The organism is Streptomyces sp. NPDC051364 (assembly GCF_040682115.1).
Taxonomy (GTDB): domain Bacteria; phylum Actinomycetota; class Actinomycetes; order Streptomycetales; family Streptomycetaceae; genus Streptomyces.
Genome location: NZ_JBFBAH010000007.1, coordinates 222,693 through 336,937, shown reverse-complemented (window position 1 = coordinate 336,937; position 114,245 = coordinate 222,693). Strand labels below are relative to the sequence as shown.

Below are 114,245 nucleotides of genomic sequence, written 5' to 3'. Positions count from 1 at the left end.
AGGCCGTGTGCGTACGCTGTGGGCAGCACCGCCGGGTCAACAACCGCACCCCCAAAGGCGAACCACTCTGCGCGACCTGTGGGCACACGCCCTCCCCGTGCGCAGGCTGCGGCAAGACCTACCCCGCCTCCGCACTCCTGGAGGACGGTCGCAGGCTGTGCCAGACCTGCTGGGCCAAGCACCCGAAGGCGAAGAAGCCCTGCACCCGCTGTGGAACCGTGGCCCGCCTCTACCACCGGGGGATGTGCCCCGTATGCGCCCGGGAGCGGAGCCTACGCGAGGTGTTCGCCGGCACCGACGGCACGGTCCGGCCCGAACTCGAGGCCGTCCTTGACACGCTCCAGGCTATCGACCCGCTCACGGTCCTGCGCTGGATCCACAAGACCCCATCCCGCCGAGCCGCCTTCCGCGCGCTCGCGACCGGCTCGGGCCCCGTCACCCACCAGAGCCTCGACGCCGCAGCCGAAGGGCAAGTCGCCGACCACCTGCGCGCACTCCTCGTCGCCAGCGGGGCCCTTCCCGCCCGCGACGAACATCTCGCCCGCATCGAGAAATGGTTGCCGAAGGTCCTGGCCCGGATCCCCGACCCGGGCGAGCGGCGGATCGTCGAGCGCTGGGCACGATGGCAGCCCCTGCGCCGCCTGCACCGGCAACCTGCCCACCGGCCCACCAGCCTCGGGCAAGCCTGCGGAGTCCGGCAAGAAATCCGCGCCGTCATCCGATTCCTGGAATGGCTGCCCGGCCAGGGCACCGACCTCGCCTCCTGCACTCAGGACCACGTCGACGCCTACGTCGCCACCGGCTCCTCGGACGGCCTGCGGATCCGGCCCTTCTTGCTGTGGACCAGTCGCCACCAGCACACCCGAACCCTCACCGCCCCCTTCTACACGAGTTCTCTCGCCGCCGACGTCGTGGCCGCCGACACCCGCTGGAGGCTCGTCCGCCTCCTGGCTCAGGACCCTGGCATCGCGGTCCGCGACCGAGCCGCGGGACTGCTGCTCGTGCTGTTCGCGCAACCCCCCTCCCGGATCTGCAGCCTCAGCCGCGATGACGTCCTCGACGACGGCACAACCCTCCGGCTGTCTCTGGGCGTCAACCCGGTGGAGATCCCGCCCCCGCTGGACGGGATGATCCGCGAACTGGTCCACCACCCCGTGGGCAAGGCCGCGAACCTCGACCCCGCTCCCAGCCGGTGGCTGTTCCCCGGCGCCTACGCCGGCCGCCCCATGGAACCCGCCAGCCTGTCCCGCAGACTCAAGGCCCTCGGCATCCGGCCCCGGCCCACCCGCAACGCCTCCCTGATGGACCTCGCCGCCGAACTGCCCGCCTTCGTCTTCAGCCGCCTGCTCGGCTTCAGCCAGCAGACCGCCGCGAACTGGATCGCGGAAAGCGGCGGCGACGATGCCACCTACGCAGCCCACCGGGCCCGCTACACGGGCGCCACCCACCCTGATCGGTGAGAAGCCGCCCACCCGCACCGATTGAACGGCTCGGTGCTTTCTCCAAGCCCGGTCGGTGGAGGTTCGTATGAAGGCGAGGACCAGGGTGTGCGGGGTGGGCTGGTCCGGATTCGCGAGGGATGCTGGTCGGCGATGTGCGCGCTTTCGCGCACCGGTGTGCCTGAGAGGTTTCGTTCGTGAGCGCCAGACCCGCTGCCTTGCCCACCGCCACCGTGCGGTCGATGCCACTGACGTTCGCCTGCGGCGCCGCGGTCGGAGTTCTGGGCGGCATGATCGGCCTGGGTGGAGCAGAGTTCCGCCTCCCCCTGCTGATCAGCGTGTTCGGGTTCGCCGCGCTGTCGGCGGTGATCCTGAACAAGGCAATGAGCCTGATCGTCGTACTGACCGCATTGCCAGCGCGCTTGGCGGCGGTGCCGTTCTCCGACCTCGGCGCGCACTGGACGGTCTCCGTGAACCTACTGGCGGGGAGCCTTCTGGGCGCGTGGGCAGGGGCATCGTGGGCGGTGCGGATGCGCGCGAGCACGCTCTACAAGGTCCTCGCGGCTTTGATGGTCGCCATGGCCGGGGCCCTGCTGTTCACCCACTTCGCGGACCTGAGCGGACTGGGTCTGTCCGGGCCGCTGCTGGCGGTACTCGGGGTGGTCGCCGGGTTCGGAATCGGAGTGGTGGCCGCGATCATGGGGGTGGCCGGCGGCGAACTCCTCATTCCGACGATCGTGCTGCTCTACGGCGTCGACATCAAGATCGCGGGTAGCTTGTCGCTGCTCGTGTCGCTGCCCACAATGCTCGTCGCCTTCGCCCGCTACAGCCGCGACGGCAGCTTCGGGGTCCTGCGGGCCAACCTCCGCTTCACCCTGGTCCTGGCCGCCGGCTCGATCATCGGCGCCCTCCTCGGCGGGCTCCTTCTGGGCGTAATTCCCGATCTTGTCCTCATCCCGGGGCTCGCGCTGATTCTGCTGGTCTCCGCCGTCAAGACGGCCCGCCACGCCACACCGACCCCCGCCACCTCCTGAACCTGCCGACGCTTCCGGCGGCCGCCTGCGGGTCCGAAGCGCCAGTGGTTCGGAGGAAGGGAACGCCAGCCACCGTCGCCGGTCCCCATCCTGTCGGCTACGGATGGAAGGGCCCGTTGCAGGAGACATTCCGAAACTTGCAACATCCTCCTGTGCCACCAACTGCGGCCTGGTTCTCCTGCCCGAACACGGTCCGGACTGCGAGAACGGCTGCCGTTGCGACCTCGACCTGCTCGGCGCTGGGGCAGAAGCGGACATGTCGCCGGTGGCACTACTGAGCGCCACCGAAATTCCGACAATGGGTTTGCTCCAGCCGCCTAGTGTCCTGGCCATGGACTCTGAACGGCTCAAGCTCTCTTCGCGCAAGTGGATGATCGCGGCCTTCGCCGCGCTCGCCGAAGGCCCGTCGTCTCATGACCTGGCGGTCCACCACGCCGGGATCGCTGCCGAGCATCTCCTCAAGTCATACCTGGCCAGCCTGCACCCGGCTCTCGTAGTGGAGGGCAAGGATTTCAACTCCTTGCTGCACGCGACGGGTCACGGGGCACACGCTTCGGTTCCCGCGGAGCAGGTCAAGACCATCGGCTTGGCCGAAGCCCATGCCCGAGCGCAGAAGATCTTGCGGAAGAGAATGCCGGTCGATCAGCGTGCGCTTGGACCGCTAGCCAATGCTCGTAACGGCGTCGCACACAGTGGCATGTACGACCGGTCAGAGGTCAATGCCGTCTTCACCACGTGTCTCCGGCTGATCGACCCCTTGCTCGTCGAGCTCAAGATCGACACTTCCTACTGGGGCCGTTACGAGTCCCTGCACGACCGGCTTCTTGAAGAGAACGTGGAAGCTGTCCGTGTCCGGCTGGAGAGCAAACTTGCTCGGGCCAAGGATTTCTTCTCTGAACGTTACGGCCACTTGCCCCAGAAGGAACGCGAGCTCGTCCTCGGCACGATTGCACGAGTCTCTCCTCCCGGCTACATCGAACACGACGAGCCCGCCACCTGCCCGGCATGCGACTCGCAGGGCTGGCTTAGTGGTGACACGCACGTGGACGAGGATGAGTGGGCGGTCATGTTCACCCCGTTCGTCTTCACCTGCCCAGCCTGCGACCTGCGTGTCGAGCACGAGGAACTTGAAGAGCTGGGGGGGCTTGCGGAGGAGGTCAAGCTGGATGAGCCACCAACCGACTTCTACGCGGACTGGGAGCCAAGTGAAGTCCGTGGATCTTCATGGGATGGAGGACCATTCCACAACTTCTGATAGCCGGACTTACCAACAACGGCCATGCGTGAATCTCCTTCGAGAACGGGTGAGTTGGGGTGTTGGGTCTGGCGGGGACGTCGGTGGCGGCCGGGGCGACGGCCGGGGCCGAGCTTTCGGCGGGCGAGGGTGAGGATGGCCAGCGAGGTGGCGGCTCCGGCGGCGGGGAGCCCGGCGAGTGCGTAGGGGCGCTCGGCGAGGGCTCCGGCGAGCGCGGTCCCTGCGGCCTGGCCGGTGCCGACCGACAAGATCAGCCAGGCGTACGCCTCGGTGGTGCGGGAGGCGGGGGCAAGGGAGTCCACGGTGTGGAAACCGTTGGTGATGATCAGGGTGAGGAACAGTCCCGGGACGACCACGAGGGCGATGGCGGTCCGGGGCTCGGGCTGGGCCAGGAGCGGAACCCATCCGGCGAGGAACAGGGCGCTGGTGGTGATGAGTTGGGTGGTGGTCGTGCCGGGCCATGTCCGTCGGGCGTAGATCAGGCCGCCGAGGAAGCTGCCGGTGGAGAACGCGGCGGGGAGTACCCCGGAGAGCATGGCCAGTCCGTGGGTGCTGGCCATGCCCGCGGCCCAGACGGTCATCGCACCGAGTGCGAAGCCTGTTCCCGCCAGCGCGGTGCACAGCAGGACCAGGCCGGCCCCGATCAAGCGCCCGCTTCCCGCTGCCCCGTCCGTGGTGGCAGGACGCCAGGTCCGTGACGGGGCGGCGGTCAGGACGATCACCGTGCCCACGAGCCCGAGTGCGGCGGTCGCGGTCAGCGCGGTGTCGGGCCCGTGCGCGGTGGCCAGCCAGGAGGCGAGCAGAGGGCCCGCGATGTAGAGGAGTCCTTGCGATCCGGTGTCCAGGGCCTGGACGACTCGGCGCTGCCCGAGATCGGGCACGACGGTCGGCCACAGGGCCCTCAAGCCGGATTCCAGCGGCGCCGTGACCAGGCCCGCGAACCCCACCACCGCGGTCACCACCGCTGGATGCCCGCCCGCGCCGATCCAGGGGAGCGCGGCCAGGCAACCGGAGTTCAGCAGCACCGCCGGGGCGGAGACGCGGGTCTGGCCGTAGCGGTCCATCAGCCTGCCCTTGACCGGCTGGGACAGCCCGGACGCCAGCCCGTACAGCGCGGCGAGCAGGCCGGCGAAGGCCAGCGACCCTCCGCCTCCGGTGATCCACAGGACGAGGCCGACGGGGACCATGCCGTTGGGCAGGCGTCCGGTCAGGGTGCCGCCGAGCAGGCGCAGGACATGCCGGCTGCCCAGGACGGCGCCGTACGTGGCGGGCGGTGGGGTGGTGGTCGGGTGATCGGCCAGGGTCAACAGGGCAGGGCTTTCCGTCAGAAGGCGTGCGAGGAGTGGGCGCCGGGCCGGCCGCTAGCGCCGTTGCGCTGCGTTCGTGCTCACCGGAGGCGCTGCCGCCACGGGTGTGGTGGTGATGGCTGGTGGGCAGGGCGTGGGCAGATGCCGGGGAGCGGGGGTGCGGTGCGGTGGCAGGACGGCCACGGCTTCCTCGAGTTGCTCTCCGACGTGCGTGAGGTCCTGGAGAAGGTGGCCGGTCTGTGCGGAGAGCATCCGCAGGCGGACGGCGATCTCGTGACCGGCCCGGGTGTCCAGCGCGGCGGCCCAGGTGGCGCAGGTGTCGAGGAACTCCGTGAGCTGGGCGATGTGGCCGGCGGGAGCGTGGGGCGGCCGGTCGGTGACGTAGGAGATCGCCTCGGCGACGGAGGCGCTGTGCTGCGCGTCGATGACGTCACGCGTCAGCTGGGCGAGGGGGAGCCCGGGGAGCACGGTCGGTGTCGGCGCGTGCCCGTCGGGGAAGAGCACCCCGGGCGGGACCGCCGGCGGAAGGTCCCGGATGGCCGCGTCGTCGGTGTCGTAGCAGCCCAGTACCTGCATGTGCGGGCTGTCGATGTCCCCGGCGAGGATCAGGACGACCTCTTCGTCCTCGTCCGGGTACGGGAGCACGGCGACGGTGAGCTGGCGGCCTGTGGCGTCATACCGCGACTCCTGGGGCTGGAGCAGATGGCGGCTGCGGGCCGCACGGGCCCGGGCGGTCCACCACTCCTGCTCCTCTCCCGTGAGATGCGGCCCCGGGCGCGGTGGATGGGCCGGCTGGAGGGCCAGGTCCCGCAGGAGTACGTCGTGCTCGCCCCAGGTCCGCAGGTAGGGCCACAGCCGTGCGTCGCGGGCCGCAGGGTCCTGGCCCGTGGGGTGGTCCTCCAGGATGCGTACGGCAACGTCCGCGGCGTGGGCGAGGTCGGAGACCAGGAGGTGCCAGTCGGCGTGGTGGCGAGCGGGAGGCATGGCCTCGATACCGGCACTCGCGTGGGCGAGCAACGTGGGCACGTAGGGCCGGAGGTTGCCGAAGAGGGCGGCGAGTTCCCGGTTGCGTTCCGCTTCGACGGCTTGGGCAGCCCGCTCGTCGAGTATGTCGCCGTGGTGGTTGTGGAGGCGCTCCAGGGCAAGCTCGCAGCTGAGCGTGGTGACCGAGAATCGGGTGCCCCAGCCGGTCAGAGCGTCGATTGCTTCTTGCAGTGGTGGGGTTGGGGAGTGAGGGATGAAGGCTCCAGGGTGGCGGCTACCTGCGGGTGGGTGAGGCGGCGATCTGCGGGGGCGGGGAGGGGAGAGCCGGTGTCGTGCGGACCGGGGCGAGAGCGGTCCGGGGCCAAGAGGCCCGGCTGACGGAGCGGGCGAGGTCGACCAGGTCCTGGCCTTCGAGCAGCCACACCGCCAGCGGATCGGGACCCGCGGTCTTCTGCGGCGTCGTGGAGGCTTCCTGCGGCAGGGCCGGCTGGCCGAAGACGGCATCCATGTCGTCCAGGAACGCCTGCTCATGTGTGTTGAGACACGTGTTGCTGGTGCGCACGGTGCTGATGAGGTGCGGCGCGGCGGCGACGAAGCGGGCGAAGGCGTCGGCTAGGTCGTGCTGGGGCGGATCCATGACCGAGCCGGGCTCGTACGCCTCGTGGGCCCAATCCAGATCGTCCCTCAGGGTGATCAACTGAATTCGCCAGAAGGCGTGGTGGTATTCGGCGAGGAGGGTGGAGCTGACCTGGTGGGCGGCGTACACCGGCTCGCTCCCCACGGTGATGCTGGGGGGCGCGGCAACCTCCGGGGTCAGGTTCATGTCCTCCGGGATGAGCGCGCCGACGCGGTACTGACCGCGGCCGGGGGCCGGTACGACGGCCAACTCCACGCCGTTCGCGCCGCGAAGGATCGCCGCGGCCAGCAGCCGCTCGGTCTTGACCGCGTGCGCGAGGGGGTCGGAGCGGGGTGTCCACAGGTCGTGCAAGAGGTCCTCTTGCACTATGGGGACCGGGTAGTTCTCGACCCGCACGCTCCACTGGCCGGGCAGGCTCTCGCCGAGCTCGTGGGCGAAGTCGCCGATGTATCTGCTGCCGTTGGTGGCGACCAGGACCTCGTGCGCCAGTGCGGTGTCGCCTAGGGCGGCCAGCGACTGCCGGGCGCGGGCTATGTCGGTAAGGGGCGTGACGTAGTTGCCGGCGCTGTCCTTCTCGAATCCCGCGAGCCAGAGCGCGGTCCGGGCCCAGCGCCAGTTGCCGCCGGACACGAGGCCGACGATGCCGTTGTGCCGGCTGGTGAACAGGGTGATCTCGGACGAGGTCAGCGGGGAGCTCCCTCGGCGTCGGTGACGAGCGCCGGAGTGGGCCCGGACCGGTCGGGCAGGGTGCCGTGCGCGGCGGCCAGCAGGTCGACGCCGAGCTGGAAGAGCGTGCGGTCGGCGATGTCGAGGAGGTCGCTCGTGCGGTCGTAGCGGGTGGCGAGCTGGGCGTGGCCCTGTTCCCGGCAGCGGCTGCCGGCGGCGCGCAGCAGGTTCCGCAGCGCGATCAGTCCGGCTTCCTCGCCACCGGCGGCCAGTTCGGTCAGGGCGTGGACCTCGGCGGGTGTCGTGGCCTGGGCCATGGCCTCGGTGCAGGCGCGCAGCGGGGCTGCGGGATCGCGCGGGACTGGCAGACCGAGCAGGAAGGCGGCGGCCTCCCGGCCGGCCCGGCGGCGCAGTTCGCTGCTGCCGGGCCCGTCGTAGGTGGTGGTGAGCATGGGCGGGGTGGATCCTTCTCGCGTTAGCGGGTGCGGCTCGGCTGGGGGGATGCTGCGGGTGTGGGGGTGACCGGCGTGGTCTGCGGCGGCCTGGAGCCCCAGGCCCGTGCGGTGGCGTACGGGGGCGAGGGGGTGGCGGCGGCCTGCGGTACTCCGACGCGGTACCACTCGCGCGGGTCCCGGACCGGCCTGGCCTGTGCTGTCTTGGTGTTCGCGGGATCGAGGGAGTAGTCGGCGTGGACCTGGTATCCGCTGCCGCGCAGGCTCTCGATGGCCTGGCGGGTGCGGCGGGGCCCGTCGTGGGTGGGGGCCGTCAGCAGGTACACGCCGTGCAGGCCGAGAACGGGCTGGAAGCCGAGGCGGGTCAGATACCACTGGCTGATGTGGTGGGGGATTCCTTGGGCGGAGGCCACGTACCCGTACTGAGGGTGCGTACCGACGACGAACTGTTCGGGCAGAAAGACTCCTTGTGGATCAGTGGCGCGTGGTGCGCGATGGGGAGGCGGGGGCGGAGACGCTCGTGGCGACCGGGGTGGTGGACAGCTTCGGCGCGGTTCGGGGCACCCGGCCCGGGCCAGGACCTGTCGGCGCCCACATCGCCGGGTTGTCGCTGAAGGGGTAGAGAGGGTCGGTCGCCCACCCGACAACAGGACCGCGGTGCTGTTCGCTCAGGCTGATGACCTCGATGCCGTGCGGGTGCAGCACGTACCCCCACTCCAGATCGGCTGTGGCTCCGGGGTTGACGGTCATCCGCTGCGGGGGCGAGCCGTCCAGGGTCCAGAGGTTCTCGGGCTGAGTGCTTGGCCAGGTCTCGCCGCTGGTGAGCGCGACGAACAGCTCCGGGGGAGCGTGGTCGAGGAGGTCGGTCCCCAGCTCGTCCCAGCCGATGGCCACGTCGTCGACCAGGTGCCGGGACATGGCTTCCAGGTCACGGTTGAACCTGTACTGGTAGGCGGTGAGTAGGAGGGGGAGATGGTGGCTGGGCAGCCCGTCGAGATGGACGTAGATGCCGTCGTACCCGCCGGCCTCGGTGGGCCGGGCGATGAAGGAGCGGGTGGTCATGCGGAAGCCGCAGGGTGGTGGAGATGGGCCACGGGAAGTCCGAGCGGCTGCAGTGCATGCACGGCCTGGTGCACGAGGTGCTCCTGCTGTTCGACGGGCAGGGCGGCCGACGCGGTGTACGCATGCAGCCGGGAGCAGTACGTGAACCCCCTTGACCAAAGGACGCGTTGCACCGGGTCGGTGAGGGGCAGGGACATCGGTCCGGCGGCATGCAGTCCTATGTGGATGCTGACGGGGTGGTACACGGGTGGACCTTCCTGAAAGACGGGGACGGGGGTGGCGATCAGCGGCTGTGGGTGCCGAGCCCGGCCAGCGGAGGGACGGGAACCTCGGTCACGTGTACGCCGTTGGCTGCTGGTGTCGACGGGTTGCGGGTGAGCCGTGCGAGGAGCGCGTCGATCGCGGAGAGCAGAGGGCCGACGTCGTCGAGGTCGCCAGGGCCGGAAGACGCCGTGGTGTCGTACAGGACCGTCATCGAGGTCCAGCTCTCGGCGGGAGCTTGGTGCGTGGCCAGCCATCCGCCCTGCCTCCCGATGAGGACGACGGAGTTGTGTCCGGGGGGCCAGGCGTAGACGATCCAGTCGTCCAGCCCGTACTGGACATCGCAGACCAGGCCGCGTTCACGCAGCGGAGTGGTCACGTGGGCGAAGCGGGCCCAGGCCCGCTGCCAGCTGGGGTCGAAGACGTTGCGGTGATCCGGCAGGGGCGCCAGCGGACGCTCTGTTGGCCGACCCGCCTCCGGCCCTTGGTGCGCGGTCATCGGGTCCGGCCGGGCGTGGGCGTGACGGCCGCGGGTACCGGGTTGTACGTGTAGTGGGCCAGGATCGCGTCTGTGTGGGCGGGGAACACGCGCGTGATCTCGGTGGCCTTGGCGCGCAGTTGCTGGGCGGCGGCACGCAGCGAGGTACTGGCCTGGTCGAGATGTTCCTGGATGACGATCCTGATATCGCCGGGTGGAGGGGTGCGTCCGGTGGAGGAGTGCCGGATGTTCTCGTGGAGGAAGCCGAGGCGGTCCACTACCTGGCTGAGGTGAACGAGGGCTGTTCCAAGTGGAGGCGCACACTGGGCGAGGGACGCGGTACCGAAGCGTTCAGGGTGGCTGTAGCCGGTGAGGCTCTCGGCCTCATGCCGATTGCCGCTGGCCAACTCCTCGCAGACTTCGTTCAGGATGACGGTGATGTCGCCGACCACGTTGTGGATGTCCGGGGTGATGTCGTCGCCTCGGCGCAGCTCCTCGGCCCTCGGAAGGTCATCGAAGACCCTGTCCACGGTTCGTGCGAGCTGGAGGAAGTAGTCGGGGTTGGTGATGTCGGGAATGGGCTATTCACGGCCTTTCAGTGCATTCGAGAGTCGGTATCGAACAAGGCCTGTTCGGCGGGATGGAGCAGGTGCTGGACGATGAAGGACCGGCCTGCGACCTTCCACAGGCCGCGTCCGCGGCTGAGGTGGGAGATGGCTTCGGTCTCGACGGAGGTCAGGCCGAGCAGGGTGGCGGCTGCGTGGACCTGGTCGGTTTCCTGCCGGTAGATGATGCGGGTGGAGCAGTCGGCGAGGAGGCCTTCGGCCAGGGCGCGGCCCTGGGATCCGGCGTCACCGGCGGTCAGCAGGTCGGAGAGCCGGTGGATGACCATGAGGTTGGCGATGCCGAGTCCGCGGGAGAGCTTCCACTGGGACTGCATGCGCTGCAGCAGCGCGGGGTGGCGCATCAGGCGCCACGCCTCGTCGTAGACGATCCACCGTCGGCCGCCGCGAGGGTCGGTGAGGGCGGACTCCATCCAGGCGGAGGCGCAGGTCATGGCGAGGACGAGTGCGGTGTCGTCTCCGGATCCGCCGAGGCGGGACAGGTCGATGGACAGCATCGGGGTGGCCGGGTCGAAGACGACAGTGGAGGGGGCGTCGAACATGCCGGCCAGGTCGCCGTGGACCAGGCGGCGCATGGCGTGGGCGAGGTCGCGGGCTGCGTCTCCGAGGTGGCCGGAGACGGTGCCGGCTGCCTGGTCAAGGAGAGCGGGCTGGGCCAGGGTGTGGGCGATGTCGCCCAGGAGCGGGGTCCGGCCCGCTGCGGCTGCGGCCTTGACGACGCCGTCGAGGGTGATGTCGAGGGCGGTGTGCTCCATTGGCATGAGGTCGCGGCCCAGGACGGTTCTGGCGAGGGAGCCGAGCAGGAGCAGGCGGCGCTTTCGGACTTCACCCGCCCAGTCGGCCTCGGTTACGGACGGGGGTCGTGGGGCGGCGTCCATGGGGTTGAGGCGGCCGGGCAGGCCGGGGCCGAGGGCGATCGAGGTGCCGCCGAGGGCCTGCGCGACGGGCGTCCATTCGCCCTTGGGGTCGCAGGGGACATAGACGCGGTATCCGAAGGCGACCGACCGCAGCGCGAAGCTCTTCGCGAGGGCGCTCTTGCCCTGGCCGATCACGCCGGCGAGCAGGATGTTCGGGTTGGTGAACCCGTCGACCTTGCCGTACAGGGTGAACGGGTCGAAGACGAAGGCGGCTTCGGCGTGGACGTCGCGGCCGATGTAGATGCCGTCGGCTCCGAGACCGCCTTCGGCGAGGAATGGGTAGGCGCCGGCGGCGACGGCGGTGGTCATGCGGTGGGCTGGCAGCCGGAGCTTGTTGCCGCGGGCGGAGGCGGCGCCGGGGCGTCCGGCTGCGGGGTAGAGGGGGAGGGGCATCGCCGTCTCGGCGGGCTCGTGTTCGCCTGAGGGGGAGGTGGATTCGGCGCGCGCTTTGGCCTGGGCTTCGGCGAGCTGGCGGCGGGCTGCCTTGCGGGTGTTGCGGTCGGTGCCGTGGGGGGTGAACAGGGGGCTGGCGGAGGCGCGGCGGGCGCGGCGTCCGGGGCGGTGCTGGGACATGGGGGCGGATCGTTTCTGCGGGGGCTGCCCTCAGGCGGTGCGTGCCGGGCGGGGGCCGTGGTCGGCGGGGGTGGTCTTGCGGCGGATGGCGTGGCCGGAGGCGAGCTGGCGCTGGCAGATGGTGAGGACCGGCGGTCCCTCGGGCAGCCGGTCGGGGCGGCAGCCTGCATCGGTGCTGGACTCGGTGGCCGGGAGGGTGTGGAAGGCTTCGTGGAGGCTGGTCGCGGCCTGCCACAGCCGCAGGTGGGCGGCGGCTATGTGCCTTCCGGCTGCCGGATACGGGGGCCGGGTGGTCTCGGCGAGCTGGTCCATCAGGAGGTGGAGGCCGGTCAGGTGGCTGTGCAGGACGTCCAGGTGCACGCGGTCGGCGTAGCCAAGGGTTCGTGCTGACTGGCGGGTGTGGTGGCGGATGCCGGCGGTCGCGGCCCGCAGGTAGGGGTGGGCGTCGCCGGGCGGGATCGTGGTGTCGGTCAAGTGGTGGGTCCTTGCTGTCGCGACGGTGCGGCGGGTGGTCGGCTACAGGGCGGTCCGGGCCAGGGGGAGCGCGGCGAGGGTGAGGGCTTCGGGCTGCTGGTAGATCAGGCGGCGAAGGTCGACTTGGGCGGAGACCGCGGCGGTTTCGATCTGTGCACACGCGGCGTCGAGTTGGGCGTCGGTCTCGGCGGAGACGGTCAGGAGTCCGGTGAGGGCTACGTCGGCGTGGCCGGCGATCAGCTGGCGTTCGCGTTCCTTGACGTCGCCGTACTCGACGGAGTCGGCCTCGGAGTCGACCTGTCCGCGGCGCTGGCGTTCGGCGGCGTCGGCGATGATCGTGGCCTTGGTGCGCTGGACGTCGCGCAGAGCGGACTCGAGCCCCTGGGGCACGTATATAAGGGACAAGGAGCGGCGCACGCCGGCGGTGAACATCAGCCCGTGCAGGAAGCCCGACGTGGTTTCGGTGCGCGGCCAGTTCTCCACCCAGTAGGTGGCGTGCCGGGCGCTGTCGGTGATGACGCGGTCGTACTCCTCGACCTGGACGACGGGACCTGCGGCGGCCGGTTCGGCCTCGGCCCTGCCGTGCTCGGACCACTGCTGCAGGGCGGCCAGGGCCTTGGGGTCGTACGCGGTGCGGACCACGGCGGCGATCTCGCGGGCGGTGAGCCAGCCGGTGACCATCAGTCCGGCGCCGCGCGCGGCCTGGGCGACGGATGCAGTGGTCTGGCCGAGCACGGTGAAGGCGCCGGGCAGTCCGCCGCCGGCCTGTGAGATGAGCCGCTTGGCGGCCTTCAGGTCCAGGGAGATCGCCAGGTAGCTCTCGTGCGGGGCGGCGGCGGGCCCTGCGGAGGAGACGAGTTCGGAGTACACCTGCCCGGCGACCGGGGCCTGGGGGTGGCCGTGGGTGGTCCAGTGCCGGGTCAGGGTGTCGCCGCTGTCGGGGACGGTGCGTTCCAGGACCTGCACGGTGGCGATGTGGCCGCTGCGGGCGATGCCGGCCAGTGCCCGGCCCCACGAGGTGACGTTGGAGTTCTGGGTGGCGGGGTCGAGGAGGGCGAAGGCCCTGCTGGAAACGCGGGCGATGGCGGTCAGGGTCTGGGCGTGGGGGTCGTGGACGGCGGCGGCCTGCGATCCGGAGGGGGTGACCACGCGCAGCGAGGCGGCGGTGCCGGGCAGGTGGAGCATGCCGTCGGTGCGGGGCCTGGACACCACGCGGGCCAGCCACAGGCTCTGGCTGGTGCGTCGGCGCTGGGCGTAGCGCAGGACGATCGGCGCCCAGTCGATCAGGGAGCGGCCGTGGCGCCGGATGACGACGAGAGCAGCGACCGCGGCCCACAGGGGGGTCAGAGCCAGGGCGCCGACGAGGCCGGAGGACACCACGGTGGCCAGGAGCAGGGCGAGCGCGGTGGAGGTGAGGACGAGCTGGGGCAGGGACAGGCCGAGCAGGATGCCGCGCCGCGACCTGTGGGGGAATTTGATCGTGAGGGGGAGGACAAGGTCAGACAAGGCGGAGTCCGCTTTCGGGGCACGGGGTTGGGACCCGGGCGGGACACGGCATCGTGGTGCGGCGTGTCCCGCCCGGGTGGCGGGGACGGGTCAGCTCAGGAGCCGGTGGGCGAGGGACCGCTCGCGAAGGGACTGCTCGCGGCGGCAGGGCCCTGTGCCGGCGCACCCTGCGGCGGGCCTTCCTGGGTGCTGCGGGGAACGGGACCCGTACCGCCCGATCCGGAGGTGCCGGTCGGGGAGGATCCGGTGCTTCCGCCGAGCTGGCCGCTGGTGTCCTGGCTCACGCTGGTCGGCGGAGGCTGAACCGCCTTGGACAGCACGTCGGTTGCAGCACCCCCGCCGGAGGACGGCATCGGGGCGCTGTTCTGCTCGCCTCCGGAGCCACCGGTGGGGTTGGCGGCGATGTCGCCGGGGAACCCGGCGGGGCCCTGCGGTGCCGCGCCGGCTCCGGCTGCTGCGCCGGCTCCGCCTGTGGCGGCCATCGCGGCGGCTTTGCGGGCTGCCTGCTCGGTGTGCTGCTTGGCCATCTGCGCGCCGGTGCCACCGGCCCGGTGGATCGACTCGCCGTCGGTGCCCTCGGCCGCCCAGTGAACGAACTTGAACGTGGCGTACGGGCAGAGTAGGACCATCATCATGATCACGACTCCGGCGAGGCAGTCGGCGAGGGCGCCCAGTCCGTCCTTGGCCTGGGTCTGGCCGAGGGCGGAGATGCCCAGGAGGAACACGATCGTCATCAGCACCTTCGAGACGACCAGGGTGGCGGTGGCTTCGATCCAGCCCCGGCGCCAGCGCCGCGCGGCTTCCCAACCGCCGCCGGCCCCGGCGAAGACCGCGAGGGTGACGAGGACGAGGATGCCGACCTTGCGGACCATCATCACGCACCAGTAGAGGATGGCCCCGATGCCGGCTCCGAGGCCGACGATGCCGGGGATCATCCAGCCCAGCGGCACCATGGAGGCGACGGAGCTGGCCTTGACCATGCGGCGCACCGCCTCTTCGATCGAAGTGCCCGCTGCCGCGAACAATCCGTCACTCAAGGCGTCGACGACTTCGATGGCGACGGTGGTGCCGGCGATGGCGACGAAGCAGAAGATCACGCCGCCGGCGGTGCCGGTGAAGGCCTGGGTCAGGGCCTGGCCGTCGCGCCGGATCGCGGCCCGGATGAGCTGGGCGCAAAAGGTGGCGACCAGGATGGTCAGGCCGATGGGCAGCAGCAGCTCGTAGTTGTCGACGAACCAGCCGGCGCGCAGGTCGACCTTGGTGGTCGCGTTCACGGCCTCGGCGGCGAGATCGGCGGAGGCGGCGGCGAATTGGCCAGCCGACTTGGCGATCCAGTTGCCGATGCCCTCGGTGATGGCCTTGCCCGGGTCGTTCACGAAGTCGATGGCGTCGGCGGCCGAGCAAAGCTTGCTGGCGAGGGGGATGGAACAGAAGTCCACTGGAGGGATACCTCCTTGTCTTCAGTGGCGTGTTACGGGGCGACGCTCGGGGCGAGGGAGACCAGGGCGCAGTCGGAGCTGGGGCGGCACTGGACGGCGAGGGTGACGGCGCGGTCCTCGGCGCCGCCCCCGCCGCCCTTCCAGGCGATGGTCTGCTTGCCGGTGACGGTGACCGCGTAGATGTACGCCTCGGTGATCGCGGAGGGGTTCTCGGCGAGGGCCTGCTTGAACGCCGAGGGGAAGTGGGCTTCTCCCACAGCGGCGGTGGCGTACTGGGCGTTGTCTGCCATGCGCGACCACAGCACCGGGTCCGGGACCTGCCCGGAGATCGCCGTCCAGTCGGTGTACTTCGTCTCGCTGGTCATCCACGCGTTCATGCCGGCGAGGTGCTGGTCACGGCTGGTGGTGCGGGTGTCGTACGACCAGAGCATCACCGCCGCCGCCCTGGCGTAGGCGAGCGGGTCGGTGAGCTTGGGCGGCGCCGGGACCGCGCCCGTGCCGGCGGAAGGCTTCGGGGCCGTGGCGGCGGGCGGGTTCGGCGCGGAGGCTGTGGGGGATGCGCCGGTCTTGCTCTGTCCGCCGCGTGAGGTGAACCAGGCGGTCAGTCCGGCGGCCCCAAGGAGCGCAGCGATGACCACGGCGGCGACGAGGATCCGTCGCCCGGTCGTCCAGTGCGTGGTGGCCCGGTGCAAGGGGGAGAGGGAACGTTTCGGCACTACTTGACCTGCGTCCCGAGTGCGGAGAAGAACGCGACGATGCCGTTGGCGGCGCCCAGGCCCAGGGCGGCGCCCGCGGCTACGACGGCGCCCTTCTTACCGTTTGCCTCGGCCTGGTGGCCGCCGCTGTGGTGGCCCCAGGCCCACACGCCGAGGGAGACGGCGAGCGCGCCGACGACGGCGATGATGCCGAACATGTTGATCGAGTTGACGACCTTCTTCAGGACGTCGAGCCCGGGAAGGCCGCCATCCGTTGGAGTGATTCCGGGGTCGTAGGCGAGATAGAGGACGCGGTCTGCGAGTGAAATGGGTATGGCGAAGCTCCTTGCGGGCGCAGGCCTAAGAGGCCCTGCGGCTGTGCGGGGAAGGGAGAGGGGCGCACGGGGCGCGAAGAAGGGCCCGGCGCGGGCCCGCATCGGCGGGCGGCGGCCTAGCTGTTGAGCGCGGGGATTCGGCGGACGGCGAGGATCTGCCAGTCGCCGACCTTCTCGATCCGCACCGGTTTCGTTGTGCGCGGTGCGTTGATCACCAGGCCCGCGCCGATGTACATGCCGACGTGCTCGGGGACGGCGGCGGTGCCGCGGGAAAAGAGCAGGTCACCGGGCTTCAGGGTGTTCGCCGGTACGGCGTCACCCTCCTTGACCTGCGTGTACGTGGTGCGGGTGAGCTGGATTCCGGCCTTGGCGTAGGCCTGCTGCATGAGGCTGGAGCAATCGCAGCGGCCCATGGGGTCGGGGCCGCGCGGCGCGGTGCAGGTGCCGCCCCACTGGTAGAGGGTGCCGAGCTGGTGCATCGCCCAGTCGATCGCTGTACGGGCCTTCGGCGAAGCATCAGCGGGGATTTTGTATCCGGCGGGGACGGTCCCTTCTGGGATGGAGCCCCAGTCGGCTCCGTCCTCGCCCGGCTTGCAGCCGCCGGCGCCGCTTGGAGCGGTACCGGGTTCCTGGCCGGGCTGGCCTGCACCGCCGTTCGGCAGCGTCTTGGCGATGGCCTGCTGCAGGGCTCGTGACAGTGGCTCCCACTTTGCGTATGCATCCGGGAATCCGGAGCGCTGCACGGCCTGGGCGGCTTGGGTAATGGTCATCTGCTGCCAGCCCTTGACCTCCAGTAGCCCCGTGTAGAACTTCGTGGAGGCGTAGACCGGGTCGCGGATCTGCTCGGGGGTGCCCCAGCCCTGGCTGGGCCGCTGCTGGAACAGGCCCAGCGAGTCCCGGTCGCCGTAGGTGAGGTTGCGGAGCCGGGATTCCTGGATGGCGGTGGCGAGCGCGACGACCTGTCCGCGCTCGGGCACCTTGAGGGCGATGCCGGTGGCGACGATGGTCCTGGCATGGGGGATCTGCTCGGCGGGCAGTTCAAGGCCCTCGACGCGGATCGAGCTGTCGCCGGCCTGGCCGCCGAGGATCGCGGCGACCTGCTTGGCGACCGCGGAGGCATCGACGCTGCTGCTGCCAGGAGCGCAGGCGGCGCTTCTGGAGGCGGCGCCGCTTCCGGCCGCGGCCATGGCGGCGGTGGTGGCGAGGACGAGGGGAGAGAGGCAGAGGACGCCGATGGCGGCGGCTACGGCCTTCAACCCGGAGTGCCTCCGCGCTCACCGGTCAGGGCCGGCGGACGAGTTTCAGGCAGGGGAGGGCGCAGAAATGGCATAGCGGTGTCCTTGAAGTGTGTGAAGCCTCGGCTGCGCGGTGCCATGGAGATGTGAGAAGGGCGCGGCAGGCCGGGTGATGGGTGTGCGTGCCTCGTGACGTCGCTGCGAGTTGCCGCTCGCGACGACGTACGGGCGGATCAGGTGTGCCGGGACAAGGGGGTGCCTCCGTATGGGCATGGCGGGGGAGGTCGGCCATCGGCGCTGTGTGCGCCGGGCAGTTCCAAAACAGTAAGTGCGGATCCCCGGTTGACCAAGAAAATGATGATCAAGGCTCTATTTCAAGGGTTTTCGCGGCGACCGTGGTCAACCGGGGATCGTGCCCTACAGTTTTGGAACTCCCCCCGCACGACCGCCCTATGGCCCTATGGCACACCTGTGTCCGTATCCGGGCGGGCGGCTTCATTGCGGCGAGCCGGAGTTCACCCTCGCCTTTCCCGAACCGATATTTGGGGTACCTCTTTGCCTTTCTCCCTGCACCAGGGCGACGCCCTCAGCGTCCTGTCCACCCTCCCGGACAACTGCGTCGACTCCGTCATCACCGACCCGCCGTACAACTCCGGCGGCCGGACCGCGAAGGAACGCACCTCTCGCACCGCGCGGCAGAAGTACACCTCCGCGGACGCAGGCCATGCCCTGCCGGACTTCACCGGCGAGAACATGGACCAGCGCAGCTACGGCTTCTGGCTGACGCAGATCATGACCGAAGCCCAGCGGGCGACCCGCCCCGGCGGCACGGCCCTGCTGTTCACCGACTGGCGCCAGCTGCCCATCACCACCGACGCGATCCAGGCCGCCGGATGGACATGGCGCGGGGTACTGGCCTGGCACAAGCCCGCCGCCCGCCCGCAAAAGGGCCGGTTCACCCAGAACTGCGAATTCATCGTCTGGGGGTCCAACGGCGACATGGACGGCTTCCGTAACGAGGTCTACCTCCCGGGCATGTACTCCGGCTCGCAGCCGACCGGCCGAAAGCGGCAGCACATCACGCAGAAGCCCGTCTCGGTGATGCGCGAGCTCGTCAAGATCAGCCCGCCGGGCGGTACCGTCCTGGACTTCTGCGCCGGATCCGGCTCCACCGGTGTCGCAGCCCTGCTGGAGGGCCGGGACTTCATCGGCGTCGAGAAGACCAAGCACTACGCCGAGATCGCTGCAAACCGGCTCACCGAAGCCCTCCAGCAGACTCATTCCCAGGACGACTTCGTCCTTTCCGCCTGACCCTCACCCGCTCGTGGCGGGGGCAGGCGGCGTATCTCGTCTTTCTGTCCCCGCCGTGCGGGGGCTTTGTAGCACGTGATCCCCGGTCAGCCAAACCGGGGAATGTGTGGATGGTTGAACTCCAGCACCTCTTTCGAATTCCGACGTGCCGCATGCGGCTGCGAGGAGAGACCTTTCGTGCTCGAACCCATAGACGGCTCCGAAGGCCAGCCGATGGATCCGATCCGCGTTCCCGAAGCCGACCTGGAGAGCATCGAGGCCAGCGTCCGCAAGCTCCTGGACCAGTCGGCCCAGCAGGCCCGGCAGCTCGACAGCCTGGCCGCCGCACCCGATCCGATGCCCTTCGCCGGCTTCTCCATGCCGGGCCTTTCCGGCATGCCCGCCCCCGTGATGCCGCCTGACCCGAAGCCGATCCTGGAACTGGACGGCGAAGAGCGGGAGAACGAACTCGACTCGCTGACCGACTGGGTGGAGGATTTCCTCATGCCGGTCTACGGCGCGGAGATCACCACCGCCGCGCCGTGGTGCGAACAGTGGCAGGAACACCTGGACGTCGTGGCCTGGCTGCACGCTCTGTGGATGGCCTACCAGCAGCACAAGGATCCCGAGGCGGGCCCGTCGGGGATGTTCGTGTGGCACCGGGACTTCCTCACCCACGCGATGGCGGCCATCCGCTCGGCTGGCGGACCGCTGTCGGCCTGCCAGACCGACCCCGACCGCCCCGCGCACCGCCTCCTGCGCGGCCCCGGACGATCCACCCGCTCGGAGAGCGCCGCGGCCGACGAAACGGTCCACGCCTTCGAGGCGGCTTCGTGAGCGGCAACGACCAACCCGCATTCGGTCTGACCTTCGACCCGCGCGCCCTGACCGACCTCCTCCAAGCACCGAGCGACATCCGCGACCTCGCGCTCGCCAAGCTCCAGGACGTCGTCAACGCCAACCTGTTCGGCGGGAAGCTCACCCACGAACTCGACGGGCTCCGCAAGGTCTACGTCGACTCCCGCTCGGCCTGGCGCATCGTCTACGCCACGCGCCGGGCCCCCGAAGGATCCGCGTTCCGCACCGAGATCCACGTCGTCGCGGTCCGGCCCCGGGAACAGAGCGACGTCTACCGGACCGCCGCTGCCCGCCTGGGCATCAAGCGCCGGCCTGTCGACGCCCTCACCCACGCCGCCCGCGGCCGCTCCCCACAGCTCGATACCACCCGCACCACCCCCAAGCCCGGACCGCCCCCCTACGCGCTCCCCGGACTTCCCCAGCCCGCCCTCCCGCTCACCCCGAAAGGCCCCGTCCGTTGACGACCTACCCGAGCTTCCTCGACAACTTCACCACCACCCTCATGGGAACCAAGCCGAAGGAGAGCAACCTCCACCACTGGGCGATCCTGGATGCCTTCACCGACGTCCAGGACGCCGAACAGCGTCTGCGGAGCGCTCTGACCGCGGCGTCTCAGGCAGGCTCCGCAGCCGCAGAGAAGCTGGACGAGTGCCTGGAACTCCTCCTTGACCGCCTCGCTGCTGGGGCGGATCTGTCCATGCTTCTGTCCACTGCTTGCTGCTCCGTGGCCGGCGCGCCCGTGGACAAACCCTGTGCGCTGTCGGGGCTGGAGCAGGACGAGCCGTGCTGCCAGGAACCGGAAGAGCCCGCGGCCTGCCTGCTCGACGCGTGCAGCAACGCCTTCGCCGAGCTCGGCAACCCGCACGCCGTGGCCTCTGCCGACCTCGTCGACATCCTTCAGCACCTCCCGGGCGTCGCAGGAAACCACTGGCGCTACAGCGACCTCACCCAGGCCCGCCTAGCTCAGCTCCTGGCCCCGCACGGCATGCGGACCCGCGACATCACCCTGCCGGACGGCCGCCGCCGCAAGTCCTACAGCCGTGAAACCCTCCTGACCGCCATGGGCGTGTGCACCAGCTGCTGAACTCCGCCGGCGACACCCGCGTCCGGACTGCGACCCTGGCGGACTGGTCGCTCATCGAGGCCTTCCACCGCAGATGCTCCGATCAGGCCCTGCACCGCCGCTGGGGCAGAACGCGGATCACCCGCCGCGACATCGAGCGTCTGCTGGACCAGTGCGCCTGCTGGATCGCCCTCCAGACCACCGACGAGGTTGTCGCCTTAGCCTCGGCCGGCCCCGTCCGCCGAGAGCCGGGCGTCTTCGACCTCGGCCTGCAGGTCGCCGATGTCCACCAGCGCCGAGGCATCGGCCTGGCCCTCGCCCAGCACGCCGTCGCCCACGCCCGTTCCCGAGGCGCGCACACCCTCTCCGTGTACGCCGAGGCGTCGAACCTGCCGATCCTCGGCCTGGTCCGGCGCCTCGGCCACCCCACCGCATCCCATCAAGAGGGCACCCACCTCGACGTCCGAGTACCGCTCCACGGAACCGGCGCCCAATACCCGACGACACCGCTCCCGGCTCGCTTCTAGGAGGTGACCTCCCTGCCGTTCACCCCGCCGTCGGCGAGAGCACCGACCGGCCTCGACCACCGCGTCGAGGCGATCACCGGCCACGACCTCGACAGCCTGTGGACCTACCACGACCGCGGACTGCTCGATGAACCACTGCGCCGTCTCACCGAAGCCCACCGCACCCTGTCCGACGCCGAGCGAGGTGTGACCTTCAACCAGACCCTCCTCCAGCGCCTCGCCTCCGGTGACCTGCCCCTCGACCAGGGCCTGTTCACGCGCATCGAGCGGACCGTCGCGCAGCTCAAGGACGTCGCCGCCACACGGGACATCCGACAAGGCCATGCCCTCGCCGTGCTGGAGGCGCTGGAAGCAGCAGCGCCGGCGCGCGCCACGAGACAGGGCGCTGACCTGCTGGCCCATGAGTTCGCCGCGCTCCTGGCCATCAGCCAGGGCGCGAAGCTCCACCAGAACCTGCAGACCGGTCGGCTGTCCGTCGTCACGGCCTCGGGCGTACGCGTCGCACATCCGCTCTACCAGCGGTTGGAGGACGCGCGCCTGGTCGCCCGCGATGCCTCCCACCCCCTGCACGCCGGACAGCCCATCTTGCTCTCAGACACCGGCCGCACCGCGCTGACTGGCACCACCCGCCAGCCTGCGGCAACGGCCAATCCGGCGCCCAGGGCGGGAGCCTGGCCGGCCACTCCCGCGCGGTCCCGCTGACCCTTCTGCCGCCACCGGCACCCCCGTCCGAAAGGAGCTCCATGTCGCCAACCGATCGCCGTCCTGACTTCCGGCTCGACGGGTTCGAGCCCGCCAACAAGGCCGTGGAGGAAGCGTTCTGGAATCACCTCGACGCGGAGAGCGAGTCGATGACCAAGCTCTCCGCCCACCACAGCCCCGATGGCCGCAACAGCTTCTACGTGATCCACAACGGTGCCGTCACGTGGGGAATCCCCGGCGAGCCCCAGCTCATCGCGGCGCACATCAAACGGGACAGCACCGCGATGACGTACGCCTTCGAGCACGCTGAGCTGCCGCTTCCGGCGATGGCCCAGTCCTGGCTGATCAAGCGCGGCTGCCCCGCCACCGGCATCGCCTTGCCGCCGGGCATGGGGACCACGGCCGCCGACACGGCCACCGTGGCTCTGCAGCAGCGGCTCATGCGCGACGGCGACCACTTCGCCCTGCTCGACAGCTACACGGACGACACCTCGCCCCATCCGGAGACCGTGGTGCTCCTGGAAGCGCTCGACGAGCGGGTTCAGAAGCCGTTCCGGGTCCTGCTGGAGCAGGCCGACCTTGACAGCTTCACCCACACCCTGCGCGAGGGCGCCTTCGAGACCTTGGAGGCCGCCGTCGACTGGATGGAGGACCGCTCCACCCCGCTGCCGGCACCCGCACCGTCCACGGTCCGTACAGCGGGCCCAAGCGCCCTCCCGAGCGCCCCGCCGAGGACACCTGGCCGGACCCGTTGATTCCGGCGGGCCCGGAACATAGCAGCACATCCCCGGTCAGCCAAACCGGGGATTCTCCGGACCCTAGGAAATGGCCCACCACGCAGAAACGGGCGGCCCCTTCACCCTTCCCACCCCATGCCTTCATGGAGAGGAGTTCGCCATGCCCGAAGAACTCGACGACGTGCTCGGCGCATTCACCGAGCAGATCGAATCCCGCTTCCAGATGCCGCTGCACCAGCTGCGTCAGGCGGTGACCGCGGCGCCCCAGGCGAATGCCGAGGCGACGACCGTGGCCCGCTGGTACGGACTCCTCGAAGAAGCCCAACAAGCCCTCTCCACCGCAGAGGACGACCTCCTCGCCGCTCTGGACCACGCTTCGGCCGGCGAGCTTGACGACCCCGTGATGGCCCTCGCCGACCGCGTGAACACCCTCGTGGCCGTGCGCGACGGGCGAGCCATGGTCGTCCGACACCTCCTTGACGACAATGCCCCGGGCAGCCGCACGCCGGGCCCTTGGCGCGGCGCCGCCCGCACCGGGCCCGCCATCGCGACCACCCCCGTACCCCGGCCAGCCGTAGTGCCCGCCGTACCCGTCAAGGGAGGCGCGCGATGAGCACCTGGACGAAGCCGTCCAGCCAGGACGCGCACCTGGAAGAGGTCTTCGGTACCCCGGTCGCGCAGCTCTACGCCGCCGCGGCAGGTGCCGCCACGCCCGCGACGCACCGCGCCCTGGAACTGCGGTCATTCCTGGCCCTGGCCGAGGAAGAGGTTGCCCGCGTCCGGGACCGCGTCCACCAGTACACCGCCCCGGACACCGACATGGGCACGCTGTCCGCATCCGAGCTCCGCTTCGACTCGCAGTGGATGGACGCAGCCCTCTCCGCGCGTACCCAGTACGTCACGGCCCTGCGTGAACTCCTGCGAGCCATGCCGCCGCCGGGCACCGCACGCGAAGGGCCGCCGAAGATGGATCAGCCGTGGGCCACCACCCGTCCCGCCACCGGAATTGCGCTTGTTGGAGGGCGCCCGGCGGCGCAGAGCGCGAGAGGCCACTGATTGATCCACACCACCTCCCGGCAGATCGCCAAGCACATCGAGTCCCTATACGGCCGCCCGCGCGCCGAACTTGAAGCGCACGCCGACTCCACGACCCACCCGAACATGCTGTCCGCGCTCTTGGCCGCCAACAGCGCCATCGAGTTCGCCGAGACCGATATCGGCTTCCAGCTCCAGCGCCTGCGCAAGCTGGTAGACCCCGAGCGCGAGGTCGGACGCCACGACGCCGGCCACATCTTCGACTGCGCCCGCCGCATCGGCGAGGCCGTCGCTGTCCGCGACACCCAGGCCCGGCACATCTCCGCAGTGCTGCAGAGCCTGCACCGCACCCCCGCGCTGGAGACCACACCCGCCGCCCCGGTCCCACCACCTATCCCGGCCGCCGCCCCGCCCTCCCGCGCCCGCTGAACCTCGTACCCACATTCCAGGAGCACCCGCTTTGGCTACCACCGGCCTGCCCGAATCCATATCGTCCGACCTGTCCCGTGTCACCCAGAGCCTGCAGATGCTGGCCCCGCGGTGGAACGTCTGGGTGCTGCTGACCATGTCCGAGAAGCCGCTGCGCTACCGGGAGATCAAGAGCGCCCTGCCCTGGCTCCCCGACGGCCAGCTCCACCCCCGGCTCGTCAGGCTCGTCGACTCCGGCCTCCTGGACCGAACCGAGTACGAACCCCAGGACGTCCTGTACGGCCTGTCCGCCCGCGGCCGCGAGCTGCTGCCGGCCCTCGGCTTGATCGCCGCCTGGGGCGGCAAGCACCTGGAGAAGGAGACGGTGCTGGATCCGGCGACCGGTCACCGCGTACCCAAGGCGGTGCCCCGCGCGCAGGACATCGAGGACACGATCGCTCTGATCGCGCCTCGACAAGCCACCCCGATCCTGTGGGCACTGCGCATCCGGGGAACATCCAGCGCCAAGGCCCTGGCCGCCACCGCCATGCCCGACCGGCACCTGACCAACGTCTACGCCCCGCTCAACCGCCTGGCCGAGGACTTCCTCGTCACCAAGGACCGTGAGGGCCGTGTCGAACTGACGGCCGCTGGCCGGGATCTGGCCCCCGTCTACCAGGCACTGTCCGCCTGGGCCGCCGGCGCTCCCCTCAGCGAGGCCGCGAGCCACCCGGTGTGGGCGCCAACACCCCTGCAGCCCCAGGACCGCCCGGCCATGTGGGTCACCACCCAGCCACGTATCCCGGCAGCGCCGACGCCCCAGCCCCGTCCGGCATGGAAGCCGGGCGATCTCTTCTTCTCGCACACCACCACCGTGGTCCGCCCTGCGGGTGCGCCGGCGACTGGAGGCCGCACCCGATGAACCCCGACACTCACGCGAAGTCCCTGGTCCCGGCTACGGCCGCCCTGTCCCACCCCGGCCTCATCCGGATCGTCAGCGAGATCGATGACAACGGGGCCCTGCAACGCCACCTCCTGAGCCGGACCCTCACCGGCCTCTCCCGCTGGCAGCTGCGCCAAGCCTCGGCGGTCGGGCGCGCACTGGGCCTGCTGGAGGCCTCTACCGACGGAGGAATCCCGAGCCTGGTCCTCACGCCGGCAGGCGAGGCGCTGGCCGAGGTCTACGACACGGCGGCCCGCTGGGCCCGAACCCACCATCACCCCAGCGATGTCTCCGACTTCGTCACTCGGGTCCAGGCCACCCTCACCCTCCTCGGGTCCACCACGGCCCGTTCGAACGGGCACACCTCCGAGTTGGACTACGAATCCCTCCGCGGACCCCGGACCGTGCTCGCGTCATGGGTCCGAGACCACGGGGCGACCCTGGCCGCCCAGCTGACCGGCGTCTCCCAGGACGAGATGGAGCTCGCCGCGTGAGCGACGCACGGTTCGAGGGCGCCGTGGCCGCGCTGGGGACCAGCGAGGTGGCCCGTGCGGTCGGCATGGACCCCAATGCCTGGGCCTTCACGGTGATGCAGGACGCACCCGGCCACATGCGGGAGACGGTTGCGGCCGTGATGAACACGGCTTTTGAAGTTGATGCCGTGCAGCGGCAGCTCCTCCACGAAGCGGCGAGCGCCATCAAGGAATTGTCCAAGACCCTGACCGGCAAGGACACCGTCGGCCACCGCTGGACCGAGGCCCTCCTCGGTGACCGCATCGACAACCTGACGATCAAGCGCGGCTACCTGCTCCGCCAGCTGGACACGCACCTGGCCGTCTACCGCCTGGCCGCAGCCGAGCCGAGCCACCCGGCCACACCGTCGACGGCCCTCGGACCGACGCATCTGGCGCACACCCCGCCGACGGCGCGCACGCCGCGCCGCTGACCTCTTCCTGTTCTGCTCGCCGCGGCGGGCGTCTTCTTGCGTGAAAGCGACGATGACCGATCTTGTGATCGCCGGCCCACGGCATGCCCTCCTCCCGCAGCTGTCCCTGCTGCGCCGCATCTACCTCCCTCGTACTGCCGACGCCGGCGCGTTCACGATGACCACGTACGGCATCCCGCTGATCGTGCTCGCCACCACCCGTTCCGCCACCCTCACCGGGCTGGCGTTCGCGCTGGAGTGGATTCCCCGCCTCGCTGCGTTCTCTTTGGCCGGGACGATGGTCGACCGGCACGGCACCAAGAGGGTCTTCCGCATCGCTTCCGTGCTGCGCGCCCTGGTGGTCCTGGCCGCGGCGGTCATCCTGCCCACCCAGGCCGGTGGCCTCGGAGCGACGATCACGGTGATGGCGCTCGCCGCCATCACCGGCGTCGCCACCGAGTTCTCCTACATCGCGGCCGAGACGGCCGGGGCGGCGGCCAGCAAGGACGCGGGGGAGCGAGCCCACCGGGTGCAGTCGGCCCTCCTGGGCATCGACCAGACCGCCACCCTCGCAGGACCCGCGGCCGCCGGATTCCTCCTGCACTGGGCCGGAGTCACCGGCACCCTGATCACCATCGCCGCCTGCTCCCTCCTGGGCGCCGCCCTTGCCCCCTGGCACCGTGAAACCCGCCTGGTCCCCGCCGCCGCATCCGCGCTCACCGGACTGCGCACCGGCTGGACGACCCTCGCCTCCCTGCCGGCCCTCGCGTGGCTGATCGCCGGACTCACCGTCTCCAACCTGGCCACCGGCATGCTCCAGGCAGCCGCCCCGATCATCGTCGTGCAGCACCTGGGCTACTCCAGTGCCGCCGTTGGCGTGATCTGGTCGGCCGCCGCCGCAGCCTCCCTCCTCACGGTCGCCTGCTGCCGCTTCGCCATCGACCGCGTCGGCCTGTGGCCCACCGGGGCCGCCAGCGCGGCCATCGCAGCACTGGCCGGCCTCGCCGTCTCCCAGGTCGGCACGTACCACCAGCTCCTCGTCCTGACCGCCGTACTGATGGCCGGCGAGGGCGGCATGACCGTCGTCCTGCGTACTCTTCGCTCCCACCTCATCCCCGAGCGGGTCTTCGGCGCCACCCTCAGCATCACCATCCTGATCATGCTCGCCCCGTTCCCGCTCGCAGGAATCCTCGTCGCCCTCACCCCCGCCGCGGCGCTCGGGCACGTCATGAACGGCTGCGCTGCCCTCCAGGCCATCGGTCTCCTCGCTGCGTTCTGGCGCCTGCGCCACGAACCCGCCATGCGCCACGGCCGCTCTCCCGCACACAAGCGGACCTGAACGCCCTACTCCGCTCACCCGACCAGAGAGACCCATGCCCCCGAGCTCTTCGGCCATCTCCTCGCTCCACGCGGATCAAGCAGCCGCAGCGGGCAGCCTCGTACGCCTGCTCACCGACCGCTTCGACACCCTGCCCACCGCCGCGACCACCGCCCTGGCCCAGACCCTGCTGGCCCAGGACGGCCTCGTCGCCGACGTCCACCACCTGCTCCGCGCCGTTTCCCACTGGGCGGGCACCACCGGCCCCACCCTCTACGAGGGGCCGCTCCCCTTCGAAGTCCAGGACGCATTGGGCCAGGCAGCAGACCAGCTGGAACCGCTCGCGCTCCTGGCCAAGGAGACGGCCTTCCCCCAGACCCTGCCCCGCAGGCAACCACCACCCGCCGCGGTAACACCCGCGCCCCGCACTGCGGCCTCCGCCCAGAGCCCCGGCATGCGCCGCTGAACTTCCCCACCCCGATAGCTCCTCGCTCCCCGTCTGTTTCGAAAGGCCCCCTGCCTCTTGACCCCGTCCGAGAACCTCCGTACTGCCCCGGCCCGCCCCGTTGTCCTGGTCGTCGCGCCCAACGATTCGCTGTACCGCGGCTACTGCCTCGAGTCCGTCGCCGCCGCCTACGACACCGTGGTCATCACCCCGGCCGCCCTCACCTGGGAGAAGTCCCTCGTCGTCGACCACGAGGTCGCCGACCCGTACGACATCGATGCGCTGCTGGCAGCGGGGGAGGCGCTGGCCGCACGACAGCCCATCTCCGCCGTGCTCACCTGGAACGAGATGCTCCTGGTCAACACCGCGGCCCTCGCCCAGCACCTGCAGGTGGCCACCGACGGCCCGGACGTTCTCCACGGATGCCGCGACAAGTCCCTCAGCCGCGAGCTCTTCGATCTCCACCGGGTTCCGTCCGCCCGGTCGATGAAGTCCGCCAACCTTCTGGAGGCAGCCCTCGCTGCCGAGTTCATCGGCTACCCCGTCGTCGTCAAACCGTCCAGGCAGGCCGGCAGCGTCGGCGTCATCCGCGTCGACCGCGCCAAAGAACTCCCCGCCGGCTTCGAGTTCGCGACCGAAGGAGCGAGCCTGTGGGGCGGCGAGTCCACCGACGTCCTGGTCGAGGAGTACCTCGACGGCGAAGAGATATCCGTCGAATGCGTCACCCACCACGGAGTCACCACCCCGGTCGCTGTCACCCGCAAGCAGCTCGCCTTCGCTCCGTACTTCGAGGAAGTCGGCCACACCGTGGACGGGGCCGACCCCCTGCTCCGCCGTGTCGGACCCGTCGCCCAGGCAGCCATCGCCGCCCTCGGGATCACCACAGGCATCCAGCACGTGGAGATGCGCCTCACGGCCACGGGCCCGCGGATCATCGAAGTGAACGGCCGGATCGGCGGCGACCTGGTCGGCAAGCTCGTCCTGCTCGCCACCGGCATCGACCTGCCGCGCGCGGCCGCCGACCTCGCCCTCGGCCTGCAGCCCGACCTCACCTCCACCCGGCAGCAGGCCGCGGCCGTCGCCCTCCTCTACCCCGAGGTCTCCGGCACCATCGTCGAGCGCGGCATCGACCCGGAGTTCGCGAAGGCCACCGACTGGCTGGAGCAGACCAGCTGGATCCTCTCCCCGGGCGAACAGGTCACCCTGCCGCCGGAGGGCGACGTCGATGTCGCCCGCGTCGGCCTCCTCGTCGTCACCGCCCCCGACGCCGACCAGGCCGAAGCCCGCATCCAGGCCGCCCGCGACCACATCACGATCACCGTCACGCCGACCGCGTAGCCGCCACCCTCCCCTGCCCCCTGGACTGCTCTTTGACCGACACCGCACCTGACCCGATCGAGGGCGACGTCTACGTCACCCCCCGCTACCTGGCCGGCAGCGCCTGGATCGGAGACCCAGCCCTCCAGCCCCTGTTCGAACTCGGCTGGGACCGCCACCACGACGACGTCGGCAACCTGTACGTCGCCTCCCCAGACCGCAAGGTCCGACTCGGCTTCCTCCCCGAAGGAGACGATGACGGCCTGTGGCGCATCACGGCCTACCGCGACCCCTTCGCCGCTCCCGCCTGGGGCGTGTGCTTCAACGACATGATTCCCACGGAGCTGGTCACCGCCTTCACCACCGCCCTCGCCGCCGCGTACACCCAGGGCCCCGACGCCTTCCTCGACAAGGAGCCGCGCGACCGCTTCGACGCCGTCGCCCCGCTCATCAAAGGCGGCTGGGAACTCCAGCACCCCCGCTGGGGCGTCATGGAACTCCAGAGCACTGACGGCCTGGCCGGCTTGGAGTACACCACCGGCCGACTCGACGAGACCAAGGAGCTGACCACGCTGGAGGCACGCTGGTACATGTGGGGCGGCCCCAAGGGACCCCGCTGGTACGCCACCGCCTCCACCGGTACCCCGGTCCACCTGGTCACCGCGATCACCACCGCCCTGGCCGACCCGGCACCCGTTCCTCGCTGGCAGGAAGGGATCCTCGCCTCCCTGCTCCCGCACATCCAGATCACGCCGATCGTCCCGCCCCCGCCTCCGGCCCCCACCCCGCTCGACGTGCACCGCCGCACGGCAGCCCGGCCCCGTCCTGTGCTCACCACGACCAGCGTGCCGCGCTGGAGCACCAGCACCACCCCAGCTCCCGCCCGCCGCTGACTGGCCCTGGAGGTTCACCTGTCCCTGCACGCAGCGGAGTTCTTCGCTGAACTCCAGCCACCCTTCCCCGTCGGCGCCGTCGTCGGGAACACCTACTACGGCAGCCCTGTAGCGGACCCCCCGGTGCGGATCCGTATCGACTTCCAGAGCACGATCCGGCACCGGGAATACGACGGCCTGCGCCTGGCGGTGATCCATCCCGACCTGGGAACCCTGGACACGACCTACCTCTCCTTCGCCGACCACCAGACCTTCGCCCGGCGTGACGCGGCAAGAGACATCGGTCCCGGATGGGACGGCTACGCCCGCTTCCGCGACTGGCGCGAGGACGGGCCGCCGCCTTGGACGGGTGCCGACCTGACCGGCCTCCGCCGCGCCATCACGCACTACACCCAGATCTGGGCTCCCGCCCCGCCACCCGGCCGCTCCCGCCCGAGTCTGCCCACCCTGCCTACCGCGCACCCCGCCTCCGGCCGTTCCCGCTGACCTCCGGCATCCGCCGCCCCGGCACACCGCCCTCCACGATCAAGGACGTCACTCCCTCCATGCCCTCCAGCACCACCAACCGCTTCCCGACCGTAGTCACCGCAACCGTGGCGGCCCTCGTGGCAAGCACCCTGCTCAGCGCCCCGACCGCCTGGGCGGAAGCCCACGAACCGCAGCCCGGCACCGTCGAGATCACCAAGAAGGACCCCGACGGAGCCCTCCTCGCGGGCGCCGAGTTCAACCTGCTCGACACCCTTAACGGGACCAAGGCCCTGACCGGCAAGACCAACGCGGACGGTGTCCTTCGCTTCGAAGGCGTCGCCCCCGGCGTCTGGCGACTCAAGGAGACCGCGACCGGCAGTCCGATCCACGACCTCGCACCGGACCAGGACGTCATCGTCACCCCCGGACAGACCGTGAAGCTCGCGGTCGTCGATCCGTTCAAGCCCGCCGACCTCACGGTCACCAAGACCGATAAGGCCAGCGGCAAGCCGCTCGTCGGCGCCGTCATCAACATCACCCCCGCCCCCGGCGACGGCAAGCCCGTCACCCTGACCACGGGCAAGGACGGCACCGCCACCGCCAAGCTCCAGGTCGCCGCCCGCGCCGGCACCAGCTACACCGCTACCGAGACCAAGGCCCCCGACGGCTACCAGTTGGACTCCACCCCGGCGAAGATCACCGCCAAGCCCGGCGCCCCGGTCACCGCCGCCTTCACCAACACGAAGAAGGAGCAGCCGACCCAGCCGCCCACCACCCCGGCGCCTACCCCGACGACCCCCACCACCCCGCCGGCCACACCGTCCACCAAGCCGACCCCGAGCACGCCGGCCACCTCCCAGCCCCCCCACCAGCTCCGCGGCCCCGACCCCGGAGCAGACCACCTCCAGCACCTCCTCGCCCGCCCCCACGGGCTCCCTCGCCCAGACAGGCGCGGACGCCACCGGATGGCTGCTTGCCGGAGCGGGAGTGCTGATCGCCGCAGGCGGCGGCGCACTGCTCGCCGTACGTCGGCGCCGCGATGCGGCCGAGGATGACCAGACCGCCGGCTGACCGGACCACCACCCAGAACTGATCACCAACGCCAAGGCCCCAGGAACCGAGCCCGACCGGTTCCTGGGGCCTTCGTGTGTCTCTGCTCCAGGCTGCTCCTCGCAGCCGCCCCTCTCAGCCCTGTCGGAGGAACTCGTGGGCTCCACGGAATCGGGTACTTAGCTGCTGCTGCGTGGCCCGGCAGTCGAGACGCACGTCGAGGGCTCCCGGGAGCCCGGTATCCGCCCGGCGACCGGCGGGCAACAGCGAGGGGTCGAGGCCGTCACGCCGCGCGATGAGCACACCGAGCTCGTACCGGGTGAGGGCCTCGGAGCCAGCGACATGGGCGATGCCAGCCACCCGGGAGGTGGCGAGTTCCAAGAGCGCGGCAGCCAGATCGGCGACATGCACCGGGCAACGCACATCGTCCGTGAACAGGGCTCCTGACCTTGAGCCAATGGCCAGTTCGTGCACCACCCGTTCGTGGGCAGACCCGCCATCCCCGATGATCAGCGAGGTCCGCACGATGGCTGCGGCAGGGTGCAGGAGGCGAACGGCGGTCTCGGCGGCCCCTTTCGCCGCGCCGTAGGGCGTGATCGGATCGGGGAGCACCGTCTCGTCGTAGCCGGAGCCGCGGTTCCCGGAGAACACGGCGTCACTGGAGACGTGCACGAGGCGGATGCCCCGCCCCGCCGCGCTCTGGGCTATACGGCCAGGGCCGTCGGCGGTGACCGCCCAGTTGCTGTTCCCGCTGGAGGAGTTGATCACCACGCTGGGCTGCGCCGCGTCGAGGATTTCGTCGATACGCCGGTGGTCCTGTAGGTCCAGGTGGTGCCACGAGGTGCCAGGGGCCACGCCGGGACGGGAGTTGAACGTCCCGACCGTTGAGCGGCCGGCGGACGTCGCCTGGCGCAGCAGCTCTGTGCCCAGGAATCCACTGCCGCCGATGATCAACACCGTCATGCCAGGACACGCTAGTGGAATCGTACGCAGTCCGCGGCGGAACAGGAGATGCCCACCACCACGAACCGCCAGACCTCCGATCGCCGAGGCCCTGCTCTGTAAGAGCGTCCGCCAGTTGGCGGTGAGCTGGGGGTTACCGGATGCGGGGGCTGGTGGGGCGAGTGTCCCAGCGGTGGGTGTACCAGGTCCTGTGGATGAGGCTACGGACTGTGGTGATCGCGGTGGCCAACTGAAGGAAGAACCCGTCGGCGAATCGACGTGCTCACAGCGCAGTCGAGCCGTCAGGCCGAGATGCTCGCGGCCCTTGCCTGGATCAGCCTGGGCTGCCTCGAAAGCGTCGGGGTCGAGATCCAGTGACGTTTGCCGGGTCGAGACCGGGGTGCGGGGCCTGGCCGGGCATTGGGTCCTGCTGGGTGGACGGCGGGAGATCCCCCGCAGTCCGCCCGGGGGCGGGAGCAATGGCAGGCGTATTCCGACTGTCCCAAACGCTGGGGACCAACACCCTGTTCTCTCCGTAGTGCACCTTGATGCTGTCTTGGCGCGTCGTGCGCATCCACAATGGAGCCCCAATAAGGATGCGGCTGACGCCCTCCAGCTCCGGGTCGCCTCGGAGGTTCCATCGGCTCGGCGTGAGCGTCACGTCCTTGTAGATGACGGCCACGTACTCAGTCGCGTCGAACCCCATGATCGTGTAGCCGCGGGTTTCGGGACGCCCCTGGTGATCAGCCGGGTGGCCGTAGATACCCTGCGTCAGCGAGACCTTGAGGATCTCCAGAGCGGCCTCCTCGTCGTCGAGCAAATACGCCGGTCCCCTCCTGGCGCTCACCTCCGCGCTAATGCGGGCCATGAACTCCTCGATCAACGGAGCATTCGACGAGGTCCATCCGCCGGCAGAGTCTTCCTCCGGGACGTCGTAGCCCTTCAGGTTCTTCAGGCTTCCGAACAGGCAGAGGTCGACACGGCGGCCCTGTTGAGTGACGGTCTGTATATGGGTCAGGGCGGTCCGCCCCGGGAGGCGGTGCTCGGGAAACCCCCACCGCTGGAACTCCGCCACCTCGGCCCAGCCCGCTCCCTGAACGTACTGCCCGGAAGTCGGGGCGTCGAGGTCCGTGACGATGGACCTGCGGAGCTTCTTCTTCAGCTTCTCGGCAATGTCGAAGGTGGTGTTCTCGCGGTCCCGGCTGGCGAGATTGACGCCGTTCCCCGCCAGACCAAGATTCAAGGCGGGCTTGATGCGAGGGTCCAGTCGAATCCCGTTGTCGTCGATCACCTCACCGACGAGCCTCTCGGACCAGTAGACGTATCTGCCTACAGGCTTGGGCAAGGCTGACCTCCGCAGGAAATCAGGCCTCGGCTACGGACGCGAGGCCACTGACCCAGCAAGACGATCGACAGACGGCACTAGTTCCCAGCTGTCACCCATTCCAGTGACTCCGGTAACACTCGGTAAAGTTGGGCACTCCGAATTGGAGCCGCCTCCTTCCATCCCGGGAGAAGGGGGCGGCTGGCTGTCCGACTTCGGTAGGGTGCTGCCCCTCACGGAGGTACGACCATGACCGACGAACCCCTCGAACGCTGGGCTGCCCGCCGGCAAGGGCGTCTGCGTAGGCCCGGCGAACTGAAGGCCATCACCCTCGGCACCGGCCCGCAGCGCGCCGCCCACATCGACCCCGACGCCCCGCGCATGATCTTGGAGTGGGATGGCTTCGCCTGGCAGCCGCTCATGACCGTGGAAAACTACGCAGCGGCCCGGCTCGCCCTCTACCCGCCGCCGGAAAGAACGCCCGCCGACCAGGCCGAGGCGACCGGCCCGGTCATGGGGCGTAACCCCTTGGCCCCGGGTACCGGACGCCACCGCAAGCCCAGTCCGTGAAGCAGGCCAGCTGACTCGACTGCGTCGCCGCCTCTCACCCCGCGGCCCCGACCTCAGAGGGCGTTTGAGGTGGGCAGATTGCCGTTTATGCCCTAGTAGGTTCCTCGCCAGGTGGGTGTCGTCTCGTCCGTTATGCGCTTGGCAAGGTTGTCGATCGAGGCGATGTGGATCATGGCTTCGGAGCTGGCGGTGAGGGTTTCGTAGTCGCGGGCGAGGCGTCGGTGCATCATGATCCATCCGATACTCCGCTCAACTACCCAGCGTCTTTTGACGACATGAAAGCCGCGCTTTCCCGGGTCTCGGTTCACGACTTCGACGTCGATTCCGAGGCGGGCTCCGTGCTCGACGACGGCGTTCTTGAAACCGGTGTCGACCCAGCTTTTCGCGATGGTCGGATAGGTCTCTTTCGCTTGGTCGAGCAGGCGTATTCCCATGGCGTTCTCCGAGAGGCCGGCGCCGGCGACGGTCACGGCGAGGAGGAGGCCGATCGTGTCGGTCAGGATGCCCCGCTTCCTGCCGACGATCTTCTTCGCGGCGTCGGTTCCTTGGCTGGTCAGGGGCACGTTGGTGGAGGTCTTGACGCTCTGGGTGTCGATGACGGAGGCGGTCGGCTCCGGCTTGCGCCCTTCTTTCACGCGCGCGAGTGCGGTGAGATCGTAGTTGAGCTGAGCGAAGATTCCCTCGTCGCGCCAGGCGGCGTAGTAGAAGTGGACGGTGCCGTGGCCCGGGAAGTCGTGCGGGAGGTACTTCCAGGGGATTCCGGTGCGGTTCAAGTAGAGGATCGCGTTGAACACGTCGCGTAAATCGACTTGCGCCGGCTTTCCAGTGGGGCGACGTTCGAGCCGGGCATTCCGCCAGGCCTGCAACGTCGGCTCGATCAGGGCCCATCGGGCGTCGGACAGGTCGCTGGGGTACGGCTTGCGCTCACTCACGGCACAGCGTGATCACGAACAAGCCGGAAGGCTCCGTTCCCCGAGAGAGCAGGAGGTTCTGCCGCATCTCTACGTCAGACGGGTTTCCATGCATAGAAACGGATGAGACGGGCGGCGAGACTCGAGCCTGACCCTTGGCTAATTGACATCTACAAGACAAAATATGGGGAACTAGGGTGCTCACGTAAGCCGCATAGTCGAACTAATCTACGTAAACGCCCTCTCAGAGCACACCAACAAGTCTGCCCTCCTGTGCCATCCCGGCTCTTCCTTTTCCAGGAGTAGGGGACCAAGGCTCAGGTGACTGGGTAGGGCCTCGGATAGCCCATCCGCTCGTACTCCACGGCCTTCGCGTCGACTTCATCTAGCGCGCTGACACGGCCAAGGGCCTGCAGCGCCATGACCGCGGTGCAGACTGAGACCGCGTGGACCTGGTCGGGTAGCGCCAGGTCCCCCACTGCGGCAGTGAGTCCCGTCTCCCGCAATGCGACTCGGCGTACAGCTGACGTCGTCGCGAACTCGTTCTCCAGGGGGACAAGGCTGCCACCGCGTCGATCTCCCGCACCGCCATCGACGGCTCGCCCAGCCGGTCGAAGAGCTCGTCGTGGTCGAGGACCAGCCAGGCCAGCACTCGCTCCATCCGACCGGTGTCCAGGTCCGCGAGGCACCTTTCGACGTGGGCCCGGTTCTGGGAGAGGTAGGCACGTGTCAGGTCGGTCGCCCGCCACATCGCGTCGACCAGCCACGGATCATCGAATTTGGTCATGGCCCCCTTCTAGCGGAATCGGGGGAGGCTGCGGGGGGAATCTCCCCCCTTTACCGCTATCGGTATCAGGGTGGCATGCAAGACCGTTCGGCCCGGCGGCCCTTCCCCTTGGAGGAGACTGCCTCGGCGTCAATGCCATAAAGGGGCGGAACGGTCTGGCCGACCTCTTGTTGGAACGCTGTAGCGTCTCGCCGCTCGTGGCTCAGGCTGGGGTCGTTTACCAGCTGTTCTTCCGTTGTCTCAGGTTGATGGCACATCTAGCCAGTCTGACGAGCCTGGCATTTCCTCATGCTGTCGATCGGCAGGCCCAGGCTCGGCAAGTCCTCGCACCCCAGCACCGCGTGGAACCAGGGCGTCGGTGAGCCAGCGCTGCCGCGCGAGCACCTCGCCGCCCCGCTGGTCCCGCGACGGCATCAGCGCGAGGAGGCGAGGCGAGTTTCGCCCGGACGCTGCCGGGCTGGAGAGAGGGCGAGGACTGACCGCGTTCAGGAACCGACCGGGGCCGCCGCAAGCTTGTCCGCGGGGATGAGGCGAGACACGGGCCAAGTTCTGGAGGCTCCCGACAGCCCAGGGGGCGGCGGGGCCTCAGCGGTGGAACGCTCACGACCACCTCACATACCCGTGCTTGACCACCTCCGCATCGTGTATGAAGGCCCAGGAGGTCGGCAGGTAGGCATCGTCGCGGCCGCGGATGACACGGGCTTCTGGTCGGCGCGCCGGCGGGTTGGCTAGGTAGGCGTCGATGTCCGGGATCGCAAAGCCGGCGCCGCGACGGCGCTTGCGCTCATACGGCGCCAGCTCGTTCAGGTTGCACGGGCGGCAGAGGATCCCGCGAACGCAGCAGCGGTTGCTGGAGCCCTTCATGCCGCAGCAGTGATGGTCGTGATCGATCTGCCAGGGGCGTGGTTCGACGTGAGGGATACCGCCGTCGCAGGGCTCCTCATTGTCGCCGCAGAGGGCGCACCGAAAATTTTGCGCGCGCCAGATGGCGTTGTATTGGGGGATGGTGAGCCCGTACTTCACAATGCCCCGGCGCATCCGGTAGCACCCTTGGCACTCACGGCCCCGCACCAGGCGGGCCGCCCATGCCCCACAGTCGCAGAATTCACCGTCCCCCTCGAGTTCGATCCGCGTCATGATCTGCTCGATCTCTTCCGGGGAAATCATGCCGGGATCCTAGAGCTCGCTGCTGACAGCGCCCACCATTGTCGGCTCGTGCTGTCCGGGCTGCATGGCAGAGTTGCTGGCATGCCCGGCAACGCCTGCAACCGCTCAGGGAGTGTTCTTCGGTTCGCCGCCAGAGCCACCGCGTTGGTCTTCGAACCAGTCGCTCTTCGGGAAGCCTTCTGTCCTCGGCTCATACACGATCTTGTCGTAGAGAGCCTTCTGGCAGATCCGAGAGTGGTCCGCTGCGGAGAGGGTCAGCCGCTTACGCTCGTCAGCAGGTTCGGTGAACCATTGGCGGATCCCCATGTGACTCCATCCATCCGGGGAGTCGTGGTCGCCGTAGACGATGCGAGTCAGTCCCGCGAGGACGATCTCGTGAGATAGGGACTTCTCGATCTCGGCTGGGTCTGTGAAGCGCACAGTCCATGACCATTTTTGTCCCTCGGCGAGCTGGGCATCCTTGGGGAACCGTCCCTCGAAGCCAGCGTGGTGCGCCGCGTTGGGACCGATGACGATGTTCTCGGCCCAGGTAACGTCTCCGAGCCACACGGAGTCAGCTAGGAACCCCTCTGCGATCTTCCGGGTCTCGTCATCGCTGATGAGGTGGTTGCTGTCCATCGCCCCTCCCAGAGCCGAGGCCCGACCGCTCGGACCTCATCAGAGGATGCCTCACTTCGGTGTGCGGGATCGGTCTTTCACCAACTGGTCTCGCCAACAGCTCCCCGCAGGGCAACCGAGCGGTTACCGTCTATTCAGCGCACCTCGTCTGTGCGCGCTGCGGCGGAACCCACCTTCCGTCGTCGGCGAACCGAGCGGCCGCTGGGATGCGAGAGGTTCGTTGGTGCTGCCGAGTCCAGACTCTCCATGCACCTGGCGGTAGTCGGGGTGGGACGGCGTACGCCAGGGGTGCAGGAGACCGCTGTGACCGCCAAGCCGCACCACAACACCACCCACCAGCAGAAGATCGCCCGCGCGCTGCACAAGAGCATCGGCTGCGGCTATCAGGAAGCCTTGAGGCGCGTACGTCTCGCCGCCGAGCGGGGCCTCCTCCCCGCATCCCTGGACGCCGCCGGCCGGGAACGCGCCGTGCACATCCTGGCTGCCGCAGAGCCCGCCGTGATCCCGCCTCAGATCCAGGCGAACCCCGCCGCCTACGGCACACATTCACACCCCCAACCTGCCGACGGGTCGCTGACACCTTCTCTTCCATGGCGGGGTAGCGATGAGCTGGTCCGCTTCGAGCCCGGTGGCGTCACCGTTCTGGTGTCCTTGCCCACCGCCGGGCGCACGACCATGGCGCTGAACATCGCGGCTCACAACACCGAGCGGGGAATGGCCTGCCTATTCACCTCGGGTGAGACCTCCGACGAGGGTCATTGGCGGAAGGTACTGACCGCCAAGTACGGGTTCGATGTCCGCAGGCAGGCTCCCCCTGAGGGCTGGGATGCCTTCAAGGCCAGGGTGACCGCGGATATGGGGTCTCTGCCGTTGTTCATTCACAACCCGAGCCCTGGTAGCGCGGTCCGGGATGTCTTCAGGGAGGGCCGGACCATGGCGATTGCTCGTGGCCGGCGGCTGGGCCTCTGGGTCCTCGACACCATCCAGCACTTCAGTCAGTTCACCGACGACGGCCTCGATCTCGCCGACTCCATGCACCAGGCACGTCGCATCGCGCAGGAGAACCAGATCTCCGTCCTGGTGACCGCCCGGGTACTGACCGAGTCCAAGGACGAGATCATCAGCGCCGAGCACCTGCCGCCAGAGCTGCGAGGCGCGGACTCGATCCTGGCGCTCCACCGCGACAACAGTTCCTGGTTCACCCGCCGTGAGGACGACTCGGCCGCGTCGACACTGACAGTGCTGCGCCCCCGCTCCTCCCAGACCCGCTCCGCGCAGCTCTTCCTCGAAGAGGAGCGCTGCCGGTTCGTCTCTCTGCATGCCGGCCATCCCACGCCCTGATCTCGCGCTACCGCCAGCTGGGGGCTGAGTCCCCCAGCGCTCGCCCGCGCCAAAGGCAGCGGCCCGCGAGCACCACTTCATCCCACCAGCACCGGACCTGGCCGGAGGACGCCCTCATGCCCGTATCGAAGCGCCTGCGCTATGAGATCTTGCGCCGCGACAATCACACCTGCCGATACTGCGGTGCCGCCGCACCTGCAGTCCCCCTCCGTATCGACCACGTCGTGCCCGTCGCGCTCGGAGGCACCGACACAGCCGACAACCTGGTCACCAGCTGCGAGCCCTGCAACAACGGCAAGAGCAGCAGCACCGTGGGAGCAGACCTCGTCGCCGATGTCGCCGAAGACGCGATACGCTGGGCCGCCGCCATGCAGCGGGCCGCGGACAATCTGCTCGAGCAGGAAAAACCGAAGCAGGAGTACCGCCAGGTGTTCCTCGCTCAGTGGAACGCCTGGGGCAGAGGTGAAGGCGCGGCGCGCCAGACCTTTCCGCTGCCCGCCGGGTGGAAGACAAGCATCGAACGCTTCCGCACCGCGGGACTGCCGTCCTGGGTATGGGAAGAGATCGTCGACACCTCCATGGGCTACGACTCCGTGAAAGCGGAGAACAAGTTCAAGTACTGCTGCGGCATAGCCTGGAAGCAGATCCACGCCCTGCAGGCAGAGGCCCGGTCCTATCTCGCACCGCCCGCCGTCAACCTCACCAAAGCTGGCGACACGGGCGACGTGGATGCGCTCGCTGTTGAGACAGCGCTCCTTCTCTGGGGCCAAGAGTGGGCCTCTTTCCTGCCGGGACCGACCCCGGAACATGAAGCGGAGTTCCGGACGACCGCTCATGAGGCTCTGGCCTCTGGCCGCACCGCGGCCGAGCTCGTCCAGGCCGCCGAGCAGGGGGCCTGGTTCTCCACGGCCGATGCCCGCCAAGCCCTCCAGCACCTTGACGACCAGCACAACTTCACCAGGCAGTACGTGGCGCATTCCGTGTTCGAACACGCCTGGTACTTCTCGCACGGGGAGGCGCCGTCCAAGGAAGTCCTCGATTCCCTCTGGGCCAACTGCACCCAGCTCTATGAAGCCGGCGCGCACCCCGTACCCGTGATCCTCGCCGCTGCCGCTGCTGGCCTCGGCGACACCACCGACCTCTACGTAGGCCTGAGTGCCGAGCAGCACGAAATCACCGGCTCCCATCCGCGCCTCCTGCACGCGGAAGATATCTGGGCCCACACCTGGAAGAAGACCTCCCCGGATTTCACCTGGCCGACAGCAGAGGAACGCACGGAACTCCGTGCGCACCTGGAACAGCTCCGCCAAAGCGCCAGCTACAACACCCTCGATGTCTACACAGCAGCCGCCAAAGCGGGTCTCGCCCGTGAGACAGGCCTCGACGTCCAACGTCCCCATGATGTCGTCGAGCAGCCTTCCACCCCAGTCCGACTTCCTCCAGAGTTCGCGCCCGGAGGCAGCCTTGCGCGCATGCCGGCCGATGACTGCTAGGCCGCCCCGCGGTTGACTGGGGACGCACGCGCCTACGCGCCAGCATCGAGCGACTGACCGCCGCCGAGTAACCCCCGGGCCCGTGCCGCACAGCTGGCCCCCCCAGGCCTGACTTTCCGTGATGCTCGATCCCAGTTGCCCCGACTCCAGAGCGTTGACCGAGACCTCGCGCCCGCCGACTCGGTTGCACCTGCGTCTGACCCACTATCCCGAGCCCCGCACCGCTGTGCGGGGCTCACAGGGAAGCATGACCCAAGACAAGGCGCGAGATGCTGCGCGGGTTTCCTCGGCCAGTCGAGAATGCAGTGGATATGAAGTGGGTGGTGAGATTGTGCAGCCGAACTTGAAATCCCACAAACACCCTGAAGTGCCAGTTCGCCCGGGGCAGACAAGAAAGAATCCCAAAAGACTGGTGTAACGCCGCAACGAATGTCAACGTAGACACCTTCCCAAGAAACCCCAGGTCAGAGAGGTGTCTGCCGTTGACCGTGGACACAGCGAAACCCGGATTCTCTACGACGATCGAGGCCCTTCGGCTCCGCACTTGGCGACTTGGCCCCGGGCAGCCCGCTATGGTGATCGACCAGTTCACCGACGAGGACTTCAAACTCGTCGTGGACGACCGGGCCGATATGCACATCAACTCCCGCGACGGCCGCTTCTACCTCGGCTGGTTCCCTACGGGGAGGCCCGGCACGGATGGCGACGGTTGGGTGATCGCCGTCACCGGCACGGCCACCGTTCCCGGGTATCGCGTCACCTTCGACACCGAGACCCCCGCCCAGCTCGTAGCAGCAGTGGTGGCCGAGGTCATCGCCACCGCGCCCCTACGCTCGAACTGAACCTCACCCCGCGTGCGCTGCGGCACGATCCGCGCGCACGCGTCCTGTTGACGATGAAGGAGAACATCTTGAACCCGGAGTACACCGTCAGCGAGATCATCGAGCGACTCTCTGCCTTCGACGGTAATGCCATCTGCCGGATGGCCATCAACCCGCTCTTCCCGATGGAGCACACGGCAGGCCCCATCGTCAGCACCCTCGACCCGCAGGGCCGGACCGTCGTCTACATCTCCGACGGCGGCGAGCAGCTCGGCCCCCTGCCCAAGTCTGTGGCCGTTGACCTGACCTGGCACAAGCCGTTCGAAGCCCCGCCCCGCCGGCGCCGAAACGCCACCGGCAACCAGTAGTCCGCTCCCCGTTCCGTACCGCCTTGGAGGCGCCCCTGAACCCCCGCTCTTCCCGCTACCCGTCCACCCCCAACCCCGGCCCTTCGTACTGGGTCACTCCCCGCCACCTTGCCGGCGACGATGGTGTCCTCGCCGACCGGATCTGCGACACCCTCGCCGAGTCCGGCTGGACGAGCTGGACGACGGCCCGCAGCACCCTGCTCCTCCTGAGCCCGAACGGGTTGTGCGGCGCCGAGTGGATCCGCACCGAGCACGCCTTCCTGCTGGGCGGACTGCCCGTGGCATGGCAGATCTCCGCCCGCACACACCGGAGCGATGCCCTGGCGGAGTGGAACGCGTACTTCACGCCAGATACCCCGCACGAGGCCGTCGCGGACTTCCTCCTCGCCGTCGAGGCCCGGACCGATCCCACCGTCAACTACTGCGGACCGGAGGCCGTCATGTCGTCGCTGACGGCCCTGGGCTGGCCCCGGGACTTCGACCACCCGGAGACGACCGCCTGGGACGCGGGAATGTCTGCCGGCTTCACATGGGGGGAGCTGCCGGCGGGGATCCAGGACGGGGACCCGCGCCCGGACCTTGTGGGCTGGCAGGCGTGGGCCGAACCGGTCCTCGGCGCCCCCTACCTCTGGTGCGCGACCTTCAGCGCCAGCACCCCGCACGACCTGGTCGCGGCCTTCGCCGCTTCAATCGCCTCGCCTGCCCCGGTTCGACGCCGAATCCTGCCGGAACTCGCCGCGGGACGTCTGACCTTCAGCCTCCCCGGCTGACGCTGCCGGACTGCACCAACGGGCTGCAGTCTGTCCTTCCCCCAGGCCGACGGCAGCCCCCTTCGGTATGCCCACTTCTCCGGCCACCAGGAGGCCCGTTGCCCTACCCCCTGATCCGACTCTCCATTGGCCGCACCAACGGCGTCGCCCACTACGGCGTGATGTTCGGAGGCGGCGAGCCCCTGACGGCGTGCGCCACACACTCGCCCGACCTTGCCCCGATCGGCGGCCGTACGGCCCATCAGACCTGCCGGAGCTGTACGAGGGCTCTCCTGGCGCTGGCGAATCGTCACACCGGTTACGGCTGACCAGAACATCCCATCGAGATCCTGTGACGAGCTCTCAGCATGGCAGGTCCGCAGGAGCGTGGCCGTGTGCCGACGTTCATGCGCCGGGGAGAACGCCCGCTGCTGGCTCGACGCCGGACCAGCCCGGCGGGTCGGCTAGGCCCCGCAGGTCGCGGTGCGCGGGCAGCCAGCGCACCGCGAACCGTACGAGGTTCCGCAGCGACGCTGAGACGCAGTCAGCGTCACCGATCCGGCAGCGTCGCACAGACTCGGGACGCGCCTGCTCGAAATCGCGCCCCAAGCGCTCGAAGTCCCCCTCCCAGAGGAGTAGTTCTGGTACGTCGACCCAGCGCACCCCGGCGTGGCCAGTAACTGGCACCGGCCAGCGGCCCTGCCGACGTCCTGGATAGGGAGCCGAGTACTCCGCGATGTGGATCGCGGTGCATTTGGACCAGGAAACGCCCAGCATGAGAACGACGGCATCCAGGGCCCACAACCGCCCCAGTGGTCCGAGTGTCGAGAGTCGGTACTCCAGCGGGTGGTCCGTCACGATGCCTTCGGCTTCCGGCCCCCGCGCGAGGAACGACGTGTGCGGATGCGCCGAGCGCTGCGTGCCCGGCATCGCCCGCAAACATTGGGCCACGACCCCGATGGTCGCCGCCACCGGAGTCGAAGCGCGGTCGAAGGAGGGCATGTCGTCGGCCAGTGCGCCGGGATCGGCCCCGTTAAGACGGGCCGGGCGCCATGCTGCGGGGTGAACGAGCTGGGGTGAGAACCCGGGCATCACGATTGTCCCCCGAGGCCCGAGCGCTTCCTCCAACGCCAGGCAGACGGTGTGCTCGCCGCCGACCACGTAGCCGAATCGCGAAAGTGACGCATGGACCAGCACGGTACGGCCCTCGCCCACCCCCAGTTCGGCCATGCCGCGTACGAGCGTCGACCGGGTCACGGGCTCGCTCGTCACGTGGACCCCTGCGCCGGGCGGCGGTTGCCGAGTTCCTCCTTGCATGCACCGAGGATCCAGGCGAACCAGGCCGTGAGATTGCTCGGCTGAGAAACGGGGTGTGCCTCCCCGGGGAAGAGCACCAATTCGCTCCGGATGCCCTGCCGGACCAAAGAACGATGAATCCGCACGGATTCGCCAGCCGGGACGAGCTCGTCATTGACGCCATGCGAGAGCAGCACCCGCGTCCCCGGCGGAATACCGGCGGCTGGCAGGCTCTGCTCGTCGTAGCGATCCCGCTCGGTGTCGGGATCGCCGTACTCGCGGATCCATTGCCACCCGACGTCGCTCACGGACGCGACCTGACGGAGGTCCCCCGGACTACCATGCGCCACGACCAGGGCGGGACGGAGCACCGCGGCAGTGGCGAGCGCCAGGTAGCCGCCGAAGCTCCCGCCGAGCAGCACGAGTGGCGCGTCCTGGAGAGCCGTGACGCGGCGGACCTCGCATACCTGCCGCGCCGCGACCTCCGCGATGCCGGTGCGCCACCGACGCCAACCAGCCGCCACAGCCGCAGAGCCATAGCCCAAGGACATGGGAGGGTCGACGAGTGCCACCGTGAGTCCGGCGGCGACGAGTGGCCAGGGGTTCCACCGCCAGGGCCAGTCCGTCCAGCTCTTGAGAGGCCCGCCATGGAACACCACCGCGAGCGCCCTCGGTGGGCCCGGCGGCTCGCACAGCCACGCGGAGAGAGATAGACCAGTCTCGCCGTCCGCGAGCGGGACGCGCCGCAGGCGGCCGGGCGTCTCGATCCCCGGCGTGCGCTGGACTTCCTCGAGTGCCCCGCTGGCGTGATCGACGACGCCGAGCACGGGTGGTGTTCCTGGGGACGAGACGATGACGGCAGAGCCGATCGCGGTAGGAGCCGCGTCGACCACCGAGGCCGACAAGCCCACTGCCGACCGATCGCCCGTCGCGAGATTGTGGACGATCAGTGTCCGCCGCGCTCCGTCCTCGGCAATGCAGCAGAGCCGTGACGGGTCGGCCCAGCCGACGGGCCGATGCCACCGGTCGTCCCCGGTGTCGAGGGTGGACACGGCGTCGCCGTCGGTGAGCAGGCAGGGCTTCTGGATCACCGGCTCGTGCCCGGTCGGTACTGTCGTGCCGACACAGGCCAACTTGCTGCCGTCCGGCGCGGCGACCGGCCCGGTCAGGTCGAGTTCGGCGTCGAAGACGACACGCGGTCCATGGCCGGGATCAGCCACAAGCAGCCCGAACCGTCGTCTCCCGTCGCGCAGATATCGGGCGGCCCCGAGCACCAGTCTCCCGCCGCTCAACCATGCGAGCTCGCCGGTCAAGGTGACATCGTCGGAGACGGCGACGGGGACGACCGATAACTCAGTCCGCAACACGCACACGCGCCAGACACCGACGCCGTGCCGTGCGGTGCCGAGTGCCGCACTCTGGTCGTCGAACCATGCCGCGTCCGATCGCGTGAATGCAGTCGGACGACGTGCGCCGTTTTCGGTACCCGTCATCCGTGCCGTGCAGGCCAGGTCCCCTGTGGCGGGGTCGAAGGCCATGGCTCCGAGCTGCCCGGGCAGCACCTGCCACGAGACGTCCTCGCCGGTGGCCTCCCGTCGACGAATTTCATGTCCGCCCGCGCGCACCGTGGCATACGCCACCGCGGAGTCTTCGATGAGCGCCGCCGCGTACCCGCGGACCGACCATGCCACCGACCAGGTTTCGCTCTTTTCAAGGCGGTAGCAGCGCAGCACCGGCAGGAGCCGGTCGATGCGCCGGCTCGCCACGTCGGCGCGCATCACGATGGTCGCGCCGTCGTAGGCCTCGACGGCGGAGAACCTGGGCGCGCGGACCAATCGCTCGACGACTCCCGACGCAGAGGGTGGTGTCACCGGGTAGCACCCAGTGACAGATCGAGGGTCCGGCCGACGGCAACCGCCTCGGTAAGGTCCCGGAATCCCCGTTCCAGTGCCGACAAAAGAAGTTCTTCATCAGTCGCCGCACCCCAGAGCCTGGCAAGAGCCGCACCTGTGAGCCGCCGTTCGACGGGATACGGGGGCACGAGATCCGCAGAGCATTCGAGGACTTCGGCCAGTGATTGTCCGCCGAGGGCTTCGGGAGGGAGGTCCTTGTAGACGCAGCGACCCGGCGGCAGCCGGAACGTCCGGACCAGGGCCCGCTCCTCCCGCGACCAGTGCTCGGTCGCCCGCGTCCTGCCTGCGTAGCGTCCGGCAGCCACGGCAGGGACGTCGAACCCTGCCGAGGTGAGGACAGACCCAGCGCCAGGGCCCGACGACGATGCCCGCGCCATCCGGTAGACGTATGCGCGGTGGCGCTCGGGATAATCGGACGCGAACACCTGGAGGCAGGCGAGCAGCTGCCGGCCGGTGACCCTGCTGGCCGGGACCGGCATGTACTCAAACGCTGTCTCGGCCCCGAACGAGGAGTCCCAGCGTGTCGCTGAGGGGGCATCGCTGTCGCTGGCCCCTCTGCCGAGGCGTCGTAGTCCTTCCAGCGCGTCCTGTCGTTTGATGTCGCGCCCCGCCATGAGCTCGGCCAGCGTCAGGTCCATCGCCTCACCAACGTTGGCGTCCGCCGCCCGGGCTCGAAGTGCCCGGGGCGCACGCTCGGTGTAGTGAAGATCGGAGCCGATCGCGATCACCCCGTCCGCTGCGGCATGGTCGATCCGGCCGACCTCCGCGAGGGCGCGGGCGGCCGTGCGGAGGGATACCAGTGCAATCGTGAATGGGCGGCAGGCCTCGTCGTCGCTGTGGAGCACCGCGACATCCGCGTCCGAGGTCAGTTCACCGCTGCGGTACCCCGCCGCAACACGGCCGACGCCCACCATGCCATGGTCCGCGAGTTCCGCCGAGCGCAGCGCCCCGTAGCTCGCCGCGCCGTAGACGCGTACGCCGCCAGCCAGTGCGGCGAGGATCTCTTTGTGCCGCAGTGGGGCGACATGTTGGTATAGACCGTCGACGACGAGCACGGAGTCGCCACGTCGAAGGCCGAGGCCGAACAGATCGCCATGGCGCGCGGGCGGCCTGTATGCCACGCCCGGCAGCACAGGACGGTCACCCGCCGCGAGCGAGGGACCGATGAAGGCGAAACAGCGGCGTCTCATGGCCGGAACTTCTCGTCAGGGGGCGGGGACGGCGCCGAGGGCGAGCGTCGAAGGCCCGGCGCGAACATCTGCACGACTACGGGGAAGGGCTCGTCGGGGGGCGTCAAGTCGACCCGTAGGATAGGGCGCTCCGTATGCTGGGCGATCACGGCGGTCAACCGGTCGCACACGTCGCGAGCCGAGGCCCTGGTAGCGCTCTTCCACTGGGGAGCCAAGTCGATCACGGGCCGGGGCGAGCGCCGTGCGGTGGCGGTGAGGGACGGTCGATAGGAGGTCGCGTCGAGGTCGTCGCGGAGCCCGCTCACGAAGGACAGCCTGCTCTGCACCGCTTCGAGGATCGCGCGTTCGGAGGCGATTGCTGGGTCGACGTGACATCCCGTGCCGCCGAAGACCTGTGGCATCTCCTCCTGCGTGAGGTAGCAGACGAACGCGGCGGTGCCGAGGAGGCTGGTGAGGCGTTCGAGTTCGAGTACGCCGCCCGCCGCCGCGACCTGGTGGGCGAGTCGCGAGGCGCCCTCGCCGAGCGAGTGCGGCGCCACCGCCGTGCGGGTCGCGCCGTCGGCATGGGCGAGGGCGTCGCGCTCGATCAGCTCCAGCAGCGCGTGCGCGGTGGCCTCGTCGACGTCGTTACCGGCAGCGAGACCGTTGCTTGTCGTCACGAACAGCGGCGGGCACCACGAGTCCCCGGTCCAGCCGCGAAGGCCCACGGCAGTGGCTGGTACCAGGCTCGGCTCGCCGCTCCGGAGGTCGAGGGCCTGGGTCCACGCCAGTGTCGTCGTGTCGTCGACGAGCGAAAGTGGATGGAGGGCGAGTCCACGGACGCCGTAACCGGCTTCGACGAGCCTAGCGGTGCCACGCGCCGCGACCGGCGGCCGGTACTGCTCGGCCGCGCGGACCTCCAGGGACTCCATGACTGCGGAGACCCACGCCGCGTCCGGGTCGTGTCCCTTTCCGGCGCTGGCGACGAGTGTCGCCGCCGCGGGGCGGATCGCAGAGAAGACCGGGACTCCGAGCACGTCGAGCCCGGTGAGCTCCGCGACCCTCGTGATACCGCGTGCCGCGATTAGCCGTTCGAGACGGCTTCGTGTCTCGGCGACGGGGCAGGTCCGCATGTCATTGCGCGCTGCCACTGCGGATGTGCTCACCTGTGCGTCCGGCGCAGGTTGACCGCCTTGTCGAGGACGTCCGAGCTCTCGCTATCGGCGAGGAACGACCCCAGGGCGGAGCGTAGTCGCTCGATCGTTGCGAGAGTTCCTTCGGTGTGGTGGTTCGCGGAGATGGCATCGTAGCGCCGGTCGCCGAGCAGGCCCGCGAGGTAGACGCTCGCTAGGTCCACTGAGGTGGGCTCCTCGACGGTGATTGCGACGTGGATCGAGTTGCCGCTGCGTGCGGTGGCGTAGTGCGGACACCCGTGCGGCATGTACAGCACGTCACCCGGCCGGAGCGTCCGCTCCATCCGGAGCCTAGGTGGGATCTCGCCCTCATGGAGGGTCGAGTCGCTGTGCGACGTCCTGTCAAGGCGTCCCAGCACCCAATCCTTCGTGCCGGAGACCTGAAGAATCAACACGTGCGCGCCGTCGGTGTGCGCCGACATAGCGGTCCGGTCCGGGGGACTGAGGAAGACGAAAGCCTCCAGTCCACCGTGAAAGCGTGACTCCAGCCCCTTGACGAGTGCACGGATTCGTGGATGCCAGTGCTCTGCCTGGCTGAACTTGAGCGTGCCGCCGGCGGCGAAGCGCTGTCGGATCTGGACCGGGTCTGCATAGCCCTGCAGTTCATGGCCCACGACGGTGCGTGTTGTGGTGATGTCGGCGATGGCAGCGCGGGTGCCGTGGTCGAAGACAGTGAAGTACGGACGGCTCAGCAATCCGCATTCCAGCTCGTCCCACATCTCCTGTTCGCTGATGAGCGTGGTCAAGTCCGCTTGTGCACGAAGGAATGCGGGTTCGCGTGCCCAGTATTCGGTAAAGAAGTGGTCGACGTCGCCGACGAAGTCTTCGAGGCGAAGGGGCGTGGTGGGCTGTGCGGGGGCTTCGACGGTTCTGTTGGTCATCCGACCGCCTTCCGGATCTCGGAGAGAGCCGATTCGAGCCAGGAGTCGGCATCGTAGCCGTCGATCACTGCGGCCAACGCCGCCCGAACTTCCTCGGACTTCTGCTGGAGCGTCCGCGCGTGGTGGCGGTGGACGAGGTCGTGGTGCTGGACACAGAAGCGCCGAAGCACCGCTTCGATCAGGTCGTCCGGCGTCGGCTCGGTCAGCGTGAAGGTCAGGTGCAGCGAGGAGCCGTCGACGGCGTTCGCGTCGTGTGGCCAGCCGTGTGGCAGGTAGAGGGCATCGCCAGGCTCAAGCACGACGGTGTGGCTGGGGTAGCGGGCGTCGACGTCCAGACCTGCGGTGCTCGCGATCTGGCCGGGTTGGGCGTACAGACGCCACTCCTTGCGGCCCTCCATCTGCAATGCGAGGACGTGTGAGGCGTCCCGGTGCGGCAGCATTCCTCGCTGTCCGGGGGGCGTCCAGAAGACGTACGTCGCCACGGCGGCGGGAATGACCTTCTCGATCGTCCGCACCGCCTCGCGGGTCGGGCGGTGCCAGTCCGACAACTGGCTCAGTTTGAGGGTGGCACCCTGCTGCATCAGGCGGCGGATCTTCGCGGCGTCGGCGAACCCCCCGCGGCTTTGCCCGATAACGTCGCGGGCGACGGTATAGCTAGCGGGGTCCGGCCGGTGCCCGTCCTGAAGGACCATGAAGTACGGCCAGCGAATCAGACTCGCGGTGAGCAACCGCTCGATCTCTTCCGCGTTGATGAAGTCTGCAGGGTCGACGGCCCCCTGCCAGAGCTTGTACGCGTTGTCCCACACACCGGCAGAGCGCACGTCGCTGAGCAAGGACGCGAGATCCATCGACGTGGACGGCGCGATCGTGCAGTCCAGGTCGACGTGGCTCGGGACCTCAGGCCTCATTGATCTGGCTAATGACCGCGACCTCGGACAGGCCGGCCTCGCCGTCGCCCTCGTCGACGGCAAACGACGCCACCTCGGTGTCAGCGTCCTCGATGCGGTCTGCGTTCACGTACAGCTGACCGTTGCGCGCCGCGATGTGCACCTTCGCACGGCCGGCGGTGACGGTGATCTCGACCCCTCGCGCGTCGCGGAAGGAAGGGTCGTTCTCGTCGAGCGCGTTTCGGGTGTCCCTGACTCCCATACTGGCCTCCTCGGCTGTCGACAACAGATCGAGCACGAAACGCCTCAGCCCCGGAAGCGAGCTGCGACGGCGGTTGCCTTGAACAGATCGATCCAAGCTCGCATGGCTCAAATGCGAAACCTTGTCGCATACGACGCTTCTTTTCCGATCGGGCGAAGAGTTCACCGGAATGCAGTCATCCCCACCGCGCAACGCCGGGACTCAACGGCCGTGCCGGAGGGCGCTCGGGCTGTGTAAGCGGGTGCTGACGATGGCAGCGAGCATCGTTCCGACACGCGGCGGGGGTCATCTGAAGTGCGCGTATAGCAGGACCCCAGCTGCCAGGTCTCGGCCAGCCGTACCTGGACCCCGACTGTTCAGCCGTGCTCGGCGAAGCCCCAGGAGGCCTGGTTCATCGAATCTTCGCGGGAGCGCTGACAGCGAAGTATCTGGATGGCCCTGGCGTGTCTAGCGATGTGACTGTTTACCTGGCGGACTGAGCTGCGGGCAGCAGCAAGCCCAGAAGAAGGGGGAATAGTGCACGGTCGGAATAACCCCCGCCCGCCAGTACAGGCTGCGGGCTGGTTCAACTGAATCACCCGTCATGTGCGGCTCATTCCCGCGAAAGGGCCGCCGCAATTTGCCCCGCTACAAACTGGTCGCTGAGGTAGCCGGCGATTCCGTGCGCATCTTCCTTTGGGTTCTTTACATCACTGGTGTTTATGACCTCTGCCGGGAAGTGTTCGCGTTCAAGTCGAGGAAATAGCGCGACAGGATCGCGTTTGTCAGAGGCGTTGTACCACACTTTGACTCCGGGGGGCGGTCCGAGAGGCTTGGGGAGGTATGACTTGATAGTGGGAATGCCAAGCGGAGACCCCACGGTAACCAGGAGCGGAACAGTTGGGGGGGATTTATGGAAAGCCAGCGTGCAATAGGCTACGACAGAGCCGAGAGAGTGCCCAATCATGACCGCAGGTCCTTCACCGAGGGCCTCGCTGATCATCGTATTTACTTGCTGTTGAACCTTGGGTCGCGTTAGATACGTATGCACATCGGCAGTGAATTTTCGAATATACGACTCGGTTATGTAGGGGGCGCGCCGACTGAGAAGTCGCATTGCCGCTAGCGTCAAACGCCAGTTTTCTGGCCCTCGTAGAACTTCCGGGTCTTGCATTTCGGCGGTTATTTCCTCTACGCTGATGCCGGCTTGTTTGGCCAGCGCAAGTATGGTCTCCGCTTCGAAGGAGTTCTGGGGCCCGTCACCGCGACTAACCGTCTGCCTTTGTTGGGTGCCCGCAGTCGCCTCATCAAGGTATTTGCCATAAAACGGAACCCTGATGTCCAGGTCGGATGGCAGCTGAGCTCCGGATTTTGTGCAGCCGATTTTTACAGCTCGAAGCCAGTCTTCTTCGATCTTCTCGCTGCTCGACGAGCCCTGAGCTCGACCGTGGATGAATACGAGGCGCATGGGAGATCGCCTTCCGTCTTCTCGGTAAGAACTGGGTGGGGTTAGCCGTCGGAAGTGAGAAGGAATCGCAGTAGTGTTGGCGAGGGGTCGATTAGTGTGGTCCAGAAGGCTGGGGCTAGGTGGGGAAGTGCCAATTTCGATAGAACCCCACCATATTTCACCTGAGACAGAATATGCCAACCGCGAGCAGTCAGCGGATAGCCTGGCACAACCTCCTTTGCGTACGGCATTTGATTCCGCGCAATCAATGCGACGTCGAAGGGTATCGGTTGTGCGTTAATTTGTAGATGCTGGAGCAGTCGCTGTACTTCTTTTATCTTCCCAAGCGAGCTCATCGAATGCGCGAATAGCACTGCGAGGGTTGGGTCAAATCCCTCCCACAGTGCGGCCTTAACCCTCGGATGTTCGGAGAAGGGGGACCCCCATCGAGCCCGAGCTGTGGCCCAGGCCACGACTTCCGGATCATTGTGGTCTTCGAGACTCAGGTAGGCCACGTGCTCGACGCCATTAGGCCCCACGCGGATTTGTGTGAGCCGGTTCGGCAGAATTGTGGTTGCTGCCCATGTTGGATCAGTTTCCCCGCTTTGCTTTAGGAGAAGCAAAGCGGGTCCTGCTCGCTCATTGCGGCCGAGACCGTGTGTGCGATCCTCGCTGAATATGTAAGGAGCCACCCTTTCGTTTTTGAGTAGCACCTTGCCGATTTGAGCACCGAGAACAGTAACGCCGGCGTGGGCGCCGTTCTCGGGACCCATCTTCTGGGCGCGAGGTGAAGCCGTGTCAGCGTGTGCAAAGAACTGTCTCCGCGCGATCGCTGAACTCTGGCGATTCGCGGCTACCTCGGCCAGTAGGGCGGGCTCTTCAGGCTCCGGGTTAAATTGTTCTTCGCCGTCCGGGTCAGGGATTGCGGCTCGTCGCTGATGTGGGGTGGCAAACTTGCTGTGCTCTGCTTCCTGGGACAATCGTGTAGCTGCTTCCTGCCCGTCGTCAATCCAGGCGATCACGTGTGGCTTCCATTTGGAAGAAGGCTCCGCCTCTGGGCGCTGGATGAGACATGGTTCCTCGTCTGCCCAAGGCAACCTTTCGTACAAGTCATCACGAAGCTCATGTGAAGTGACAGCACGCTCGGACTCCCCCCCTGGCGTATCGATAATTGCGTTGGGAGCCTGGCCATACAGGGCCTCCATTAGGTAGCGCGTATACAAGCCGTAGCCATGTGTCTCCGGATCATCCCCGGGGGGAATCTCCTGGGCATCGGCTCCGGGGCGTGTGGCATAGAAGACGTCGATCTCTCGCCCTTGAACCGTCACCTTGCTCGGCTCCGTCGGCAGCCCGATCAGAGGTGATCCGGTGATCCTCCACCTGTTTGACTGCGTTCGGCAAGCATCGCTGATGAACACCACGTGCCGAATCCAAGATTGCCAAGCGTTCTGCTTACTCAACGTGAGATTGACAGCCTGCGAGGGCGGGACATTATCGCTGACGGCATCGCTCAGTAGCCAGCAGTCCTGCCCAGTACCGTTGTCCAGTCCGTGCCCCGCGAAGTAGACGAAGAGTCGCTTGACCAGTCCGGCCTCGGCGTCCTTGATCGCGGCTGCTATGGGCCTGACCACGTCCTCTAGGCGTACCGGCCCTTGCGCGTCGGTGAATGTGGTGGCCTCGAAGCCTTGGCGCTCCGCCCATGCGGCGAAGGCTTCAGCGTCTCTTGGGGCGGCATGCAGAACGGGAAAATACGCGTCCGCATTCGTGACCTTCGCGACGCCGATCGAGATCGCGATTGAACGTCCCATGGAAGCCTCTCTTGGGAGCCTCCCCTCCTTCAGAAGATCACCCCTGTGGAGGCCAGGCAACTGGAAGGGCGTTCGGGCAGGAACGATCGACGGCGAATCGAAGTTTCGGCATCGTTCCCCGCGCCACCCTTGCCGTGGTCGCTGCAGCCCGTCGGTGTTCACGGCCGTGACCAGGGCCGCTTGGCGTCCGCCATGGTGGCCCCGAACTGCGCCGTTCCCCATGCCAGCGACTCATGTGTCGTAGGGATACGACCGTCACGGAACAAGTGCTCTCCGCCGATACCCCGTCCCACCCTGGCGAGTTCGAGGCCCGGCCCGCAGCTGGTGCGGGAAGGAGTGCAGCAGCCCACCGTCCGATCCCCGGCCACCTCCTCGGCTACTGCGGCCAAGACCCTCGACTATCGGCGCGCTACCGGCAAGCGGGCCTGCGCCAACTGCGCTCACCTCACCAAGACGCTGGAGGCACTGCGCGGGCGAGCGGGCGGACTCATCCTGCCTGTGGCCGAGCCGTGTCACAGCGACGACAGTCTGCTGTGGACTCCACCAGGCGCTGGCCCCCTCGCTTTCGGCCACCGCCGCAACAGCGCCACCGGCCAGATGTACTGCGGTGAACGGCAGCCCACCGTTGCGGATCCCGGTGCGCACGAGTGCCCTGCCTGTCTGCGGCTGTGGGCCGAGGAGGAGACCTTCCGCCAGATGTACACACTGCCCGAAATGCGCGCGCACGCCGCCGTATGGGCGGTCGATGTTCACGGTGCCTTCGAGGAACGGGCGTGGCTGCTGGAGCCGGGCGACCGGTACACGATCTCTGGCTGCGCCGAAGCCCACCACGTGGTCGCCGTCTCCCGGCACCGCCGCGAGAGCCACGTCGACCTCGTCGTCTATCTGCCCGGCGAGGACCGCATCACCGATGCCCGAGTCCACAGCGACCGGCTCCTCGGCATCCAGCGCCCCTTCGCCGACGGCAGCGCGACCGCACTGCCCGCCCCGCAACGCGAGGTGTAACGAGCCGCGGGCCGCCTTGGGAGATCCACCGAGCGGCTCTGGCCACCCTGAGCACGGGGTGACCACCCTCCAGCATGCGTCGCCAGCCGGTCAGGCCCGGTTCCCAATCCACCAGGAGACGGGAACCGGGCCTGACGCGTACCACCCTCCAAGTGCCCATGTCCGCTCCGGCGGCCCACGGCATGCAGGTCGGCCCCGCCGGTCCTGGAGGAGCGGCGGGGCCGTACAGACGGTGCGGTCAGCTTTCGGTGCTGGCCTTGGCGAGGGCCTTCTCCACGTGGGAGTCGACCAGGGCCGGTGATCCGGAGACGACCAGCAGGATGCTCCCGGTGCGGACGGTGGTCTGCTTCACGATGCTGTCCTGCCCACCGGCGGTGAAGGTGATGAGCTGGCTCCAGGCCTCGTCGCCCAGAGCTGGGGCAGTCAGCTTCTGCGTGGCGATCTTCACGGGTTTGCTGCCGATCACCAGCTGGTAGACGGGGCAGCCGGTCATCGCCTCGAAGATGCGCTTCGTGCCGGCGGTCAGCTTGGGCGCGGTATCGCTGTAGAGCTCCTCGGAGATCTCGGAGCCGGTGCTGCCGCTGTAGAGGAACGTGGCCGTCGCCTTGTTCGGGAAGTCCAGGCTTCCGCCGGCGGCGGCGTCACCGCCGAGCTGTTCCAGTGCGGGGCAGCCGATCACCGTCGTGTCGTCGTGACGGGCGGTCTTCTCGGGCTTGCGCGTGTAGTCCTGGCTGAGATCAGCCTCGGCGAGGAGGCGCCCGGCGAGCGTGGAAGCGGACAGGGGGGTGCTGGACGCTGGGGCGCCGGACTTGGTCTGCCCCGACGGCTTCCCGAGGGGGGAGGCGGAGTCTGCGGGCGTACTGCCGGAGCACCCGGATATGGCGAGGGAGACGGCAACGGTCAGGCTGGTGGCGATGGCGCGGATGCGCATGTGAACCCCTGTTGTGGTCGTGCGGGTCTGACGGCCGGACCCCCGTGGGGTTCTCCTCCGGCGTTATGGGTGTCAGGGGTTGGGGTCAGTGGCCGAGGTGGCGCAGGCATTCCTCGTAGGTGGCGTGGTGTCCAGTGGTGGGCCCGCTGGTGCGGTTGTACCAGGTCGCGTCGAGCCGGGGCTCGACCTGTTCGTGGCCAGCTGGGCACCGCAGCCACACCCCATCGGGGGTGCTGGCGACGATCCACTTTCGGTACGCGCCGCACTCGGAGCAGGCGCGGACCTCGCCGTCGAGGACGAGTGGGAAGTCGTGGGTCATCAGCATCCCGGCCAGCTCCTCGCGCGTCGGCAGGCGCAGGTCGGGCGGCAGGAAGTCGTCCACGACCGGCACGGCCGCCGGCTCCTGGTGGTCCGGGCCCAGCGGCGGCTCGACGTGACCCGCGGTCCACGCCTCCCACCGCTTCTGGGCTTCGAGTCGTTCTCGTCGTTCGCGATTGCGTCCGAACATAAGGTTCCCCCCTCGTCCTTGTCCTGCCGGGCACCATAGATCGTGCACCACGCCCCTGTCGTCGTTCCACTCTAGAAACTCTCAATGTCCACGGCCCCGATCACGGCTGTCCTGGCGGACATCTGCGGGGCCGCTCGTGTGCGAAAGCGACGGCTTACCGGTGGAACTGCTGTGGAGCGGCATCGCGGACGCGTCAGCGGGGAGCCCGGCAAGACGGCGCAGCCGCCACACCAGTACGTCACTGACCGAGGACGCGGTGTCCAACTCCCTTCGTCCAGTGGCCTGCACGAGTAGTTCAGCGGCATCGTGCCCAGCCGCCTCGGCGTCGGCGAGGGTGGAGGCGAGCGCCGGCCAGCCCGCCTCGGCCAGGACCTGATCGGCGAGCTCCGGCACCGCTTCGCGCAGGACGGCGGCATGCCGCCGCTGGAGCGCGGGGGGCAGGAGGCGGCCCCGTTGGTGCAGTACGGCCATGGGGTGGCCGGATGCTGCCTGGTAGGCGGCGCGCAGGTGTTCGGCGGCCTGGAGGGCAGAAGCGGCCTGCTGGGCGTGCTCCTTCCTGCCGTGCCAGGCCGCGGCGGCGGTGACGAGGAAGAACGCCATGTCGATCAGCATCGCGGTGCTCGCCCCGTCCTCACCGCGGCCGAGTGCCGGTCCGCCGTGGACGAGGTCACGGGCGGCCTGGCGCAGGGCTCGGTCATGGCCGCGTGCGGCCCGGACGTGGGAGCGCGATGCCCGCTCGAACGCGATGGCGGCCTCGCCCAGTTGCTTGCGGGTGTGTGCGGCGGAGGTCTTGGCGAGCGCGTCCAGGACCTCGCCGGCCGCCGCGATATGGGCGGAGATCACGCCGTCGTCGCCGTCGTCGAAGACCAGCACCGCCTGCCACGCGGCGGTCGTTGCGGCCCGCCGTGCGGAGGCAGGGCCGGGCACCAAGCGCAGCGGAGCGTCCGCGGTGACGACCTCGCTGTCTTGGCCGGGGGACACCGCGGCCGTCCAGCGCTCGCGGATCCGGGGCAGGGACAGGTCCGGGGCGAGCCGCGCACCGGGATAGAACACCGGCTCCCCGTCCTTGTTCCGGTCGTCGGGGAGCGCAACCTTGTAGCCGAGGAGGTCGCCGGACGGTGCGACCCTTTTGTGGACGAGCAGGCCGGCAGCGGCGAGGCGGTCGAAGAACTCCCCCTCGTTATGGGTACCGGCCACCGCGCGGCGCACGGTCTCGCGCAGTTCTTCCCGGGCGGTGCGCTCGCGGCCCTGGCGCTCGGCCTTGTGGCGTTCGGCGCTGGTGGGGCGCTGGGCTGCGGTGCCGTCACCGGGCGCGACCTGGTGCAGGCCGAGCTCCTTCTCGATGAGGCGGCACTCGGCCTGGGCCCGCTTGCCGGAGCGGAAGTCGTCGGGCCGGCTGCCGTCCTCGCACACCAGGGTGGCGATGATGTGGATGTGGTCGTCCGCGTGCCGTACGGCGGCCCAGCGGCAGGCCGGCTCGCCGTCGCCCGGATCGATGCCGGTGGCGGCCACGATCCGGCGGGCGATCTCGCCCCACTCCGCGTCGGACAGGACCCGGTCGTCCGCGGTGGCGCGCACGGAGGTATGCCACACGTGCTTGGCGGGCCGGGCATGCTCCGGGAGGGCCTCGACGGGCTGGTCGAGGAGCTGCTGGAGGTCCTTCAAGGTGGCCTTCGGGTCCCGGCCGGGATCGGGCGACATGCCGTCGAAGGACGCGACGAGGTGTGGGTCGGTGTGCTCCTCGTGCTTGCCGGGCCCGTACAGGTAGGCGAGGAGCCCGATGGTCCGCGATCCGGGATCGTTGACGCTGGGGATCACGACGCGCGCCGCGCGATCAGCTGCGCTGCGGCTTCATGAACGGTCTCGGCGGCCCGCCCGATGGCAGCGAGCGCCGCTTCGAGCTGCGGCACGTCAGCACCGGAGTTCAAGGCCTTGGAGACCTGGTTCAGGTTGCTGCCGGCCCAGCCGAGCCTGCGCCGGCTCTCGAACAGAGCGGTGATCACTTCACGCTCGTCGGCGATCTCGGCGCTGGTGCGGTCGAGGTCGCGGGCGGCGGAGAGAGCGGCACGGGCGAGGAAACCGGCGACGGACAGGTGACACCGAGCGGCGGCGGACTTGATCAGCAAGAACTCGGCGTCGTTGAAGCGGGTATTGGGCTGGTGCAGGCGCTTCTTCTCGCGCGGCTGTCGAGGGCGCTGTCGGGCGCGGTCGGCACTGTCACGGCGACTACGACGCTGGGACGGCTTCTCCTCCTGCTCTGGCTTCGATCCGCCCCCGGTCGAAGCCAGAAGGACCTGCGCCCCCTGGTGCAGGTCCCCTCCCGCCCCCTCGGGAGCGGGAATGACGGAAGCTACGCTTCCGTCCCAACTTGCTCGCCGCGAGAGCGAGTTGTTGTCCGGCGGCTCTGGGACGGTGGTTGCGCTGTTCGGCGGGTTCGTCATCGGGTCCGGGTCCTCGTGGTGCTGGTTCGGTCGGGGGCGTGGTGGGGACGTTCGGGAGCTTGCTGCCCGAACGGCAGGCGGCCCGGCAGAAGTCCGGGCCGCCCTTTGGAGCGCCTCAGGCGGCGATCCGTCTGCCGTTATGGGGTGGTCATCCGCATTCGGGGCAGTGCGCGTAGTGCCGTGTGAGGGCCTCGGCCATGCGCTGCTTGGTGCCGAGGGCGGTTCGAGCGCTGGTCTTCGCCGGGGCGGTGCCCGGGTGGCGGGCAGCGTGGTTGCCGAGGTAGTGGATGTCCCGCTCAAAGTCGGCACGGATGCGGGTGAAGCGGGGGCACGTCTTCACCGGGGGCTCCTCGTCTTGGTGTTGTCGTCGCGCAGTCGGGCGAGGACTGGAGTGAGGCGGTCGTTGCGGACGGGGATCTGCTTGGCGCGCATGATCGCTCGCAGTTGCACGCGGGTGACGGACTCGTTGCCGTCCCGTTCAAGTGCGGTCCGCACGTGGGGACGCAGCCGTTCGACGATCTCGTCCTCGGTGAGGCGGGACCGGGACCGCGGTCCCGGTCCCTTGCGGGACCGCTCCGGTACGCGGTTCCCCGTCCCCCGGCTCGGTTTGGGGACCGGTCCCCGGTGCGACTTTGCCGGCGGGTCCTCGGGGTCGGCGTTGCCCCGGTCCCCGTCACGGTCACCGGCGTCGTCCTGGTCCCCGTCCGGTGCGGGATGGGGACGGGGACCGTCAGTCTCGGTCCCGGGGACCGTCCCCTTGCGGTCCCCGGTCCCCGGGACCGAGGAGGTGCGGTCGTGTCGGGGACGGTCCCCGCTGACGCCGTTGTTCCGCACCGTTGCGGGCGCGTGGCCACCCCGGTCCCCGCTGGTGGCCTTGATGTTGGGGACCGTGCGGGGCTCGTTGCCGGTCCCCGCAGGGGCGCTGGCACCGGGACGGTCCCCGTGTTCGGGACCGTCGGTCCCCTTGGGACGGTCCCCTTGGAGGACGGGGACCGCGTGGGGACCCGGGTTCTGCGCGGGGACCGTGTCTGGCCGGTCCCCGTTGTGGTGGTCCCCGGTCCCCAGGCCGGGGACGGTCCCCGGTGCCTCCGCCGTATCGAGGCCGGTGGGGATCGCCGGGTCGGGGACCGTTTGGGGACCGTGCCTCTGCTCGGGGACCGTGCTCGTTCGGTCCACACCAGAACGTTCCTCCGCGTCCCCACCGGCGGGGACCGCGGTCCCGTTACCGTCCCCTGACTGTGCGGAAGGCTGGTCCCCAATCGCCGTCCGGAAGGTCATGGCGCCTTCGGGGACGGCCTCCGTGGGGAGTGGAGCCCGGTCGTCGGCTGTGGCGACGTGCTGGTGGATCTGTCGCATCAGCACACCGAAGGCGAGCAGTGCGGCGGTGGGCGGGACGGCGGCGACGACGTAGTCCAGCACGGGGACCGGGTCGGTGCCGGTCCCGCCGACGCCGGCGACGTTGAGCGCGATGGAGCCGATCGATCCGATGGCTGTGAGGGCCACGGCCCACCAGTCGGTGACCTTGCGCAGTCCCGCCCGCAGCATCAGCAGCTCGCCGATGACGATGAAGGCATCCAGCGTGCCGGGCCAGGCCCACTGCCGCTCGGGTGACTTGGCCAGGCCGTGCTGCCCGGCGACCTCGGCCAGGTGCGCGTAACTCAACCAGAAGGCGGCGGCGGTCAAGGCCGCGATGACGGCGCCGGCGGCGGCGAGGGTGAACCGCTCCGTGGACTCGGTGCTCCTCCTGGGCCTGGGTCCCGTGCCGGGGGTGGTCATACGGCCTCCCGGAGGTTGTTGATCAGGGCCTGCGTTTGCACGTGACGAGCCACCGGCCTCGACTTCCGCGCTACGACCTTGCCCCGCCTGTCCTGACGGGGAATGCTCCGGTCGCGCTCGGGACCGTCACCGTCGTGAGCCTGGCCGGAGAGCGGGGGCTGCTGCCCGTCGAGGGCGGCCTGCCGGGCGGTCTCGACCGGATTCGGGTCCGAGGCGAGGTTGTGGTTGTCGCGGTTCTCGATGGCGCGGGCCTCCACGCGGAGCAGGTCACGGGCCCACTCGACACCGATCTGGAGGGAGTGGGCCAGGCGGGTCGGGCTCCAGCCCTGGGCGCTCGCGTAGCGGGTGAGGGTCTTGCGCTCGAGTCGGCTCAGTTGGACGTCCCGGCCTTCGATCACCGCCTTCACCCGGCTGTAGTCCAGTCGGTTCTCGACCTGGTCGTGCCAGGTCACGCGCTCGGCCTCGGTCAGGCCGCCCCAGACGCCCTCCTTGATCTCGTTGTCCAGGGCGTAGTTGAAGCATTCGCGGCGGACCGGGCACCAGCTGCAGATCTCCTTCGCCTCCGCGATGGCGTAGTCGTCGTTGGGTGTGTGAAAAAAGAGCTCGTCTGCGGTGGAGGGGTCGACCCCGTTGCAGGTGGCCCGGGCGTGCCAGCTGATATCGGCGACGCCGTGGAGGTCGGTGGGAGGGACGCTGGCGGTGATGTAGCGCATGGGATGTTTCTCCGGGTACGCCTCAGGGGCCGGCGGGCGGCAGCGCGGCACACCAGCGGTCAAGTGGTGTGGGTGCGTCCCGGCGGAGAGGCAGGGCAGGGGAGCGGCTACGGGGCCGCCCCGAAGGGGGAGAGGGTGCGGAAGGGCCGGTCAGTCGCGCAGGAAACGGCGGTCCGGGCCGTCGAACTCGACCCCGGTACACATCCCGGACAGCCGGGAGAGCACCCGGTCACCGACCTTGTCGCGCAGCACCGGCTGGTACTGGTCCATGTGCTCGGTACGCACCGGCGCCAGGTTGGTGGTGACCAGCGTCGGGAGGTGGTGCTCGTCACGCCAGGCCAGAAGCCGGAAGGTGATGTCCTCGTTCCATTCGCTGGGCTTGGCGGTGCCCAGGTCGTCCAGGAGGAGGAGCGGCACCCGGACGATGCTGCGGAGCAGCCACTCGACGTCCACACCGGTCCGCTGGCGCATCTGCCCGAAGAGGTCGGTCGCCTTGACCGCGTGCCAGGGCACTGCGCACCCGGCGGCGGTCAGCGAGCGGATCGCACCGAATGCCTCGTGGGTCTTGCCTGCCCCGGTGTTCCCCCAGAGCAGCAGCGAGGGTCCGCGGGCGATCACCCGGCGCCCACCGCTGCCCCAGTGCGGGTTGTGTGCATCGGCGTTCGGCGCGGTCGCGGATGCCACGATCGTCCGAACCCAGGTGATGACGGCGGGGTGGCTGGCGAAGGCGTCCCGGTAGGCGTACGGGATGCGCCGCTGGGCTGCCTCCAGGGCCGGGATCGGCTCCGGAGTGTCCGCGAGGACCGGGGCGGCCGGGTCGATGCCGCGCTCGGCGAGGCGGGCGGCGAGGCGGGCCTGCAGACGGTCGGAGACGGCCAGCTGCGGGTCGGCGAGACGAGTGCGGGTCACAGGCTTCCTCCGAACGTGGTGGGCGCGGGCGCCGGATTGCGGTAGGGCGTGTAGGTGGATCCGGTGCTGGCCCATGGCCCCGCGCCGGAGGCGGAGGACGAGGGGGAGCCGACCGCCTGCGGTGAGGCGTTGACGACCTGGTTCACCAGGCTGGGCAGGACGCTCGGGTGTAGGCCCTTGTCCCGCAGCAGCTCCAGGGCGGCGCGGATGTCCCTGGGCGTGAAGTCCTCGTCGAGCAGGATCTTGATCTTGCGGCCGAGCAGGCCGAGCGTGTCGCTCGGGGGGCGCCGCTTGCAGCTCTTGGTGTACTCGGCCACCAGATCCTTCGCGGACACCTTCTCCGAGACGCTGCCTGACGCTGGCGTCTCGCGCCCCGTAGGTACTGATCCAGGATCCAAGATCCTAGATCCAGACGACGAGCCCTCGCGCATTTGTGTCGAGCCCTCGTCGAATGCCTCCTGAGCTGCGGTTTTTCCAGCCAGGTCGGAAGGCGACTCCTGGGTGGCCGCCGGAGCGGATCGCGGGGCCGCACCGAGGCCGACCGGTACGGGGTCCGGGTTCGCCGTCAGCGCGGAATCGGGCGAAACCGGCTGATCGAGTACTCGACGAGTATTCGTCGAGTCCCGCGAGGGGGCAGCTGCCAGCCCAGCAGTGGTGGCCGGCGCCGACGTCCTGGTGGGCGTGGAGGAGGCGGGGCAGGCCGCGTCGCCGCAGCCGCTGCAGCGGTGATGAGCCTGGTGTGCGGGGCACCGTGGCATGCGCGATGCCGACGGCCGGTCGATCTTCTGGTGCTTGTCCCACGTCACGAAGTGCAGGTAGTTCTTCCCGTCGCACCCGGTGTAGCGGCAGATCAGCCCGGCGGCTTCCAGCTGCTCCAGGTCATTGGCGACGTTCGCCGGCGCGTGCTCGGCACGCAGCGGCCACAGGACCCCGGCGATGATCGCCGGATGGGCCAGGAACCGCCCGTTGTCATCGGCCTGGGTGAGCAGCCCGAAGAAGGTCACCACCGCGGTGACGTCGACCGAGGCCAGGTCCTCGGACAGGAACGCCTCGGGCTTGATGGTCCGTATTCGCGCCATCAGACAGCACCCCCCTGCTGGCGAGGGGTGGGATCGGGCGTACGCTCCGGTCTTTTGCGCAGGGCAGTCGCCATGCGACACTCTCCTCTGTTGTGAACATCGCACCGGTGTGCCCGTGAGAAGGTCCGGTGCTGTGGTGATGGGTAGCTCTCCCGCCCTTGCCGGGGCGAACGTGCTACCAGAAGCGTCCGGCGTCTGAGAGGTTCTCTCGGGCGCCGTCGCTGTTTTCCGGGCTCACCCAGCCCGTAAGGTCCGTTCCTGGTGCATCCAGTCCCCCTCCATGTCCTCCGGCGGGTCTGGTGACCCGCTGGGGACGACGAACATACGCAGAGCCTGCCGAAAGACCTAGGGATTGCTCTAGAACTCCTCACAGGTCATGGCATGGCCCTGACCTGGGCCGATTCCGCTTCGAGTGAGGCCGGGAGGCGCACGCGGTGGAAGGGCTGGCACCATAGAGAGACGCGGCGCCCCCGAACACCAGGTGCGATACAGGAAAGTACGTTAGTTGAGCGGATGTATCAAGCCGTCGATTACAGTGCTCTAGACGCCGCCCAGATCGCCTAGACAGTCACTTGCAGGAGTCCATGTGCCCCCACGTCAGTTCGACGGCAGTCACGTACGTGCTGTCCGACGGGGCAGAGATCTCAGCCAGCAGCAGCTGGGTGACATGGTGGGCGTCAGTGGCCCTGCCGTAGCGCGATGGGAAAACGGCCAGGACTTCCCCAAGGGTGAGAAGCTCCCCGCCATCGCTAAGGCGCTGCACAAGCCACTCGATGACCTCTTCCCCCATGACGGCCCACCCGACCTGCAGCTCCTGCGTTGCGACGCCGGACTGAGCATCGCGCAGGCCGCAGAGATCATCAACGCGAGCCGTGCGCCGCTGGGCAACGCCGAATCCGGACGGCGCAGGCTCAGCGATGCCTACGTGAAGCCACTCGCCAAGGCCTACAGAGTGACCGAACGCGAGCTGCTGGTCGCGCAGGACCGTTCCTTTGGTGTCCGCGTGCCGTCTGCGTCCGGACCCAGGACGATCGAGGAGAAGATCAATTACCTCCTCCAGCACGGGTACGTGGGCCAGGAAGCCCCATCCGACGAGGAAATCGCACGCGCTGTCAACGAGCATGCGGGCGCGTCCACCGTCACGGCCGGCGACATCGTCGCGCTTCGGACGGGCGCCACAACCGATGCCTCCGACGTAGTGCGCGCAGGGCTAGCCCACGCCCTCCAGGTCGACGCCGCCCTGTTCCAGGACGATGCGGAGCTCAGCCCCGAGGCCCGGCAGCTCCTGGAGGCGTTCCGTTTCATCGGCTCGATCCACCGGGGGCAGATCCTCGGCCTGGCCGCCCGCGGTAACAGCACGGGTCTGTCCGCCGAGATGATGGCCAAGATTAACGATCTTGTCGGAGAACTGAAGCACAAACTGCCGGATGTGCCAGGCGCGGAGTGACGCCACCTGCCCGCAGGTCGGCTGGGCTTCGTGCGCCACAGGTCAGCGGTATGGGCCGGGCTCTGTAGAACCTGCGCTCTTCGCTCCCAGGGTTGACCGCTGGCTGCGCGCAGGCGCGGAGCTTGTCGGCACCAGGGCGGCAACGACGAACGGGACTACGGTGCCGCACCGATGATCCGGTGCAACGCCGTAGCCCCGCTACTGTTCGTAAGGATGTATTCGAGCGCCAAGAACGGGCCCTCGCTTGGGCGCGGCTGCCTGGTGTCGGGGCGCCGGCGACTCGCTACGGCGCCGAGGTGAGGTCCACGCCGAGCAGGTCCTGGAGATCTGCCACCGTCTGCTTAGGGTCCTTGTTGTGTACCCCTGCGAGGCCGAGCTTCTCTGCTGCCTTAACGTACGCCTCGGTGTCATCGACAAAGACGCACTGCTCGGCGGGCAGGTCCATGACCTTGAGGGTGGCTTCGAAGAGCGCCGCGTCGGGCTTGCGCATCTGGTGGTGCTCGGAGATCACCACGGCGTCGTAGAGGGTCTCAAGCTCGTAGCCGTCGTACAGGTCCCAGGGCGCGAGGCCCACACTGTTGGACAGGATGCCCACCTTGATCCCGGCGCGCCGTGCGGCCGCGGCCGCGTTGATCAGCAGCGGCTCGGGGCGCAGGCCGCCGAAGATCCTGCCCATCAGGTTGTCGGGGGACACGCCCAGCTTCTTGCCCGCGATCTCGTTCCACTCGGTCTGGCTGACCGCTCCACGCTCCAGGTCACTGGTGACCCGCACACCTTCTTCGTCCTGGTACAGCGCAGAGATGCACGCACCCTGGGGCAGCCCTTCACGCTGCTCAAAGGCGAGCACCACAGGCAGCAGGGGGGTGGTCAGTACGCCTCCGAAATCGAGGATGAGGCCGGTGCGGTTGGACATGCGGGAACTCCATTGCTGAGGCTTTGGACGCCTTCCAGACCGGATAGCGTCGCGGACCCGGCTGCATATGGCGACGGCAGCACTGCACGTCGCAGGCCCGGGTGAACTTACGAGGCGGAGCAAGACCAAACAGTCCGCGTCATCTACGGTACCAGCCAAGCCCATACGGTCTTGAGTGCCGAATGTCACCAAGGCGCTGCATCCAAGATCAATTACCGGGAGGGCTCGACTTCTGTCCGCGCCGACTGCTCTAGAAGTATTCGAGCCTGATCCGTTGTTATATGGGAATAGGTGACACTCACGCGCGTTAGCCAGGCTGCTTCGCTATCGGTGTCAACGAACGGCTTCGGCTTCAAGGGGGAAGTGGCATACCGGCTGGCCCGACCTGTGGTGGCGGCCTGGAGCGCTGCTTTGATCCAGTACGCTTCAGCGGCTGGCTCGGGGTCGGCGTGAGAGGCAGTTCTGTCCTCGGCGGCGAACCTCAATTCCTTCGGCGCGTAATACCGCAGCTTCTCGCAGGCGTCGGCAATATCCTGAGTCCAGCGATCCAGGCGAACATCGCTAGGGACACGCATATGGATGAGCTCTGCGAGCCGAGACCCAGGCGGGTACAAGCTGGTTCCAGGAAACGCCTCGACCAGGCTGAACCAGAGTGGATAAATCCTGTAAAGAGTGCGCCACGTCTTCCATCGGACAGCGGCCGCTTGGGTGGTAGGAATACTTGCACCGACCGCGACGATCAGGAAGAGCGCGTTCATCCATACTGCCGTCGCGTCCACGAGGAACTCCACAGTGGAGTCACTCAGAGGGAATATCACCGCTCCCCAGAGGATCGCGACGCGAGCCACAGTGTGGGCCAGCCCCATCCACATCGAGAACCCCATCAAGCCGAGTCCTACACGCATGCTGGTGCTCTCGGCCTGACGCGCGGCCCTTGTCCACTGGTAGCCGCAAACTGCGGTTGTGATCAGAGGGAAGAAATAGAACACGGTCATGTAGACCGCAGCACCCCATTGCCCAGCATGATCGATGAGGAAACTCTGGCTCGGCTTGGCTCGGTCCACCACGGTGAAGAATAGGACCGTTAGCAATACCACGCCTATCGCGCCTGTCTTATAGGAGGCGCGGGCGATCCAGCGTGACACCGCGACGTGTCGCGGGACGATGGCCTCGGAGCTCTTCCCGTAGCTGGTCGCGACGTACGTCAGAGCTGCAAGGATGGCCGCCGTGCTGGCAAAGTGCCTGAGAAGGGCACTCAGGTCAACAACGGGGATCCGTTCCACCGCCTGCATCGCTGCCGGTGTGTACAGCCAAAGGGCTATGGCGAATCCGGCGTAGCCGCCCCACAGAGCTCGGCGGTGGGCATCGGCGTACCGGACTGCGGGGAATCTCCACACTGCAATAATGGTCATTACGGCCGCAGTCAGGTATTTGAAGATATCGAGCACGTAATCAACGCATATCTACGGGCCGGCTGGATGCGCGCCAGCCAGGAAGGCTGGTTGGCCACAGCCGCGATTGACAGTGGGTGGACTGCGTGACGGCTATCGTGTGGCTGGGATGTATACCCCAGTGACAGCCGGGCGCTCACGGTTGGTTTCGGCGCAGTGGTGGAGCAACGGGATGAGAGAGTGAGGACTCTAGGAGGCTGACCATGTCGTCACCCCCGCTTGATGACTGGCGGCGCGCCAGCCTCTTTATCAGCGACGCAGAAAGCTCCGCCTGCTTTTCCTCAGGGCTGTCGAAATTAACGCGGCCTTGGACCAAAGTCGTCGGGAAACGCCGAACAACTTCCTCGCGGATGTGCTCCGGTACGTATTGCTCGATCTCGGCACTCGTAAGAGTGGTGCCGTGATCCAGCCACTCGTGTGCGAGCTCGTGAAGGATGATGTGCTCGGTTTGGTTGCGACTTGAGCGGCGACGGTAGAGCACAATCGTGAACTCTGGTGCCTTGACTCGAAGGCCGCAGGCAGTTCCCAGGCCTCCATCGGGATCATCCAGCGGTACCAGGCGAATCTGGCGACTCAGCGCGCGTTCCATATTTCGCACCAGCGCCTCGACGCTGAAGGGAACAGGGACGGGAAGGTCTGCGAGTAGCCTCTCGCATTCCCGCACGAGAGCGCGCCGAGAACCATTCCGACGCCAAAGCATAGTCACTCCTCGAAGTGCCACTGAGGTGTCCGCTGTCGAGCCCCGATCTCGATTTACGCACGTGGGGCGTTAGCAGCCAGAGGCTCGCACTTACAGGGGGTGCGGGGGCCGGAAGGTGCATCCTGCCATGGCTGATCTTACAAGGGGAAAGGGTTAGCTGTGCGGTCCGTGCGTGTTGTGAAGGTCACCTAAGGGCAATAGATGCACCGCCTGGACGGCAAGATCAAATATCCCAAGATCAAATATCCGGGTGCGCTTGATCCAATTTACTAGGCATCGGAGATCGAGGCCTTTGGTGGAATGGTGCCCAGTGTGGACATCTGCGCTTCCAGACCGGAAGCCGCGGAAGGCGGGAGCCGGTCAGTGGGGGGAGACCGCCAGTAGGCGGGCCGCGCCCGCGTGCAGGAGTCCGAGCCCGGTGTCCCGGCCGACCTCCGCGGCGCGGTCGGCGGGGCCGGAAGAGGTCGTGCGGAGGGCGGGCCCGCCGGAAGGGTCGAGGACGGCGGCGTGGACCGTCACGTGCTGGGTGGCGGGATCGAGAATGGCGTGGGCTGAGGCGGCGGTGAGACATCCGCCTTCGAGCGAGGAAAGTACGGCCCGCTCAGCGTCGAGGACGACCCGTGTCGCTGGATGCGTGACCGTCGAGAGGAGCCCGGCGGTGTCCTCGTCGTCAGTGCGGTGTTCGATGACGACGATCCCGGCACCCGCGGCGGAGGCCCACACCGACGGGTCGAGGATCTCGCTGGCCCGTTCGGCCAGGCCCAGGCGTTGCTGTAGGAATCCGAGGTACATGAGCACTCCCACCTGGACGTTGTAGCTAGGGCAGACGGACATGTGATGGAGAGCGACGGAACCATCCGGGCTGTCGCGTCACGCCTACACCTCACCTGCGGAAACACGGCCGGCCCCGCACTGGAGCGGTCCGTCGTCGTGGCAAGGGCGATTGCCACGCTGGTGGTGGAGGTTGTTGGCCTGGGCAGTTGCCCGCAGTTGTCCTCTGGCTGTAGCTATACGAGCACCAAGCCGTACACCCGGTTGGGCCGGGATCAGGACTCCAGGCCTTCGAAGGTCTCGGTGCAGTTGAAGCACATGTTCACCAGCTGGTCCGGGGCAAGCGCAGTGGCGACGCCCCCGACTAGCGCCCGGATCTGGCAGTTGGGGCACTCGGCGGGTAGCTCAGTCTCTCCAGGCCAACCCAGCCCCCGCCGGCACAGCTCGTCGCGCAGTACCGTCTCCAGATCGCCCAGATCCACGCTCCAGGAGTCGCTTTTCCCTCCGCCTTTGTAGTACCGACGGATCCTGGGCTGGTCGAGGATCTTGGTGGCGTATGCCACGGCCAACTGGTCGACCTTCCAGGGGCGGGGACAGTAGAGGCACTTGTTGGCCGCGCCGTCGACGTGAAGCGCGAACTGGGTACAGTCCGGGCACTGCACCGTGTGGTCTGCCACGTCCTTGAGCACAATGCGCAGGCGATCCATGCGAATCGTGACGTAGCCATTGATGCTTCCCAGCCCAGACCGGACTTCGAGCATGTTGTCGGCAATGGCCGCTCGCTGGTCGGCGTCGATCTTTTCCAGAAGCTCTTCGTCTAGGAAGCGAATCAGGAAGTCGAGCACGTCTGCAGCACGACTCTCAACGGCCGCCGCCGACTCTGTCAGCCCCCAGTGCTGAAGCTGGTTGCGGATGCCGGCCAAGGCGAGGATGGCTTCCTTGTCTCTCTTCTCAATCTGGACGCCTACAACCTGCACGAGCCTTCGGATGGTTTCCGCGGTGGTGGGGCTGTCGAACTCGCCGTCGTCGTATTTCTGCTTACTCGTCTGGCTGGCGTCTTTGATCACCAGAGTCCAGTGCTCTTGCCGCAAGCGCGCTTTGAGGAGTACCTCGCAGGCCGCCTGAAGGTGCAGGACGGCGTACTTTAGGTCGTGTGGGCTGGGGTCGCCTTCCCCCTTCTCCCGACGCAGCAGCCTCACCACGCTGACAAGGTAGTCGACTCCATTGGGGACGGGCGGGAAGTGCACGTCCAGCGCTGTGGTGACGCTCGTAGTCGGCTTTGGCGCCTCTGCGCCAATCTGTCCGCTCGGCCCTGTCTCGGTCATGTGGCCCGCCATTTCGTTCTGTGTCTGCGGAGTGCCAAGCCTCCACCGACTACTTACTCTGCCGCTGGCGAGCCCTCCGGTGCGGCACCTCGACCTGCAGTTCTGCCGACTGGGCTGGGCAGGTTCAGCGTCCGACTATTCATCAGCAGCACCGTCAGATCGCACTCGCAATCCCCGGCGTAGGCGCACTCCGGGGAGGCGTGCAGATATTTGTTGCTGTATCTGCACGCCGGAGCGTACGGCGCTACTAAACCGTACTGAAGAAGCGGTTCAGGCTGACGGTGCCCGGCGCGTCCAGGATTATGGATCCCGCCTTTGCTGATCTGCCCGAGTAAACTGCCGAGTGCTCATCTACTGCTGAGATACGGGCTCGATGGCTGAAGTAGGTCGGCCCCCTACAGTTGCAGCCCGGCGCGGGCGGCGAGCATCGCGTCGACACCGAGCTCCCGGCTGTCGAGCTTCTCGAGCCGCCGGTCGGCGTTCCCACGGATCGGCACGGCGACGAGCTTCGGATACAGGCTCTGGAGGAGGGCTGCGCGGCGGTAATGGGGGGCACTGGTGCCCACCCGGGTTCCGGGAGGCTGTTCGATGAGCGTGGTGGGCCCGTGCCCTGCGGGGAGGCCCAGGACGTCGCGGGCGTCTTCGCGGGGCAGGACCACCGCCACGGTGATGCCCGGCGCCCGGTCGTGGGGGCGTTCGACGAGTTGCCGGCGTCCGACTCCTCTCGCGGACGGCGCCGTCGATGGCGCGGGCCTGCTGCTGCACCTGACCGAGTGGCGTCAGTTCTCCACCCTCGACCCCAAGCGGCTCGCCACCCGCACCACCAGCCCTAACAACTCGTGCGGGCCGACACGGGCACCACCTTCGTCGCGTGAGCGGCCTGGCACCGCGCCCGGGGCGCGGCCAAGCGCTGCTAGCGTGGCCCGGTGACACCGAATGGCGCTCCTGGCGCGGAAGTTGACCCGTCCCGGCTGGCGGACGGCTCGCACACTGCAAAAGCCCTCACCGCGCTGGGAGCCAACGGAGAGCGGGCACTGGCCCACCTCCGCACCGCCGCGCAGATGCTTCAGGAGCCCGGGCGCTGGCCCAGGCCGCTCGAGACCGTCCAGGCGTCCTGCCGGTCGGCTCTGGATGCGCTCCTCAAGGAAGCCGGGGAGGACTTCGAGGGTCCGCGCGATGCCCAGAATCAGGTCAACAACGAGGTAGCGGGCTTCCTCAAGCAGGTCGGCAAGAAGGGCCAGACCCCGCTGGGCAAGCTGCTCACCGCTCTCGACGCTGCCGACGTGCCGGAGTTCCTGGAGCCGAAGGCCGGCCTTGGAGCGAGCGTTCAGCGGCTGATCAGCATCCCCGACGGCCGGCTGCCGGTCCCGGCCGACCCGCGGGCGGAATACGAGGCGGTCCGCGAGCTCCTTGACATGGCCATGGAGCTGACGGCGCTGCCCGCTGGCAGGGATGACCAGCGGGCGGTCGTCGAGATCCTGCGCCGCGTGCGGCAGGCCCGTCAGGCGTCCGGAGCAGCCGAAGCAGCCGCCCGGCCGGACGGCCTCGACGGCCTGCGGAACGCGTGGGCCTACTGGGAGCACGAGAATCAGGTCGGCGGCGGTTTCCGGCGGCGCCAGCTGGCGCATATCGTCACCCAGCGCACCGGCACCCTCCCCGGGGACGGCGAGGAGGAGGCGTTCCGGGCTTGGGCGAAGTTCTACCAGCGCACCTCCGGCAGCCTTCACGGCGGCGAGGCCGAGGACGAGGCGAGCACCCGCCGCCTTTTCGTCGACCTCTTGGCCCACGTCGAGCAGCTCCTGCTCGACCTGCCCGACCTGGCCCCTCTGCTGGTCCAGCTCGCCCGGACCGAGGCACCCAGCGCCGAGGACGCCGCCGCCGTGGCCGCGATCCACCAGCCCCGCGCGATCAGGTGGTTCTTCGCCAACGCCGTCAGCGCCGCCTGGCTCGACCTGGTCAGTACGGCGCGGCTGCTGCCCCAGGCGGAGCACTGGCCGGCCCAGCCGTACCTGGAACGCGTCGCGCAGGCGGATCCGCAGCGGGCCCTGGTCTGGCTCCAGCTGCATCAGGGCGCGTTCAGCGGCGTGGACCCGGTCGTGCTGGTCGGCCTGCTGCGGGTGGCTCGCGCCATCGGCGGGGATTCCGCCCCCGTGGTGCGCGCCGTCCTGGACCAGGACGGCACCGTGGAGGTGCTTTGGCACCAGCTGGTGGTGTGGCTGGTCGACATCCCGGCCAGCAAGCGGGACGTCGACTGGGTGGAGGTGGCCAGGCGGGTGCTGCTGCACGTGGTGGAGCAGCCTGCCGCGCAGTACTGGGAGCTCCAGGCGCTGCTGAAGGAGCTCCAGTGCGCCGCGTACGGCCCGGACGGCGCCGGGGAGGCGGCCGTGGTGCGGGCTGTACGCTCCGCGGTGAAGGCGGTAGTCGAGGCCGCCGTGACGTCCGAGGTGGAGCAGGCGGACCTCGACCGGGCGGACGACCTGCGCCAGATGGTCTCGGCCGACGACTTCGGCCCCTCCGCTACCCGGATCGCGGTCCGTGCCCGCCTCGACTTCGCCCGGACCGAGTTCCAACACGGCGTCACCCTGGCCGAGCGCATCGCCGGATGGCCGAGTCTGCCGGGACCGTCCCGGTGGGCGGATCGCGTGCTGGCCGCGCACCTGCTGGAGAGCCTCCCCCAGCAGCGCGACGACTCCGAGGCCTCCCAGAGCTGGCTCGCGGCCACCCGCGACCTCCTGGCTCGCCTGGGCGACGTTGAGATGGTCGGCGCCGACACCTTCGACCTAGTCGCCGCCGCCCTCGACCGTTGCCCGCCCGATACCCTGCCGGAGCTGGAGGAGGAGCTCACGGCCGCGCTCGGCCCGGCCCCGACCGGGGCCGCCATCGACGCGGGCCGCAGCGCTCTGGCCGACTGGGTTGTCCCGGCCCCGGCGGGCTGGTCCGTGGTGTGGTCGCTGTCCCCGGTGCTGCCCGCGTCGGTGCTGGCCCCCTGGCAGCCCGTCGTCGACGCGGTGACCTCCCTGTTCGGGCCCCCTCCGGCCAAGCCGCTGCCGCGCTTTCGGATCGTCCCCTATCTCGACACCCTCACCGCCGCCGGACAGGACCTCGCGGCCGTGGCCACCAGCCAGGGCGCGCCGGAGGCCGCCTCGCTCCTGCGGCAGCGGCAGCAGGCCGGGGCCCTGTCCCCGGACTACTCCCGGATCGTCCTGGCCCAGCTCGTCGCCACCGACCCGGCCCGGTGGGCCGCCGATGTCCCCGCAGTCACCGTGGCCCTCGCGGACCACGCCCTGCAGCAGGCATACCTGGCCGCGCTGCGCACCCCGCTGACCGCCGACCCGTGCCCGCTCCCGGACCACGAGGCCACCACGAGGGCCGTCACCGCAGCGCTGTGGGACCTGCTCGGCGCACCCGGCGTCGAGGCCTCGGTCCGGCTGCAGGCGCAGCTGACCCTGTGCCTGGCGCTGAGCGAGGCGTGGACGCACGGCATCGACCTCGGGGACGTCTCGGTTGCGATCACCGGCTGGCTGGAAACGGCCGTCGCTGCCTGGACCGAGCCGGCCACTTCCTTGGCCGACCCACTGTCGGCCGCGCACCAGGAGATCGGCGGCCTCGCGCTCGACGCCCTCATCCGATACGGCCTGACGTTCGTCGTCGCCCCGGCCGAACTCACGGTGGCCGTCGAGAGCCTTCTCGACGGCATCCTCGACGAGGGAACCGACAGCCGCGCCTTGGCCGTCATCGGCCACCATCTCCCCGCTCTGATCCAGCACGCGCCCCTCTGGACCGACCGCCACCAGGCAGATCTCTTCGACCTCGACAAGGAGATCGTGCCCGCCGTCATCGGGATCAACTCCCGGCGGAGTATCGACGCGGCCGGCCTGCGGATCCTGCGGCGCCTCAACTCGGTCAAGCTCGCCGCCTACCTGAGCCGCACCAACGGCGACGACACGACGAACGCGACGCTCTGGCCATACTGCGCGGCCCTGCTGTTGGCCAAGCCAGCCGACCTCGGAGGCCGCCCCGGGTTCCTCGCCCTCCTCAGTGCCTGCGACGGCGGCCCGGCGGCGATCTCCCGGCTGCTGGGCGAGGCCGAGCGCCTCCTGCCCCGCACCGCCACTCCGGAGAACGCGGCGGACGTCGAGCACGGCGTTGAGCTGTGGTGCGGCGTTCTCGCGCTCGACCTTCCCAGCTCGGCTGGCCACCTGCACGGGGCCGGGAACTTCGCCTACACCGCCGCGCTGGACGACGCGGTGTGGCTGGAGCTGACCGCCCAGACCCTCGAGCGCACCACGGACATCACCAACATCACCGCCGTGGCACGACGCGCGGCCCGGCGTCCGGGCCTCGAAGCCGCCCACCAGGTCCTCGCGGTCCTCGTGGCCGCCGATGACCCCGACGACTCCGCCATGGCGTCGTTCCGCACCACGGAGATCAAGAACGCGGGCATCGAGCTGTGGCAGACCTCCCAGCCCGGCACACCGGGCCGCACGGAGCTCGGCCAAGCCCTCGCCCGCCACCACGACTTCCTCGAGGGCGCCGTGGAGGAGTGAGGCTGAGAAGCCGCTCTAATGCCCGGACGCACGTGGGCTGGCCGCTGGCGCCCACCCACGTGCGGTCCTGGCAGTCCGGGCACGGACGGCGCAGCTGCTCCTGCTAGCTCCAGCGCCGGAATCACTCGCTGAGCCGTGGGCCGATCCGGCCCTCCGGCGAGACGAGGATCGGCTGCTGCTCGCGCAGCCCGAGTGTGCGCTCGCGTGCCTGCACGTCTTCCCACCCGACTACCGGCCGGTCGGCGGCGCGCGGCCCAGCATGACCGACCCAGAGCAGCCGCCACTCGTAAGCCATTTCGCTCCCTCAGCCGCAACATGACGTGAGGCAACACAGCGTGTGTCTACAGAAGCCACCCTTGCCACCGATCTCCACGAGGGGTCCGCGGTGCTGGTGCTGACGAGGCCTCGGATTCTAGGTGCTGTATTTGTCGACGTCTTCCATCTCCCTGCCGCCACGATTAAGCACTGCGGAGGCGTTCGAGAAGCTCGCCAACGGAGGCCTCGCGCCGGTACGGGGCGAAGTCGGGTGCCATGTCGCGGACGAGGCCCACGCACCGGTCAGCGCCGATGCGTTCCGCGAGGTCGAGGGACTGGGTGGCGACTGCGGCGGCCTGCTCGATCTCGCCGGACTTGAGGAAGGAGCGTCCCTGGCTGAGGAGGAAGACCCCGCGGGTCTTGTCCCGGCTGACGGGGAGCAGGGCCAGCCCTTCGTCGATCCGGGCACGTGCTTCGGGGGCGTTGCCGAGGTCGAGGAGGCACTGCCCCGCGTCGACGGACAGGTCAGCCGGGCTCATCCACGAGCACCACGATGGCGGAGGGGTGCTGGCCTCTGTGGTGATGGCCGTCTCCGCCGCGGTCAGGTCCCGGTAGCACTCGGCGCGCGCGCCAGCGGCTGCGTAGGCTCGGGCCCGGCGAAGGCGCAGGAGGGAACGAGCGGTCGGGTGCGACGTGCGGGCGAGGGCATGGGTGAGGGGGTCCACGGCGGCGTGCGGGCGGCCGACCCAGATCGACTGGTACGCATAGTCGGCCAGGACCCCGGCGCCGGCATCGCGGTCGTCGGCGGCGTGGGCGTTGGTGAGTGCGGCGTTCCAGTAGACGCCGGCGGCGTGGTGTTTGCCCTGGTCGAAGCGGTACCAGCCGCATGTGCTGGCCAGGCGGGCGGCGAGAGCGTGTAGCCGGAGTCCGAGGTGCTGGGGGTAGCGGCCGCCTTCGAGTAGGTCGGTGACCGTGTCGAGGTGGGCGTCCATCAGCTTGACGGTGTGCTGGCGACGTTCGGTCGGCAGCGAGGTGAGCGCGGCTGCGGTCGTCTCCAGCCAGTCCACGAGCTCGGCGTCCACGGGGCGTCCGTCGAGGGAGCTCGTAAGCCGGTCCGGCTCGAGGCTTGCCCACTGGGCGGACAGCCCGGACAGCGCCACCGCGCTGAAGACCATGAAGTTGCGGCGTTCCATGGATGCTCTCTGTGCTTCTCGGAGGGCCCGGACGGTGAAAGCCGAGCCCAGGGGTAAGGGGTCCGCCCGGCCGGGAAGCCAGTGCGGCCACGGATAGATGTCGAGATCCACGAGTGGCACGCCGAAGGCCTCGGCGATGAGCAGCTGGGATTCGGCGCTGGGTGTCTTGCGCCAGTTTTCCCACCTGCTTACCGCCGTCTTATCGGCGCCGGTCCGCAGACCTTCCGGCCGGCTCGCGGCCGCCTTGCGCATTCGGGCGACCAGGTCGGTCTGGGACCAGCCACGCAGTTCCCGGGCGTAGGCCAACGGATGGCCGATCAGCACGTCCACGTTCCCCGCCCTTCGCCGAAGCGTCCCACGGTATCGACAACCCCGCCGGGACAACACCGGGACAACACCCAACACCTGTTCGAGTGAGGCCTGTTGGCGCTGTACTCGTCAGCCCGGAACGAACCCGTACCGGGAGGGGCAGCTGTTCGGAGCCCCACATCCGCCTCCGCCTCGGCACACGGGGCGGAGGCGCTCTCCATCCGACAGACGCGAACCGGCTACCGCCGGCTTCGGAACCACGGGAAAAAGGAGACACGCAATGGCACAGGCACAGGACGAGCTGCTCATCGGCGTCGAGAGCCTCATCAAGATCCAGGATCGCTTCACCGCCGCCGCTGCCGAATCCGACTCCACCGGAACGTCTACGGGTGACGACGGCGAGAACCGCGACGGCCTCAACCTCCCGCAGGAGTAACACCTCTCGCAGGCGCACCGTCGCCCAGCGGGGCCCGTCATCACCGGCGGGCCCCCGCCATCGCACCCGTGACTCAGGACCGGAGGAAGACGTGGACCACCGCTTCGTCACCGCGCTGGAGAAGGCCTTGGGCTGGACCGGCGCGGCCCCGCTCGGCACAGGGTTCGCCCGCGGCACCATCGAAGACCTCGACCTGCTCGACCGCCTCCTCAACCCGCAGCGCCTGCTCGACCTCGTCATGCGCCGCAGCGTCAACACCCCCCAGTTCCGCATCTTCCAGAGCGGCTCCGGGCTCCACCCCGGCCGGTACATCGAGCCCGCCGTTACCCGCCGGGGCCAGGCGATCCCCATGGCGGACATGCACCGCGTCGGCGCCCTGGTGCGGGAGGGCTGCACGATGGTCCTGGACGAGATCGACTTCTTCGACCCGACTATGGAAGCCACCTGCCGCGCCCTGCAGTGGTGGGCCCGCGAACTCGTCCAGGCCAACGCCTACCTCACCACCAATGACGCCAGCGGCTTCGACCTGCACTGGGACGATCACGACACCCTCATCGTCCAGCTTGCCGGACAGAAGACATGGGACGTACGCGGCGCCTCTCGCCCGGCTCCCATGTACCGGGACTCCGCTCCCAACACCGAGCCCAGCGAGGAGATCATCTGGCGGGGAACCCTGCGGACCGGCGACGTCATGCACATCCCGCGCGGCTTCTGGCACCAGGCCACCCGCGGCGACCAGGGCGAGGGCTACAGCCTCCACGCCACTTTTGGCATCGTGAAGCGCACCGGAGTGAACTGGCTGGCATGGCTCGCAGACCAGGCCCGTGCAGAGGAACTCTTCCGCCACGACCTCGACCGCTGGGCAACCCCCGACCGCTGGCAGGAACAGCAGCGCGCCCTGGCCCAGTCCGTGGCCCGGTTGGCCGGAGAGCTGAGCCCGCAGGAGTATCTCGGCGCCCGGGAACGCGAGCGCCGCGCTGCCCGGCACCTCCCCGCCACCGGCCTGTTCGGCCGGCCCGAAGACGTCGTGTGTGTGACGGACTTCGAACCGGTCATTCAGCGCAACGACACCACCGTGGACGTCCTGGCCGTAGGCAAGAAGATCACCTTCGCGGCCAAGGCGTACCCCGCCCTCGGCCTGCTGCTCAGCGGCCACCCCGTCCGGATCGCCGATGCCGCTGCGGCGACCGGTGTCGACGTCGCACAGCTCGCCGAGACCCTGGTGAAGGAGGAACTGTGCACGGAGCTGACCCCCGCCTTGTCCTCGGGCTACACCGGTCTGGTCACCGCCGCGACATCCTGACCGCGGCACTCGACCTCGGAGTGCACGACCTCGACACCGCCGCCCCGTACCACGGACACCGTTCGCACCAGACCCTCGCCCAGTGCGCCGGCGACTTGCTGCCGAAGTTTTCGATCTCCACCAAGGTCGGCTACTTCCCGGGCATCGGACACTCCCTCGACCCGGTACGCCTGCGCAGGGGAGTGGAGCTGGCCGTACAGGATCTTGGACGGGAGCCGGACCTGGTGTTCCTGCACAACCCGGAACAGAGCCTGACCGGCGGATCACCGGGCCGCCTTGCCGATCGCCTGGCCGCAGCGTGCGACGTCCTGGAGGCGGCAGCGGAACAGGGGCTGTGCCGGACCTGGGGGGTGTCGTCGTGGGACCCCCGCCCCCTGGCCGCCATCGACCTCAGCGGGCTGCCCCGCCCAGAGACCCTGATGGTGCGGGCCGGCCTACTCGTCGGCGTCGAAATCCTCGACGCCACCCAGGCGGTTCGCAAGTCGTGGAAACCGACGACTGCCTGGGGCATGAGCCCCTTCGGCGGAAGTACCGCGCGGCTCGTGTGGGAGATGTTCGACGCGCGCCCGTTCCTGCAAGGCCCCCGCGACGGGCATACCCGAACGCAGGCGGCGTTCCGTATCGCCTTCCGCGTGCCCGTGGTGGACGCCGTAGCCGTCACCACGGACAACCCAGTTCATCTGCGAGAACTGACCGAGGCCCTGCATTTCAACGTGGACGAACAGAGTGCCGACCGGTACCTCCGGCATCTGAGGCAGCCGCAGCGTCAGGGCTGCAGATCGTTCACGATTCGTGCCGCTTCCCGGCGTGCCGGCATCAGCAGGGGATCGTCCTGGTACGCGTGAGGGCCCACGATCTTCGACAGGAAGAACAACGCCATCAGCTTGCCGTCCCGGCTCTCCATATCGGCCCGCCGCTCGCGGTAAACCCGGTGGGCGAGGGCCGGGACGGCCAGCGCGTTCCCCCAAAGGGTCGCTGCGTCCAGCCCGCGGGGGGCCATTCCCCAGTCCTCCCAGTCGATGAGGCAGAAGGCCGGCCCCATCACGTTCGCCCACGTCAGATCCCCGTGAGCGGGCACCCACTTCTCGACGGTGGTGTCCGTGACCGAGGGGAACACCTCGCCCAACTTCCTGGTGACGAGCTCCTGCGTGATCCGCTCCGTGTCCGGGGTGGCGATCCGGTACGTGGGCTGCGAGGACAGGGCATCGAGCGAGTCGTTTAGCCCAGCCCACCAGGATTCTGGCAGCCCCGGATCCTCCCGTACGAGGGCGCCCTTGCCGAGCGGCTGCGCGGTGACCAGCTCCAGTTCATCGGCCCTCCACATCGCCGGCTCGCCTGCCTCCCGCCACGTCACGCCCTGGTACCACTGGGGCATCACGACCCCTTGCAACACCGCGGCGGCTTCGGTGCCGTTCCACCCCTGCTGGCCAATCCGCTCGAAGCCCCGGCGCTCGATACGTACCCAGGTTCTCCGCTCCGTACGGGCTCCGACGGAACGTCGCTTACGCACCACGGTGTCCCGGTTCAGCCGGACGTTGAGGCCCTGCTCGACCCGGATCAGTACCGCCTCAACGGACTGGTGGCGCAAGTCCACGGCAGCAGGTGCGGAACCGGCCATCAAACCTCCTCGGCAACTGCACGACCGTAGCAAGGGTTCAGGACCGCGCGGGGGCTGCGGCGCGAGCGGAGCTGCGGTGGATCTGCGTCCAGAACTGCGATCCACCCCACAGCCGCTCTGGCCTCATGAATCCGCATCACAGCTCCGTGAACCTTGCGGACTTCTGGGCGAGTACCTCGGCGAGGAACCCGGGTGCCTGGGCGCCGAGCATCCGGTACAGCGTGACCATGCTGGTGATCGCGGTGTCCGCGACTTCCTCCTGGACATGCAGCCAGGAACCCTGCGCCTTTCGCGGGTTCGTCCCCCAGGCACCGACCACCGCCTGCGCGGATTCGCCGACCTCTTCCGTGAGCTTGAGGACCTGCAGCGTCCACTGCTGCTCCGGGGTCATCCCGCGCTCGGTGTCCAGGCTGGTGAACAGTTCGCCGAGCATGCCGATCGTGTCCCACACGGCCGGGTACGGCGGTTGCGGTGTGAGGGAGCCCTGCACGGGGCCGGCCAGGGGACTGGTGTCCAGGCGGGTGTACCACTCGGTGGCCAGGATCCGGTGCCGGACGTCGTCCGGGGCGCCGGAAAGAAGAGCGGGCAGGGCACGCTGGCCTTCGACTTGGCTCCGGTGCGCGAGGATGGCCTCCCACTTCGTCGCCGCCACGGGGCCCACGTCGACGCTCGCGGTGACCTGGTCGTCGGGGATGCTCCGGACCGTCTTGCCGACGCGCGCGAGAAGGGGGCCGAGGTCGCCGACGCCCGACTGCGGGTGCGTCGCCAGGTACAGGGCGCCTGGCGTCCAGGGTTCGCCTGCCTCGGGGTAGAGGTGGGGGAGACCGGCGGCGTGAACGGCGAGCTGGGTGACGCGGTGGGTGTGCAGGTGGTCGGGGTGGCCGGTCAGCTGGCCGTACTGGTCGTGGGTGATCACGATGTCCGGCCGCAGCTCACGGATGTGGCCGACGATCCGCCCGACCACCTCATCGAGGGGTGCGTCGCACAGGGGGGTCCGGCCGGGCGCGGACTCGGGAACGCGGGCGTCGGCGTAGCCGAGCATCCGGGGTTTCCCGGCACCCAGGATCGCGAGGGCATCGGCGAGTTCGGCGGCCCGGTGCGTGTCGGCGGCCCAGGTGGTGGTGACCACGGCGGTCGCCGCGCCCGCGGCGGCGTGCTGTGCGAGGACGCCGCCGGCGAGGAGCACTTCGTCGTCGGGGTGTGCGAAGACTGCGAGGAGGGAGGGCTTTGGTTGTGTCACGGGTGTCTCCAGACAGAGGAGTCGGTGTGCGGGGACGGGGCGGTTGGCGGTTACGGGCTTGGTACCGAGCCCTTGTCGGTGGCTGCGGCGGGCGGGGCAGCGGACCCGGCGGTGGTGCGCTGCGCGGTCAGCAAGATCGCCGCGAGGGTGCCGGCTTCGGTGATCCGGCCGTCGCCGCACATCGCCACTGCTTCGTCCGAGGTGACCCAGCGCAGCTCCATGTCGGCCTCGCTCGGGTCCCGGTGGTGCTCGCCGATGCTCAGGCCCCGGGCGAGGTACAGGTGCTCGCGGGTACGCGCGCCGGCAGGCATCCGCCACATCATCGTCAGTAGCTCGACCTCGGAGGCGCGGATCCCGGCTTCCTCAGCGAGTTCCCGGCGTGCGGCCGCCAGGGGATCTTCGCCGGGCTGGCATCCGCCGCCGGGGCACATCAGCAGCCGCTGTCCGCAGACGTAGACGTTCTCCTCGACCAGAGCGATCCGGCCGCGGTCGTCAAGGGCCACGACGCGAACTCCGTCGGCGGACTCGGTGTACTCGTACGTCCCCATGCTCTGGTCGGTGCGTCGGACGGAGTCCCGGCGCACCACCACCCGGACTCCCGTGTATTGGACGGACGACGAGACGGTGGTCCAGCCGTCGATCATGCTGACTCCTTCGTCTGGGACTGCTCCACCGGCTGGAGGGCCAAGGCTGCTCGGCGGGCGACCCGCCTGCCTGGCGAAGCACGGTGGATGCGCGGCGAAATGGCGTGGAACGTGTACGAGGGCATGGCACTCCCAAGGTGGTGAGGGTGGTTTTGCGGGTCCCGAAGGCCCAAGGCCCACGCGGGCTCCGGTGGCGCGGTCGGGCTAGGGCTGGCCGGGCCGTTGGTAGGGCTGGAAGTGGGCGGGCGGGTGGTCGAGGGGGAGGGCGGGGGCCCAGGCCGTCAGGCACTGGGCGCTCGGCACGAAGAGCGTCTGGGGCAGTGCGTCGGCGGGCCAGAACCTCCAGGACCCCAGGGCTTCCTCACGCTGGTAGGGGGTGCCGGTCCAGCGGGTGACGAGGACGGGGACCGTGATCCGGACGACGTCGCCCACCCGGTCCAGGAGTGTGCCCAGCACCTGCACGGCATCGGGGTCGGCCACGATCCCGGCCTCCTCGTAGAGTTCACGGACAGCGGCCTCGGCCAGGCTTTCGCCTGGCTCCACGGTTCCGCCGGCGAGCTCCCAGGCTCCGCGGCGGTGCAGCCCGAGCAGGACGCCCTGCTGGCCGTGGACGATCACGCCGACCCCCAGCGTGGCCGTCGGCGCGGGTGGAGCGCCGCTGCGTGGGCGGCTCGGTACCCGCTCGGGGCGGCGTGCCGAGTACAGCCGGTAGGAGACCGTGCTATCCGGCTGCGGGGAGTCGATCGCGGTGACCGACTCCATGACGAGGCCGCGCTCGCCGAGGAGGTCCTCCCACAGCTGCGGAGTCAGCGTCCACATGTTCACGGGATGGTCCTCGGTGGTGCCGGGCAGCCGCAAGATCTCGGGCCGCGCAGCCACATGGGTCGCGGGGCCGACTCCGGCGGAGTTCGTGTGCAGCGCGGAGAAGAGCAGACGCCCGCCGGGCCGAAGAGCGTTCGTGAGGGCGGGCAGGAGCCGAGCCGGGTCCAGGTACGGGACCGAGCAGACGGAGTAGATCAGGTCGTACGGCTCTGAGTCCCGCAAGTGGTCCACGGCGTCCGCGCACACCAAGCGCAGGCCCGGAGTCTGCGGGTACCGGGCCAGCGCACGCTCGTGCTGTGCGGGGGAGGCGTCCACGGCGGTGACGTCGGCGCCCGCGGCCGCCAGGCGGGCGGCATGCCGTCCGAGACCGCTGCCGAGGTCGAGGACCCGCAGTCCCGATACCTCGCCGAGGACCTCAATGCCGGGCCCGGCGCCCTCGATTCCCCAGTTCCACTGCTCCAGTTCGGGCAGCTCGATCCCGCGGGCCAGTTGGTGTGTCCCGTAGGTGTTCCAGATTGCGACGGTGTCCTTCTCCATGGTCGACAAGTCCTCCTTCAGGAAGCGGGGCAGGGTTCAGGGGCGTAGGGCGAAGCAGCGGAGCACGTCGAGATCGGCGGTCTGGACGCTGGACCAGCCGGAGGTGAGAAGTTCAGCCTCGGCGGGGCTGATCCCGAGGCGGTGGAAGGGGTCGGTGTCCTCGCGGCGGCCTGCGATCTCGGTGACCACCCAGAAGATCCCTCCGGGTGCGAGGAGGTGGCGGACGCGGCTGAGGAAGGCCCCCTTGTCGTCCATCCACCGGTAGACCAGACGGCAGGTGATGACCGCGTACGCGGGATCCGGCAGGGCCGTGAGGTCACCGGTGGTGATATCGGTGCACTGCCAGGCCGGCCCCGAGCCGGGCCGTGCGTCATGGGAGGCGGCGAGCGCGACGGCGCTGGGGGAGACGTCGATGCCGGTGGTGCGGTATCCGAGCCCGTGGTGGAGGTGGCGGGTCAGGGAGCCGTCGCCGCAGCCGATGTCGAGGGCCGGGCGCCCGCGGCCGGCGCCGAGGCGCTCGTCCATCAGGCGCGCTTCGGTACCGTCCAGGTGCCGGTACCGCCGGCCCCCGGACCACAGCGCCTCCCAGTAGTCGGCGTTCACGATCGTCGTCACGATGCTCCTTCACGAGCGGGCGGTACGGCGGTCCGCGCGAGCAGGGAAGGCATCTCCCGCAGCGCGCGGACGGGGGAGAGGAGCAGGAGGCCGACGGGGACGGTCTGGAGGACCGCGCCGACGGCGAGGGCGCCGCGTACGCCCAGGAGGAGGACCAGAGCGCCGGCGACCGCGGCGGCGACGGGTCGGGCTCCGGCGGTGAGCGTGGTGCTCGCGGCCTGCATGCGGCCCTGGAAGCGTGGCTCGCACAAGGTCTGTCTCAGGGACCTCTGACTCGTCCCGGAGGCCGTTGCCCAGAACAACTGGGTGGCCAGCGCCGCTGCGAGGCCGAGCTGCCAGGCGAGGCCGGGTCCGGCCAGCAGGAGGGGGATCTGGGCCAGCGGGCTGACAGCGAAGCCGATGATGATCGTCGGTCCGATGCCGATACGGGAGGCGATGCGCGGGGCGAGAAGCGCCCCGGCCAGGCTGCCGGCCCCGCCCACCCCCATCATCACGCCGAACGCGCTCGGGGACATGCGCAAGCCGGCCAGCAGGTAGTACGCCCAGTACGTGTTCATGATCGCGAGGCCGAAGCTCAACGTGGACAGGGCAGCGATCACCGTACGGATGGTGGGCTGCCCGGCCACGTAGCGCAGGCCCTCACCGATGTCCCGCGCGAGGCTGCCGCGGCCCTCGGCCGGTGCGGCGGCCGGCTCGGGGGTGCGGATGCGCCACACGAGGAATGCGGAGACGAGGTAGGACAAGACGTCAGCGAGGATCGAGCGGGCGGCGCCGACGGCGCCGACCAGTGCGGCGCCCATGTTGCTGCCCGCGCTGTCGGCCACCGACGAGGCTGCGCCCAGCCGCGAGTTCGCGTGCTGGAGCAGGTCGGCCTCGACGAGGACAGGGAGGTAGCTGATGGACGCCGAACTGTGCACGATCTTGGCGATGCCGAGGACGACGGCGACCGCGTAGAGCTGGCCGATGCCGAGCACCCCGGCGAAGGCGGCGGCCGGAATGGTCACGAGGACTGCGGCAGCGGTGAGGTCCGCGGCGATCATCAGGGGGCGCTTGGCGTGCCGGTCCGAGAACGCGCCGGCCGGGAGCGCCACGATGGCGTTCGGGAGCTGGCCGAGGAAGGCGAGCAGCGCGATCTGGGTGGTGGAGGCATCGAGGTCGAGCACGGCCAGGGTGGGGAGGGCGACGGTGCTGACCGCTGAGCCCGACAGGCTCGCGCACTCGCTGCCGACGAGACGCCGCAGATCCGGGGAGACGCGCTTCCGGAACTTGGCCGGCTGGGTGGAGGTCGTCACCCGGCCTCACCGCCGCGCATCTCCGGGGCGATCACGTTCGCGTAGAGCTGGCCGGTGACGAAACGGGTCAGGACCTCGTGTGTGAACGGATGGCAGTCGGGCGGCGGCGCAGCAGGATCGACCCACACCAACTCGCTGTGCGTCTGCGGCTCGCGGTTGTACGGGGTGCCCTCCCACTCCCGCACGGTGAAGACCGCACCGATCACCCGCTCGCCGTCCGCCGCGTGGAAGTGGGGCAGCTGGCAAAACCGCAGCCGGTCCGGTGCCAGGTGGATGCCGACTTCCTCGGCGAGCTCCCGCGCCGCACCCTCGTCGAGGAACTCGCCTTCCTCCAGGCGACCCCCGACCACGGTCAGCATCCCGGGGGAGTGCCACGACGTCTCCCGGTGCCGCACGGTCAGGACCCGGCCGTCGCCAGGGCGCTGGAGCAAGACCATGACGTTGCCGATGCTGCGGTGTACGGCGCTCACGGGCGGTCCTCCCTCATGAGGCGGTCCAGGGTCCGCCGGCCCCGGGCCGTGACGAGCTCGTCTCCGTTGTCCGGCCCCCAGGCCAGGCAGTTGACCGCGTCCAGCGCGGTCAGGCAGCGCAGGGCCTGACGCTCGGTGTCGGTGAACGACCGCCCGTACCCCCGCAAGAACGCCTTCTCGCGGTCCGGATGGTCGGCCCACTGGGTGGCCGCGAGGATGACGAAGTCCTGCACACGGGCCGCCGGCCTGGCCCGCTCGAAGTCGATGAGCGCGAGCACACCCTCGGACACCATCCAGTTCCTGGGCTGGTTGTCGCCATGGATGTAGCCGACGGGTACGGGGCCGACGCGGCGAAGCCGGGCAGCGTGGTCCCGGATCAGCTGCTGCTCGTCCTCGGTCAGCCGGTCCCCGGCGCGAGCGAGGTACTTCTCCGCTCCGTCTGCAGCGGCGTCCAGGGAGGCTTCGGCCTCGACCCGATCCGCACGGTTGAGTTCCCCGGCCTCGTGAAGCCGGGCACACAGCACTCCCGCCTGCTGGTGCACCGCCCGCCACTCGGCGGCCTCCAGGCCGAGGTTCTTTGCCGGCACTCCGGGGACCGCGGTGAGCAGCAGAACCAAGTCCTGGGCCTGGCTGTCGACGAGCTGCGGTGCCCGGGTGTGCCCCAGGGCAGGAACGACCTGACGGTACGCTCGGCTCTCCCGCATGTAGAACTTCTCGCTGGGCGAGACCTTCAGGTACCAGGAGACCCCGCCAACGCCCACCAGCTCCCACACCTGGGAGCGGTCCCAGTCGTGCGAAGCGTCACGTACCGCCGCGACGGCCCCGATCCGATCCTCCGCCCAGCGAAGCAGCAACGCGGGCAGGGGCTTCGACGTCTGCTTCACGCTGCGCTTCCCTCCATGAACAAGGCGAGCGCACGCCGGCCGCGCACCTCGGCCGCGTTGTGGAAATCAGGCACGGGTTTCCTCCCTCGGTGATGTGCGGCCCGCCGCTTCGCGCGCGGGCCACGGGGGCAGGCGAAGTAGTCAGCGGTCCTGGGAGAGCGCGAGGAGCTCCGCGAAAATCCCACCGCCGTGGACAAGATCGTCAAAGCGGCCCTGCTCGGAAATCCGACCGTCTTCCATCACGACGACGTGGTCCGCGATCCGGGTGTTCTCCAGGCGGTGGGTGACCATGATCGTGATTCGGTCGGCGGCGATCGCTTTGATCTGCTCGAAGATCAGGTGCTCACCGCGCGGGTCCATCTGGGACGTCGGCTCGTCCAGGATCAGCAGCTCGGGCTTGCGGTACAGGGCCCGGGCGCACGCCTCGCGCTGCCACTGTCCGCCGGAGAATTCGACGCCTCCCCAGATGTCGCGGGCCTGGAGGCTGTCCAGGCCGTCGGGGAGCTCTTCAATGGCTTCGCGCAGACCGACCGCGTCGATGGCCTCCCACACGGGTCCGTCGTCGTGGGTGCGGGGCTGGCCGAGGGTGATGTTCTCGCGGACGCGCAGCGGCCACTTGGCGAAGTCCTGCGGGACCAGGCCGGTGCGGGCCCAGACGGTGCCCGGGTCGGTGTCGGCGAGGTCGTTTCCGTTCCAGGTGACCTTGCCCTTGTCACTCAGGTAGATCCCCGTGATCAGTCGCAACAGGGTCGACTTCCCCGAGCCGTTCGCTCCGACGATCGCGAGGATCTGCCCGCGCTCCAGGGTGAGGGAGACGCCGTCCACCGCGGGGCGGTCCTTGCCCGGGTACTGGTAGACGACCTCATCGAGCCGGATCTCCTCGACCGGGCCGGTGATCTCGCGCGGTCCGCGCTGGGGAGAGCGGGCGGCGGCCTCGTCGAGGAAAGCCTGCATGTCGGTGAGGTAGAGGCTGGTGTGAAAGATCGCGGCGCCGTTGATGATCACCTGGGAGAGGGCGGCTAGCGCGGTCTGGACGGCGATGACGGCCGTGGCGGCGATGGCCGGTTCGATCCGGCCGGTCACCGCGAGCCAGGCGAGCGCGCCCCACGTCGCGAGGAGGAAGACCCCGCCGGCCAGCGCGGAGAGCAGGGAGATCCGCAGGGTCCGTGGAGCTGCGGCCAGGTTCCGCCGGTCGCACCGGTCGGACAGGGCCCGGTACCAGTAGACGAGGTAGTCGGTCATGCTGTTGGCGCGGACCTCGTCCCCGTACTGGGATGCCGTGGCCCACCAACGCATCATCCCCCGCACGTTCCTGTCGGAGATGTTGGAGTAGTGGATCTCGTAGTCGACGCGGGCGGTCAGCACGGCGCCGATACCGGCCGGCAACACGGCCAGGAGCAACAGGGGCAGCATCATCACGTTCAGCAGGGACAAGACGCTGCCGGCGGTGACCAGGCGGATCAGCGAGGACATGAAGCGCTGGGCGTCGGTGACCATCACGTGGGTGCGGACCACACCCATCTCGGCCGCCTCCTGCCGGTCGGAGAAGCCGTCCCCTGCGTAGGCGGCGGCCTCGACTCGGCAGACCGCCTCGACCAGGGCGCTGTCCGTCTCCGAGGTCAGCCGAGGAGTGATCCGCCGCTCGGCGTAGGTGGCCACGGCCCCCGCGACCCGGTTCATCGTGGCGGCGAGCGCGACCACGAACAGCGCGGGCAAAGCGCCTTGGAGACGGTCGGCGGCACTTCCGGCGCCGAGTACGGGCCCCATGGCGCGGGCGGTGGCGGCCAGCAGCACCGCGGCGGATACGCCCGTGATGATCTGGCACCCGATCAGGAGCCGGACGGCCTGCCGGTCGGTCCGCCACGACAGGCGGCCGATCCGGGCCAGGACGGAAGGGAGCGTGGCGCACATCTGCCGGAAGGAGACCTCGGCGAGCGGATTGACGGAGTACTGCCCGCTGTAGGTGATTTCCGCCGGCGGCGGTGGGGGCGGTGTGTCGGCCGGTTTGCTGTGCAGTCCGGATGTCGTCATCGGGTCCCCCTGGATCGCCGTTCGGATGCTGTCGGAAGCTCAACGACAGCCGCTGATTTTTCGAACACATGTGTTTCGGTCGGCCATGAAATCCCGGAATGGAGCGCCTGTCGGATCGTGGGAGCTACACCGACCCGCGCCCTGCAACGCCAATGCCACTAAAGGGGGTTGGCCGAATCGCCGAGGGTTTCAAGCGCCGCAAGGGCGTGGGCGCGTTGAGGCCGATCGGGCAGGGCGCGCTTGTAGAGTTCGAGGCTTCTCGTACCCCACGGACCCCTGTGGAGCAGACTGTGCACGTGCCCGTTGGCCGCCTTCGAGCGGCCGGTCTCGGCGTAATCCCCCTTTGCGGCGACATGGGGGTGAGTACCTGTGGCGATCACTGATTCCGATATCGCGGGCGTGCTCACCGCCTACCTGGAGCGCTACCCCCAGGAGGCCGGACAGCTGGCCGAGCCGCTGCGCCTCCTGACCGAAGGCCACGGGTTCGCCTCGCGCCGAACCTTCCCGATGCACGTGACTGCCGGAGCCCTGCTGGTACGGGACGGCGGCGAGGTCTTGTTGATCGAACACCGCGCGTACGGGATCACTTTGCAGCCAGGTGGGCATCTCGAACCGACCGATACCACGCTGCTCGGAGCCGCCCTGCGGGAGCTCTCCGAGGAGACCGGAATCGATCCCGAGCTGGTCGTCCCCCTCTCGGCGCACCCCGCATATGTCGAGTTCGGCCAGGTGCCGGCCAGGCCCGCGAAGGATGAGCCAGACCACTACCACCTGGACATCGGGTATGCCTTCGCGACGGCCGCAGCCGAGGTCGGACGCATCCAGGAGTCCGAGGTGACGGGGGCCGCTTGGTACCCGATGGAGCTGGCGGAGCGCCTGGTCGGGGCCCGGATCGCGCGGGCCGCCGCCACGCCGGCCGGGACCATGTAGCCCGTCCGCCGTTGGTAGTCCCGGCAGCTGTCGACCGGTGCGCGGGAGGTACGGCACGGTGGACAGCACTGTGGCAGAACGGTTCGGAGTCACAATGCCGCCTGCGGAAGTTCGGCGACGATGACGAGCCAGCTCGTCACCGTGACGTCGTCAGGTCGGGCTTGAGCAGTTGCCTCCGCGAGGATCCCCATCTTCTGCTCGTAGGGGAGGGGGCCCTCGGGGCAGGCGAAAACCGGGATGGACAGCCAGGCCGCCCTCTCGGCGAGGGTGGTGCGCTGGCCGGTGACCTCTGCGGTGGTGACGGTCAGCCCGGCGTCGGCCAAGAGGCGAGTGACGGCCGGGAGCGGCAGCTTCGGTGGGACGGCGGGCGGGGTCTGCGTGATGCCGTAGTCCCGGGCGGCGATCTGCTGGATCAGGGAGGTGACGGAGGGGCCGGCTGGTGGGACCAGAGAGTCGGGGTGGGCTACGCCGGCGAAGGCGCCGCCGATGTTGAAGACGAACCGGCCACCGGGCCGCAGGATTCGGCGCACCGCGGTGACCACGGCGGCGACGTCGGTCTTCCATATCGCCGAGTTGCACACGACGGCATCGACGCTGTGTGCCGGGACGTGGTCGGCCAGGTGCTCGGCGGGCGCGTTGACCCACGTCAGCCGGGGATCGGTCAGGAGGTGGCGGCCGATGCGCTGCATGGCGGCGGAGCTGTCGACGGAGATGACTGTGGCGTCGGCTGGCGCCAGGGCGAGGATGGCCTCGGCCGTGGTACCGGTGCCGCCGCACAGGTCGACGACCACACGGCTGCGGGGGAGAGCGGCGCGCGCGGCTAGGTCACGGCTGGAGGCGCTGTACATCGGGTACGCGTGGGTGAAAGCGGCGTAGGCCTCTGCGGTGGTGACATCGTCCCAGCCGGTCAGGGCGTCGTACTCCAACGGGTCGACCTCGTCTCCGTAATCGGGATGCCGCGCGCGGCAGGGGAGTTGGATTTGCTCGTGCCGGAGTCACGGGGGGATTTCGACGTTCCACGTGCGCTTCAGGCTCGTCGGGTTGCTGCTGTGCTCAGTCGAAGGACGGCTTGGCGTTGCGGCTGCGCTTGAGTTCGAAGAAGCCGTCCGTCGCCGCGACCATGGCGAGGCCGTCCCACAACTGTCCGGCGGCATCCCCACGGGGAGCCTGCCTGAGTACGGGGCCGAACAGGGCCGTCCCGCCGATGCGGAGCACGGGGGTTCCGACGTCGAGGCCGACCTCGTCGAAGGCCTCGTGGTGCGACTCCTTGATGCGCTGGTCGAACTCCGTGCTCGTCGCAGCGCCGGCCAGGGAGGCGGGCAGGCCCGTCTCGGCGAGCGCCTCGGCGATCACGGTCGGGTCCTCGCGGCGCCGCTGGTTGTGCAGTCGGGTTCCGATCGCCGCGTACAGCGGGCCGAGGATGCCGGGGCCGGCGTGTTCGGAGGCGGCGGCGCAGACGCGTACGGACCCCCACGCGTTCTCCATCAGGGTGCGGTACTCCTCGCTAAGGCCCTCGCCGCCGCGCTGTTCGAGGTTCAGGTAGGCCAGCGACATGATCCGCCAATCCGCCTTCACGGGCCGGACTTTCTCGACGTGCACGAGCCAGCGGGAGGTGACCCACGCCCAAGGGCACAGTGGGTCGAACCAGAAAGGCACCTGCAAGGGCTCAGACCCTGCGGGTATCTGTTCCTTGATCATGAAACGAGGCTGTCCTTTCTCGGATTGGCTGGTGGGGGCGTTGCTCGCCGGGCGGCTAGACGTCGAAGAGGCCGGTTTGGAGCGGCTTGTTGGCCCTGGCCGTGCGCCCTGCGGTCTTCACCAGCGCCGCGAGGTCGCTGAAATCACCGCTCTGGTCTGCCGCGCTGATGAGCTTGCGGAAGAGCTGCGCTGTGACGTCCACGTCGGCGGGTGCCCGGTGGCGGTCGGGCGGCTGGGGGATGGCGAAGTGGGCGAGGAGGGTGTCGAGGCGGTAGTTGAGCAGGCCGGGGACGAGGTACTTGGCCAGCGGGATCGTGTCGAGGAGGTCGGTGCGGGCCAGGGCCGGGCAGTGGGCCGCCTGGTGGTGGATGACATTGGCCTCAGTGGCCGCGTGCTGCGCCACCAGCAGGTACGGGGTGCCGGCAGTGAGGCGTCGGTCCAGGGCTCCCAGGGCTTCCGCCGGGGTGGGAGCCTCGGCGAGCTGCTCGGAGGTCAGGCCGGTCTGGGCTGTGTCCGCCGGGGTCACGGGGGCGAAGGCGGGCGGCCGGATCAGGGAGGTGGTGCGGCCGGTCTCCTTCCAGGCACCCTCCTGGTAGCGCAGCGCGAGCGCGGCGACCTCGATGGGCTGGGCGGGGTAGCCGGTGGGTGTGGTCGTCTCGAAGTCGATAACCACGAACGTCGTCGCGGCGAACGCCGGGTCCTGCGTTAAGCCGCCCATGTCTCCGCCGTCCTCGTCGTGGTCCCGTCAGACTGCTCTCGGGCGCGGCTGCCGTGGGGCTCGTCCGCGCCACGTCCGCTGTGGAGTGTGGTCACCGGCTGATGGTGTCGGCGACGGCCTGGGTGGCCGCCGACAGGTCCGGGGCGCTGCGCCCGTGCTGTCCCGTCCAGGTCTCGCTTAGCGACCGGTACAGGTCCGACATCACCGGCAGGAACGCGGGCGGAAGCGGTACGGGCCGGGGCCACTGGTCGCGGGGGACGCCTTCGGCGATGAGCTTGCCGGTCGGGATCTCGTGCCCTTGGGAGACGTACCAGTCCCGCAGAGCCTGCTTGCCGCAGTGCACCCCGTTGAACATCAGCCGGCTCTCATCCGGAGTCCCGGGGCTGTCGGCGAGCACGAGCTTTCCGTCGCCAGCCACCAGGAACTCGAATTTGCCGTCGCAGTGGCTCAGTCCCACGGAGCGTGCTTGCGCGGTTAGTACGTTGTTGGCCTTCTCGGTGATCTCGCGCATCGCCCGGAACTCGTTGTCGCCGAGGCCGGAGAGGGTCTGGGCCTCGGCAGGGGTCGTGAACCGGTTGACGGCTTCGAGCGTGGTCGCGTACTCGATGACCGGCTGTTCCAGCTGCTCGCCGACCGCGGGGATCGCTCGCAGGCCTATTTCCGCCAGGGTCAGCGTGCCGGCCGCGAGTCGGCGGTGGACGGAGCTGCCCGGCGGGAGCTCGTTGCGGAAGAGGACCTGCAGGGGCAGCAGGTAGCTGCCCGCCTCGGGAGTGGGCGGCCCAGGAGCCGGATCGGGGAGGCGCGCGAGGGTGAACTCGAGCCGGTTCGTACCGAGGGCCCGGCGGAAGTGGGTCCGTACCCCGGCCTCTTCCAGCAGCTGGAAGTTGAAGACGGCCATTTTGCACGTCGCTTCGCCCTTGCCGGGGATCTGGTCCGGCATCCGGCCGTAGTGGAAGACGGTGTAGTGGTCCGTGTACTCGAACACGCCGACCCCCTCCTTAGCGGCCGTGGGGGCTTGGAGAACTTCAAGGTTCTTGGTGGAGTGCAGGACGGGCATCACACACTTCCCTTCGGCTGGGGTACGTCGTCGGTGAGGGCCAGATGGCCGCCGACCACTGTGATCACGCGCATGCCGGCGGCCCGGGCGGAGGCAATGCCTTCGGGAGCGTCGTCCACCGCGAGGCAGCTATCTGGCGAGGTGCTCAGTCGGCGGGCTGCCTCCGTGAACAGCGCGGGGTGCGGCTTCCCCTGGCTGACGTCCTCCCGTGTCACCACGGCCGCGAACTCCTCCCGCAGGCTCAGGGCGTCGAGGCCGGGGTCGACGAGGATTCGGCTGGCGTTAGATGCGATGGCGCACGGCAGACCGGCGCGGCGGGCGCTGCGGAGTAGGGCGAGGACGCACGCGATGGGCTCGATGGTGTGCATGGAGGCCAGCAGGTTGGCGCGGCTGCGCTGGATGACCTCGGTGTGGGGCAGTGCCTGTCCGCCGGGGAGGGCGGTCAGGAGGTCGTGGATGGACAGCCCGACGTGCTGTCCGTACCAGTGGGCGTCCAGGTCGATGCCGTAGGGCTGGAGGGCGGCGCGCAGTGCCTGCTCGTTGCCGGGGGCCGTGTCGGCGAGGGTGCCGTCGTAGTCGAGGATCAGGGCTCTGAACCCGATCGGGATCGCGGGGACGCAGACCTCGCCGGGGGTGGGGCCGGAGCAGGCCGGGAGCCGGACGGTGTCGCTCATGTCCGCTCCTGCTCGGGGTGCTGGCCGCAGCACACGCACGGTGCACCGGGTCCCTGCCAGGGTTCGGTCATGCAGGTCAGGCCGTGGCCGGCGGCCAGGATCCATGCCCGTATCTGCTCGGCGGCCTCGTACTCGTCCAGATGGCGGCGGTCCAGGATCCGGTATCGGTCCGGATCGGTGGCGGCGAGGCGTTCGAAGAGGAGGCAGGCGTCGCGCATGAACCCGGCCTGCTCGCTGGTGAAGACGCGGTCATCACGCCGCTGCGCGCGGGCTGCGGCCTGGCCGGCGTCGTCGGTGACGAGGATCGTGAGGTCCGGGAGCGGACGGTAGGAAGAGGCGAGGTCCAGGAGGGCACCGGCCGTCTCCAGGGCGGTGTCCGGGTCGTCGGGATGCAACTGCAGGGCCTGGCACACGGCCGTGCTGTCAACGCTGCGCCCCTCGATGACGGCACGCCCGGCCGATAGGTCGGGAAGGACGGTGTCCAGGTCGTGGCGCTTGATGGCCATGAGGATCAGGGCTTCGGTCAGGGGCAGACCGCCGCGCAGGAACGGGTCCCCGCCTCCGGCGTCGCGCAGGGTCCGGAGGAGGGCTTCACCGATCCCCAGACGCCCATTCGCCCGCTGGGAGAACTCGTCGAGCAGGAGCGGCTGCTGGTCGAGGGTCTCGACGGCCCGGTTGGTGAGGTATGTCTTGCCGACACCGTTAAGCCCCTCTGCGGAGATCAGCGGCCCCCGGGTACAAGGCCGGGACGTGGTGGTGAGGCTGGTCATGTGGCCCTCTCGTGTGCCGGACGGATCAGAACAGGCCGTTCTGGACGGGCTCGTTGGCCTTCGCGCGGCGCCCGGCCATGGCCATGAGCGTGTGCAGACTGTTAAGGGCTCCGGTCGTGTCCGCCTGGGCGATCAGGCGGCCGAAGACGTCCGCGGTGACCTTGACGTCGGCCATGGCCCGATGGCGGTCCGGAGGTCGGGGGATCTCGTAGTGGCACAGGAGCGTGTCGAGCCGGTAGTTCTCCATGTCCGGCAGGAGCTGCTTGGCGAGGGGGATCGTGTCGAGGAGGCCGGTGGCGGCCAGCACTGGGCAGTCGGCTCGGCGGTGGTAGATCAGGTTGCCCTCGGTGCTGGCGTGATGGGCTACCAGCACGTACGGCCCCCACCTCAGGCATTCGTCGAGCCTGGCCATGGCCTCGGCGGGGTCGGGTGCGTCGGCGAGCATTGCTTCGGTGATGCCGGTCTGCCGGGTGTCGAGCGCGGTGAGCGGGGCGAACGGGGGCGGTTTCATCAGCGACTCGTACGCCCAGTTCTCCCTCCAGCGGCCGGCGCCCGTGTAGGTGAGGGCGAGGGCGGCCACTTCGATCGGCTGCGGGGGGTGCCCGGCGAGCGTGGTTCCCTCGAAGTCGATGACGACGAAGGTCATCTCCCGCAGGGCGGGATCGTCGCTCAGGGCTCCCACGTGGCGGCCTCCTTGGTGATGATCGCGGCGTACCGGTCGATCACGGCCTCGTCGTCCCCTTGGTCCAGGACGACCGCGAGCGTCCGGTCGAGGATGAGGGCGGCACCCGGGCACGGCGGGTGGTCCCTCACGGTGAACGCGGGACGGGTGTCGCAGGGCACGAGACGGAAGCTGCCGGTGGAGGACGGCACCCCCTGCTCGGCGAGGTGCTCGGCGAATGCCCGCGGCTGCGGCAGGTTCAGGTGGAGGAGCGGCGCGTAGTGGTTCCACTGCTCCCCGCGCGCGGGCTGCAGGACGCGGAGGCCAGGGGCGCCGTCCAGGAACCGCACCAGTCGCTCGGCCTGCGCACGGCGCCGCTCCAGCAGGGCGGGAAGCCTGCGCAGGTTGGCCAGGCCGATCGCGGCCAGGGGCTCGGCGAGGCGGGCGTTGGTGGCCAGTTGGGCCTGGGGCCGGCTGCCCGGCGGGGGCTGCAGCCAGTGCCCGCGATACGCACGGGCGTGCTCGGCGAGCGTGCCGTCGCCGGTGAGGATGAAGCCGCCCTCACCGCTCCACAGGACTTTGCCGTCCTTGGTGCTGAAGCAGCCCGCGCTTCCGACGGTGCCGGCCCGGTAGCCGTCGCGGGAGCTCCCGACCGCCTGCGCGGCATCCTCGATCACGGCCAGGTCGTGACCGAGCGCGAACATCCGCAGCCGGGCGGGGTCGCCCATCCGCCCCCACAGGTGCACGGCGATGACTGCCTTCGTCCGGGCCGTGGTCTTGCGGGCGGCGTCCTCGTAGTCGATGTCCAGGGTGTCCGGGTCGCTGTCCACGAAGACGGGCCGCGCGCCCAGGGCGACGATCGGCGACACCGTCATGATCACGGTCAGTGCCGGTACGAGGACCTCGTCACCGGGACCGATCCCGAGAGCGGCCAGCGCCGTGTGCACGGCCGCCGTTCCGGAGGACACGGCCACGGCGTGAGCGGCGGCGAATGTCTCGGCGAGTTCCTCCTCGTACGCGCCAGCACGGGCCGCGCCGACCGGGTCGGGCATCGCGGACAGCGCGATCGTGGTTTCCCGGAGCAGCGGTGTGAGGCTGTCGGGCAGCGGCAACAGTGTCACGATGCCGCCTCCGAGGTCAGCAGACGGGGCATGTCCAGAACGAGAGGCCACATGTTCACGCAGTCCCGGCTGAACAGGGAGCAGTCGGTGCAGGCCGGCCGGTCGGCGAAGAGAACACGGGCGTCACCACCCGAGATGGTGCGGTGCCGCTCGGGCGGGGTGGCGTCGATCCGCCGGTCGGAGGGGCAGTCCCACAGCGACCCGTCCGGCTGGGCGAAGAACAGTCGCGCACCGCCGAAGCAGTCCCGCACCCGTCCGCTGTCCTGTGTGGAGATCGCGGCGGCGAACCGCAGCAGCGAGGAGGCATCGGGCACAGCCAGGCCTTGGGGTTCCGCGTGGAGCTGGGCCAGTTCCCGTGCGACGGCGGGCACGTCGTCGCTGGTGTGGGCGAGCTCGTTGAACAGCTTGTGGTCGGGGGCCAGCGAGATCGGCTGGGGCACGTAGTAGTCGATGCCGAGTTCGGCGCCGAAGCGGGCCATGTCCGTGATCTCGTGCGGGGCCGGGCGCATCACCACCGTGTAGAGGCCGACCCGCGGTGCGGGCCCGGCGTCTCGGGCCTGGAGCAGGGCCCGGATGCCGGCCACGACATCGCGGTGGCCGGTCTTACCGGAGCGTGAGGGCCTGCGCAGGTCGTTGGTGTCCGGGTCTGCGCTGTCCAGGGACACCGACACCCCGTCGACCTTCAGCTCGACGAGGCGTTCGGCGACGCCGGGGCGGGTGAGTGGGATCCCGTTGGTCGCGATGACGACCTCGCAACCCGCCTCCTTGATCACCTGGATCAGGTCGAGGGCGCCGGGCCAGTCCAGCGGTTCGCCGCCCGCGATGACGACCCGCCCGACCGGCGAGCCGTCCAGCGTCCGGGCGAAGTCCATCAGCGCGCTTGCGCTCAGGTCGTTGCGCGAGATGTGCGACAGGACACCGAGCTGGTTGGGCGGGCTGACCCTGTGCTCTTCGACGGTGCCGAAGTAGCAGTACGTGCAGGCCAGCGCGCACCGGGAGCGCAAGGCCCAGAGGAGGGTGACGTCACGGCGCATGGACGGCCTCCCGCGTACGGAGCAGGTTCTGGACGGTCTGCGTCAGCGCCTGGGCGGTCTCCTCGCGGCTGTACCCGGTCACGTCCAGGATGGTGAACCGCTCCGGGTGGGCGCCCGCGAGATCGAGGTAGAGGGCCTCCGCGTGAGCGAACATCTGCTGGTCCAAGGCGGAGAACACGCGCTCCGCCCGTGCCGCGAACCGGGCGGTGCACAGGCGCCGGTCGCCGGTCAGCAGGATGGTCGCATCTGGGAGAGGCCGCCACCGGGCCGTCGTCGTCAAGATGCGCTCCGCGAGCGCCAGCATGTCGGTGCCTGGGTATTGGGCTGCCAGGATCACGGCCTGGTACACGGCCGTGGTGTCCACGCCCCGGTCCTCCAAGACGACGTCCACCCCGGCGAGGTCGCCAGCGGTCAGCTGCTCGAACTCACGGACCTTCAGTGCGAGCAGGGCCAGAGTCTCGGCGACGGGGTGCCCGGTGCGCAGGAAGACGTCACCGTCCGCGCTGAGCGCGGCGACCACCTGTCCGGGCAGGGTGTCGCCGGCCTTGTCGGTCACCTCGTCCAGACGCAGACACCGCGGCCCCAGCGCGGCGGCGGTGCCCACAACGGCGTCGGTCTTGCCGACACCGTTGATGCCTTCGACACTCACCCACGTCGCCTTGGCAGTCTCCGCTCGGCGGGGTGGAGGAACAGGGGCCGTCATTGCGGCCGGGCCAGGTGTTCGGACAGCGTTCATTACTTTCCCTCCCAGGGGAAGACGACCCAGCCGCGGATCAGCGTCCCGATGTAGGTCACGACGGCCGCCGGCGGCAGGCCGCCCGTCCAGTTGTCCTCGTTGACGACGCACACCGCGCTCCGTACTCGGTTTGCCCCGGCCTCAGTGACCAGCCGCACGGCGGCGGCCAGGGTGTCCCCACTGCCCGCGACGTCATCGACGAGCAGGACATCCAGGCCGGACAGGTCCCCGAGGCCGGCCACGTCCAGGGCCGCGGGCTGCGCACCCTTGGGAGCGTGGGGGGAGTCGTCGAGGGTGTGGGTGACGGTGATCGCGCGGAAGTCGCGCACACCGAGGAGATGGGAGAGCCACACCGCCGGCGTGCCCCCGCCCCGTAATACGGTGACGATGGCCTGGGGCAGACCGTCGCGCTCGACTCCGTCGGCGATCCTGCGGACCTGGCCCTCGATGTCGGCCCAATCCATGCACGTGACGGGCAGGTCAACGGCCACGTTCATCCCCCCACAGCAGGCAGTGCAGGCGGCTGCTCAGGTTCCAGCCGCGCTCGATGGCGACGTCGGCGAGCTCCCGCATCCCGGCGAGCACGGATTCCGCTGAGGTGGCCTGCGGCATGACCCACACCGGGGCCAGGCCGTGCTCTTCCTGCAGCGCCGCGAGCTCGGCCGCGTCCTGGGGACCGTCGAGGACAAACTTGAAGACGGCCTTGCCACTCGCCTGGAACGCAGCGAGGACCTCGGGCCTGATCCGCCGGTCCGTGGACATGCCCATATGCGCGAGCTTCGGGGAGACCACGTACAGGCTGATGTACGGGTCCAGTTCGGGAGAGGGCGCGATCGTTCCGTTCGTCTCGATCTCCACCCGGCGCCCGGCCGCCGTGACCGCGGCGGCCAGCCGGGCGAGCTGCTCCTGCTGAAGAAGCGGCTCCCCTCCGGTCACGATGAGGAGCTGCACGTCGTGTTCGAGGACCTGCTGCACCACGCCGTCGACCGGGACGACCCTGGTCTCTTCGCCGCGAACGTAGTTCTTCCAGTCCCACGAGTACTTTGTGTCGCAGGTGTTGCAGGCCAGGTTGCAGTCAGCGAGCCGGACGAACATCGCGCGCTGCCCGGCCGAGGGGCCTTCGCCCTGCAGCGTAGGTCCGAAGACCTCGCACAGGACCAGGGCCTCGGCGCGGCGCACAAGCGGGAGTTGGAGGGCCGTGATGCTGGTCATCGAAGGGCTCCTTCGAATTCGGCCCAACTGCTCTCGGTCTCGGAGACACGGACCCGCATGGTCCGGCCGTTGCCGGGGGTGATGGTCCGGTCCTCCAGCCAGCGGGCGAAGTACTCGGCCAGGTGCTCGCAGGTCGGGTTGACCTGCAGCACGTCGTTGAGGACCTGGCCGTGGAACGAGCCGGTGACGTGGTGAGCCAGGATCCTGGGCATGTTCGCGGGCCGCGGGTATGCGGCTCCCTCGGCCGGGATCGTGACGAGATACGAGTGCCCGTGCAGACGGGAGCACTGGTGCTCGGCGGCCAGCCCCTCCAGACGGTGCGTCGCGTCGAAGGCGGCTGAGGCGGCGAACGCGGGAGGGATCGGCCGGCCGGTACGCACCCGCACCTCCACCAGCGCTGCTGCTGCCGCGGCGGGAAGATGAAGGCGTGCCCAGTCCGCCAGGTGCAGGGCCAGCCCCTTGTTGCTTACGTCGGGCACCTGCTCGTTGAGGAGCCGGTGGTCGAAGGCGGCCGCGATGTACTGGCGCAGCGGAGCGAGTTCGCCGAAGTCGACGACGAAGCCCTCCGTGCTCAGGGTGCTGGAGGAGAGCACGGCCTCGGCCGTGAACGACCGTCCGTCGTGTCGGTCGCCGACCCGTCGGGTGGCTTCGAACCTGAAGGCCTTGCCGATGCGCCACTGCGCGTCACTCGCCCCCGACCCGGACAGGGCGGAGCCCGTGACTGGCAGAGGATCGGCGACGGCGCTCTGCGGCGTCACAGCGCCAGGTCCGTCCGGGGGTGGTACCTCGATGTGCACGAGAGGGAGTCCTTCCTTGAGGCTGCGGCACGGCCATGAGGGGTGAGTCGGTGGTCAGGCGGGCGGAATGGTCATGTGGGCCGGGCGTCTACGCCAGCAGGGCTCGCGCGCACAGGGGCTGGCTGGTGACGCCGGTCGCCGGCGTGTGTCGGCCGGCTCGCGGGCGATGGCCGTGCTGGTGATGGGAGCCAGGAGGCCGTTGGCGTGGCCCGACCCGACGGCGCGGTTCCAGTACTCGTGAGGTCCGAGGCCAGCTTCCTCGCGTAGCCGCTTGGTCGCCGCGGCCACATCCGCGGGGGTCCTGCCCAGGCATTCCGCATGCGCACCGGTCGGGACGCCGGCCACGACGAGCGGCAGGATCAGCCGTGGGAGCTCGCCCAGGGCCAGACGGCCCGCAGGCGGCGGAACCAGCGCTCGCACCGTGAAGGCGTAGTCCAGCAGCGTGAGGAGCTGGGTGCGAACCGTGGCGGAGCCGGAGCCCATGCACGTGCCGAAAGCCCGCCCATAGGCGTTGGCCAGGTGGAGGGAGGCCGCCTGACGCTTGATGTTGAGGATCTTGGCGGCGTCGGGGATCGTCCGGCCTTCGCTGATCAAGCGAATGACGTTTAACTCGGCATTCGTGAACCGGACTGCAGAGCGGCCTGCGTAGGGCCCACCCGCCGCTTCGGGGTCCACCGCGTCAGTCGCGGCGGCAGCCGAGGAGCACATGGCGGTGCCCGCGGACGGCGGTACGTGTTCGGACATGAGCGGTCGATTCCTTTCTGGTCAGGGCCGCCGGTACACCGGGCGGTCCGGGGCGGGTCTTCAGTCGCGAGTGAAGGTCAGGAAGACGCGGAGGGCAGCAGCCAGCCGGGCGGTGTGCCACATCCCAAGCAGGCTTGTGTCCGGGAGCGGCGCATGGACCGCCTCCTGGAGGAGGAGCACGGCGTGCCGGCCACGGTCCGGAGGCCCGACAGTGTCCTCGGTGCGGTCCGCCAGCAGCTCGACGGCCATCTCCCGCAGGCCCTCGCACCGTGCTGTGACTTCCTCGGGAGGCAAGAAGCGGCGGTGGCGCCATGCGTTGTGGGCTTCGCGCATCGCGAGGCGGAGCACCTCTGGCGCGGGACACCTCCCGCCCTGGGCAGGAGGGAGCTCCGAGAGGTACTCGGGCCGGGCGAGCAGATGAGCCGAGGGCAGGACCAGGGCGGGCCGACCCCGTCTCCGGGCAATCCACCCGTCGTGCTCCAGGAGCCACAGGGCCTCGGTGACCAGCTTCACGTCGGAGACGGTGTAGTCGCCGAGCTCCGCGGCGCCCGGAAGGCTGGATTCGGGCGGGTAGAGCCCGAACGCCATCTGGTCGAGCAGCCGGTCGGCGAGGTGGCGAGCCCGGCCGGGCCGCTCGTCACGGGACCCGCAGACCATGGTTCGGTGATGAGAGAAGGTCAGCACGCCCGCTGCTGAAAGGTCCGCAAAGGCCAGCGGCACCAGATCGGCGGGCACACCGAGGTCACGGGCCGTCGCCTCCCTGCTCAGCAGCATCCCCGGCGCGTACCGGCGGCTCGCGACGTGCGAGGCGATCCGTACGGCGATCTCCGCGACCGGCGGGCAGGGCGGGGTGCTGTTCTGCAGGGCACTGAGCAGGGCGTGAACGGCACGGGCGGCCGCACGGATCTGCACCACCGTGGTCAGGTCGGCCTGGGTCTGGTTGGCAGCGGTGGTGAGGCCGGCCCATCGGCAGGTGTCGCTGGTCGATCCGGCGGCGGCCTCGGCCCTTTCGAGGGCTAGGGGCATCCAGAGGGACACCGCCGAGCGGATCCACGCCGCGTACCCGGCGGCATGCGTCTCGATCATCAGAGCACCCCGGTGCGCCAGATCCAGGGCCCGGCGGATGTCGAAGCTCAAACCCTCGGGCGTGGCACCACCGCCGGGGGGCGCAAGGGGTTGAGTAAAGCTGGTTGTGGCGGGCAACGGAACCGGAACACGGGGGCTGTAGACCGCGGGGAGGGTCATCGTGCACACGGGACTTCTTCCGGGACGGGGGAGTGGTGGGGCGCGGGGCGCTCGCGGAGGTAGAGGCCGGGCCCGTGGGGGCCGCGCGGCCGGTACTGAAGGAGACCGGACCAGATCAACGGGCGTGCTGCGCGTCGCACTTGCGCCGTCTCGACCCCAGCGTCCAGGGCGATCAGTCCGTGGGGCATGACCTGCCCGGGGCGGTAGGCCAAGGCGGTCTCCTGGATCAGGATGGTGATGTCCAGATCGTCGGGGTGCGGCTCCCCCGGGGGAACGACGACCAGCGAACGCCCGCCGAAGGCAAGGTCACCGCGCTGTTCGAGGACGCCGAGTGCGGCCGCGGCCAGCGATTCCGATAGACCGAGGCGGGAGCCGAGAACCCGGGCCGTCTGCGCCCTCGACGCCCCGCGCAGCCCCGCCGCCGGGGTGCTGCGCAGGTGGCGGCGTAACGCGAGGACGGCCACTGCTAGACGCCTCAGCCGGGCCGGGGAGTCCTTGGAGACACGCTCTCGGCGTCCACCAGACCTGCTGGCCGGACGAGCGAGGTCGGTGCTGCTCACGGTCGGCCCCGTCCTGCTGCGTCAGGTCCCGCGCCGCGTGCGAGGTAGTCGGCGGTCTGCTTGGCCAGGGGCACAAGTCCGATGTCGGCCCGCAGGCGCTCTGCGACTGCGACGTCCCTGATCTGGTACGGGCGCAGGGTGCGGGGGTTGACCTGGGTCCCGTAGGTCTGGGGCACGGACATCGCGACCGCGCAGGCGTCGACGACGTGGGCGAAGAGCTGCTCCGGGAGCTCGCCGCTGTCGACGGCCGGCTTCATCAAGTTGCGGCACTGGAGCAGGAAGGCCGTCTCCTGACCGGCCAGCAGGATCCGGACGGCGTAGACGGCGGCCTCGTCGCCCACCACCCCGGCCGTCGGCCACCCGTGAGCGGACACGATCTCCTTGAGGCGGCCGGTATTTGTCTGCCGGACTTGGTGCAGCTCCTTCTTCCGATGGTTCGAAGGGATATTCCAGGCGACCAGCTGAGCGCGGCGCTCAGCGCGCCCCATCTCCGTCAGTTGCTGCGCGACTGCGGCCATGGGGGCCGTGCCGGTGGTGGTCGGGGCGGTCATGCGGCACCGGCCAGGGTGGGGAGCGGGCGGTGGGGGGCGATGATCTGCCCGTCCGGCAGCAGGGCACCGGTGTCGTCGAAGATCAACAATCCGTTGCACCGGACACCCCACCCCTGGGAGACGGCCTGGGCCACGAGCTGGGCCTGGTCCCGGTCCGGGGAGTCGGCGTCCGGGCAGCGGGGGTTGTGCTGGCACATGAGAAGTCCTTGGCGTCGAAGGGGCACGACAGGGTCTGGTGGGCGGTAGCTAGGGGGTGTCGCCGGCGAGATCGAAGATCGTTTCTGCGGAGGCGGCGAGGAGGCGCAGGTAGCCCAGTGGGGTTCGGGCTGCCTCGGGGTCGCGGATCAGTCGTTGGGCGCGCAGGAGGGCGTCGTCCATCGCGGTCTCCTCCGCCTGCCCCGCCTGCCCCGCCTCCACCGCCTTCAGGTGGATTGCCAGCAGCCGCTGTGCGCAGCCGACGAGCCTGCGCAGAACCTCTTGGAGCTCCGCGATGAGCACTGGAACCTCGTGGGCGGTAGGAGTCGAAGGCCCCGCGACCAGGTCAAGTGCGTCCCATGTACGGGCGGCCTCCGACAAGGCGGTCAGGTCCCGGGCGCCCTTTAGGCCGTTCATGATGAGGACGAGGACGTCCTCCGGTGGACTCGGACGTGCAAGGGTGGAGACGGACACGACGACTCCTCGCAGAAGCGGACGGGGACTGTTCGGGCCCGCACGGGCGGCGAATGAACCAGCTAGCCGGCGAGTGCGGTGGCCATGGCCGTTCGAAGGAGCGGCATGAGGTCGATGCCGTCGCTCATCGCGACGGGCCTCGGCTCGGTGAGTGTCCAGGGCCAGGTGTCCCACCGCGATCCACCGGAAGGCGGGAGGGCTATGCGGCCACCCGGACCGGATTCCACCCGAACACCTGCCACCCCGACCAGCGAGGCAGCAGTTCCCGGCGCGACGAGCAGCACCTTCTCGCCGCTTCCGTACGCGAGCGAGGGAATGGCGGGAAGGCTCTGGCCGCGGCGATCAACGAGTACGAGGAGGTCCGAGCCCAGGGCGGCGGGCACGATCACCGCATCGAAGGCGGAGCATGTCGTGTGCACATCTAGGCCGGGGGACTCCCGCAGTAGCGAGACCGCGCGGTGCGCGGAGACGATGCCGCTCCCCACGATCAGGGGCCAGGCCAACACGTCGCCGTACGCGGACACAAGGCCAGCGACGTCCCGGCTGACCGGCGGCCATCGAGGGACCTGAAGCGGTGTCATCACGGCTCCTCACGGGGAAACGGACGGCGGACGGGCCGCGGTTCGCGGCATGCACCCTGGTGGCTGAAGGTGTCCGGATTCCAGCGCCCAAAGGGGAGTTGGGTCTTACGGTGGTTGCAGAAAGCAAACCGTGCACCGGGCGCTTCGGGCAGACCCCTCCGCCGGGCAACCCCATCAAACCCATCAAAGATCACTCCGGGGAGAAGGAGCGCACCATGGCCCGTGAACGGAACACGCTGCTGGCCTCGGTGATCTCGGAATCCGGATGGTCGCAGTCGCAGTTGGCCGCCTCCGTCACCCGGGTTGCAGTCGAGGCCGGAGCCAGCGACCTTGCCGCCGTGCGGCAGCCACACGTCGCGATGTGGGTCGGCGGCACAAGGCCCGAGCCTCGAGCGGCGTCTATCTTGTGCGAGACGCTCTCGCGCCGTCTCGGACGCGTCGTCACCCCGGCGCACATCGGGCTCGCCCCGCCCGCCGGATCCGACGACGCCCGGCTGGCCTGGGACATCGACACGGCCACCGCACTGGCAGACTTCGGGGACAGCATGACGATGAACCGGCGCACCGCGCTCTCCTCCACCGCGTACTCGGCGGCCGGAGCAGCCCTGCCCCCGCCCGCCTGGTGGGAGCGGACCCGCGACAGCGCCCGCACCCGGACACCCCGAACCCGCCTGATGGTCACCGCCGGCCACGTAGCCGCCATACAGGATGCGGGACGCTTCTACTCCGGCCAGGACCAACGCCTCGGCGGCGGCGCCGGACGCACCGCCCTCGCGGCCTACCTGCGCACGGACGTCGCGGCCTACCTCGCCAGCCGCTTTCCCTCTGAGGAAGTACGCCGCGACCTGTTCACTGCGGCCGCCGAGCTTGTCTACCTCGCCGGATGGACCAGCTTCGACACCAGCGAACACGCAGTAGCGCAGAAACAGTTCGGCGTCGCGCTGCGCCTTGCCGCCGAAGCTGACGAACCCGCCCTGGCCGGACACATCCTTCGCGCCGCAGCCCACCAGGCCGTCGACCTTCACCATCCCCGCCGGGCGCTGGAACTCGCCGAGGGATCCATGGCCGAGCGCCGCTACAAACTCGCCACCCCCCGCGAGCGCGCCCTGCTGGGCGTGGTCCACGCGCGGGCCCTGGCAATCAGCGGTCAGAAAAGGGAAGCGCTCGCAGCCCTGACCCGCGCGAGCACCAACTTGGCCGCCGCGGATCCCGGCGTGGAAGAACCCGCCCGAGTCAGCTTCTTCTCGGAGGCGTCCCTGGCCCATGAGAGCGCCTGCACCCTTCGGGACCTCGGCGACCTCAAAGGCGCCGAAGTCGCCTTCCGGCAAAGCGTCCGCACCCGCGCCCTCCCCTACGCGAGAACACACGCGGTCACTCTCGGATACCTCGGGCAGGTCCAGGCCGGACAGGGTCACCTCGACGCCGCCTGCGAAACCTGGAACCGGGCTCTGGATGCCATGGCCGGCATCCGCTCCGGCCGTACCCGCGACACCGTGGTCCAGATGCGCCGCTCCCTGTCCCCGATCAAGGGCAGGGGCGGAAGCGCCGCCGCCGATCTCGACCAGCGGGCCCGCGATTTCCTCGCCCACGTAGTCTGAGCGGGCCATCAGGGTGCCAAGCCGCAGGAGCCGCGCTCCGGCCGGACCGATCAGGGGGACCTCGTGTCCGAGCAGACCTTCACCTACACGCCCGTCGCCACCGTGATCGGCGGCCACGCCACACCCCTGGACGACTACCAGGGCGGCACCAAGGCCATCATCCGGCTCAACGCGGACTTTCCCGAAGAAGTCCTGCAAGGGATCGAAGCGTTCTCGCACCTGACGGTCACGTGGCCCTTCACCCACGCTTCGCCCAGTGATGTGGAGCTGCACGCCCGCAGCCCCCGGGGGAACCCGCGCTGGCCCGCGACCGGGACCTTCGTCCATCGCAACCATCGACGGCCAGCGCAGATGGCCTTGTCGTTCCCCCGCCTGCTGGGCGTCGACGGCTTGGACCTGCACGTCACCGACCTCGACGCTGTCGACGGCACACCGGTGCTCGACCTCGCGCCCTACTTCCCGCAGATGGGCCCGCGTGGCCTCGTGACCGTTCCAGCCTGGCCTGGCGAGATGCTTGCGCACTACTGGGACAACCACACCGACCGCCCTTTGTGAGGGCATGCTGGCTGCCCCGCCCCTCGGCTCCGCGGACAGAAGGCCGCTTGGGGTGCGGGAACACTCCTGGTAGACGTGTGGGTGGCTACCGATCCTCTTGCTGATGAGGGATCGGTGTGGGCCCTGCAACGGTGTCACGGCGCCGCACTTCCGTCCGCTGTCGGCGCTGCGGCCTCCGGCCGCAAGGCTGTTCGGGGGAAGCCGGGCAGCATCGGGAAGCGGGGGCTTCCCAGGGCGCGCAGGCAGATCCGGTCTCCGCCGAAGGCGGTACGCGCATGGAGCCACCGTGAGTTGTCGATCAGGTATCCCTGGCCCGCTTCGAGCATGAGACGTTGCTGTACCGCGCCGATGGCCTCTCGGAGCTGGGGGAGGTATCCGCTGACGAGGGGGCTGAACGCAGCCAGCGAGTCCTGGCGCAGCCGGATGGCGGCTCTTCGGCCGGGATGCTGGGTGAAGACCTGGGACGGGTGGCCGCCACCGTCGCCGTAGAAGGCGGTGTTCGGGAGGGCAAAGGCCTCCAGGGCGGCCGGAAAATGATCGGCGAGGTAGTCGTGGACGGCCTGGCCGTCGGACAGGAGTACCTCGCCGCCTCTGGCCGCGGGGCGCTGGCAGACCAGGAGCATCAGCCGGGGAGGGCACGGCTCGCTGGAGCGTTCCGTGTGGGGAAGGAGTTCACCATTGCCCAGCCCCCCGAATCCAGGCTGCAGGGAGCGGCGCCCGATGTCCTGGATCGTGGTGAGCCCGTCCGAGTCGCTGTCCCGGTGCGCCTCCACCCGCATCACGGCCTGGGCGAAGGCGAGTACGGCAGTACGGGTGCGCAGGCCCTCGACGGTCGCCAGTCCCTGGGCCTGCAGCTGAGCCGTTATGCCACGGGGCTGCTTCGGCAGCTTTCCCGTCGTGGGGTGGGTCTCGAACAGGCCGAGTGTTGGCATCAACGTGCTCCTCACGTGGTGGGCGGTGAAACGAGGGTCCGGACCGGAGGCGGGGCGCGTAAAGCGACAGACTGTCGACTCGGACATACCCGGCAACCTGAGCCACTGCCGGAGGCCGGGTGCTACGTTCCGAAGGCCACCTCGGCCACCACCACTCAGGGACGGACGATGTACATGCCCTCGCTGTGGCCCGTATCCGTCAAGGGCGTTGCCCTCGACTCGAAGGACCGGGTGCTGCTGCTCAAGAACGAACGGTCCGAGTGGGAGCTGCCCGGCGGGCGCCTGGAGATCGGACCCGTAGGAGGCGGTTCGGCACCTGCCGACGAGAGCCCCGCCAGGGCTCTGGAACGCGAGATCATCGAAGAGACCGGCTGGGCGGTCACGGCCGGCGACGAGCTGGCCGGCGGCACCTGGATCTACGAGCCGATCCCCGGCCGCCGCGTCCTCATCGTCACCTACGGCTGCACCGTCCGGACCCCCGACCGCGAACCGATCTTGAGCCACGAGCACAAGGAGATCGGCCTCTTCCACCGCGACGAAGTCGACACCCTGAACATGCCCGCCGGCTACAAGCACTCGATCGCGGCCTGGTACGAACACCCTCAGAGGTAACACGTCATGGACACCCCACCGAAGGCCGGGAAGCCACCGCGCCGATCGCCCCGGCTCGTCTCCTGGCATTGGGCAACCCCCGAAGCCCAAGCCATCCTTGCCACCCGCAACCTGTCTGCGATCCTCAAGTACCACCGGCGTGTCCATGGCGACAGCCAGACCCAGACCGGTGAACTCCTGGGCTACGACAAGACGTACGTCTCCGCCCTTGAACTGGGAAAACGCCGTCTCAACGACATTGGCAGCCTGCGCCACGTCGCCGAGCGCCTCTCCCTGCCCGCGCATGTCCTCGGCGTCACCGACGCCGCGGACGCGGACCACCGCGCGATGCTGCAGTTCGGCCAGTCCACCGTCCGCCTCGCCGAGATCGCCCGTCAGTCCGGACATGCGGCCGAGGCCGTCTCCGAACTGTGGCCGCTGGTCGCACGGCTGGAGGCAAGAGCCCGGGACGGGAGCACCGAGCGGGAAGCCCTGCGCCTGCTTGCGCAGGCCCGACTCAGTCTGGGCACAGCCCTGGGCAACGTGCTCCCCGAGGAACGCCTGGCCACTGCTGCCCACTGGACGGCCAAGAGCCTGGACGTCGTCGAGGTGTTCGACGACCCTTCGCTGACGTCCACCGCCCTGCGGATGCACGGCAACGAGCTCCGCAAGGCGGGCTTGACCGGTGCCGCCGTCGACCGCCTCACCCATGCTGCCGCTATCGCTCCGGCGCTCCCCGAACGGGCGGCCGTGCTGCCGCTCCTCGCTCGTGCCGCGGGCGCCATCGGCAACGGCACCCTCTTCGACCACGCCATCCGTGAGGCGCAGCAACTCCTCGACACGGTGGACCACACCAGTCTCGTCAACCCGAGCGCTCTGTTCGAGATCCGGCTTCGGGGTCTGATCTCCACCGGCCGGCCACGCGACGCCATACGGCTCGCTGAAGCTGCCGCACCTACGGCGAGTGTCGCCGTCGCACCTCAGTGGCGCGTCATCGAACTCGTCACCACTGGACGCGTCCGACTCCTGGCCGGGGACGAAGCCGGAGCAGCCGAACTGCTTGGGGCCGCCGTCCATGAGGCCCAGGCCCAGCGTCTCCCTCATCAGCTCCAACGCGTCGTCCGCGCAGCCGGGGACATCCTGCCCAGCGTTTCGGAAGCCGCGCACGAAGCCCTGACCCAACTGCGCTCCGACATCGCGGCGTAAGTACGAACAGCCGCTTTCGGGGCGTCCGGTCACAGAGGTCGCCTCCGACAGACACTGTGCGTTCACGCGACCTCCCTGCATGGGTGAACAGAATCCAAAGCGTGCTCGGCAGAGTCCTGGACGGCGTCCGCGGTGACTGAGTCTGGAGCGCGGGGACTACCCGTAGCACCGCCGTGGCGATATCGCTGTGGCGATATGGATCTGCACATAACCTGTGGAGCAGCAGTAGTTGGACGCGAGATTGCCGACGGGTGGTGACGTGGCCATGCCAAGACGCGTGTGCAGCCAGTGCGGTCAGCCGTTGAGCCAGTACAACCCTGACTCGCGCTGCGCGCCGTGCTCCCGCGCAAGCATTGCCCTGGGCATCCCAGACCGCGCCTGGCGTGACGAAGAGGTCTACAGGTCCCTCTCGACCTGGGACTTCGCTTCACTTCTCCGCCACGTGCGCCGCCGGTCAGGGGTCTCCCAAAAGGCTGTGCGGGAGCTCACCGGGCTCACGCAGGGGTTCATCTCCGAGCTCGAGAATGGGCACAAGCAAGTCGAGGGACGCGAGACGATCATCGCCCTCGTATCCGGTCTCGGCCTTCCGGCTGACCTCCGCCCATTGCTGCTGGCCCCCTTCGCGCAAGCCGAAGCGGAGAGTGAGGCGGCCGCCATTGACCCGGTGCTGCCGTGGACCTCTGCTCGTATGGTGACGGCACTTGATGCTGCAGTCGGAGGTGCCATGAACGGGTTGACCCGTCGAGGCGTGATCGCCGCCCTGGGAGGGGCCGGCCTCACGTCCTACGTCCTGCAAACTGCCATCGCCCCGCAGGAGGCGATGGCAGCCACGGGACGCGAAGGAATTCGTGTGTCAGACCCCCTCCTCTCCTCGCTTCAGACCACGACGGATGCCCTGCGCCAGGCCGACGCCAACCACGGCAGCGGCAACCTCGCACGGACGGCCGCCACGCATCTCAAGGTCTGTCTACGGCTCCTCAAGGAAGGGGTCTACAACGAAGCCACCGGCCGCCGCCTTGCCGCAGTAGCAGCGGACACTGCCATCCAGACCGGCTGGTACCTCTTCGACAGCGGCGCTCATTCCGCCGCACAGAACCTGCTCCTCGGTGCCCTCCGAGCAGCGCACACCTCTGGGGACAGCCGTCTCCGGGCTGGCGCACTCAGTTTCATCGCCATCCACAGCTACTCCGCTGGAGACCCGCGAGACGCGGTCACCGCCGCCCGTACGGCGCGCCAGATCATCGTCGACCAGGACGCACCTGCACTCCACGCCATGCTCCTGACGCGACAGGCCCGTGGACACGCCCGTCTGCAAGAGGACCGTCTAGCACTCGCGTCCTTGGCCGAGGCCCAAGAGCTGTCAGCCCGAGGACGGGGCGAGGACGATCCGCACTGGCTCTACTGGATTAACCCCGGCGAGATCCAGGGCCAGACCGGCAGCTGCTACCTCGATCTCGGACGGCCGGCACAGGCCGCCGAAGTCTTCGCCCAGGCCCGCGGTGCCCTCGGGGCCGACGAACTCCGCACCCGCGCGCAATTCCTCTCGCGCTCGGCCACGGCACAGATGCGTGCCGGCGACGCGGACGGCGGATGCGCTGCCGGCCACGAGGTTCTATCCATGGTGTCCGGAGTCCAGTCCGCTCGTCTGGACGAGAACCTGGCCACCATGCTCGCCGAGGCGCGCCGCTACAGCAGCACAGCCCCGGCGAGGGAACTCCTAGAACGAGGTCATACCGTCATGCAGGAGCGCGCGGCGTGATCCTGGTCCTATGGGATATCGACCGCACACTCCTCTACACCGGCGATATTGACCGGCGGGTCTACCGGGAGACCTTCACCGACGTCGTCGGCCGCCCACCAACCGCGCTCCCTGCGCGCGGCACCGGTGTCACCATGCCCCTTGCGGTACGCGAACTCCTCGCCGCGAACGACGTTCCACCACCCGACATCGAATCGTTGGCCAACCAGATCGTGGAGCAGCTGCCCAAGCGACTCCGGGCCTACCGCGACCTGATTGCCACGGACGGGGTGGTCCTGCCAGGCGCCACCGAGGCCTTGGCCGCCATCCAGGGCGACGAACGCTTCGTACCGACGGTCGTCACCGGCAACCTCCAAGGCAGCGCCGAGGTGAAGCTCAGCGCCCTGGGCCTTATCAGCTACGTCGACACCGCCATTGGTGGTTACGCATCTGACAACGCCCACCGGCCCGCCCTTGTGCGCATAGCCCAGGACCGGGCGCAGGCGCTCCACCGAACCCGCTTCGACCGCGAGAACACCGTCATCATCGGAGACTCGCTGGAAGATGTACGGACCGGCCTGGAAGGCGGAGCGCGGGTGATCTCCATCGCCTCCGGCACCACCAGCACCGACCAGTTGCAGGACGCGGGAGCCGACTGCGTCTTCCCAAACCTGATGGATACAAAGGGACTTCTACGTACCTTGGCGATACTGGCTCGCACGGAGTAGGTGCGGAACACGCAGTCAAGACGCAGCCCGTGGAGTCCTGCGCGCTACCTGAGCTTGCAGCGCAGTTATGTCGCGCTGGCCTTGCGCCATTCGCCTAGCAAGACCTGGGCCGCGTCGCCGTAGGCACGGGCACGATTCCAAACCTGAAGCCGGTCCGTATGTAGCTGGCGGGTTTTCTCCTCCTTGCCGGGACAGATGCGAATGCCGGCGGGTCCTCGGTGGCCGTCCGGTCCGACTAGCCTCGTGCTCTCGTACACGTTCGACGAGCGTCGTACGTGCTTGGCCAGACGGCTTGCACGGAGTTGCTCTGCCCGGAAGGTAACGGCAGCGACAGCTGGGTGACCCAACGGAAGCCCCAACTCGAATTCCGGTGCGGTCTTGGGGATGCTTCGCCAGACGGCACTGGGACGTCGGACTATCGCGACCCACCAGGACGGCGCCGAAGGGCCAACGTGCCATGTTCGCGGAAGGTGCGCCGGTGGATGTCGATCCGATGCAGCACGTACTAGAAGGCGGGTAGAGGCTCGCAGGTAGGTCGCATCGCAGGCCTGGCTGTAAGTCCGGAGTGCCGAGAACGCGCTGATGGAGTCCCGGCGGGCCTGCGTGTTGCCCTCGGTGGATATGAGCGCCTCGCGTGACGCTGTTGCCCGGCCGTGTGCTGCTGCCGAGAACTCGCCCAGCCTCTGCAGCTGTTGGATAGACCGGTCCCACACGCCCTCAGGAGTCCGCATCAATGAGCTCTTTCAGAGTGGCCACTGATCGGGTGACGGGCCAGCGTCCCGCAACTCACGAGGTTCCCGTGCCGTTGAGAGAAGTGCTTGACATCTCAACTCATCAAGACAGGAACCTCGTTGGTCCCCCGCCCTGCCGCACTCGACCTGCCGCACGCTCTGGTCGAGTGGGTATCGATGCTCATCGTCACCCGTGAGGGTGACCGACGCTGCAAGCTCCCGCCCCACCAGCGCGCCCTCGTCGGCCTGGTCTACCTGCGTCGGCACGAGACGCTCGCGCAGATCGCCGCCGGCTTCGGCATATCCGTCGGGACCGCCCACGCCTACGTCACGGCCGTCGTCAACCACCTGTCCCGCCGGGCACCCGGTCTGCTGCGGGTCCTGCGCGAGACGGATCCTGATCACGTCCTGCTCGACGGGACGCTCGCCGAGTGCGACCGGGTCGGCGACAGCCGGGCCGACTTCTCCCAGAAGCACCGCCGTCACGGCGTGAACGTGCAGGTCGTGGCCGATCCCACCGGCAACCTGCTGTGGATCTCACCCGCGCTGCCCGGCCGCACCCATGACCTGACCGCGGCCCGCACCCACCGCATCATCCGGATCTGCGAACGCCAGGGCGTTCCCGTGCTCGCCGACCGCGCCTACATCGGGGCCGGCCCCTGGGTGACCACGCCCATCGGACGGCTTCCCGGCCAGGACCTCACCACAACCCAGCAGACCATCAACCGAGCCCTGTCAGCGGCACGAGCACCGGTCGAACGAAGCATCGCGCGACTCAAGTCCTGGCAGATCCTGCGCCGGGCCCGCTGCAGCCCCAACCGGATGACCGTCATCGCCGCAGCCGTCCTCACCCTGGAACGTCAACGCTGATGCATCTCATTGCCGTTCCAGGGTGAGGACGGATTGGCAATGGCCGTCATCCAGTTGGGAACCGTCTCACGACCAGACAAGTCGCCCTTCGGCAACGGAACAGACCGGATAGTCCCCCGCGCCGATCGTCGTCAGCATCTCCGCCACGGAGTCGAAGTAGTGAGCCAGTGACGCGTACTCGCCGGTGACCGTGGGCGCACCCACGAACCATCTGCCGATACGTCCGTCCCTCGCGTCGATGAACTGTCCCATCCAGCCGTCCCGGTCCGACTGGAACGGGATCCACTCCTCGCGCCATTCGCTCCCACCGGACAAGGGGTGATTCGCGTAGAGCCTCTCCATCGCCCGGATGCCCAGAAAGAAGCTTCCCTCGTCGGGGAACCCGTCGAGGCCGCAGCACATCACGTCGTCGTCGACGTCTTCCTCCGGCAGATCCAGATTGTTCTGCAACAGCCACGTCCGCAGGTCCCCATGAAGGGAGATCCCCATCCGTTCCTAGGCTGCCGCGAGCGTCTGCTCCGTAGCGGGCCCCGGCAGATCCGCGTGATCGGCCGGCGCGTGCTCTCGAAGAAGGCTCATCACACGCGACCAACTCTCAGCCACACTCATCGCCCTATGCCCTCTGTCCTCTCTACAGGGATGTCTCCGTCCAACTACGCCACTGCGGAGGTTGGGAAGTACCGGCCGGAGAACCTTGCAGGGATGGTACTTCGAGCATGCGTTCCATCCCTCCCCACAATCACCTTCCGCCCCGAAGCGCAGGACCGGCCCCTCAGCGAAGTGACCGCCCGCGACTTTTCACAGACAACCCACCGTGCCCGGCGGGCCCAGCCGAGGAGCTTCCAGGCTCAAGCGAGGGCCGCGGCGTCACCCTGGAGTGGCGAAGCTGAAAACGCTCAATGAGCGACTCTGTCGGGGATCTTGGACGTTCGTGGTCATTTGCCTTGCCGCCACCAGCTTTCCCAGGTCAGGCCCCGTGCGTCGAGGTAGAGCTGAAATGCTGTGAGTGATCGCGGGTGTTCGGTGGCTGGAGGCGCGTGGGTCGCGAGGCGTTCGAGGTTGATGGCGATGGCGGTCAGGACGTGCTGCACGTGGGTCTTGGCAACGCCGTGGTAGCGGCCGCGGCGTGCACGGTGTCCGTTGACGAATTCACAGATGGTGCCCTCGACGCCAGATCGGGCTGCGCAGCGGCGTTGCCACTGGGGATTGTGCTGGTCGGTGCGGTTGCGGGCCTGGAGTTCGTGCAGGTGGCGGGGGAGGAAGTTCACTGTGCGTGCTGAGGTGCCCTTCGCGCAGAGGGAACGGTCGGGGCAGGGGTCGCACTGGCGGGCTGCGAAGCGGACGACTGTGTAGGGAGCCATGGCAGGTGGTTCGAACCATCGCTCGCTGGTTTCTCCGTTCGGGCAGGTGACGCGGCGGCGGTCGAAGTCGATGCTGAAGGCTTCCCGGGTGAAGCCGGTCTGCTGCTTCTCCTGCCAGGATCCGGATGCCTTGACCGGGCCGAAGAGCTGGATCTGGTGGTCTCGAGCGGAGCGGTCCAGCAGGGCTGCGGAGGTGTAGCCGCCGTCGACGAGGTGCTCGGCGGGCAGCAGCCGGCGGGCGTGGAGTCGTTTGTGGATGCCGGGCAGAGCCTGGCTGTCCCTGGTCGGGCCGGTGGTGGCCACATCCGTGATCAGATGGACGCTGTCGTCGCTGTCGCAGGTCTCTGTGACGTGGACCAGATAGCCGCTCCACCGGGTGTCGCCCCGGATTGCCCGGCGAGCTTCGATGTCGTAGGGCGAGACGATCCTGAGTGCTCCGCGGGGCTGTCCGTCTTTGTCAGCACGAGGGCGAAGGCAGCCGCGGGTGTCGATGAGGAAGTTCTGCACGATGATCTGGCGCAGGGCCTCGACGCGGGGTCCGCGTGCTGTGGGTGGGAGTCGGTCCAGGAACCGATAGGCGTCGGCACCGGCCTGTTTGAGACGGGCGGCGGGGTGGCTGGGCTGACTGGCAAGACGCACCGGCCGGCCATAACGCTTGGCCCAGTCGGCGTCCACCAGCTCGTCCAGGACCGCTGGAGCGCACCGGGCGGCTTCCTCCAGGGCGGCTGCGCACCG

At 69.1% G+C, this 114,245-nt stretch carries 118 protein-coding genes and 4 pseudogenes (1 of these 122 only partly in view); 43 read left to right on the top strand and 79 right to left on the bottom strand.

The genetic code is table 11. From position 1 onward, the window contains the following. The 3 genes from AB0M76_RS18665 to AB0M76_RS18655 all read left to right on the top strand — a co-directional run. Positions 1-1,460: the 3' portion of a hypothetical protein gene (locus tag AB0M76_RS18665; protein WP_365953860.1), read on the top strand. Its footprint begins 1,069 nt before the window's first position; the window shows 1,460 of its 2,529 coding nt (coding positions 1,070-2,529); the start codon falls outside the window, past its left edge; it ends in the stop codon at positions 1,458-1,460. A gap of 221 nt (positions 1,461-1,681) precedes the next feature. Next, a complete protein-coding gene (locus AB0M76_RS18660; RefSeq protein ID WP_365953859.1) occupies positions 1,682-2,473 on the top strand; it encodes a sulfite exporter TauE/SafE family protein in 792 nt (263 codons plus the stop codon). 331 nt (positions 2,474-2,804) lie between these two features. Continuing rightward, entirely contained in the window at positions 2,805-3,728 is a 924-nt protein-coding gene (locus AB0M76_RS18655) for a hypothetical protein (RefSeq protein WP_365953858.1), read from the top strand. On the opposite strand, the gene AB0M76_RS18650 is transcribed toward AB0M76_RS18655, so the two are convergent. From AB0M76_RS18650 to AB0M76_RS18580, 15 genes are all read right to left on the bottom strand, one after another. Continuing rightward, positions 3,659-5,035 (bottom strand): MFS transporter, encoded by a 1,377-nt coding sequence (locus AB0M76_RS18650; protein WP_365953857.1) that lies wholly within the window; start codon positions 5,033-5,035, stop codon positions 3,659-3,661. The genes AB0M76_RS18655 and AB0M76_RS18650 overlap by 70 nt on opposite strands. Before the next feature lie 54 nt (positions 5,036-5,089). Next, positions 5,090-6,019, bottom strand: coding sequence for a hypothetical protein (locus tag AB0M76_RS18645; RefSeq protein WP_365953856.1), 930 nt, complete (start codon positions 6,017-6,019; stop codon positions 5,090-5,092). Between the two features lie 274 nt (positions 6,020-6,293). After that, positions 6,294-7,286 carry a hypothetical protein gene (locus tag AB0M76_RS18640; protein WP_365953855.1) on the bottom strand — a complete coding sequence of 331 codons (993 nt, stop codon included), beginning with the start codon at positions 7,284-7,286 and terminating at the stop codon, positions 6,294-6,296. A 53-nt stretch (positions 7,287-7,339) separates the two neighbouring features. Then, on the bottom strand, positions 7,340-7,774 hold the full coding sequence (locus AB0M76_RS18635; RefSeq protein WP_365953854.1) for a hypothetical protein: 435 nt from the start codon (positions 7,772-7,774) through the stop codon (positions 7,340-7,342). A 23-nt stretch (positions 7,775-7,797) separates the two neighbouring features. Continuing rightward, positions 7,798-8,187 (bottom strand): hypothetical protein, encoded by a 390-nt coding sequence (locus AB0M76_RS18630; RefSeq protein ID WP_365953853.1) that lies wholly within the window; start codon positions 8,185-8,187, stop codon positions 7,798-7,800. Positions 8,188-8,248: 61 nt separating this feature from the next. Continuing rightward, a complete protein-coding gene (locus AB0M76_RS18625) occupies positions 8,249-8,836 on the bottom strand; it encodes a hypothetical protein (RefSeq protein WP_365953851.1) in 588 nt (195 codons plus the stop codon). 283 nt (positions 8,837-9,119) lie between these two features. After that, on the bottom strand, positions 9,120-9,596 hold the full coding sequence (locus AB0M76_RS18620; protein WP_365953850.1) for a hypothetical protein: 477 nt from the start codon (positions 9,594-9,596) through the stop codon (positions 9,120-9,122). After that, positions 9,593-10,105, bottom strand: coding sequence for a hypothetical protein (locus AB0M76_RS18615; protein WP_365953849.1), 513 nt, complete (start codon positions 10,103-10,105; stop codon positions 9,593-9,595). Before AB0M76_RS18615 ends, AB0M76_RS18620 begins: the two co-directional genes overlap by 4 nt. 65 nt (positions 10,106-10,170) lie before the next feature. Next, complete coding sequence (locus tag AB0M76_RS18610; protein ID WP_365953848.1) at positions 10,171-11,688, bottom strand: ATP-binding protein; 1,518 nt, start codon at positions 11,686-11,688, stop codon at positions 10,171-10,173. A gap of 30 nt (positions 11,689-11,718) precedes the next feature. Beyond that, a complete protein-coding gene (locus tag AB0M76_RS18605) occupies positions 11,719-12,162 on the bottom strand; it encodes a DUF6238 family protein (RefSeq protein ID WP_365953847.1) in 444 nt (147 codons plus the stop codon). Between the two features lie 42 nt (positions 12,163-12,204). Further along, complete coding sequence (locus AB0M76_RS18600) at positions 12,205-13,668, bottom strand: SCO6880 family protein (RefSeq protein ID WP_365953846.1); 1,464 nt, start codon at positions 13,666-13,668, stop codon at positions 12,205-12,207. A gap of 95 nt (positions 13,669-13,763) precedes the next feature. Next, complete coding sequence (locus tag AB0M76_RS18595) at positions 13,764-15,107, bottom strand: ATP-binding protein (RefSeq protein WP_365953845.1); 1,344 nt, start codon at positions 15,105-15,107, stop codon at positions 13,764-13,766. Between the two features lie 32 nt (positions 15,108-15,139). Next, positions 15,140-15,823, bottom strand: coding sequence for a hypothetical protein (locus AB0M76_RS18590; protein ID WP_365953844.1), 684 nt, complete (start codon positions 15,821-15,823; stop codon positions 15,140-15,142). Further along, positions 15,823-16,137, bottom strand: coding sequence for a DUF6112 family protein (locus AB0M76_RS18585; RefSeq protein ID WP_266449619.1), 315 nt, complete (start codon positions 16,135-16,137; stop codon positions 15,823-15,825). The genes AB0M76_RS18590 and AB0M76_RS18585 overlap by 1 nt, the downstream gene beginning before the upstream one ends. A gap of 116 nt (positions 16,138-16,253) precedes the next feature. After that, complete coding sequence (locus AB0M76_RS18580) at positions 16,254-17,393, bottom strand: C40 family peptidase (RefSeq protein WP_365953843.1); 1,140 nt, start codon at positions 17,391-17,393, stop codon at positions 16,254-16,256. Positions 17,394-17,927: 534 nt separating this feature from the next. On the opposite strand from AB0M76_RS18580, the gene AB0M76_RS18575 reads away from it, so the two are divergent. The 20 genes and pseudogenes from AB0M76_RS18575 (at position 17,928) to AB0M76_RS18480 (ending at position 31,372) form a co-directional block, all read left to right on the top strand. Beyond that, entirely contained in the window at positions 17,928-18,683 is a 756-nt protein-coding gene (locus AB0M76_RS18575) for a site-specific DNA-methyltransferase (protein ID WP_365953842.1), read from the top strand. A gap of 213 nt (positions 18,684-18,896) precedes the next feature. Continuing rightward, on the top strand, positions 18,897-19,499 hold the full coding sequence (locus AB0M76_RS18570; RefSeq protein ID WP_365953929.1) for a DUF4913 domain-containing protein: 603 nt from the start codon (positions 18,897-18,899) through the stop codon (positions 19,497-19,499). Next, positions 19,496-19,981, top strand: coding sequence for a hypothetical protein (locus AB0M76_RS18565; protein WP_365953841.1), 486 nt, complete (start codon positions 19,496-19,498; stop codon positions 19,979-19,981). The genes AB0M76_RS18570 and AB0M76_RS18565 overlap by 4 nt, the downstream gene beginning before the upstream one ends. Next, positions 19,978-20,604, top strand: a complete 627-nt coding sequence (locus AB0M76_RS18560; protein WP_365953840.1) for a DUF3631 domain-containing protein — start codon at positions 19,978-19,980, stop codon at positions 20,602-20,604. Before AB0M76_RS18565 ends, AB0M76_RS18560 begins: the two co-directional genes overlap by 4 nt. Continuing rightward, positions 20,589-21,110: a GNAT family N-acetyltransferase gene (locus tag AB0M76_RS18555; RefSeq protein WP_365953839.1), complete on the top strand. Its 522-nt coding sequence runs from the start codon at positions 20,589-20,591 to the stop codon at positions 21,108-21,110. The genes AB0M76_RS18560 and AB0M76_RS18555 overlap by 16 nt, the downstream gene beginning before the upstream one ends. Before the next feature lie 3 nt (positions 21,111-21,113). Further along, complete coding sequence (locus tag AB0M76_RS18550) at positions 21,114-21,812, top strand: hypothetical protein (protein WP_365953838.1); 699 nt, start codon at positions 21,114-21,116, stop codon at positions 21,810-21,812. A gap of 41 nt (positions 21,813-21,853) precedes the next feature. Then, positions 21,854-22,567, top strand: coding sequence for a hypothetical protein (locus AB0M76_RS18545; protein ID WP_365953837.1), 714 nt, complete (start codon positions 21,854-21,856; stop codon positions 22,565-22,567). Between the two features lie 142 nt (positions 22,568-22,709). Then, on the top strand, positions 22,710-23,162 hold the full coding sequence (locus AB0M76_RS18540; protein WP_365953836.1) for a hypothetical protein: 453 nt from the start codon (positions 22,710-22,712) through the stop codon (positions 23,160-23,162). After that, complete coding sequence (locus AB0M76_RS18535; protein ID WP_365953835.1) at positions 23,159-23,605, top strand: hypothetical protein; 447 nt, start codon at positions 23,159-23,161, stop codon at positions 23,603-23,605. The genes AB0M76_RS18540 and AB0M76_RS18535 overlap by 4 nt, the downstream gene beginning before the upstream one ends. Further along, positions 23,606-24,013, top strand: a complete 408-nt coding sequence (locus AB0M76_RS18530) for a hypothetical protein (protein ID WP_365953834.1) — start codon at positions 23,606-23,608, stop codon at positions 24,011-24,013. It abuts the gene before it with no gap. A 31-nt stretch (positions 24,014-24,044) separates the two neighbouring features. After that, positions 24,045-24,914: a winged helix-turn-helix transcriptional regulator gene (locus AB0M76_RS18525; RefSeq protein ID WP_365953833.1), complete on the top strand. Its 870-nt coding sequence runs from the start codon at positions 24,045-24,047 to the stop codon at positions 24,912-24,914. After that, positions 24,911-25,429, top strand: a complete 519-nt coding sequence (locus tag AB0M76_RS18520; RefSeq protein ID WP_365953832.1) for a hypothetical protein — start codon at positions 24,911-24,913, stop codon at positions 25,427-25,429. The genes AB0M76_RS18525 and AB0M76_RS18520 overlap by 4 nt, the downstream gene beginning before the upstream one ends. After that, positions 25,426-25,881: a hypothetical protein gene (locus tag AB0M76_RS18515; protein ID WP_365953831.1), complete on the top strand. Its 456-nt coding sequence runs from the start codon at positions 25,426-25,428 to the stop codon at positions 25,879-25,881. The genes AB0M76_RS18520 and AB0M76_RS18515 overlap by 4 nt, the downstream gene beginning before the upstream one ends. A gap of 52 nt (positions 25,882-25,933) precedes the next feature. Beyond that, positions 25,934-27,199, top strand: coding sequence for an MFS transporter (locus AB0M76_RS18510; protein WP_365953830.1), 1,266 nt, complete (start codon positions 25,934-25,936; stop codon positions 27,197-27,199). Positions 27,200-27,233: 34 nt separating this feature from the next. After that, the gene (locus AB0M76_RS18505) at positions 27,234-27,644 is read left to right on the top strand and encodes a hypothetical protein (protein WP_365953829.1); all 411 of its coding nucleotides are present in this window, start codon (positions 27,234-27,236) and stop codon (positions 27,642-27,644) included. 57 nt (positions 27,645-27,701) lie between these two features. Next, positions 27,702-28,961 (top strand): ATP-grasp domain-containing protein, encoded by a 1,260-nt coding sequence (locus tag AB0M76_RS18500; protein ID WP_365953828.1) that lies wholly within the window; start codon positions 27,702-27,704, stop codon positions 28,959-28,961. Positions 28,962-28,993: 32 nt separating this feature from the next. Then, positions 28,994-29,833, top strand: coding sequence for a DUF317 domain-containing protein (locus tag AB0M76_RS18495; protein WP_365953827.1), 840 nt, complete (start codon positions 28,994-28,996; stop codon positions 29,831-29,833). A 123-nt stretch (positions 29,834-29,956) separates the two neighbouring features. Further along, complete coding sequence (locus AB0M76_RS18490; protein ID WP_365953826.1) at positions 29,957-30,319, top strand: hypothetical protein; 363 nt, start codon at positions 29,957-29,959, stop codon at positions 30,317-30,319. A 59-nt stretch (positions 30,320-30,378) separates the two neighbouring features. After that, positions 30,379-30,981 (top strand): annotated as a pseudogene (locus AB0M76_RS18485) (SpaA isopeptide-forming pilin-related protein); the annotation flags it as partial. Positions 30,982-31,270: 289 nt separating this feature from the next. Continuing rightward, entirely contained in the window at positions 31,271-31,372 is a 102-nt protein-coding gene (locus tag AB0M76_RS18480) for an LPXTG cell wall anchor domain-containing protein (protein ID WP_365953928.1), read from the top strand. Between the two features lie 114 nt (positions 31,373-31,486). Here AB0M76_RS18480 and AB0M76_RS18475 read toward each other — a convergent pair whose 3' ends face one another. Both AB0M76_RS18475 and AB0M76_RS18470 read right to left on the bottom strand, forming a co-directional pair. Further along, positions 31,487-32,314 carry a sugar nucleotide-binding protein gene (locus AB0M76_RS18475; RefSeq protein WP_365953825.1) on the bottom strand — a complete coding sequence of 276 codons (828 nt, stop codon included), beginning with the start codon at positions 32,312-32,314 and terminating at the stop codon, positions 31,487-31,489. A 313-nt stretch (positions 32,315-32,627) separates the two neighbouring features. Then, the gene (locus AB0M76_RS18470; protein WP_365953824.1) at positions 32,628-33,638 is read right to left on the bottom strand and encodes a hypothetical protein; all 1,011 of its coding nucleotides are present in this window, start codon (positions 33,636-33,638) and stop codon (positions 32,628-32,630) included. Between the two features lie 228 nt (positions 33,639-33,866). Here AB0M76_RS18470 and AB0M76_RS18465 point away from each other — a divergent pair, with 228 nt between their 5' ends. Further along, a complete protein-coding gene (locus AB0M76_RS18465; RefSeq protein WP_365953823.1) occupies positions 33,867-34,187 on the top strand; it encodes a DUF6087 family protein in 321 nt (106 codons plus the stop codon). A 92-nt stretch (positions 34,188-34,279) separates the two neighbouring features. On the opposite strand, the gene AB0M76_RS18460 is transcribed toward AB0M76_RS18465, so the two are convergent. The 4 genes from AB0M76_RS18460 to AB0M76_RS18445 all read right to left on the bottom strand — a co-directional run bounded on the left by AB0M76_RS18460 (position 34,280) and on the right by AB0M76_RS18445 (position 37,670). Further along, on the bottom strand, positions 34,280-35,119 hold the full coding sequence (locus AB0M76_RS18460) for an IS5 family transposase (protein WP_365953822.1): 840 nt from the start codon (positions 35,117-35,119) through the stop codon (positions 34,280-34,282). Between the two features lie 364 nt (positions 35,120-35,483). After that, a complete protein-coding gene (locus tag AB0M76_RS18455; RefSeq protein ID WP_365953821.1) occupies positions 35,484-35,885 on the bottom strand; it encodes a hypothetical protein in 402 nt (133 codons plus the stop codon). Positions 35,886-36,485: 600 nt separating this feature from the next. Beyond that, the gene (locus AB0M76_RS18450) at positions 36,486-37,052 is read right to left on the bottom strand and encodes an endonuclease domain-containing protein (RefSeq protein WP_365953820.1); all 567 of its coding nucleotides are present in this window, start codon (positions 37,050-37,052) and stop codon (positions 36,486-36,488) included. Between the two features lie 105 nt (positions 37,053-37,157). Beyond that, a complete protein-coding gene (locus AB0M76_RS18445) occupies positions 37,158-37,670 on the bottom strand; it encodes a hypothetical protein (RefSeq protein ID WP_365953819.1) in 513 nt (170 codons plus the stop codon). Between the two features lie 303 nt (positions 37,671-37,973). Here AB0M76_RS18445 and AB0M76_RS18440 point away from each other — a divergent pair, with 303 nt between their 5' ends. The 5 genes from AB0M76_RS18440 (at position 37,974) to AB0M76_RS18420 (ending at position 42,463) form a co-directional block, all read left to right on the top strand. Next, positions 37,974-39,011: a DnaB-like helicase C-terminal domain-containing protein gene (locus AB0M76_RS18440; protein ID WP_365953818.1), complete on the top strand. Its 1,038-nt coding sequence runs from the start codon at positions 37,974-37,976 to the stop codon at positions 39,009-39,011. 116 nt (positions 39,012-39,127) lie between these two features. After that, positions 39,128-40,504, top strand: coding sequence for an HNH endonuclease (locus AB0M76_RS18435; protein WP_365953817.1), 1,377 nt, complete (start codon positions 39,128-39,130; stop codon positions 40,502-40,504). 482 nt (positions 40,505-40,986) lie between these two features. Beyond that, positions 40,987-41,346, top strand: a complete 360-nt coding sequence (locus tag AB0M76_RS18430; protein ID WP_365953816.1) for a DUF317 domain-containing protein — start codon at positions 40,987-40,989, stop codon at positions 41,344-41,346. Positions 41,347-41,399: 53 nt separating this feature from the next. Beyond that, positions 41,400-41,693, top strand: a complete 294-nt coding sequence (locus AB0M76_RS18425) for a hypothetical protein (RefSeq protein WP_365953815.1) — start codon at positions 41,400-41,402, stop codon at positions 41,691-41,693. Between the two features lie 23 nt (positions 41,694-41,716). After that, complete coding sequence (locus tag AB0M76_RS18420; protein ID WP_365953814.1) at positions 41,717-42,463, top strand: DUF317 domain-containing protein; 747 nt, start codon at positions 41,717-41,719, stop codon at positions 42,461-42,463. Between the two features lie 384 nt (positions 42,464-42,847). Here the strand turns inward: AB0M76_RS18420 and AB0M76_RS18415 are convergent, their stop codons facing one another. From AB0M76_RS18415 to AB0M76_RS18375, 9 genes are all read right to left on the bottom strand, one after another. After that, the gene (locus tag AB0M76_RS18415) at positions 42,848-43,714 is read right to left on the bottom strand and encodes an AAC(3) family N-acetyltransferase (RefSeq protein WP_365953813.1); all 867 of its coding nucleotides are present in this window, start codon (positions 43,712-43,714) and stop codon (positions 42,848-42,850) included. After that, entirely contained in the window at positions 43,711-45,573 is a 1,863-nt protein-coding gene (locus tag AB0M76_RS18410) for a prolyl oligopeptidase family serine peptidase (protein WP_365953812.1), read from the bottom strand. The genes AB0M76_RS18415 and AB0M76_RS18410 overlap by 4 nt, the downstream gene beginning before the upstream one ends. A gap of 32 nt (positions 45,574-45,605) precedes the next feature. Next, a complete protein-coding gene (locus AB0M76_RS18405) occupies positions 45,606-46,841 on the bottom strand; it encodes a TfuA-like protein (RefSeq protein WP_365953811.1) in 1,236 nt (411 codons plus the stop codon). Next, entirely contained in the window at positions 46,838-47,953 is a 1,116-nt protein-coding gene (locus tag AB0M76_RS18400) for a YcaO-like family protein (RefSeq protein ID WP_365953810.1), read from the bottom strand. The genes AB0M76_RS18405 and AB0M76_RS18400 overlap by 4 nt, the downstream gene beginning before the upstream one ends. Before the next feature lie 29 nt (positions 47,954-47,982). After that, positions 47,983-48,894 (bottom strand): cupin domain-containing protein, encoded by a 912-nt coding sequence (locus tag AB0M76_RS18395; RefSeq protein ID WP_365953809.1) that lies wholly within the window; start codon positions 48,892-48,894, stop codon positions 47,983-47,985. Next, complete coding sequence (locus tag AB0M76_RS18390; protein ID WP_365953808.1) at positions 48,891-49,727, bottom strand: cupin domain-containing protein; 837 nt, start codon at positions 49,725-49,727, stop codon at positions 48,891-48,893. The genes AB0M76_RS18395 and AB0M76_RS18390 overlap by 4 nt, the downstream gene beginning before the upstream one ends. A 64-nt stretch (positions 49,728-49,791) precedes the next feature. Beyond that, positions 49,792-50,079 carry a hypothetical protein gene (locus tag AB0M76_RS18385; protein ID WP_365953807.1) on the bottom strand — a complete coding sequence of 96 codons (288 nt, stop codon included), beginning with the start codon at positions 50,077-50,079 and terminating at the stop codon, positions 49,792-49,794. A gap of 556 nt (positions 50,080-50,635) precedes the next feature. Then, positions 50,636-51,490, bottom strand: coding sequence for a hypothetical protein (locus AB0M76_RS18380; RefSeq protein ID WP_365953806.1), 855 nt, complete (start codon positions 51,488-51,490; stop codon positions 50,636-50,638). A 41-nt stretch (positions 51,491-51,531) separates the two neighbouring features. After that, positions 51,532-53,277: a caspase family protein gene (locus AB0M76_RS18375; RefSeq protein ID WP_365953805.1), complete on the bottom strand. Its 1,746-nt coding sequence runs from the start codon at positions 53,275-53,277 to the stop codon at positions 51,532-51,534. Positions 53,278-53,613: 336 nt separating this feature from the next. On the opposite strand from AB0M76_RS18375, the gene AB0M76_RS18370 reads away from it, so the two are divergent. Then, entirely contained in the window at positions 53,614-54,282 is a 669-nt protein-coding gene (locus AB0M76_RS18370; protein ID WP_365953804.1) for a hypothetical protein, read from the top strand. A gap of 238 nt (positions 54,283-54,520) precedes the next feature. On the opposite strand, the gene AB0M76_RS18365 is transcribed toward AB0M76_RS18370, so the two are convergent. The 9 genes and pseudogenes from AB0M76_RS18365 to AB0M76_RS18325 form a co-directional block, all read right to left on the bottom strand. Next, a complete protein-coding gene (locus tag AB0M76_RS18365) occupies positions 54,521-55,213 on the bottom strand; it encodes a hypothetical protein (protein WP_365953803.1) in 693 nt (230 codons plus the stop codon). 85 nt (positions 55,214-55,298) lie between these two features. Further along, complete coding sequence (locus tag AB0M76_RS18360; RefSeq protein WP_365953802.1) at positions 55,299-55,721, bottom strand: hypothetical protein; 423 nt, start codon at positions 55,719-55,721, stop codon at positions 55,299-55,301. Between the two features lie 81 nt (positions 55,722-55,802). Beyond that, a complete protein-coding gene (locus AB0M76_RS18355) occupies positions 55,803-57,539 on the bottom strand; it encodes a mobilization protein (protein WP_365953801.1) in 1,737 nt (578 codons plus the stop codon). Then, entirely contained in the window at positions 57,536-58,162 is a 627-nt protein-coding gene (locus tag AB0M76_RS18350; protein ID WP_365953800.1) for a hypothetical protein, read from the bottom strand. The genes AB0M76_RS18355 and AB0M76_RS18350 overlap by 4 nt, the downstream gene beginning before the upstream one ends. A gap of 148 nt (positions 58,163-58,310) precedes the next feature. Then, positions 58,311-58,502, bottom strand: coding sequence for a hypothetical protein (locus AB0M76_RS18345; RefSeq protein WP_266445732.1), 192 nt, complete (start codon positions 58,500-58,502; stop codon positions 58,311-58,313). A 992-nt stretch (positions 58,503-59,494) separates the two neighbouring features. After that, positions 59,495-59,938: pseudogene (locus AB0M76_RS18340) on the bottom strand (DUF2637 domain-containing protein); the annotation flags it as partial. Then, positions 59,935-60,651, bottom strand: a complete 717-nt coding sequence (locus AB0M76_RS18335; RefSeq protein WP_365953799.1) for a WhiB family transcriptional regulator — start codon at positions 60,649-60,651, stop codon at positions 59,935-59,937. The gene AB0M76_RS18335 and the pseudogene AB0M76_RS18340, both read right to left, overlap by 4 nt. 150 nt (positions 60,652-60,801) lie before the next feature. Beyond that, on the bottom strand, positions 60,802-61,560 hold the full coding sequence (locus tag AB0M76_RS18330; protein ID WP_365953798.1) for an ATP-binding protein: 759 nt from the start codon (positions 61,558-61,560) through the stop codon (positions 60,802-60,804). Then, positions 61,557-62,639, bottom strand: coding sequence for a hypothetical protein (locus tag AB0M76_RS18325; protein ID WP_365953797.1), 1,083 nt, complete (start codon positions 62,637-62,639; stop codon positions 61,557-61,559). The genes AB0M76_RS18330 and AB0M76_RS18325 overlap by 4 nt, the downstream gene beginning before the upstream one ends. A gap of 586 nt (positions 62,640-63,225) precedes the next feature. On the opposite strand from AB0M76_RS18325, the gene AB0M76_RS18320 reads away from it, so the two are divergent. Further along, positions 63,226-64,086 carry a helix-turn-helix transcriptional regulator gene (locus AB0M76_RS18320; protein ID WP_365953796.1) on the top strand — a complete coding sequence of 287 codons (861 nt, stop codon included), beginning with the start codon at positions 63,226-63,228 and terminating at the stop codon, positions 64,084-64,086. Between the two features lie 283 nt (positions 64,087-64,369). On the opposite strand, the gene AB0M76_RS18315 is transcribed toward AB0M76_RS18320, so the two are convergent. The 6 genes and pseudogenes from AB0M76_RS18315 to AB0M76_RS18290 all read right to left on the bottom strand — a co-directional run. Next, positions 64,370-64,999: an HAD-IA family hydrolase gene (locus AB0M76_RS18315; RefSeq protein ID WP_365953795.1), complete on the bottom strand. Its 630-nt coding sequence runs from the start codon at positions 64,997-64,999 to the stop codon at positions 64,370-64,372. A gap of 212 nt (positions 65,000-65,211) precedes the next feature. Continuing rightward, positions 65,212-66,447, bottom strand: coding sequence for an MAB_1171c family putative transporter (locus AB0M76_RS18310; protein WP_365953794.1), 1,236 nt, complete (start codon positions 66,445-66,447; stop codon positions 65,212-65,214). A gap of 139 nt (positions 66,448-66,586) precedes the next feature. Next, positions 66,587-67,039 carry a hypothetical protein gene (locus AB0M76_RS18305; RefSeq protein WP_365953793.1) on the bottom strand — a complete coding sequence of 151 codons (453 nt, stop codon included), beginning with the start codon at positions 67,037-67,039 and terminating at the stop codon, positions 66,587-66,589. 471 nt (positions 67,040-67,510) lie between these two features. Further along, the gene (locus tag AB0M76_RS18300) at positions 67,511-67,984 is read right to left on the bottom strand and encodes a hypothetical protein (protein WP_365953792.1); all 474 of its coding nucleotides are present in this window, start codon (positions 67,982-67,984) and stop codon (positions 67,511-67,513) included. Positions 67,985-68,196: 212 nt separating this feature from the next. Next, entirely contained in the window at positions 68,197-69,246 is a 1,050-nt protein-coding gene (locus AB0M76_RS18295) for a hypothetical protein (RefSeq protein ID WP_365953791.1), read from the bottom strand. Between the two features lie 395 nt (positions 69,247-69,641). Further along, positions 69,642-69,926 (bottom strand): annotated as a pseudogene (locus AB0M76_RS18290) (hypothetical protein); the annotation flags it as partial. Positions 69,927-70,172: 246 nt separating this feature from the next. Between AB0M76_RS18290 and AB0M76_RS18285 the strand changes: the two are divergent. After that, positions 70,173-73,793, top strand: a complete 3,621-nt coding sequence (locus AB0M76_RS18285) for a hypothetical protein (protein WP_365953790.1) — start codon at positions 70,173-70,175, stop codon at positions 73,791-73,793. Positions 73,794-73,914: 121 nt separating this feature from the next. On the opposite strand, the gene AB0M76_RS18280 is transcribed toward AB0M76_RS18285, so the two are convergent. After that, positions 73,915-74,088, bottom strand: coding sequence for a hypothetical protein (locus AB0M76_RS18280; protein ID WP_365953789.1), 174 nt, complete (start codon positions 74,086-74,088; stop codon positions 73,915-73,917). A 163-nt stretch (positions 74,089-74,251) separates the two neighbouring features. After that, positions 74,252-75,571: a helix-turn-helix transcriptional regulator gene (locus AB0M76_RS18275; RefSeq protein ID WP_365953788.1), complete on the bottom strand. Its 1,320-nt coding sequence runs from the start codon at positions 75,569-75,571 to the stop codon at positions 74,252-74,254. Between the two features lie 259 nt (positions 75,572-75,830). Between AB0M76_RS18275 and AB0M76_RS18270 the strand changes: the two genes are divergently transcribed. The 3 genes from AB0M76_RS18270 to AB0M76_RS18260 all read left to right on the top strand — a co-directional run bounded on the left by AB0M76_RS18270 (position 75,831) and on the right by AB0M76_RS18260 (position 78,134). Next, the gene (locus AB0M76_RS18270) at positions 75,831-75,986 is read left to right on the top strand and encodes a hypothetical protein (RefSeq protein WP_365953787.1); all 156 of its coding nucleotides are present in this window, start codon (positions 75,831-75,833) and stop codon (positions 75,984-75,986) included. Between the two features lie 91 nt (positions 75,987-76,077). Continuing rightward, positions 76,078-77,289, top strand: a complete 1,212-nt coding sequence (locus AB0M76_RS18265) for a cupin domain-containing protein (RefSeq protein ID WP_365953786.1) — start codon at positions 76,078-76,080, stop codon at positions 77,287-77,289. Beyond that, positions 77,223-78,134: an aldo/keto reductase gene (locus tag AB0M76_RS18260; protein WP_365953785.1), complete on the top strand. Its 912-nt coding sequence runs from the start codon at positions 77,223-77,225 to the stop codon at positions 78,132-78,134. The genes AB0M76_RS18265 and AB0M76_RS18260 overlap by 67 nt, the downstream gene beginning before the upstream one ends. On the opposite strand, the gene AB0M76_RS18255 is transcribed toward AB0M76_RS18260, so the two are convergent. From AB0M76_RS18255 to AB0M76_RS18215, 9 genes and pseudogenes are all read right to left on the bottom strand, one after another. Then, on the bottom strand, positions 78,056-78,907 hold the full coding sequence (locus tag AB0M76_RS18255; RefSeq protein WP_365953784.1) for a hypothetical protein: 852 nt from the start codon (positions 78,905-78,907) through the stop codon (positions 78,056-78,058). The genes AB0M76_RS18260 and AB0M76_RS18255 overlap by 79 nt on opposite strands. Positions 78,908-79,421: 514 nt before the next feature. Further along, a pseudogene (locus AB0M76_RS18250) lies at positions 79,422-80,147 on the bottom strand (PIG-L family deacetylase); the annotation flags it as partial. A 50-nt stretch (positions 80,148-80,197) separates the two neighbouring features. Further along, on the bottom strand, positions 80,198-80,791 hold the full coding sequence (locus tag AB0M76_RS18245; RefSeq protein ID WP_365953783.1) for an NUDIX hydrolase: 594 nt from the start codon (positions 80,789-80,791) through the stop codon (positions 80,198-80,200). Positions 80,792-80,995: 204 nt separating this feature from the next. Next, positions 80,996-82,150, bottom strand: a complete 1,155-nt coding sequence (locus AB0M76_RS18240; RefSeq protein WP_365953782.1) for a bifunctional class I SAM-dependent methyltransferase/NUDIX hydrolase — start codon at positions 82,148-82,150, stop codon at positions 80,996-80,998. 36 nt (positions 82,151-82,186) lie between these two features. Further along, entirely contained in the window at positions 82,187-82,765 is a 579-nt protein-coding gene (locus tag AB0M76_RS18235; protein ID WP_365953781.1) for a class I SAM-dependent methyltransferase, read from the bottom strand. Next, positions 82,762-84,057 (bottom strand): MFS transporter, encoded by a 1,296-nt coding sequence (locus AB0M76_RS18230; RefSeq protein WP_365953780.1) that lies wholly within the window; start codon positions 84,055-84,057, stop codon positions 82,762-82,764. The genes AB0M76_RS18235 and AB0M76_RS18230 overlap by 4 nt, the downstream gene beginning before the upstream one ends. Beyond that, positions 84,054-84,527 carry an NUDIX domain-containing protein gene (locus tag AB0M76_RS18225; protein WP_365953779.1) on the bottom strand — a complete coding sequence of 158 codons (474 nt, stop codon included), beginning with the start codon at positions 84,525-84,527 and terminating at the stop codon, positions 84,054-84,056. The genes AB0M76_RS18230 and AB0M76_RS18225 overlap by 4 nt, the downstream gene beginning before the upstream one ends. Continuing rightward, positions 84,524-85,411 (bottom strand): aminoglycoside phosphotransferase family protein, encoded by an 888-nt coding sequence (locus AB0M76_RS18220; RefSeq protein WP_365953778.1) that lies wholly within the window; start codon positions 85,409-85,411, stop codon positions 84,524-84,526. The genes AB0M76_RS18225 and AB0M76_RS18220 overlap by 4 nt, the downstream gene beginning before the upstream one ends. A gap of 141 nt (positions 85,412-85,552) precedes the next feature. Then, complete coding sequence (locus AB0M76_RS18215; RefSeq protein WP_365953777.1) at positions 85,553-87,442, bottom strand: ABC transporter ATP-binding protein; 1,890 nt, start codon at positions 87,440-87,442, stop codon at positions 85,553-85,555. Positions 87,443-87,811: 369 nt separating this feature from the next. Here AB0M76_RS18215 and AB0M76_RS18210 point away from each other — a divergent pair, with 369 nt between their 5' ends. Next, the gene (locus tag AB0M76_RS18210) at positions 87,812-88,372 is read left to right on the top strand and encodes an NUDIX domain-containing protein (protein WP_365953776.1); all 561 of its coding nucleotides are present in this window, start codon (positions 87,812-87,814) and stop codon (positions 88,370-88,372) included. Between the two features lie 89 nt (positions 88,373-88,461). On the opposite strand, the gene AB0M76_RS18205 is transcribed toward AB0M76_RS18210, so the two are convergent. The 20 genes from AB0M76_RS18205 to AB0M76_RS18110 form a co-directional block, all read right to left on the bottom strand. Beyond that, entirely contained in the window at positions 88,462-89,298 is an 837-nt protein-coding gene (locus AB0M76_RS18205; RefSeq protein WP_365953775.1) for a class I SAM-dependent methyltransferase, read from the bottom strand. A gap of 127 nt (positions 89,299-89,425) precedes the next feature. Then, positions 89,426-90,070, bottom strand: a complete 645-nt coding sequence (locus AB0M76_RS18200; RefSeq protein WP_365953774.1) for a disulfide bond formation protein DsbA — start codon at positions 90,068-90,070, stop codon at positions 89,426-89,428. Between the two features lie 55 nt (positions 90,071-90,125). Next, on the bottom strand, positions 90,126-90,788 hold the full coding sequence (locus AB0M76_RS18195; protein ID WP_365953773.1) for a 3'-5' exonuclease: 663 nt from the start codon (positions 90,786-90,788) through the stop codon (positions 90,126-90,128). A gap of 91 nt (positions 90,789-90,879) precedes the next feature. Beyond that, positions 90,880-91,773: a phosphoribosylaminoimidazolesuccinocarboxamide synthase gene (locus tag AB0M76_RS18190; protein ID WP_365953772.1), complete on the bottom strand. Its 894-nt coding sequence runs from the start codon at positions 91,771-91,773 to the stop codon at positions 90,880-90,882. A 71-nt stretch (positions 91,774-91,844) separates the two neighbouring features. Beyond that, on the bottom strand, positions 91,845-92,519 hold the full coding sequence (locus AB0M76_RS18185; protein ID WP_365953771.1) for an HAD family phosphatase: 675 nt from the start codon (positions 92,517-92,519) through the stop codon (positions 91,845-91,847). Next, a complete protein-coding gene (locus tag AB0M76_RS18180) occupies positions 92,516-93,289 on the bottom strand; it encodes a thymidylate kinase (RefSeq protein WP_365953770.1) in 774 nt (257 codons plus the stop codon). The genes AB0M76_RS18185 and AB0M76_RS18180 overlap by 4 nt, the downstream gene beginning before the upstream one ends. 25 nt (positions 93,290-93,314) lie before the next feature. Beyond that, positions 93,315-93,971: a 3'-5' exonuclease gene (locus AB0M76_RS18175; protein WP_365953769.1), complete on the bottom strand. Its 657-nt coding sequence runs from the start codon at positions 93,969-93,971 to the stop codon at positions 93,315-93,317. After that, positions 93,959-95,071, bottom strand: a complete 1,113-nt coding sequence (locus tag AB0M76_RS18170) for an aminotransferase class I/II-fold pyridoxal phosphate-dependent enzyme (RefSeq protein WP_365953768.1) — start codon at positions 95,069-95,071, stop codon at positions 93,959-93,961. The genes AB0M76_RS18175 and AB0M76_RS18170 overlap by 13 nt, the downstream gene beginning before the upstream one ends. Beyond that, positions 95,068-96,105 (bottom strand): radical SAM protein, encoded by a 1,038-nt coding sequence (locus tag AB0M76_RS18165; RefSeq protein ID WP_365953767.1) that lies wholly within the window; start codon positions 96,103-96,105, stop codon positions 95,068-95,070. Before AB0M76_RS18165 ends, AB0M76_RS18170 begins: the two co-directional genes overlap by 4 nt. Then, positions 96,095-96,754 carry a thymidylate kinase gene (locus tag AB0M76_RS18160; RefSeq protein WP_365953766.1) on the bottom strand — a complete coding sequence of 220 codons (660 nt, stop codon included), beginning with the start codon at positions 96,752-96,754 and terminating at the stop codon, positions 96,095-96,097. Before AB0M76_RS18160 ends, AB0M76_RS18165 begins: the two co-directional genes overlap by 11 nt. 86 nt (positions 96,755-96,840) lie before the next feature. Beyond that, the gene (locus AB0M76_RS18155; RefSeq protein WP_365953765.1) at positions 96,841-97,338 is read right to left on the bottom strand and encodes a phosphoribosyltransferase family protein; all 498 of its coding nucleotides are present in this window, start codon (positions 97,336-97,338) and stop codon (positions 96,841-96,843) included. Continuing rightward, positions 97,322-98,053, bottom strand: a complete 732-nt coding sequence (locus AB0M76_RS18150) for a 7-carboxy-7-deazaguanine synthase QueE (protein WP_365953764.1) — start codon at positions 98,051-98,053, stop codon at positions 97,322-97,324. Before AB0M76_RS18150 ends, AB0M76_RS18155 begins: the two co-directional genes overlap by 17 nt. Beyond that, positions 98,050-98,811, bottom strand: coding sequence for a 6-carboxytetrahydropterin synthase (locus tag AB0M76_RS18145; RefSeq protein ID WP_365953763.1), 762 nt, complete (start codon positions 98,809-98,811; stop codon positions 98,050-98,052). The genes AB0M76_RS18150 and AB0M76_RS18145 overlap by 4 nt, the downstream gene beginning before the upstream one ends. A gap of 93 nt (positions 98,812-98,904) precedes the next feature. Further along, a complete protein-coding gene (locus AB0M76_RS18140; protein ID WP_365953762.1) occupies positions 98,905-99,594 on the bottom strand; it encodes a hypothetical protein in 690 nt (229 codons plus the stop codon). A gap of 60 nt (positions 99,595-99,654) precedes the next feature. Continuing rightward, on the bottom strand, positions 99,655-100,731 hold the full coding sequence (locus tag AB0M76_RS18135; RefSeq protein ID WP_365953761.1) for a hypothetical protein: 1,077 nt from the start codon (positions 100,729-100,731) through the stop codon (positions 99,655-99,657). A gap of 104 nt (positions 100,732-100,835) precedes the next feature. Next, a complete protein-coding gene (locus AB0M76_RS18130; protein ID WP_365953760.1) occupies positions 100,836-101,399 on the bottom strand; it encodes a hypothetical protein in 564 nt (187 codons plus the stop codon). After that, the gene (locus AB0M76_RS18125) at positions 101,396-101,950 is read right to left on the bottom strand and encodes a DUF6624 domain-containing protein (RefSeq protein ID WP_365953759.1); all 555 of its coding nucleotides are present in this window, start codon (positions 101,948-101,950) and stop codon (positions 101,396-101,398) included. The genes AB0M76_RS18130 and AB0M76_RS18125 overlap by 4 nt, the downstream gene beginning before the upstream one ends. Next, positions 101,947-102,147 (bottom strand): DUF5999 family protein, encoded by a 201-nt coding sequence (locus AB0M76_RS18120; RefSeq protein ID WP_365953758.1) that lies wholly within the window; start codon positions 102,145-102,147, stop codon positions 101,947-101,949. Before AB0M76_RS18120 ends, AB0M76_RS18125 begins: the two co-directional genes overlap by 4 nt. Before the next feature lie 49 nt (positions 102,148-102,196). Next, positions 102,197-102,619, bottom strand: a complete 423-nt coding sequence (locus tag AB0M76_RS18115; protein ID WP_365953757.1) for a hypothetical protein — start codon at positions 102,617-102,619, stop codon at positions 102,197-102,199. A 62-nt stretch (positions 102,620-102,681) separates the two neighbouring features. Beyond that, positions 102,682-103,200 (bottom strand): hypothetical protein, encoded by a 519-nt coding sequence (locus AB0M76_RS18110; protein ID WP_365953756.1) that lies wholly within the window; start codon positions 103,198-103,200, stop codon positions 102,682-102,684. Between the two features lie 215 nt (positions 103,201-103,415). Between AB0M76_RS18110 and AB0M76_RS18105 the strand changes: the two genes are divergently transcribed. Beyond that, on the top strand, positions 103,416-104,798 hold the full coding sequence (locus AB0M76_RS18105; protein WP_365953755.1) for a Tat pathway signal protein: 1,383 nt from the start codon (positions 103,416-103,418) through the stop codon (positions 104,796-104,798). A gap of 63 nt (positions 104,799-104,861) precedes the next feature. After that, positions 104,862-105,353 (top strand): TrmO family methyltransferase, encoded by a 492-nt coding sequence (locus AB0M76_RS18100; protein WP_365953754.1) that lies wholly within the window; start codon positions 104,862-104,864, stop codon positions 105,351-105,353. A 134-nt stretch (positions 105,354-105,487) separates the two neighbouring features. Here the strand turns inward: AB0M76_RS18100 and AB0M76_RS18095 are convergent, their stop codons facing one another. Continuing rightward, positions 105,488-106,285 carry a TauD/TfdA family dioxygenase gene (locus AB0M76_RS18095; RefSeq protein ID WP_365953753.1) on the bottom strand — a complete coding sequence of 266 codons (798 nt, stop codon included), beginning with the start codon at positions 106,283-106,285 and terminating at the stop codon, positions 105,488-105,490. Positions 106,286-106,453: 168 nt separating this feature from the next. On the opposite strand from AB0M76_RS18095, the gene AB0M76_RS18090 reads away from it, so the two are divergent. From AB0M76_RS18090 to AB0M76_RS18070, 5 genes are all read left to right on the top strand, one after another. After that, complete coding sequence (locus AB0M76_RS18090) at positions 106,454-106,897, top strand: NUDIX domain-containing protein (protein ID WP_365953752.1); 444 nt, start codon at positions 106,454-106,456, stop codon at positions 106,895-106,897. Between the two features lie 6 nt (positions 106,898-106,903). Next, a complete protein-coding gene (locus AB0M76_RS18085; protein WP_365953751.1) occupies positions 106,904-108,082 on the top strand; it encodes a helix-turn-helix transcriptional regulator in 1,179 nt (392 codons plus the stop codon). Between the two features lie 301 nt (positions 108,083-108,383). Beyond that, entirely contained in the window at positions 108,384-109,841 is a 1,458-nt protein-coding gene (locus tag AB0M76_RS18080) for a helix-turn-helix transcriptional regulator (protein ID WP_365953750.1), read from the top strand. Continuing rightward, positions 109,838-110,548 (top strand): HAD hydrolase-like protein, encoded by a 711-nt coding sequence (locus tag AB0M76_RS18075; protein ID WP_365953749.1) that lies wholly within the window; start codon positions 109,838-109,840, stop codon positions 110,546-110,548. The genes AB0M76_RS18080 and AB0M76_RS18075 overlap by 4 nt, the downstream gene beginning before the upstream one ends. Positions 110,549-111,399: 851 nt before the next feature. Beyond that, positions 111,400-112,149, top strand: coding sequence for a transposase family protein (locus AB0M76_RS18070; protein WP_365953748.1), 750 nt, complete (start codon positions 111,400-111,402; stop codon positions 112,147-112,149). A 66-nt stretch (positions 112,150-112,215) separates the two neighbouring features. Here the strand turns inward: AB0M76_RS18070 and AB0M76_RS18065 are convergent, their stop codons facing one another. Together AB0M76_RS18065 and AB0M76_RS18060 are read right to left on the bottom strand one after the other, a co-directional pair. Next, positions 112,216-112,638, bottom strand: a complete 423-nt coding sequence (locus tag AB0M76_RS18065; protein WP_365953747.1) for an SMI1/KNR4 family protein — start codon at positions 112,636-112,638, stop codon at positions 112,216-112,218. A gap of 446 nt (positions 112,639-113,084) precedes the next feature. Continuing rightward, positions 113,085-114,185 (bottom strand): transposase, encoded by a 1,101-nt coding sequence (locus AB0M76_RS18060; protein ID WP_365953746.1) that lies wholly within the window; start codon positions 114,183-114,185, stop codon positions 113,085-113,087. Positions 114,186-114,245 lie beyond the last annotated feature (60 nt).

Coding starts and splice junctions, on each gene's coding strand:
- AB0M76_RS18660 (WP_365953859.1), top strand. CDS start 1,682: ATGCCACTGACGTTCGCCTGCGGCGCCGCGGTCGGAGTTCTGGGCGGC.
- AB0M76_RS18655 (WP_365953858.1), top strand. CDS start 2,805: ATGGACTCTGAACGGCTCAAGCTCTCTTCGCGCAAGTGGATGATCGCG.
- AB0M76_RS18645 (WP_365953856.1), bottom strand. CDS start 6,019: ATGCCTCCCGCTCGCCACCACGCCGACTGGCACCTCCTGGTCTCCGAC.
- AB0M76_RS18635 (WP_365953854.1), bottom strand. CDS start 7,774: ATGCTCACCACCACCTACGACGGGCCCGGCAGCAGCGAACTGCGCCGC.
- AB0M76_RS18625 (WP_365953851.1), bottom strand. CDS start 8,836: ATGACCACCCGCTCCTTCATCGCCCGGCCCACCGAGGCCGGCGGGTAC.
- AB0M76_RS18620 (WP_365953850.1), bottom strand. CDS start 9,596: ATGACCGCGCACCAAGGGCCGGAGGCGGGTCGGCCAACAGAGCGTCCG.
- AB0M76_RS18610 (WP_365953848.1), bottom strand. CDS start 11,688: ATGTCCCAGCACCGCCCCGGACGCCGCGCCCGCCGCGCCTCCGCCAGC.
- AB0M76_RS18570 (WP_365953929.1), top strand. CDS start 18,897: ATGGATCCGATCCGCGTTCCCGAAGCCGACCTGGAGAGCATCGAGGCC.
- AB0M76_RS18545 (WP_365953837.1), top strand. CDS start 21,854: ATGTCGCCAACCGATCGCCGTCCTGACTTCCGGCTCGACGGGTTCGAG.
- AB0M76_RS18540 (WP_365953836.1), top strand. CDS start 22,710: ATGCCCGAAGAACTCGACGACGTGCTCGGCGCATTCACCGAGCAGATC.
- AB0M76_RS18535 (WP_365953835.1), top strand. CDS start 23,159: ATGAGCACCTGGACGAAGCCGTCCAGCCAGGACGCGCACCTGGAAGAG.
- AB0M76_RS18520 (WP_365953832.1), top strand. CDS start 24,911: ATGAACCCCGACACTCACGCGAAGTCCCTGGTCCCGGCTACGGCCGCC.
- AB0M76_RS18510 (WP_365953830.1), top strand. CDS start 25,934: ATGACCGATCTTGTGATCGCCGGCCCACGGCATGCCCTCCTCCCGCAG.
- AB0M76_RS18505 (WP_365953829.1), top strand. CDS start 27,234: ATGCCCCCGAGCTCTTCGGCCATCTCCTCGCTCCACGCGGATCAAGCA.
- AB0M76_RS18475 (WP_365953825.1), bottom strand. CDS start 32,314: ATGACGGTGTTGATCATCGGCGGCAGTGGATTCCTGGGCACAGAGCTG.
- AB0M76_RS18465 (WP_365953823.1), top strand. CDS start 33,867: ATGACCGACGAACCCCTCGAACGCTGGGCTGCCCGCCGGCAAGGGCGT.
- AB0M76_RS18455 (WP_365953821.1), bottom strand. CDS start 35,885: ATGACCAAATTCGATGATCCGTGGCTGGTCGACGCGATGTGGCGGGCG.
- AB0M76_RS18450 (WP_365953820.1), bottom strand. CDS start 37,052: ATGATTTCCCCGGAAGAGATCGAGCAGATCATGACGCGGATCGAACTC.
- AB0M76_RS18445 (WP_365953819.1), bottom strand. CDS start 37,670: ATGGACAGCAACCACCTCATCAGCGATGACGAGACCCGGAAGATCGCA.
- AB0M76_RS18435 (WP_365953817.1), top strand. CDS start 39,128: ATGCCCGTATCGAAGCGCCTGCGCTATGAGATCTTGCGCCGCGACAAT.
- AB0M76_RS18425 (WP_365953815.1), top strand. CDS start 41,400: ATGAAGGAGAACATCTTGAACCCGGAGTACACCGTCAGCGAGATCATC.
- AB0M76_RS18405 (WP_365953811.1), bottom strand. CDS start 46,841: ATGAGACGCCGCTGTTTCGCCTTCATCGGTCCCTCGCTCGCGGCGGGT.
- AB0M76_RS18400 (WP_365953810.1), bottom strand. CDS start 47,953: ATGCGGACCTGCCCCGTCGCCGAGACACGAAGCCGTCTCGAACGGCTA.
- AB0M76_RS18395 (WP_365953809.1), bottom strand. CDS start 48,894: ATGACCAACAGAACCGTCGAAGCCCCCGCACAGCCCACCACGCCCCTT.
- AB0M76_RS18380 (WP_365953806.1), bottom strand. CDS start 51,490: ATGCGCCTCGTATTCATCCACGGTCGAGCTCAGGGCTCGTCGAGCAGC.
- AB0M76_RS18375 (WP_365953805.1), bottom strand. CDS start 53,277: ATGGGACGTTCAATCGCGATCTCGATCGGCGTCGCGAAGGTCACGAAT.
- AB0M76_RS18365 (WP_365953803.1), bottom strand. CDS start 55,213: ATGCGCATCCGCGCCATCGCCACCAGCCTGACCGTTGCCGTCTCCCTC.
- AB0M76_RS18360 (WP_365953802.1), bottom strand. CDS start 55,721: ATGTTCGGACGCAATCGCGAACGACGAGAACGACTCGAAGCCCAGAAG.
- AB0M76_RS18350 (WP_365953800.1), bottom strand. CDS start 58,162: ATGACGAACCCGCCGAACAGCGCAACCACCGTCCCAGAGCCGCCGGAC.
- AB0M76_RS18335 (WP_365953799.1), bottom strand. CDS start 60,651: ATGCGCTACATCACCGCCAGCGTCCCTCCCACCGACCTCCACGGCGTC.
- AB0M76_RS18325 (WP_365953797.1), bottom strand. CDS start 62,639: ATGGCGCGAATACGGACCATCAAGCCCGAGGCGTTCCTGTCCGAGGAC.
- AB0M76_RS18315 (WP_365953795.1), bottom strand. CDS start 64,999: ATGTCCAACCGCACCGGCCTCATCCTCGATTTCGGAGGCGTACTGACC.
- AB0M76_RS18305 (WP_365953793.1), bottom strand. CDS start 67,039: ATGGAACGCGCGCTGAGTCGCCAGATTCGCCTGGTACCGCTGGATGAT.
- AB0M76_RS18300 (WP_365953792.1), bottom strand. CDS start 67,984: ATGTCCGTCTGCCCTAGCTACAACGTCCAGGTGGGAGTGCTCATGTAC.
- AB0M76_RS18295 (WP_365953791.1), bottom strand. CDS start 69,246: ATGACCGAGACAGGGCCGAGCGGACAGATTGGCGCAGAGGCGCCAAAG.
- AB0M76_RS18280 (WP_365953789.1), bottom strand. CDS start 74,088: ATGGCTTACGAGTGGCGGCTGCTCTGGGTCGGTCATGCTGGGCCGCGC.
- AB0M76_RS18270 (WP_365953787.1), top strand. CDS start 75,831: ATGGCACAGGCACAGGACGAGCTGCTCATCGGCGTCGAGAGCCTCATC.
- AB0M76_RS18255 (WP_365953784.1), bottom strand. CDS start 78,907: ATGGCCGGTTCCGCACCTGCTGCCGTGGACTTGCGCCACCAGTCCGTT.
- AB0M76_RS18245 (WP_365953783.1), bottom strand. CDS start 80,791: ATGATCGACGGCTGGACCACCGTCTCGTCGTCCGTCCAATACACGGGA.
- AB0M76_RS18240 (WP_365953782.1), bottom strand. CDS start 82,150: ATGGAGAAGGACACCGTCGCAATCTGGAACACCTACGGGACACACCAA.
- AB0M76_RS18215 (WP_365953777.1), bottom strand. CDS start 87,442: ATGACGACATCCGGACTGCACAGCAAACCGGCCGACACACCGCCCCCA.
- AB0M76_RS18200 (WP_365953774.1), bottom strand. CDS start 90,070: ATGATCAAGGAACAGATACCCGCAGGGTCTGAGCCCTTGCAGGTGCCT.
- AB0M76_RS18195 (WP_365953773.1), bottom strand. CDS start 90,788: ATGGGCGGCTTAACGCAGGACCCGGCGTTCGCCGCGACGACGTTCGTG.
- AB0M76_RS18185 (WP_365953771.1), bottom strand. CDS start 92,519: ATGAGCGACACCGTCCGGCTCCCGGCCTGCTCCGGCCCCACCCCCGGC.
- AB0M76_RS18180 (WP_365953770.1), bottom strand. CDS start 93,289: ATGACCAGCCTCACCACCACGTCCCGGCCTTGTACCCGGGGGCCGCTG.
- AB0M76_RS18165 (WP_365953767.1), bottom strand. CDS start 96,105: ATGCGCCGTGACGTCACCCTCCTCTGGGCCTTGCGCTCCCGGTGCGCG.
- AB0M76_RS18155 (WP_365953765.1), bottom strand. CDS start 97,338: ATGAACGTGGCCGTTGACCTGCCCGTCACGTGCATGGATTGGGCCGAC.
- AB0M76_RS18150 (WP_365953764.1), bottom strand. CDS start 98,053: ATGACCAGCATCACGGCCCTCCAACTCCCGCTTGTGCGCCGCGCCGAG.
- AB0M76_RS18140 (WP_365953762.1), bottom strand. CDS start 99,594: ATGTCCGAACACGTACCGCCGTCCGCGGGCACCGCCATGTGCTCCTCG.
- AB0M76_RS18125 (WP_365953759.1), bottom strand. CDS start 101,950: ATGACCGCCCCGACCACCACCGGCACGGCCCCCATGGCCGCAGTCGCG.
- AB0M76_RS18120 (WP_365953758.1), bottom strand. CDS start 102,147: ATGTGCCAGCACAACCCCCGCTGCCCGGACGCCGACTCCCCGGACCGG.
- AB0M76_RS18110 (WP_365953756.1), bottom strand. CDS start 103,200: ATGACACCGCTTCAGGTCCCTCGATGGCCGCCGGTCAGCCGGGACGTC.
- AB0M76_RS18105 (WP_365953755.1), top strand. CDS start 103,416: ATGGCCCGTGAACGGAACACGCTGCTGGCCTCGGTGATCTCGGAATCC.
- AB0M76_RS18095 (WP_365953753.1), bottom strand. CDS start 106,285: ATGCCAACACTCGGCCTGTTCGAGACCCACCCCACGACGGGAAAGCTG.
- AB0M76_RS18090 (WP_365953752.1), top strand. CDS start 106,454: ATGTACATGCCCTCGCTGTGGCCCGTATCCGTCAAGGGCGTTGCCCTC.
- AB0M76_RS18085 (WP_365953751.1), top strand. CDS start 106,904: ATGGACACCCCACCGAAGGCCGGGAAGCCACCGCGCCGATCGCCCCGG.
- AB0M76_RS18065 (WP_365953747.1), bottom strand. CDS start 112,638: ATGGGGATCTCCCTTCATGGGGACCTGCGGACGTGGCTGTTGCAGAAC.